This window comes from Kribbella sp. VKM Ac-2566, assembly GCF_004366005.1.
Taxonomy (GTDB): Bacteria; Actinomycetota; Actinomycetes; order Propionibacteriales; family Kribbellaceae; genus Kribbella; species Kribbella pratensis.
Genome location: NZ_SODT01000013.1, coordinates 225,226 through 335,732 on the forward strand (window position 1 = coordinate 225,226; position 110,507 = coordinate 335,732).

The following is a 110,507-nucleotide window of genomic DNA, read 5'->3' on the forward strand; positions in this document are numbered from 1 at the left end:
TGCTGGCGACCCTCGAGCTCGGCTTCTTCGTGAACTGGCTGTCCTCCGGCCTCGCGCTGGCCGCGAACCTGTTCTACGTCTTCGGCTACACGATGGTGCTCAAGCGCCGGACCGTGCAGAACATCGTCTGGGGCGGGATCGCAGGCTGCTTCCCGACCCTGATCGGCTGGACCGCGGTCACCGGCAAGCTGGCCTGGACGCCGGTCGTGCTGTTCCTGGTCGTCTTCTTCTGGACGCCGCCGCACACCTGGTCGCTCGCGATGCGGTACCGCGAGGACTACGCGTCGGTCGACGTGCCGATGCTTCCCGTGGTCGCCACCCCGGTCGCCACCGCGCGGCAGATCATGGCGTACTCCGTGGTCATGGTGATCACGTCGCTGGCGCTCTGGCCGATCGGCGACACCGGCTGGGTGTACCCGCTGGCCGCGGTCGTGCTCGGTTTCGTGTTCCTCCGCGAGGCGCGCCGGTTGTTGGTCCGGGCCCACACCGGCGCGGACGGCGCCGCGCTGCGCCCGATGCGGCTCTTCCACTTCTCGAACATCTACCTCGCGCTGCTGTTCATCGCCGCCGCGATCGATCCGCTGCTGCACTGAGGCCAGGTCCTACAGCCGTGCCCTACAGCCGGGCGCGGTCGGCCGCGGGCATCCACGTGTCGCCCGCCGCTTCCAGCGGTACGCCGTACAGCCTGGAAGCAGCATCCTGGACGGCCTGGACCCGGCTGTCCGGAACCCGGCGCCGCCACATCGCCCACCACGCGAACACCGGCACCGGATCGACGATCGGTACGACGGCGAGCCCCGGACCGGGTGCCGCCATCGCCCCGCCGAACAGCGTGCCGAGCCCCGGATCGTCTGCGAGCCTGCCGAGGAAGTACTCGAGACCCAGCGTCGACCCGGTGCGGTCCACCGTCAGCCCGAAGTCCGCGCACAGCTCGTCGACGAGGTCGATCCACTCCCGCGGCGCCCCGGTCATCGGGAACCAGAGCCGAGCGTCCCGCAGGTCCGCCATCGGTACGGCGTCGCGTCCCGCCAGCGGATGGCGTGCGCCGACCAGGAGCCGGATCGGCTCGAGCAGCACGACCCGGCGCCGGAGGTCGGCAGGCCACGGTCCGGTGACCGCGCCGGCCCGTCCCAAGGCGATGTCGACGTCTGTCGTCCGCAGCGCCTCGAGGGCGTCGTGGTGATCGGTCCGGGTCCGGGCCTCGACGACGACGTCGCCGCGCTGCGCCACGCCGCGCGCGATCAGCATCGACGACAGGTGGTCGTCGAGAACGTCGATCCGCAGTGGGCCCGCGTTCCTCGCCGCCTCGACGGCGAGGGCGTCGGCGGTGTCGACCGCCTGCCGGGCCAGCGGCAGCAGCCGGCGACCGGTCTCGGTGATCCGGACGTTCCGGAGCGACCGGTCGAACAGTGACACCCCGAGCTGGCTCTCCAGCCGGTTGATCCGCTTCGAGATCGCCTGCTGGGAGATGACGAGCCGCTCGGCGGCCCGGCCGAAGTGACCTTCGTCGGCGACCGTCACGAAGGCCCGCAGGGTGCCCGAGTCGAGGTCCACGCCGTCATCCTGTCCGACAACCGCTGGTTGTCAACGGGCGAGCGATGGCTGTTGGACCCGGGTGCTCGTGCCGGGGTCTGGTGGAGGTGTTCATCGGACGACCGAGGAGATCGACATGACGCGCATGCTGCACCGGCTCGGACGGCTGTGCGGGACGCATCCCTGGCGCGTGGCCGTGCTCTGGCTGCTCCTGCTCGGGGCGGTGACCGGTGCCTCGGTGGCTGCCGGCGGCAGCCTGCGCGACACGGCCGACGTTCCGGGTACGTCGAGCGCGCGGGCGACCGCGATGCTTCGGGACCACTTCCCGGATCGCAGCGGTGCCGTGGCCCACGTGGTGGCTCGCGCCACCGCTGGACTGCCTGCCGGTGCAATCGACCGGACCGTGCACTCCCTACGGTCGGTGGAACACGTCCAGACGGTGACGCCGTCCGTCACGCCGGACGGGCGGTCGGCGTTGATCGCCGTACAGTTCGCAGTCGGGCCGGAGGGACTCGATCTGAAGGAGACCACGGCCGCGCTGACCGGGGCTGCGGCTCCGCTGCGGGAGGCGAGCGCCCAGGTCGCCGTCGGCGGCCAGGTCCCGGAAGGGGTGCAGGGCCCGAACGGAGTCGCCGAGGCGATCGGGGTCGCGGTCGCGATCGTCGTGCTGATTCTGGTGTTCGGCTCGTTGCTCGCGGCCGGGCTGCCGTTGCTGATGGCGCTGGTCGGGATCGGCGTGGGCATGGGGCTGATCGGGTTGCTCGCGGCGGTCGCCGACGTGAGCACGGTGAGCCCGACCCTCGGATCGATGCTCGGACTCGGCGTCGGGATCGACTACAGCCTGCTGATCATCGCCCGGTATCGCGACGAACTCGGACGCGGGTCGGCTCCGCTCGACGCGGTCGCCGAGGCGGTGGCGACGGCCGGGCATGCGGTGGTGTTCGCCGGGCTGTGCGTGCTGATCGGCATCCTCGGGCTGGCGTTCAGCGGCATCCCCAGCTTCACGACAATGGGGTTGGCGGCCGGGGTGGTGGTGCTGGCGACGATGCTCGCCGCGATCACCCTGCTGCCGGCGATCCTCGTGCCCGCAGGACGCCGGGTGTTGCCCCGGCGAGCACCTCGCGGTCAGGCGCCGCCGGCCTTCCGCTCCGCCTGGGCGGAGCGGTCCACGGGGGCCGTGGTGCGGCGGCCGGTGCTTGCCCTCGCGGCCGGACTGATCGCGCTGGGCGTGATCGCGGCGCCGGTGGCCGGGCTGCGTCTCGGTCAGAACGACGCCGGCAGCGAACCGCTGTCGAACCCGACGCGGCAGGCGTACGACCTGGTCGCCCAGCACTTCGGTCCTGGGTGGAACGGGCCGCTCGCCGTGGTCGTCGACCGCGCAAGGGTCGATGACACGAGCCTCGCGAGCCGGGTGGCATCCCGACCGGACGTCGCGGACGTGGTGCCGCCGCTGCGATCGGCCGACGGTACGACGGCCGTGCTGACCGTCGTACCGAAGACAGGTCCGCAGGACGCGGCGACGTACGAGCTGGTCCGTGCGCTGCACCGGGAGTTGCCCGGCGGTGCCGAGCTGGCGGGGCCGACGGCAACGACGGTGGACATGACGACGGTCCTGCAGCAACGGCTGTGGCTGGTGATCCTCGTCGTGCTGGCGGCGACGTGCGTGCTGCTGGTGGCGGTGTTCCGCTCGCTCGTGCTGGCGGTCAAGGCGGTGCTGGCCAACCTGCTCTCGGTGGCCGCGTCGTTCGGTGCGTTGACGGTGGCGTTCCAGACCTCGCCGGGCTCGGAACTGCTCGGTCTCGCCGAGCCGGTGCCGATCGTCGCCTGGGCGCCGGTGGTGCTGTTCGCGATCCTCTTCGGGCTGTCGACCGACTACGAGGTGTTCATGCTGAGCCGGGTCCGGGAGGCGTACGACGCGGGCCTGCCGCACCGGGAGGCCGTGGTCGAGGGGCTCGCGTCGAGTGCGAAGGTGATCACCTGCGCGGCCGCGATCATGATCGCGGTGGCGGCCGGGTTCGCGGCCGACCCGGCCGTCATGGTGAAGATCGTCGGCGTCGGCCTGGCGGTGGCGATCTTCCTGGATGTGACGCTGGTCCGGATGCTCGTCGTGCCCGCGGTGCTCGCGCTGCTGGGCGACCGGACGTGGTATCTGCCGGGTGCCGCACGGTCCCGGGGCGAACGCGGTGCGTTACCCCGTTGACCTGAACGTGATCTGATGTTGCGATGGGCATCTGCCTGTGGACGGGGATCCACGCCTGGGGAGGCGTTACAGCAGGGGGATTCGCATGGGGGTACGAACACGCATCGCCGCGGTCGCGGCACTCGCTCTGACCGCCACGGTCCTGGTCGCGGGCCAGGCCGAGGCCGGGGGCAACCACTCGAGTTTGAAGCCGGTGGCAACGGGTCTGGACGGGCCGCGCGGCGTCTCGACGTACAAGGACAAGGTCATCTACAGCGTCACCGACGGCTCGGTGTACGCGACCGACGGCCACAAGACCTGGAAGCTCGGCCAGGTCCCGGGAGGATTCGCACCGGCGATCGACACGAACAAATGGGGTACAACGTACGCCCTGACCGGCGGTGGCGGTCCGGAAGGCGACACCCCGCCAGGCGGCGCCACCCTGTTCCGGCTGCGTCCGGGCAAGTCGCCGGTCCCGGTCGCGGACATCGGCAAGTACCAGTCGCACGACCCGGATCCGTACAACCTGGCCGACCCGCCGACCGAGTCGAACCCGTTCGGTGTCGCGGCGCTACGGGACGGCACCGTGCTGGTGGCGGATGCCGCCGGCAACGACCTGCTCCGGGTCTGGCCGAACGGCAAGATCCAGACCGTTGCCCGGTTGAAGCCGCGCGTGGTGAAGACGCCGGCCGGCCTCGGACCGGAGGCCCCGCCGGCCGGGACGATGATCCCCGCCGAAGCCGTCGCCACCTCGGTGACGGTCGGTTCGGACGGCTACTGGTACGTCGGTGAACTCCGCGGCTTCCCGGCGACACCGGGAACGTCGGAGATCTGGCGGATCAAGCCAGGCTCCGTGGGAGCGGTATGTGATCCGGTCAAGCCGAACAAGGGCAATTGCAAGCGGTACGCCGACGGCTACACGTCGATCGTCGACCTGGCCGGCGGCCCGCACGGCAAGCTGGCCGTGGTCCAGCTGGCCCGGGAGAGCTGGCTCAAGTTCGAGATGGGCGGCTCGACCATCGGCTCGCTGTACCTGCAGTACCCGGGCAAGGGACATCGGGCTGGGTACAAACGAGAACTGGTCCGCGGTCAGCTGAACCTGCCGGGAGGCACAGCTTTCAACCGGTGGGGCCAGTTGTTCGTCGCCGGACCGGTCTTCGGCCCCGGCGCGGTCTACCGAGTGAAGTACTGAGTGAAGTACTGAGTGAAGTACTGAGTGAAGTACTGAGTGAAGTGATCTGCTGAGTGACGCGCGGGGCGCCCGTCAGGTGGCGGGTGCCCCGCGTTGGCCCGAACGGCGGCCTTGTCGATCAGGTCAGGAGCCGATCGAGGCCCAGAAGGCGCATTGGTGTTCCTGGGCCAGGTCGGCCGAGGTGATTCTCGCAGGGGCGAGCGACTGGACGTGGTCCTTGTTCTGGAACGGCTGCCAGCGTGGCTGACCCGGACCGTTCGGGTTCCCGGTGCGTGCGAACTGGGTCCAGTAGCTCATCATCGTCGCGGAGAGTTCTTTCTGCCCGGGAGTGCTCGGGCCCGGGAGTTGCTCGTCGGCGAAGAGGTACTGCAGTTCGGCGCCGTGGTACGCGCCGGTCGGGAAGTTGGGCTTCGGAAGCGTGGTGAACCACGGAGCGGTCTCGTCGGCGAACTCGTACGCGAACAGCGGTGTCTGCGCGGCGATTGCGCGGTCTCGGTCGAGGACCGGGCAGCCCCACGCCCAGTCCGTGACCACGGCCGACAAAGCCTCGCCGGCCGAATGGAACTGTTCGACGGGATAGCGGGCCAGGACCCGTTCGGCGTCCGACTGCCCGAACAGCGTGTGGACTTCTTCTCTGTAACTGGCCGGGGTGGTCACCTGATCGGTTGCTGTTTCGATCGCGGCGGTGAACAGGCGGTGTTCGTCCCGCGTGGTGCCCTGGATGATCGGCACGTGGTTGAAGCGACCGGTTGCGAAGGCGCGGTCCGGGCTGAGAGGCAGCACTCCACCACCAACGGTCGGGCCTGATCCCACTCCGTCGTCGGACCACTTGGTGAGCTCCTCCGGCAGCTTGTCTCGCAAACAGGCCGCAGCGGCCGCCGGGTCGGCGCAGCCGATCTCGGCCGCGACCTCGAGGCCGTGCTGCTCGCGCTCGGAGCGGGGTAGCGGAAACCAGGTCGGCGGTCCGGGCGACCACTTCCGCCCGGTGCACTGGGCGCTCTGCAGGATCGCCTTCTGGAACAGTCCTGCGGATCCTGGCGCGACCAGGTGGGAACAGACGCTGGTGCCGCCGGCGGATTCACCGAAGATCGTGACATTGCCCGGATCGCCGCCGAATGCCGCCGCGTTGCGCCGGACCCACCGCAATGCGGCCTGCTGGTCCTCGAGGCCGAAGTTCCCCGAGAGTTGCCGAGCTCCGCCGTGGTCGAGCGCCGGATGGGCAAGGAAGCCGAAGATGCCCAGCCGGTAGTTGGGGCTGACCACGACGACCTGGCCGCTGTTCGCCAACTGCTGTGCGTCGTACAGGCTGCCGGCTCCGTTGATGAAGCCGTTGCCGTGGATCCACACCATCACCGGCAGCTTGTGTGCGCCGCTGTCGCGGGGCGTGGTGACGTTGAGGTAGAGGCAGTCCTCGGTCGTGCTGGCCTCGTCGATCAGCCCTCCGGCCTGGGCGCAGCGATTCCCGGGCTTGGTCGCGTCCCGGATGCCACGCCATGACGCGGCCCGTTGCGGCGATGCCCAGCGGAGTCGGCCGGTCGGCGGTGCGGCGTACGGAATTCCTTGGAAACGCCGGGCCTGCGGGGTGAGCGTGCCGCGTACTGCCCCGGCGTCCGTCGAAACCACGGCGTCTGCGGGAGTTTCCGGCGTACCACGGCTGTTCGTCGCGGCTTGGGCCGCACCTCCACAGGCCGCGGCCGAGCTCGCGAGAAGCGCCGCGGTCAGCAATGCTCCGAGCCGGCGAGAAAGGCCGGACCGCGGTCGTCGCCGAGCCGGTCCGTCGTGGTGATCCTGCTGTCCCATGGGCACGCTCGCATCCTCAGGTGTATTTGTGTGTGGGTCACACTAATATAAAGTGTAAGGTACACACGAAGTCAAACACCGCGTTTTGCCAGGCGTGAGGAGCCGACCTGATGCCGTTGACCGACGATGCGCACCTGCCGCCGGGGCTGGTGCTGGCGTGGGGTCTGCCCGCCAAGTCGAAGAACAAGCTCGGCCGGAAGCCGACGCAGAGCGTCGAGCAGATCGTCGACGCAGCCCTCGAGCTGGCCGATGCCGAGGGGTTCGCCGCGTTGTCGATGCCCAAGATCGCCCAGCGGCTGGGGCTGACCGCCAACGCGATCTACAGGTACGTCAGCTCGCGCGACGAGCTGCTGGTCCTGCTCGGTGACGCAGCCTGGGGTCCGGCGCCGGACGGGGTCGTCGGCGCACGGGACTGGCGAGCCGGGGCGACCGCCTGGACACAGGCGATGGTCGATCGGTGCGACATCCACCCATGGCTCTGCGATCTGCCGATCCGCGGAGCGCCGATGACGCCGAACCTGCTCGGCTGGGCAGAGGCGATCCTGAAGGTGCTGACCGGTGCCGGGCTCAGTCCCGCCGAAAGCCTGTCGTGCGCGTTGCTGCTGGACGGTTATGCCAGGCGGATCGCCAGTGCGCGGCGCGATGTGCGGGACAGCAGCGCGAGCACCGTCGAGCCGGCAGCGGTGGCACAGTTCCTGGAACCTCGGCTGCACGAGCTCGGATACTCGGTCCTGGCCGCTCTGATGGCCGGCGACCAGTACACCGACGAGATCCGCGACGCCGACGTGACCTTCGGGCTCGACCGAATCCTGGACGGCATCGACGTACTGATCACACAGCGGCCGCCGGGCGTTCGTCAGGTGGCGGGGGTGCCGCGTTCGCCGTAGACGGCTGTGACGAGGGCGATCAGTAGCCCGGCAAGGAACATGTGGACCAGGACGACACCCCACGGCAGGCCGGTGAAGTACTGCGTGAAGCCGACGGCGCCCTGCAGGAGTTCGACGGCGAGCAGCCAGGCGGCGAGCTTGCGGAGCGTGCGTGAGGTCGCTGTCACGCGGGTCGCGATCACCAGCGCGATCGAGATTCCGAGCAGGCCGAACACCACATCCGAGTGCAGCTGACTGACCAGCTCGGGGTCGAACCCGTTGCGGCCGGTCTCCGGATCACCCGAGTGCGGCCCGGCCCCGGTCACAATGGTGCCGAGGGCAACGGTCAGCCAGACCGCCACCACCGAGGCGGTGGCGAGCGCGCGGACCACCGGGGGAGTGTGCGGGTACGGGCTGGTGCGCGAGCGGCGCATCATCGAGACCGTCAGCGTGATGATGATCGGCGAGACCAGGAAGTGCGCCGAGACGATCCAGGGGTTCAGGCCGGTGAGGACGCTGATGCCGCCGATCACCCCTTGCAACGGGACCCCGAGCGCGGCCGCGGTCGCCAGCCGGCGCAGGTCCCGCCGGATCGGGCGGTAGCGCATGACGACCAGCCAGGTGAGGATCGCGACGATCGCGACGACGAACCCGAGCATCCGGTTGGTGAACTCGATCGCGCCGTGGATGCCGAGGGCGGCGTGCGGGACGTACGAGTCGTCGGTGCAGGACGGCCACGTCGGGCAGCCGAGCCCCGAGCCGGTCAGCCGGACCAGTCCGCCGGTGACCACGATGCCGATGTTCACGACCACCGACGCCCAGCCCCAGCGCCGGACGGCGTCCAGGCTCGGCTCGGGAACCAGTCGCCAGAATCCGCTGACTGGCTCAGTCTCTTGGGGCGGGGTCTCGGTCGTCATCACCGGCACACTCTAAAGGTCAGTCCCAGCGGAAGGTGCGGGACACCAGGTACCCCAGCACCCCCGCCCAGAGTGCCAGTGAGAGCGCCGCCGCCCACGGAATCACCCCTTCGACCGTGGAATTCGCGATCCCGTTGGCGAGCGCGGCGCTCGGCAGCAGTCGTACGACGCCTTGCATACCGGCCGGGTACTCGTCGACGGGCGTCATGATCGCGCCGCCCACGAGCAGCAGCAGGTACAGCAGGTTCGCCGCGGCCAGCGTTGCCTCGGCCCGCAGTACGCCGGCCATCAGCAGACCCAGTGACGCGAAGGCCGCCGTACCGCACAGAACCGTGAGGGCGACGCCGAAGACGGCCTCGAACCCGCCGATCGGCTTCCACCCGAGCGCGAACCCGGTGCCGGTCAGAACGATCAGCTGGATGACCTCGACGATCAGGACCGCACCGATCTTGCCCGCGAGCAGCCCGGTGCGGGACAGCGGTGAGGCGCCGAGGCGCTTGATGACGCCGTAGCGGCGCTCGAAGCCGGTCGCGATCGCCAGCGAGGTGAACGACGAGGACAGGATGGCGAGTGCGAGCACCCGGGGGACCGCCTCGTCGATCGGCCGGCCGCTGCCGAGCGGCAGCCGCTCGCCGAGGCCGGTCCCGCCGAGGAGGAGCAGCAGGCCGAGCGGAATGACCAGGGCGAGCAGCAGTTGCTCGCCGTTGCGGACGAGCAGCTTGAACTCCATCCGGGTGTGCGCGAGCACCTTCCGCGGCCAGGGCGCGCTGCCCGGCCGTGGGGCGTACGTCGCGGCGCTGCTCATGGTGTCTCCCGCTTCGGCGCGGTCAGTTCGAGGAACACGTCCTCGAGGGACTTGGTGTGGTGGTCGGTGAGGGAGTCTGGGGTGCCGGAGGCGATCACCTTGCCGGCCGACACCACGTGCACCTGGTCGGACAGCTGCTCGGCCTCGTCCATCGCGTGCGTCGTCAGCACGACCGTCACGCCGTCGTCGCGCAGGTCGCGGATCAGCTGCCAGATCTCGCGGCGGCCGTGCGGGTCCAGGCCGGTGGTCGGCTCGTCCAGGAACGCGATCTCCGGCCGTCCCACGATCGCCAGCGCGAACGACAACCGCTGCTTCTGCCCGCCCGAGAGCCGGCGGTACGGCGTCCGCCCGCAACTGCCCAGGTCGAGGCGCTCCACCAGGGCGGGCACGTCGAGCGGGTGGGTGTGCAGCGTGGCGACGTACTTCAGCATCTCGACCGCGCGGACACCCGACCAGGCGCCGCCCTCCTGGAGCATCACGCCGATCTTCGGCATCAGCTCGTCGTGGTCGGCGAGCGGGTCCAGGCCGAGGACCCGGACAGTGCCCGAGTCCGGGCGCCGGAAGCCCTCACAGGTCTCCACGGTCGTGGTCTTGCCGGCGCCGTTCGGGCCGAGCACGGCCGTCACCGTGCCGGCGGATACGGTGAGACCGAGACCGTCGACCGCGGTCTTCTCGCCGCACCGCACGACGAGGTTGTCGATCTCCACCGCGACTGGCACAAACGCAGCATAGAGAACGGCCCGGAGTGACCTCGCTCACGGTCGGGTCCCGGGTTCCGCGTGAGCGCCCGAACCGGTAAGGCGACCCTTATTTGAAGGGCCCGCGGAATTACGCGACACTGATGTTGTGAAAACTCCTGCGACCGACCGAGCCGTGCCTCACGGCGCTGCCGGCGCGCGGGACGAGTCCACCAGGGACAGGGTCGCACGCTCGATCCTGACCAACGGCCCGTCCAGCGCCGCGGTGCTGGCGGAACGGCTGGAACTCACCCCGGCGGCGGTTCGCCGGCACCTGGACCACCTGCTCGACGAGGGCCTGGTGGAATCGCGCGAGGAGCGCGTCTACGGCCCCCGCGGCCGCGGCCGCCCGGCGAAGGTGTTCGTGCTGACCGACTCCGGCCGGCACGCCTTCCACCAGGCGTACGACGACCTCGCGGCGACCGCGATGCGGTTCATCGCCGAGGCAGGCGGTGACGACGCCGTGGCGGAGTTCGCCCGGCGCCGGGTCTCCGAGGTGGAGGAGCGCTACCGGGAACTGCTCGCGCAGGCTCCCGAGAGCAAGAAGGCGGAGGTGCTCGCCCAGGCCCTGACGGCCGACGGCTACGCCGCCTCCACGGCAGAGGCGGGCCACGGCGCCCAGCTCTGCCAGCACCACTGCCCGGTCGCGCACGTGGCCGCGCAGTTCCCCCAGTTGTGCGAGGCCGAGACCGAGGTGTTCTCGAGACTCCTCGGCAAGCACGTGCAGCGACTGGCCACCATCGCCCACGGCGACGGTGTCTGTACGACGCATATCCCGGGCGCCAGCCCGGTTCCCCCTGTATCCGACGGCGAAGCTGCGAGGACTACACGATGACGCAAACCGCTCACCCCGAACTGGAAGGCCTCGGCAACTACCAGTACGGCTGGGCCGACTCCGACGCCGCCGGTGCGGTCGCCCAGCGCGGCCTCAGCACCGACGTGGTGCGGGGCATCTCCGCGCTGAAGAACGAGCCGGAGTGGATGCTCGACCTGCGCCTGAAGGGCCTGAAGCTCTTCGACCGCAAGCCGATGCCGTCGTGGGGCGCCGACCTGTCGGGGATCGACTTCGACAACATCAAGTACTTCGTCCGGTCGACCGAGAAGCAGGCCACCTCCTGGGAGGACCTGCCGCCGGACATCAAGAACACCTACGACAAGCTCGGTATCCCGGAGGCGGAGAAGCAGCGCCTGGTCGCCGGCGTCGCCGCGCAGTACGAGTCCGAGGTCGTCTACCACCAGATCCGCGAGGACCTGGAGGCCCAGGGCGTCATCTTCCTGGACACCGACACCGGCCTGAAGGAGCACCCGGAGCTCTTCAAGGAGTACTTCGGCTCCGTCATCCCGGTCGGCGACAACAAGTTCGCCTCGCTGAACACCGCGGTCTGGTCCGGCGGCTCGTTCATCTACGTCCCCAAGGGCGTCAAGGTGGACATCCCGCTGCAGGCGTACTTCCGGATCAACACCGAGAACATGGGCCAGTTCGAGCGGACCCTGATCATCGTCGACGAGGACGCCTACGTGCACTACGTCGAGGGCTGCACGGCGCCGATCTACAAGTCCGACTCGCTGCACTCCGCAGTCGTCGAGATCATCGTGAAGAAGGGCGCCCGCTGCCGCTACACGACGATCCAGAACTGGTCGAACAACGTCTACAACCTGGTCACCAAGCGCGCCACCTGCGAAGAGGGCGCGACCATGGAGTGGATCGACGGCAACATCGGCTCCAAGGTGACGATGAAGTACCCGGCCGTGTACCTGATGGGCGAGCACGCCAAGGGCGAGACCCTGTCGGTCGCGTTCGCGGGCGAGGGCCAGCACCAGGACGCCGGCTCCAAGATGGTGCACAACGCGCCGTACACCTCCAGCTCGATCGTGTCGAAGTCGGTGGCCCGCGGCGGCGGCCGGACGTCGTACCGCGGTCTGGTCGAGGTGGCGCCGGGCTCGCACCACAGCAAGTCCACGGTGCGCTGTGACGCGCTGCTGGTCGACACCATCAGCCGTTCGGACACCTACCCGTACGTCGACGTCCGCGAGGACGACGTGGCGATGGGGCACGAGGCGACCGTGTCCAAGGTCAGCGACGACCAGCTCTTCTACCTGATGAGCCGGGGCATGGCCGAGGACGAGGCGATGGCGATGATCGTCCGCGGCTTCATCGAGCCGATCGCCCGCGAGCTCCCGATGGAGTACGCGCTGGAACTCAACCGGCTCATCGAGCTGCAGATGGAAGGGGCCGTCGGCTGATGTCCGCCGCTGAAACGCTGGTTGCCACTGGCAACCGGGCACACTCCCACGGGCCGGGGTCCCCGGTCCCGCTCCAGGCGCGCAGTGAGCGGCCGAGGTCGTACGACGTGGCCGACTTCGCGGTGCCGAACGGGCGCGAGGAGGAGTGGCGCTTCACCCCGGTCAAGCAGCTCAAGGCCCTGTTCGACGACGCGGCCGGCACCGAGACCCCGAAGATCGACGCTTCCGGTCCGGAGGGCGTCGTCTTCGAGACCGTCGCGGCGGACTCGCTGAAGGTCGGCAAGCCGCAGGACCGGTCCGCGGCCGTCGCCTGGAACCACGCGGGCGACGCGTTCGCGGTCCGGATCCCGGTCGAGGCCGAGCTGACCGAGCCGGTGCACGTGAACGTCGCGAGCCTCGGTGCCCGCGGCTTCAGCCATCTGATCGTCGAGGCCGGCCGGCACAGCCGCGCGATCGTGATCATCGATCACACCGGCGCGGGCGAGCTGGGCACCAACGTCGAGATCGTCACCGGCGACGGCTCCGAGCTCCGCGTGGTCAGCATCCAGCAGGGTGACCACGAGTCCATCCACCTCGCCCAGCACGACGCGCTGGTCGGGCGGGACGCGAAACTCCACCACGTGGTCGTGACCCTCGGCGGCAAGATCGTCCGGGTCGCCACCAACGTCCGGTACGCCGGGCCCGGCGGCGACGCGGAACTCCTCGGGGTGTACTTCGCCGAAGGCGGTCAGCACCACGAGAACCGGCTCTTCGTCGACCACGAGGCCACCAACTGCAAGAGCAACGTGCTGTACAAGGGCGCGCTGGCCGGTGACCACGCCCGCTCGGTGTGGATCGGCGACGTGCTGATCCGGGCCGCGGCCGAGGGCACCGACACCTTCGAGCTGAACAGGAACCTGGTGCTCACCGACGGCGCCCGCGCCGACTCGGTGCCGAACCTGGAGATCGAGACCGGCGAGATCGAGGGCGCCGGCCACGCGTCCGCGACCGGCCGCTTCGACGACGAGCAGCTGTTCTACCTGCAGGCCCGCGGTATCCCCGAGGACGCGGCCCGGCGGCTGGTGGTGTCCGGCTTCTTCAACGACATCATCGGCAAGATCGGCGTACCCGAGGTCACCGAGCACCTGCACGACGTGATCGAGCAGAAGCTGGCGCGGGCCGCGGAGTTGAGCGCATCGGCCAAGGCGGTCGTCGGGCAGTGAGCGACACGTTCGAGCGCGCCTGCGCCGCCGCCGACGTCCCCGACGAGGGTGTGATCCCGGTCGAGGTCGGCGGTGTCGAGGTCGCGGTCGTGAAGAGCGAAGGACAGTACTTCGCGGTGCGGGACGAGTGCTCGCACGCGCAGATCCAGCTGTCCGAGGGCGACGTCGGCGAGTGCGAGATCGAGTGCTGGCTGCACGGGTCCCGCTTCGACCTGCGCACCGGCGAGCCGACCAGCCTGCCGGCCTACGACCCGGTGCCGATCTACCCGGTCCGCCTCGACGGCGACGACGTACTCGTCGACGTGAAGAACCCCTTGAACCAAGCATCCCTGTAAACGACGGAGATAGAAGAAACCTCATGGCGACACTCGAGATCCGCGACCTGCACGTGTCGGTCGACACCGAGAACGGCCCGAAGGAGATCCTGCGCGGCGTCGACCTGACCATCGCCGGCGGTCAGACGCACGCGATCATGGGCCCGAACGGCTCCGGCAAGTCGACGCTGGCGTACTCGATCGCCGGGCACCCGAAGTACAACATCACCAGCGGCACGGTGACCCTGGACGGCGAGGACGTGCTGGACATGGCCGTCGACGAGCGCGCCCGGGCCGGCCTGTTCCTGGCGATGCAGTACCCGGTCGAGGTGCCGGGGGTGTCGGTGGCGAACTTCCTGCGTACGGCGAAGACCGCGATCGACGGCGAGGCGCCGAAGCTGCGCACCTGGGTCAAGGACGTGAACAAGGCGCTGTCCGACCTGGACATGGACCCCACCTTCGGTCAGCGCAACGTCAACGAGGGCTTCTCCGGCGGTGAGAAGAAGCGCCACGAGATCGTCCAGCTGGAGCTGCTGAACCCGAAGATCGCGATCCTCGACGAGACCGACTCCGGCCTCGACATCGACGCGCTGAAGATCGTCTCCGAGGGCGTCAACCGGTTCGCGTCCCAGGGTGACAAGGGCGTTCTGCTGATCACCCACTACACGCGGATCCTGCGCTACATCAAGCCGGACTTCGTGCACGTCTTCGTCGACGGCCGCGTCGCCGAGGAGGGCGGCCCGGAGCTGGCCGAGGAGCTGGAAGCCAACGGCTACGAGCGCTTCCTGAAGGCGAGCACGAAGGCATGACCATCACCCGGACCTTCAGCAGCCCGCTGGACCTGCAGTCGGTCCGGGCGGACTTCCCGATCCTGTCGCGTGAACTCGCGGGCGGGTTCCCGCTGGTCTACCTGGACTCGGCGAACTCCTCGCAGAAGCCGCGCCAGGTCGTGCAGGCGATCGAGGACCACTACCTCCAGCACAACGCGAACGTCGCGCGGGCCATGCATCAGCTCGGTGCCGAGGCCACGGCGGCGTACGAGGGCGGCCGGGACAAGGTGGCCGCGTTCATCGGCGCCCCGAACCGGGACGAGATCGTCTTCACCAAGAACGCCTCCGAGGCGCTCAACCTGGCCGCGCACACGCTCGGCGCCGCGCTGAAGCCGGGCGATGTCGTGGTGGTCTCCGAGATGGAGCACCACAGCAACATCGTCCCGTGGCAGCTGGCGTGCGAGCGGACCGGCGCGACGCTCAAGTGGTTCGGTGTGACCGAGGACGGGCGGCTGGACCTCAGCAACATCGAGGAGCTGCTGACCGAGAACACCAAGGTCGTCGCCCTCACCTGGGTGTCGAACGCGCTCGGCACGATCAACCCGATCACCGAGATCGCGACCAAGGCGCACGCGGTCGGCGCGACCGTGGTGGTGGACGCGTCGCAGGCGGTCCCGCAGTTCCCGGTCGACGTGTCCACGCTCGGCGCGGACATCCTGGTCTTCACCGGTCACAAGGTCGTCGGCCCGACGGGTATCGGCGTGCTCTGGGGCCGGTACGAGCTGCTCGCCGAGCTGCCGCCGTTCCTCGGCGGCGGCGAGATGATCGAGGTCGTCCGGATGACCGGCTCGACGTACGCGCCGCCGCCGGCCCGGTTCGAGGCCGGTACGCCGCCGATCGCGCAGGCGGTCGGGCTCGGTGCGGCCGTCGACTACCTGTCGGGGATCGGGATGGACAAGATCGCCGCGCACGAGCACGCGATCGTCGAGTACGCGCTCGAGGGGCTGAAGACGGTTCCCGGCCTGACGCTGCTCGGTCCGACCGACGCGACGGACCACGGCGGCGCGATCAGCTTCGCGCTCGACGGCGTACACCCGCACGACGTGTCGACCGTGCTGGACACCCGGGGGATCGCGGTCCGGGCCGGGCACCACTGCGCGCGGCCGGTGCACGAGCGGTTCGGAATGCAATCGTCGACCAGAGCGTCTTTCTACCTGTACACGACTCCCGAGGAGATCGACGCGCTCGTCGACGGGCTCGGGTTCGTCCGATCGTTCTTCAAGGTGGACTGATATGCAGCTCGACAGCCTCTACCAGGAGATCATCCTGGATCACTACCGGACCCCGCATCACGCGGGTCTCGCGGACCCGTACGACGTGGAGGTGCACCACGTGAACCCGTCCTGCGGGGACGAGGTGACGCTCCGGGTCGAGCTCGACGGCGACACCGTGAAGGGCGTCACGCACGACAGCGTCGGCTGCTCGATCAGCCAGGCGGCCACCTCGGTGATGTCGGACCTGGTGATCGGCAAGCCGGTGTCCGAGGGCATGGCGACGTACGAGAAGTTCCTCGAGCTGATGCAGGGCCGGGGGAATGTCGAACCGGACGAAGAGGTTCTGGAGGACGGCGTCGCGTTCGCGGGCGTCGCGCAGTTCCCCGCGCGGGTGAAGTGCGCACTGCTGGGCTGGTCGGCGTGGCGGGATGCCACGGCGCAGGCGCTGGCAACTCAGGGCGCAGCCAACGAAGGAGTGAAGAATGCCTGACCAGACCGACGAGAAGATCGAGCTGCCCGAGGTCGACCTCGAGGCTGCTCAGGCGGGCACGACGCCGCCCAAGGTCGAGGACGTCAACGAGGCTCTCAAGGACGTCGTCGACCCCGAGCTCGGCATCAACGTTGTCGACCTGGGCCTGATCTACGGGATCACCGTCGACGACACCAGTACGGCGATCATCGACATGACGCTGACGTCCGCGGCCTGCCCGTTGACCGACGTGATCGAGGATCAGACCCGGATGGCGCTCGACGGCCTCGTGAACGACTTCCGGATCAACTGGGTCTGGATGCCGCCGTGGGGCCCGGAGAAGATCACCGACGACGGCCGCGACCAGCTGCGCGCGCTGGGTTTCAACGTCTGAGTGTTTCCGCAGTGGGAGAGCCCGGGTCAGGTGGCCCGGGCTCTTCGCATGTGCTCAGAACGGTGGCGGTCCGACGATCTGGATGGCGCCGGTCTGCTCGGCAGCTTCCCGGATCCGGTCGAAGTCGACCGGGATCGGCCGGCTCCCCTCCGGAGCGGGTTCGCTGGCGAGCCGGTAGAACGCCTCGTCTGTGCCGGGTGTCTGGATCGTCAGGATCCTGGTCGTCGGGGAGACGACCTTGAAGGCGTGCGGTATGCCGCGGGGAACCACCGCGACCCCACCGGCCGAGAGGCCGCGCTTCTTTCCGTCGAGGTCCAGCAGGATCTCTCCGTCGAGCAGGTAGAACGTCTCGTCCGACGCGGGGTGGATGTGCAGCGGCGTCACTTTGCCCTGCTCGCCGACGAACTCGATCAGCAGGAACGCACCTCCGGTTTCCGCCGAGGTCGCCAGCCAGGTCTGCAGACCGCCGCCGCTGAACCACCGCCGTTCGCCCTCGCCGTGATCGCGGACCGTCGCAGCCAGTGTGGTCATGTCGAATACCCCTCCCATTCGTGGGACTCGAGTCCCATTACGAAAGTAAGGTACCGTGTATGCCATGTCAACGGCGTACGAGCAGTCCGGACGGACCCGGCAGAAGCAGCGCACGCGCAACGACCTGATCGCCGCCGCTCGTGAGCTGATCACCGAGGGCGGGTCGGCCCCGACGGTCGAGGAGGCCGCTGCGGCTGCGTCGATCTCGCGGACGACGGCGTACCGGTACTTCCGCAGTCAGGCGGAGCTGCTCGCCGCCGCCCACCCAGAGGTCGAGCTCACCACCTTGCTGCCGGCCGACAGCGGCGACGATCCCGAGACGCGGCTGCTCACGGTGGTGGCAGCGTTCATCGAGAGTCTGCTGAAGTTCGAGCCGCAGCAGCGCACGATGCTCCGTCTGTCGCTCGAGCCGTCGACGCAGCCGGATCAGCTGCCGCTACGGCAGGGGCGCGGGATCGGCTGGTTCGAGGATGCGCTCTCGCCCGCCCGGGACAGGTTGTCGGAGGCCGCCGTCCACCGGCTCGCCATCGCCGTGCGCAGCTCTGTCGGCATCGAGGCGCTGGTCTGGCTCGTCGACGTCGCCGGACTGAGCCGCGACGAGGCTGCGGACGTGATGCTGTCGTCCGCGCGCGCGATCGTGCGTGCCGCGTTGTCCGAGGGAGCTGAAGCATGACGCGCACCGTTCATGTCGCGCCGGAGCGGTTGGACAGGTGGCTGACCGGCTTCGGCGAACGGCACGGTGAGGTCGTGTACGACGTGACGCCGACGAGCGTCACGTTGTCGGCCGAGGACGGCGAGTCCGCTGTCGTCACAGTGCCTTTCGAGCCCCTCGCGGAGTTGTCCCGCGCAGGGCTCGTCGCGCATGTGCTCACCGAGCGACGGCTCGGCGTACTGCTCGTCCGGCGCGGTGGTTACGGCGCGGGCGTGTTTGCCGGCGGCAAGCTTGTCGACTCGAAGGTCGGGTCGCGGCACGTGCAGGGGACGACCAAGGCGGGTGGCTGGTCGCAGCAGCGGTACGCGCGCCGGCGGGACAACCAGGCGCGCGAGGCGTTCGCGGCGGCCACCGAGGTCGCGGTGCGGATCCTGGCGCCGGCGAAGCTCGACGTACTGGTGTGCGGGGGAGACCGGCGGGCCGTCGACACGGTCCTCGACGATCCGCGGCTGAAGGAGCTGGCCGCGTTGGTGCGGCCGCCGTTCCTCGGCGTACCGGATCCGAAGCAGAAGGTTCTCGAGCAGGCCGGTGCCGACGCCCGGGCGATCCGGATCGACGTGGACCAGCGCGTGCCTTAAGGCCTGTCCTAGGCCGGCCCGTGCAGCGCGCGGAAGTCGGCCAGCGTGCCGGTGTAGTACTCCAGGTCGTCCTCCAGCCGGGCGCGGCTGACCAGATACGGGTCGCGTGCCTTGGCGTCGGCGCCGAAGCTGGTCCAGATCTCCGAATCGGGGACCGTGTCGCCGCCGTTGTCACCTTCCGGCAGGGACTTCATCGCCTCCCGGATCGCCTCGGCGGCGAGTTCCCAGCCGAGCTCGACGTAGTACCGCTCCTGGCCCGGTTGGCCGTCGTACGCCAGGTCGGCCGCGATCGTCCGGTCGGCGTACAGGTGCGCGACGACCGCCCACTCCGCCGCGTCGACGAGCTGCGACTTGCCCAGTCCCCAGTGGGCGCCGAGCCGGGTGGACGAGCGCTGGGACGAGTACGGGATGGTGATCTCGCCGATCGGCGACAGGTAGGTCCAGGCGTCCGGGCCCTCGATGATGTTCTCGCCAAGCTCGAAGTCCGGAGCCGGGACCGAGGTCAGGCCCGGTTCCGGCCCGGCCTGCGCGGTTTCCAGCGCGACGTAGATCTCGGCCTCCGCCAGGGTCCTTGCGATCGGCATCGGTTAGCTCGCTCCTGTCTCGCTGATTTCACCGGCCAGTTCGGCGTACACGTCACGAGTCACGAGTAACCGGTCCAGCCGGAAGCGCCCGGGCTCGGCGGCGTGTACCGCCTGTCCTTGCGGTGTCCAGAACTCGTCGTCCGGTACGGCGTCCGCGCCGGCCGGGACGAACTTGATCACCTCGAGGACGGCGGCCTGCGCGATGGCCAGCACCCTACCGGCCTCGACGGGATCCGTGGGGACGGCCGCCGCGGCGGTGTCGGCGACGTCCATCCACTGGCCGGCGTCGAGGATCTCGGACGGCTCCGGACCGCCGAACGTCGGCCAGCCGCGCACCGGTGTCTCGTGCGCCGGCAGCCCGAACAGGTACTCGCGTTCCGCGGAACAGCCCGGGCAGATCGCGGCGTAGCTGGACGCCAGGTCACCGTCGACCTGGACCAGGGCCTGTTCCCAGGGCGCGTCGACCGACCCGCAGTCCGGACACGGATGCAGCTCCAGGTACAGCTGCGCCTCGTCCCAGGTCCGCGCCACGGCGAATGCCATCAAGCCCCTCTCGTCCACCACGTTCTCGAGTTTCCATGATCGGCTCACGACCCGGACAGCGACGGCCCGTGGCCGGTTGGTGCAATCGTCCGTCCGGCAGCGCCGCCCGGCGAGGTGCGCGCTCCTTGGTTGGAGGCGGTCGGCAGGGTCCGCGCGGCCGTCGTGTAGTCGAGTGCCTTGAGCACGTCCCGCGGCACGTTCGCCTTCTCCAGCTCGCCGGCCACCTTCGCGCTGAAGCTGCCGTCCGGGGACGACGTGTTGTACAGCTCCCGCAGGTCGACCCGGCCCTCGGCCATCAATGCCAGGTTCGGGTGCAGGGTGGCGAACGCCGACGCGAAACCGCCGTCACGGTCGCCGAGGAAAAGTGCCGGGGTGTTCCGTTGCGGGTCGGCGGGGACGGCCTTGTACTTGCGCTCGGTGCCGTCGGCCCCCCGGACCAGTAGCACCACCGCCTTCTTCAAGGATCTCGCACGCTCGATCGCCTTGAGGAGCGGGCGGTACGGCTGGTACACCGCGCCGTCCTTGCCTTGCCCGTACTCGGTCTCGGTCAGGTCCGGCGGTCCGAAGTCCGCCGGCTGCGCGTCGAGCCGCGCGTTCGCCAGTACGGCGTCCAGCGACGCGCCGGTCTCCATCTGCCGGAGTCCTTCGAGGTACTGGTGCCGGAGCATCCGGACGTACATCTCGCCGCGGGCCAGGTCCGGCAGGTTGACGGACTTCTTCACGACCGGCTCGCCGCGGCCGTTGTCGGTGGTCGTCCGGACCGTGGCGTCGTACACCACCGGGATCCGGACCGTGACCATCTGACCCTCGACGAACCGGCTGGTCTCCAGCCGGGTGCCGTTGGCGTCGGACGACTGCTCCTTGACCTGTTCGCCGATCGAGCCGCTGACGAAGACCAGCCCGCCGTCGACGCCGCCGGACGCGGTGACCGGGGTCAGGTGGTTGCTGCTGCGGGAGGAGCGGTACACCTCCTCCCGGCGCCAGACCCGGCCGGCCTGGCCCTCGAGCGACGGTCCGTGAAGTTCCCAGCCCAGCGCGGTCGCGTTGATCGCGACGCTCACCGTCGTCCGCCCGTTGCCCGGCCGCGCCATCGGCTGGAGCGCGATGCCCTCGCCGAGCAACCGGCCGGCCTTGGCCTTCAGCGCGCTCGGCTTGAGGTTCGACCTGATCAGATGCCGGTACTCCGCCGTACCCCGCCGGCCGAGGACGCCGGGCTGCTCGAGATGGGCGGTCAGGTTCTCGGCCAGTTCGTTGCGCCGTCCGGCGCCCTTCGCGTGCAGCGCCGCACGGATCGGGACAGCGCCCTCCGGGAGCCGGATCGGGCGGTGCTCGGCACGTTCCTCCAGCTCCGGCTGTGTCTCGATCCGCGGGCCGTCCATCAGGTCACCGCGGGGGATCCATTGGACGATGTCCGCGCGGAGCTCGCGAGGTTCGGACACGCTGGTGACGTCGGCCGGGTCGATCCGACCGAGCTTCCAGCGGGCACTGGCCATCGCGGCCGCACCGGCGTTCCGGACCCGGACGACCCGGGTCGTGAACACCATCTTCTGGTGCGTCTTGACCGGGTCGAAATGGCCCAGCCGGTCGATCGTGATGTTGTGCTCGCCGCTCCCGCCCGTCTGGGAGTTGGTCAGGTCCGTGGCCACCCCGCCGGAACCGTCTCCGAGAGCGGTGGGGCCTTTGCCGTCGACACCCGCGGAGACGGTCACGTTGTGGCCGGCCGACCGATCGAGCACCTTGAAGTCGTAGTTCTGGTCGATGCTGCCGGCCTCCTCCTTCGGGATCTCGGGCTCGCCTTCGGGAGTGGTCGGGACGTCTTCGATGGTGCGCTCGCCCTCGTACCGGGCGTGCACCTGGACGAACAGGACGTCGGGGCGTGCCTGTCCCTGGATCGGCACCTCGATCGGAACCTCGAAGCCGTCCGCGCCGAGCATGTCCTCGAGATGGCCGTGGAAGTTCCCGGGCTTCAGGTCGACGTCCAAGGCGCCCTGGAGCACGCGGCTGGCGTCCCGCAGACCTGGTGCGAGCTCGTCCACCTGCGGCTCGACGAGGGTCCGCAGGTCGACCTGGTTCGTGGTGCCTTCGACGGTGAGCGACTCGATCTTGGCCGCACCCTGGCTCTCGTCGTACGCCGCGGACGTGCTCATGACGCGGCGCCGGGCGGCCATCGCCTCGACGCCCTTGGCGGTCCCGTCGAGCTCCGCCTCGGCGGTCGTCGCCGCAGCGGGGCGGAACCGGGTGTTCGCCTGCAGCTTCGCCGCCAGACTCTCGGCCGTGTGCTCGGCGGCCAGACCGGTGGTGACGCCGGCCTTCTCCCGCTGGTAGCGGCGCAGGAATCCGGCCGCGACGCGGTGACTGATCGGCAGCCTGTCGTTCAGGTACCGCTCGGCGGCGTCGGACACCGCCCAGAGCGGCAGATCGAGCTTCTCGGAGGCATACAGATCCAGCGCTCGCCGCTCGGCCATCGCCTTCTGGGCCAGTGCGTCCGGCAGCGCGACGGACTTGATCACCTGACCGTTGTGGATGATGTCCGCGGTCATCTTGTGGCGCTCGATGAACTCGTGGTGCGTGCCCGGGTTGACCAGCAGCCGCTCGTCGCCGGAGGTCTCGCTGGTCGTGGTGGACTGCGACCGCCCGCCGACGCGGCCGACCGACAGGTTCCCGGAGCGGGCGGAGCCGTCGGCCTCGACCAGTCCGCCCCCGGCCTCCCCGGTGACGCCGCCGGACGCCGACGTACCGGACGTGGAGCCGACGTCGGTCATCGTGAAGTTGATGTCGACGGAGTTCTCCTGGCTCATCGCGACATGCGTGAGGCTGACCGCCTCGCCGCGGATCACGATCTCGTACTCCTGCGGCAGGATCGTCCCGTCCGCGAGCGCGTGCGCCGGGCTGCCCGGGGCCTGGACCACCATGAACGGCAGCCGGTAGCTGCCGTTCATCCAGTCGCGGTTCGCGATCAGGCTGGTCGGCGACAGCGCCTCGTGCAGCGCGGGCAGCGCGGTGGAGTCGGACCGGATGGCGGGGATCTCCTGGCACAGCACGTCGGCCGGGTTACCGGCATCGATCGCGACCGGGAACGCGTGCTCGACGGCCTGGTGGTGCGGCGGCTTCGGGTTCTTCTCGTACACCGGAGTGTCGGCACGGGTCATCGAGCTGTCGTACGCGATCTCGATGCTGCCCTTGACGTCGGCGATCGGTTCGGCGTCGCCGTCGTCGGTGATCTCGGCGAACCTGATGTCGACCTGCTCCTCGACCAGGTCGGTGGGTTCGGTGCTCTCGTTGATCGTGACCGGCTGGACACGTCGCCCGGCCGTCCAGCTGAACGCCCGGCCGAGCGCGTTCCGGCTGAACTTCACGCCGACCTTGGCCATCCAGCCGCGGATGCCTTCGGCCGGGCCGTGGGAGCCGCCGGCCCCGGCGGACAGCGGCACCGAGCGGGACCGGCCGGACGTCCGGCCGGTCGCCTGCGAGGAGATGGCGAGCATGACGGCGTTCTCGTTCGTGCGCGTCCCGAGGCCTTTGACCTTGAACTGCTTGGTCGCCTCGTCGTACTCCTGCGTGACCGTCAACCGGAACGGCCGCCAGCGCGGCGTACCGAGGGCGCCCTGGTCCTCGAGCATCACGATCAGACCGCCCTGGCAGGCCTGGTTGATCCCGGCCTCGATCCGCGGCGCGCTGAGATGCTGGACGACGCGCTCGTAGTTGGCCAGCTGCATCGCCGTCGCCGGCTCGCCGGCCCGGGGGACCAGGCCCATCGTGCTCAGCTGCGTCAGCGCTTGGTTCCGGGCCCGCTCGGCGCCCTTGAGATTTTGCGCCAGGCCCTTGCCCACGCCACGCAACTGGTTCTCGCCACGGCCCATCCACGGTGGCGCTGTCTGCGGGCCGGTCGGCGGCTCGGCGTCGCCCCGCAGCAGCACGTGTCCCTGCTTGTCCACCTTGACGGTGCCGTCGTCTTCCCGCAGTACGGCGTCCTTGTCCGCCTGGCCGCCCGCGCGCAGCAGGTCGTTCTCCGCGACCCGCAGGAGCGCATTGCACTTGCCGGTCTCGACGATCGGTGCGGCCTTGGGATCGCCGACCTTGCGGAGTGTGGCGCGCACCCTGAGACCGACCAGCACGCCCTGCGTCGGCCCCTGGTTGCGATGGATGGCCGGGGTGATCGTGGTCATGCTGACGCTCTGGCCGCCCGACCGGGACACGTTACGTCCTGCTGACGCGTTCGGTGACAGGTTCACGCCGGAACCGCCGACGTTGTTGAGCGCGGTCGCCGCGGCCACCGGGCTCACGTGGGAGGGCTTGCCCGGGAACGAGACCGACCCCGTGCCGGTGACCGAGGCCGTGTAGGTCTGGCTCGCGTTGACGCCCGCGAAGTCGACCAGGACCTCTTCCTGCCACATCTCCGAGCTGGACTCACCGACGAGCCGGGCGTCGGCCCAGATCGGCTCGACCTCCCAGGTGAGGTCGTACTCCGTCTCGCCGCCGGTGGGGATCCGCCGGGTGACGCCGCCGGGCTGACTGAATTCGCGCAGCAGGCGGTACGAGTCGTTGACCATCAGGCCGGCGATGTGGTTGTACGAGACCCGGTCCAGGTCGCCGTACTGCTGCTGTGCCCTGCGGACCAGGCGATCGGTGACGTCGTGCAGTCCGGTGATGCTGGTGACCGTGTGCCGCGGGAACTCGCCGGTGACCTCTTGCCCGTGGCCGATCTCTGCCAGCGAGACGGTCTCGGCCGGCGGCTTCACCGTGTACGCGCTGGAGACCCAGGTCTGCCGGCGGCCGGCGTCGACCGTCTCGACCGCCGACCAGGGCTCGGTGGGGGAGGCCCGCACCTCGATCTGCCACTTGCCGGACCACTCGTAGAGGATCGACTCACCACGGTTGGCGTCGACCCAGCCGGACTGGTAGTGGGCCGTCGCCCCGCTGCTCTCGGCGAGTGAGCGGCCGCGCGCCACCTCGACCTTCGGCGAGACGAGCTGCGCGGCGGCGTGGACCGGCGTACCGGGTGCGGCGAGCGCCATCAGCGCCCCGATGTTCACGCCGAGGTTGACGTTCGTCGAGTGGGTGCCGGTCGTGCCGACGCTCGTGCCGCCCTCGCCGAGCGAGCCCGACATCTGCTCGGCCATCCTGAAGTCGATGTCGTCGCGCTCGGTGATGTCGTCCGGGATCAGTCGCAGCCGCACCTGACGCACCGACGACACGTCCGTCGTGGCGTCGGTGTCGACGTTGAACACCATGCCGTCGCTGGACAGCAGCCGCCGGTACTGAGCCGCGGGGTCCGGGAGCGGACCGCGGATCGACAGCTGTTCGTTGAACTTCGCAGCCAGAACCCGGTTGATGTCGGCGACCGGCAGGTTGAGCTGGTCGCCTTCCGGCACACCGGTCATCAGCAGATCCTTGACCGGCATCGCCTGGCCGAGGCTGCGTTCGTAGACCGCTACCTGCTGCTTCGCGGCAGCGGCCAGATCGGCGATCCGGCTCGGCGAGCCGTCCGCGTCGATCTCGGCGAGGAGCGTCTGGTATCCGGCCAGGGTCTGCCGAGCGTCGGCGGCGGCCTGCTCGTAGGCACCGGCGATCTCGCTGTGCCGACCGGCCTTGTTCCGCGCGGTCTTCGCCACGACGCGCAGCTTGCGCGCGCGCTCGGGGGCGCCGCGGTCGCGTTGCCGGTCCTCGGCGCCGGCGTCATCGTCGGCCTGCTCGGCCTCGTCGATTGCGTCCTGGGAGCTGTTCCGCTTGTTCGACGCCTTCTGGTCGAGGTCCGTGACCGCGGCCTGGAGGGTCTCGATCTGGGTGACGACCTGACCGCGCAGGTGAGCAGGCGTGTGCCGGGCGGGCTGCGCCGCGGCCTCGGCGCGCACGGCGGCCCGGCCTGTGGCGGTCGCCTCGGGGGTTGCGACTGCTCCGGCGGTCCACGGGAGTGCGGGCTCGGAACCGCCGTGCCGGCGAATGGTCCGGGCCAGGCCTTCCAGGTCGCGCTCGAGCTCGGCGAGGCTGCGCGGCCCGCTCGGGTGCCCGTTCGCGAGCGTCTCGGCGCGCGCCTCGTGCCAGTCCACGAGCAGGCTCTGGAAGGCGGCGTGGTCCGCGTGCAGCCGCCGGTCGCGGCGGTCGTGGCTGAACACGGACCTCAACTTGCCGAGGACACCGCGGGGCCGACCGGCTTCCGCGGCGGCGATCTCCTGCGACATCAGCGTCAGCTGGTGCGTCCAGACATAGCGGACCTGCTCGTCGCTGAGTCCGGGCGGAATCCGCAGTACGTGCGGGTCGTTCGCCGTACCGGACCGGATGATGCCCTGCCCCAGCGCGCCCAGGGTGGTGTCGCCGATCTCGACGCGGAGCTGCTGCGGTACGGCGGAGCCCGTGATCCGCAAGTGGGCCTGGCGCGCGTCGGGGTCGACGTCCGGCCGGTCGGTCACCGCGGCCGTCAGGGCCTGGCGATCCATCGCGGCGAGCAGATTCAGCGCGTGCAGATCGGTCAGCGTGCTCTGCGAGGCCGGACGCGTGCCGACCGTCAGGCCGGTGCCGCGGATCTGTGAGGTCCAGACGCGACGACCTTCCGCTCTGCGGTGCCTGCTGCCGACTTGTGCGCGGTGGCGGCCACGCCGCGGTGCGGGCGGCGTGCCCACGCCCAGAAGCTCGGCGTCGCGGTTGATCGCGGCCGAGGCGGACACGAGCGCCGACGTCGCGAGGGCGTTTTGCGGCGTTGTCAGTCGGCTGAGGCGGGCGGCCGCGTCGGGGTCGTCCGGCGCCGCGCCGCTGAGGGCGACCCGGAGCATCGCCTCGGCCTCGGTACGACGGGACTGATCCAGCCCCGGCACCCGGAGGTACCGGTCGAGGGCGTCGACCGCGCCGCGCGCGGGCAACTCACCGCGGGCGCGGCCCACTTCGGTCCCGATCACGCTGACGGCCTCCGCCAGCAGACGGTCGTCGCCGACCCGGTCCGCGGCCCGGCGGGCGAGGAACTCCTCGATCGCCTGCATCACGCGCGCCGCGAGCATGTCGTCGCTCGTGGTCAGCCGGACCCGGCCGTCACGCAGCGGCACCGCCGAGGGGTGCAGGATCCCGAGTGCGTTTCCGGCCGCCCAGCGCGCGCGAGCCGTCGGATCCGTGGCGGACAACGTCGGTGTAGTCAGCCGAATCACCCCTCCCGTTAAGTGCCCGGGTGATCACCAGTTGTCACCCGGACCCTCTGGTCCGGAATTTAGCAAACAATCGGTTACTTGCCAGCAACTCGATTCACCCGAACCGTTAACGATTTACGCCCGGCGGCCCACCTAGGATCAAGTCCATGTGGGAGAAGTTCGGTGACTCCGAGTGGAACATCCCCCAGGCGCGGAGCACGGTCGCCCAGTTGCGGCACCACGCCGGGGACGGCCGCGAGTACGACGGCATCGAACTGTTCCTCGCGCTCTGCGAGTACCTCGACCTGCTGCACGGCAAGCACGGGTTCGACTACTTCTTCACCGGCGCCGAGCAGGCAGCGCTGGCCGCCGCGGTCCAGGAGGCGCGCGGCCCGCAGATCGAGCCGGACCCGCGGTCGGAGCGACTCGTGCAGCCGGTCAACGCCGCCGTCTCGCTGGTCGAAGGGCGGGACCTCGTGACCTGGCTGGAGGGGCAGCCCGACTGGCAGCGGCAGATCGGCCTGTGCCTGCGTGCGATGTATGCCTATCTAGACCAGTTGTACGGCGGGCCGGGCACGTTCAACCAACTCCTCAAGCCTGCTGAGCTGGAGCGGGTCGCGGCGCGGTAACGGGAGTGGCCTCCTGGCGTGGATGGCACCTCGCTGCCATTACGGTATGCGGGTGAGTCTCTCGTCCTCCACGCGTAACTCGTCCCAAGGCGCCCGGGCAGCGGGCCGATCGACGGGTGGCGGTTCGACCCGCCTCCCGAGCGGCCGGGAACGCCGTCCTGCCCTGGCCGCGCTCGCGGTCATCCTGATCCTGCTCGGCGCCGCCGGCTCGGCGCTGATCGCGCTGAACAGCGGCAACCGCTCCGACTTCGTGGCGATCTCGGTCGACGCGCTGCCACCGGGCAGCAAGCTCGAAGCCAAGGACCTCTCCCGGGGTGACCTGGCCGGTGCCACCGGCGGCCTGATTCCGTGGTCGGAAGCGGAGAAGTACATCGGCCGCTACACGAAGACCTGGCTGTACAAGGACCAGTTCGTCACGCCGGAGAACCTCACCAAGAAGGACGAGCAGCCGATCCCGGCCGGCGGCGCCCTGGTCGGTGTCAGCCTGGAGGCCGGGCGCGCGCCGTCGGACGGGCTCGAGGTCGGCGACATCGTCAAGGTCATCCGCGTGCCGTCCGCCAACGCGGAGGGCGCCGCGGTGCCGTTGGTCAGCGCTGCTGAGGTGACGTCGACCGCCGGTGCGATCACCGACAGCAAGACGAGCTCGAACAGCACACTCAACGTCACGATCCTGATCCCGGCCGACGACATCACCACGGTTGCGGCAGCGGCCGCGTCCAAGACCCTGGTGCTGGTGAAGCTCGCGCCGGGCACCAAGCCGGACGTCGCACGCAACGGGGCCAACTGATGGCACTGGTGGCGCTGGCGAGCGCGAAGGGCTCGCCCGGGGTGACCACGGCAAGTCTGGTCATCGGTGCGCTCTGGCCGCGGCAGGTGCTGCTGGCCGAGTGCGACCCCGCCGGCAGTGACGTGGCGATCCGGATGACCGGACCGGGTGGAGCCGGCCTCAACTCCGATCGCGGCCTGGTCAGTCTCGCGGCCGCGAGCCGGAAGGGGCTGGGCGACGAGGTCATCCTCGCGCACAGCCAGCAGCTCGACGGTGGTCTCGACGTACTGCTCGGTGTGCGCTCGCCGGAGCAGGTCGGTGGCATGGGCGGTCTGTGGCACCCGCTCGGCATCTCGTTCAACCAGATGCAGCACGGCGACGTACTGGCCGACTGCGGGCGGATCGGTGCGTCGTCGCCGCAGCTGCCGGTCATCCAGTCCGCACGTCTCGTCGTGCTGGTTTGTACGGCGACAGGCTCCTCGGTCGCGCACTTGCGGGAGCGGTTGTCGACGCTCGTGCACCACGTCGACGCACAGCTCGGCGTGGTCGTCGTGGCCGACCCGAAGCAGCGGGACGGCGTGAAGCAGGTCTGGTCCGTGCTGGACGCCATGTCGCTGCCGGTGCGGCACCGTTGGCACCTCGCGTACGACCCGGCCGGTGCGGCGTTCTTCGACGGGCGTGGCCACGGCCGGCTCGACAAGACCCAGCTGATCCGGTCCGCGAGCGCCATCACCGCGGAGATGGCGGCACTGGTCGCCGCTCCGCCGCCGCAGGACTTCGACATGGCCAACGCGGCCTTCCCGCCTGGTGATTATCGATGAGCGCAGACCAGGAACTCGTCCGGAAGCTGCGGGTGCAGGTCGCCGAGCGGCTGAACGAGCAGCGGCGTCGCGACCAGGTGAACGGCGTACCTCCGATGAGCGCGGAGGACGAGCGGGAGTACGCGCGGTCGCTGATCGTGCAGGTGCTCGAGGACCACGCGCGGTACGAGCTGGCCGAGGGCCGGACGCCGCCGACGCCGGACGACGACGCGCAGATCGCCGGCGCCATCCACTCTGCGCTGTTCGGGGTCGGCCGGCTGCAGCCGCTGATCGACGACCCCGAGGTCGAGAACATCGACATCAACGGCTGCGACCAGGTCTTCGTGCAGTACGGCGACGGCCGCGAGGAGACCCCGGGGCCGGTCGCCGAGAGCGACGAGGAACTGGTCGAGCTGATCCAGGTGCTGGCGGCGCACGCCGGCCTGACCAGCCGCCCGTTCGACTCGGCGAACCCGCAGCTCGACCTGCGACTGCCCGACGGGTCCCGGCTGTCCGCGGTGATGGGCGTGACGTCGCGTCCCGCGGTGTCGATCCGGCGGGCCCGCCTCGGCAAGGTGTTCCTCAAGGACCTGGTGGCCAACGGAACCATCTCCGACGACGTCGGCTCGTTCCTGCGGGCCGCGGTGGCCGCGCGGAAGAACATCATGATCGCCGGCGCCACGAACTCCGGGAAGACGACGCTGCTGCGGGCACTGGCCAACGAGATCCAGCCGCACGAGCGCCTGATCACGGTCGAGCGCTCGCTCGAGCTCGGCCTCGGCGAGTTCAAGGACCTGCACCCGAACGTGGTCGCGTTCGAGGAACGGCTGCCGAACTCCGAAGGCGTCGGCGAGGTCAGCATGGCCGACCTGGTCCGGCGTTCGCTGCGGATGAACCCGAGCCGGGTCATCGTCGGTGAGGTGCTCGGCGACGAGATCGTCACGATGCTGAACGCGATGAGCCAGGGGAACGACGGCTCGCTGTCCACGATCCACTCGAACAGCTCGATGGAGGTGTTCAACCGGATCAGCACGTATGCGATCCAGGCCCGCGAGCGGTTGCCGATGGACGCCACCCAGATGCTGATCGCCGGCGCGCTGGACTTCGTCGTGTTCGTCCGCAAGCACAACGACTACTCCCGCGGCGGCGGCCTCACCCGGTACGTCGAGAGCATCCGGGAGGTCACCGGGTGGGACGGCCGAGTGCTGTCCGGCGAGGTGTTCGCACCGGGACCGGACGGCCACGCCGCAGCGCACGCACCGATCGCGTGCATGGACGAGCTCGAGCACTTCGGGTACCAGCCGCTCGTGCACGGAACGTGGGCGTGAGGCGATGAACGACCGAACCCTGGGAGCGCTGCTGTGCGGGGCCTTGGTCGGCGGCGCGGTGATGCTGCTGATCGTCGCGATCCGCGGTACCGAGCCGAAGGACGAGACGCCGTCGCTGTTCCGCCACCGCAGCGTCGAGGCCCGCAAGAACATGGTCCGGCTGGGCGCCGCCTTCGCGGTCGGCCTGCTCGTGCTGGTGGTGACCCGCTGGCTGGTGCTCGCCGTCGCCCTCGGCCTGCTCGCCGCGATGGCGGACCGCTTCTTCGGCGGCACCGGTGAGGAACGCCGGGCGATCGACCGCCTGGACGCACTGGCCACCTGGACCGAGGCGTTGCGCGACACGATCGCCGGCGCGGTCGGCCTGGAGCAGGCGATCCCGGCCACCGCGGTGAACGCGGCGCCCGCGATCAAGCCCAGCCTGAACCTGCTGGTCGACCGGTTGCGGATCCGCGAACCGTTGCCGTCGGCCCTGATGCGGTTCGCCGACGACCTGGACGACCCGTCGGCGGATCTGATCGTCGCGGCCCTGGTGCTGAACGCCCGCCTGCGTGGTCCCGGTCTGCGCGAGGTGCTCAGTGCGCTGGCCGACTCGGCCCGCGAGGAACTCGACGTACGCCGGAAGGTCGCGGCGGAACGTCGTTCGACGCGGCGCAGTGTCCAGGTGGTGGTCGCGATCACGCTGATCATGGCGGCCGGTCTGGTGTTGTTCAACTCGGCGTACATGGCGCCGTACACGAGCTTCGTCGGACAGGTCGTGCTGGCCGTGGTGATCGGGCTCTACGCGCTCGGGCTGCTGTGGCTGCGGCGGCTGGCGAAGATCGAGGTGCCGGACCGGTTCCTGATCGGCCTCGCCGACGAGCACCGGCTGCCGCGGTCGGGCGACGAGCGGATGGAGACGGTGAGCGGATGACCTGGGCCTTCATTACCGGCGGCATCGCCGGACTCGGTGTGTACTTCCTGGTCCGGATGTTCATCAAGCCGCGGGCCAACGTGCTGTCCACGATCGCGCGGATCGACGCGGGCCGCGGCGGCTACGTCGGCGGCGCCACCGCGAGCGCCGCCGGCGAACGGGTGCTGGGCGGTGTCGACCGCGCCCGGGAGACCCTGGGGCGCCGGCTCGAGGCGGAGGCGAACGCGCGTGGCTGGGCGTTCGGCAAGCTCCGCCGCGACCTCGCGGTGATGAACCGGCCGTTCGCCGCGATGCTCGCCACCAAGGCGTTCTTCGCGCTCGGCGCGATGGTCTTCATCCCGATCGTGCTGTTCCTGTTCTCCGCGATCGGCATCACGGCGCCCGGCGCGGCCCCGGCGATCGTCACGCTGGCGTTCATGGCGCTGGCGTTCTTCCTGCCCGACCTGGCGTTGCGCCAGGAGGCGGAGAAGCGGCGGCGGGACTTCCGGCACGTGGTCGGCAGCTTCCTGGACCTGGTCGCGATGAACCTCGCGGGCGGCCGCGGTCTGCCCGAGGCGCTGATGACGGCCTCGACGATCGGCGAGCACTGGGCGATGGCCCGGATCCGGCAGGCGCTGGCCAACGCCCGGCTGATCGGCATCACGCCGTGGGACGCGATGGCCCGGCTCGGCGAAGACCTCGGCGTCGAGGAACTGCGGGACCTGGCGTCGGCGCTCGCACTGGCCGGTGACGAAGGCGCGAAGATCCGTTCGTCGCTGCTCGCCCGGGCCGCGTCGCTGCGGCGCAAGGAACTGGCCGACGTGGAAGGCAAGGCGGGTGAGCGGTCGCAGTCGATGCTGGTCGCGCAGCTCGTGATGATCTCGGCGTTCTTCCTGTTCCTGGCCTTCCCGGCCGGTGTGGCGATCCTCGGAAGTTAGGCCGAACAGAGATGAGGGCAAGGGATCCGTCGGGCCGAGTCGCCCGTCGAACACGGCATACTGAGGCCTGCTTCGGCCTCACGATCTGGAAGGCATGTGGATGACCTCGGAGTTGATGTTCTGGCGGGCCATGGCCGGCTACGCGGTCGCGCGTGCGCAGGCCCAGCGGGCCCGCGCACGGCAGGGGAACACCGAGCTGGGCGCCTCCGCACTCGAGTGGGCGATCATCTCGGGGATCCTGGTCGTCGCCGCGCTCGCGATCGGCGTGGTGGTGAAGCGCGTGATCGCCAAGCACACCGCGGATATCGAGAAGGAATGACGGCAGAGCCATGCGGCTGGGGAGGAAACGAGCTCGGCGGAGACGGTCGGAGCGGGGTGTCAGCACACTCGAGCTGTCCATCCTGGCACCGGCGATCATCGCGCTGATCTTCGTGTCCATCCAGACCGCCTTGTGGCTGTACGGGCGTTCCGTCGCGCTGAACGCGGCGCAGGAGGGCGTGTCCAAGTTGCGGCTGGTGCAGCCGCTGGTCTACACCCCGGCGGTGGGGGAGAAGGTGCGGGCGGACGTCGAGTCCTACGCCCAGCAGCTCGGCGGTACGACGCTGCAGAACGCCAAGGTCCCGTTCCCGGCGTACAACGACCCGGAAGGCGTGGTCTCGTTCACGGTCACCGGCAAAACCGTTTCGCTGGTGCCCGGCCTGGAGCTGAAGGTGACCCGGACCGCCACCGGCCGCATCGAACAGTTCGAAGCCGACAAGTGAGCGAGCAGATGACACGCAGACCGTGGTCTCTCGGGCGGCACCGCCGTACCCGCGAGCGCGGCACGATGGCGCTGGAGATGGTGATCCTCGCGCCCGTGCTGCTGGCGCTGTTCATGTTCCTGCTGGCCTGCGGGCGGTACTTCCAGACGTCGTCGTTGCTGGAGAGCGCGGCCCGTGACGGCGCCCGCGGCGCCAGTCAGGCGCGGTCGCTGCAGGCTGCGCAGGCTCGCGTCGACGAGGCAGTGAACACGACGATGAGCCAGGCGGTGGCTTCCTGCAAGGAGTCGGCGGCGGGCTCGATCACCACCGGGTTCGTGGCCGGTTCGCCGTTGTCGGTCGAGGTCAGCTGCACGATCAACTACCGCGATCTCGGCCTGCTCGGTCTGGGCGGCGACACCAAGATCACCAAGCGGTTCACGTCCTCGCTCGATCCGTACCGGGGGGTGCGCGGTGACGGCTCCTGATCGGCCTGATCGGTCTTGGTCGCGGCTTGCCGAGTTCTTCCGGATCGATGCGCGACGCAACCATCGGCGGTTCGGCCGGGGCGCGCTCAGCCCAGCGGTCGCGATCCTCGCGGTGATGATCTTCACCCTGGCAGGCCTGGTGATCGACGGCGGCCGGCAGCTGGGCGCCCGGTCGCGTGCGATCGGCTACGCGCAGGAGGCCGCGCGCGTCGGCGCCGCGGCCATCCAGCTGAACGTCGCCGAGGCGAAGATCGACACCGCCAAGGCGGCGGCCGCCATCACGGAGTTCTGCGGTCAGGTGCGGTCGAACGACCCGGCGGTCACGGCGTGCGGGCCGACCACGCTGACCGACAAAGAGGTCGACATCAAGGTCGACATCGCCAACAAGACGACGTTCCTCGGCCTGATCGGCAAGCAGTCGCTGAAGGCCAGCGGCACCGGCCAGGCGCACGCCGAGCAGGGCGTCGAGAAGGCGGACGACAGCCCGACCATCCCGCCGATCGTCGTCAACCCGACGACCGACGGCCCCGGTGCGACGATCGACACCCCGCGCCCGCCGACCATCGATCTGCCGTGTCCGACCTGGACCGTCGGATCGCCGACCCCGATCTGGACCCTGTCGCCGTTCCCGTTCCCGGCCACCTGCTCCCCGAACGTGACGCCGACGCCGACCCCGCCCGAGACCCCGTCCGAGACCCCGCCGACCGGCGAACCGTCAGGCCCCACGAGCAGCTCGCCGCCGAGCGGGCGCTAGACACCGGAGGATTCTGTCCGTGCGTAGGTTTGCCCTCCCGGCCGTTGCAGTGGTTGGTGTCCTGCTGTTGAGTGCCTGCAGCAAGGACTCCAACGACGGCGGCCGCCCGGTCCCTGTCGGCGGCGACTCCGGTACGACGACGTCCAGCACACCGTCCACCGCACCGTCGTCGGAGCCGACCACGACCACCGGGCCGGCCACCACCGCGAAACCCACCGCACCAGCCGCACAACAGGTCATCGTCAAGCCAGGGAACTTCGCGTCCAACCCCGCCGTCCAAGGCCTCATGACCAGCTACCCGCTCTACTTCCAGGCCCTGGTGTCCAAAGACGACACAATCCTGAAGAAGCGGTTTCCGTCGTTCTTCTACGCCGACGTGTCGGAGGAGATCGTGGATGCCAAGCGCAACGGCTGGGTGATGAAGCCGCCGGGGAGTGTGGTCGTAGTCGGTGCGAAGGCCACGCCGGACGACACCGTCGCTGTGCAGATCTGCCGCTCGCAGAGGACGCAGTACTGGGACCCGAGGACCCGGAACTGGACTGTCGTCGCGCCCAAGGGGTCGCCCGAGGTGATCGAGATGATCCAGACCGGGGTCGGCTGGTTGCCGTACCGCATGGCGACCAGCAAGGGCGTGAACTGCTCAAACGTCCGCTACCCGGCCTAGACCGGAATGCCGGATTTCAGGTTGCGAAGAGGTGACGGGGCACTGAGCAACGGGCATGATGCCCCTGGTCGAAGTTAATCTGCGGGAAGACGAGTCTGGGGAGTGAGGATGCACAACAGAGTGGGCCGCGCACTGCTCGCCCTGAGCGCCGTACTCGCACTACTCATGGCCGGACCGGCCACGACGGCCGCCGCAGAGACCATCCAGACCGGCGCGTCCGTCTGCAGTATGTACGTCAACTCCACCGGCTTCGGCGCGTACTGCAGCAACGGCTCGGCCTACCTGGGACCTGACACCGGAGAGCCGCCGCCCACCTGGCGCCAGCGGCTGAACGGCCGGCCGTTCGTGCCGTGCCGTGATTTCGAGATCCCCAAGGGCATCCGGCTCCCGCAGGCGCCGGAGGGCAAGAAGTGGGTTCTCCGGGTCACGATCACCGACTACAACCTCGACACCTACGACGGCGGCGATGCGGCCCACCTGGAGCGCGCCTACGTGCCGGTGAGCCCGGCCGAGGAAGCGCAGTGCCCGTTCCCGCCGTACATGCAACCCTTCTGGCACGAATTCCGGAGCAGCTACCCGCCGCCTGCGCTGGTGGTCAAGCCGACCTTTACGCCCCGCGTCAACATTCCCGCCTACTTTTCACTGACCGCGGACAGCTCACGCGTGCTGGCGGACCGGTCGAACCCGGGGGCGTACAGCGGGTACATCGACCCGAGGCACAACCTGACGATGCGCGCGCTGGTCGTGGAGATGACCGTCGATCCCGGTGACGGGACCAAACCGTTCAAGTGCCTGATGGGCGTCACGCCGTTGGACGACCCGGACGGCTACGACGAGACGAAGGACCCCAACGACCAGCTCAACCCGTGCAAGCACATCTACAAGAGGTCGAGTGCGAGTCAGCCGGACGGCATGTACACCGTGAAGCTGACGATCACCTGGGAGGTCTCGTACTGGGTCGGTAAGGGCGAGGGCGGCTGGAACCCGATCGGTCAGGCGAACGTGACTGCCGTTCAGCGATTGCCGGTGCAGGAAGTTCAGGCCATTGGTGGCTGATGGTGGGGGTATGGAGGAGCGATGGTAAGGACGAATGAGCCTGCGCGGGCGGCTCGGTTGCCGCAGCGGGGTCAGGGGAGTCCGGGCGCGGACCGGCTGAAGGGCTTCGTCGCGCTGCTCGCGATCCTGGCGATCGTCGGCGGTGTGCCGTACGTGCTGCTGCGGTTCTTCGGTACGCCGTGGCCGGACAAGATGCCCACCAAGAGCATGCTGTTCAGCGAGCTGAGCGTCGAGACGGTGCTCGGCATCATCGCGTTCTTCATCTGGGTCGCCTGGCTGCACTTCGTCGTCTGCCTGATCGCGGAGGCGGTCGCGGAGATCCGCGGTCACGGTCTCTCGCCACGCGTTCCGCTCGGCGGCGGTTCCCAGGTCCTGGCCCGCCGGCTGATCGGCACGGTCGTGCTGATCGCCGCGGGCGCCGGTGTCAGCCTGCCGGTCGCGAGCGCGGTCACCACGAGCGGCCCGGCAGCCCCGACGTCCGTGAGCGTGCGGCACGGCAACGAGCAGTCCTCCACGTCGCAGTTCCGCCAGACCGAGGCAGCCAGCACGGTGCTCAGCGGCAGCCACGGGAAGACGAGCGTCGGCGTACGGACGAACCACGACCACAAGGGTCAGGTCGTGAAGTACACCGAGGTCCGTCCGCCGCAGGGCCGGAACTACGACTGCCTGTGGGACATCGCGGAGCGGTATCTCGGTGAGGGTCGCCGGTACAAGGAGATCTACGACCTCAACAAGAACAAGCTGCAGCCCGACGGCCGCCGGCTGACCAACCCGGACCTCATCCTGCCGGGCTGGCAGGTGCGGCTACCGGCCGACGCCAAGGGCCCGGGCGTGCACACGGTCCGGGTGAGCATCGGCGACCACACGACCACGAAGCCCACCACCAAGACCACGGTCAGCACGAAGACGACCCCGGCCAAGCCGAAGACCACGGTCGAGAACAAGACCGAGACGCGGACCACGCCCGAGTCGAAGCCGGTCGGTCCGGGCCGCTACTCGGAGCAGGGCATCGAGAAGCCTTCGTCGGTCGTCATCGGCAGCGCGAAGAACGACCCGGGCGCGAAGAACGTCAAACCGGGGCAGCCGAACGTCACCGTCGAGCCGCACGCTCCAGGCACGGGTCACGAGCACGGCGAGCCGGCCGGCGGCGGCACCCAGGTGCCGGAGGCGACTCCGGTCGCGGCCGACGACGGCGGCATCAGCCTGAAGGACGCCGGGATCTTCGGCTTCGGGGCGACGCTGCTCGCGGCCGGTCTGGCGCTGGCGCTGAAGCGGCGCCGCGGCTGGGCGCAGGGTCCTGGCCCGAAGGCTGCCGGTCACCGGCAGACCGAGATCGGGCTGCGGCTGGCGTCGGACGTTCCGACCGCGCAGTTCGTGGACAACTCGCTGCGCAAGCTGGGCGCCGACATGACGCAACTGCAGCGGCCGATGCCGAAGGTGGTCGCCGCGCTGGTGACCGACCGGTCGCTGACGCTGGTGCTCGACCCGTACGGCGTGCACCCCGAGCCGCCCGGTCCGTGGCAGGCGATTGCCGAGGGCACCCGGTGGACATTGCGCCGCGGGTACGGCCCGAGCGGTGAGGTCAACGCGCCGGCGCCGTACCCGACGCTGGTCACGGTCGGCCAGAACGCCGACGGTGCGACGGTGCTGATCGACCTCGACACCGCGAACGGGATCGTCGCGTTCGGCGGCGTGAACAACGCGTCCCGCGACGTGGTCGGTTCGCTCGCGGTCGAGCTGGCGACGAACCTGTGGTCCGAGGGCGCGCACATCAGCATGGTCGGATTCGGCGACGACCTGTCGTCGCTCGCGCCGACGCGGCTGAGCTACTGGATCCGTCTCGACGACGCGATGGCCGAGGTCGCCCGCCGTAGCGAGGCGCAGCTGCAGGCCTGCCAGCGGCGGAACGCCGGTTCGGTCGCCGAGGCCCGGATGACGCATCCGGACGCGGCGCTGTGGGGCTCGGAGATCATCTTCGTGTCCTCTCCGCCGTCGCCGGAGGAGCAGGACCAGCTGAACCGGCTGGCCGCCGACACCAAGCGCAGCATCTCGGTGGTCGTGGTCGGCGACGTGTTGAACTCGCCGTGGCGGTTCGTCGTGGACGAGAAGAACCAGGCCGTCTGCCGGCTGCTCGGTCTCGAGGTGGACGCCCACAGCGTCAACCCGGAGCAGTTCGCCGACCTGGTCGCGCTGTTCGACGCGGCCGAGTCGGACGCCCGCGACAAGCGCCGCTCCGAGCAGGACATGCCGGCGTACGAGTTCTCCGCCATGGACCTGAGCCAGCCGGCGCCGGTCGAGGTCGACCTGCTCGGCCCGGTCGAGGTGGACGCCCGCGGGGTCATCGACGACGGCCGGATCACGCTGTCGACGGAGATCATCGCGTTCCTGGCCAGCCAGGACTACGGCGTACACCCGAACGTCCTCGCCGGGGCGATCTGGCCGCGCGGCATCAGCGAGGAGCTGCGCGACGCGGCGCTGGAGCACACCCGGCGCTGGGTCGGTGTGGACGCCATGTACGCCGACGAGTCGGGTCGCTGGATGCTGAACCGCAGCGTCGTCCGGGTCGACTGGGACGTGTTCCGCACCCTCGCGAAGCAGGCGACGATGGTCGACGACCCGCGGGGTCCGCTGTCGACGGCGCTCAGCCTGGTGCACGGACCGGCCTGGTCGAACCTGCCCGGCGGCCGCTACTCGTGGCTCGCCGCGTCCGGGATCGAGCGCCGGATGGCGGAGGCCGTCGTCGACGCCGCGCTGCGGCTCGCCGAGGCGGCCCTCAGCCACAACGACGGCAATACGGCGCGTACGGCGCTCCAGACCGGCCTGAGCTTCTCTCCGGCCTCGGAGGAACTGTGGCGCGCCACCCTCCGCCTGGCTGCCCACTTCGGCACCACCGCGGACGTCACCAACGTGGCGGGCCAGATGTACGCCGCCCTCACCAAACACGGCGGCCCTCGCGGCCCCGAGGCCGAAACCGACGCCCTCGTCGACGAACTCCTCCCGGGCTACCACCGCCCCGCCCAGGTCGCCTGACCGCAACTCCACAACCCTCCAACTCAGGGGTCATCCCCCGAGTTGGAGGGTTGCCCATTGAAAATCTCAGGGGGCAACCCTCCAGGTGAGCGGGACAGGGCTCAGAGGGAGTTGGCGGACCAGGTGTCGCAGGCCGTCATGTCGCCTGAGTCCATGCCCTTCTGGAACCAGCGCATGCGTTGTTCGGCAGTGCCGTGGCTGAAGCTTTCGGGGGTGACCTGGCCCTGGGTCTTCGACTGGATGCGGTCGTCGCCGACCGAGGCGGCGGCGTCGAGGCCGCGGGCGATGTCGTCCTCGGTGAGCTCGGTGATGAGCGGTTGGCCGCTCGAGTTCGGGACCGTGGTCGCGTGGTTGGTCCAGATCCCGGCGAGACAGTCCGCCTGGAGCTCGGAGCGGACCGAGTCGGACGCCGGGCCGTTGCGGGTCTTGATCCGGTCGAGGATGCCGTACAGGTTCTGGATGTGGTGGCCGTACTCGTGCGCCACGACGTACGCCTCGGCGAACTCGCCGCCGCGGGCGCCCAGGTCGTTCTGCAGGGTCTCGAAGAACCCGATGTCCAGGTACACCCGCTTGTCCGGCGGGCAGTAGAACGGGCCGACCGCACTGGTCGCCGGGCCGCAGCCGGTGTTCACCGAGCCTTCGAAGACCCGCAGCGGCGCGCGGGTGTACTTCTTGCCGCGCCGGGGGAGCTCCGCGGCCCAGAAGCTCTCGATCGAGTTCTGGTAGAACACGAACCGGCAGTTCGAGTTCGACTGCAGGTCGGTGCCCTTCTTGCAGGAGCCCAGGTTGCCGGCCGCCGTGTTCTGAGTCACCGGTTCGTCGCTGCCACCTCCGCCTGGCAGGCCGCCGGTCAGCAGCAGGATCACGACGAGCAGAATGATGCCGCCGATGCCGCCGCCGACCGGGATCATCCCGCCGGGGAGGCCACCGCTGCGTCCGCCACCACTACCGCGGGTGTCCTCGACGCCGCTGGTGTCGAGATCCGCATCCGGATTGAATTTCACGGCACCTACACTAGTCCTGAGCGCGGGGGATTTCGGCGTGCCGTGACACCGCGATCACACAGCCATGGCACTGGCATGCCGCCCAGAGCTCAGCCCGTATCCCAGCGTAAGGACGCCTGCGACCCCCGATGATCACTGTTTCCAATCTCGAGGTTCGCGTCGGTGCCCGTCAGCTGCTCGCGCCCGCCTCGTTCCGGGTCGGCCCCGGCGACAAGGTCGGGCTGGTCGGCCGCAACGGCGCCGGCAAGACGACGCTGACCAAGATCCTCGCCGGTGAAGGGCTGCCCGCGAGCGGTTCCGTGACGTCCTCGGGCGAGATCGGCTACCTGCCGCAGGACCCGCGCACCGGCGATCTCGACGTACTGGCCCGGGACCGGATCCTGTCCGCGCGCGGCCTGGACGACGTCGTACGGCGGTTGCGCTCCGCCGAGAAGTCGATGGCGAGTGCGGACGAGAAGACCCGCGCCAAGGGCATGCGGCGGTACGAGCGGGCCGAGGCGGACCTGCACGCCGCCGGTGGGTACGCCGCCGAGGCCGAGGCGGCCCGGATCGCGGCCAACCTCGGTCTCCCGGACCGCGTCCTCGGCCAGCCGCTGTCGACCCTGTCCGGTGGTCAGCGCCGCCGGGTCGAGCTGGCCCGGATCCTGTTCGCGCAGGCCGAGACGCTGCTCCTCGACGAGCCGACCAACCACCTGGACGCCGACTCGATCATCTGGCTGCGCGACTTCCTCAAGTCGTACGCCGGTGGCGTGATCATGATCAGCCACGACGTGAACCTGTTGCAGGACACCGTCACCCGGGTCTTCCACCTGGACGCGAACCGGGCCGAGATCGACGTGTACAACGTCGGCTGGAAGGCGTACCTGCTCCAGCGGGAGACCGACGAGCGGCGCCGCAAGCGCGAGCGGGCGAACGCGGAGAAGAAGGCGACCCAGCTGGTCGACCAGGCGAACAAGATGCGCGCCAAGGCGACCAAGGCGGCCGCGGCCCAGCAGATGCTGCGCCGGGCCGAGCGGCTGATGTCCTCGCTCGAGGACGAGCGCAAGCAGGATCGCGTCGCGAAGATCGCCTTCCCGACGCCGGCGCCGTGCGGCAAGACGCCGCTGATGGCGCGGGAACTGTCGAAGTCGTACGGCTCGCTGGAGATCTTCACCGACGTCGACCTGGCGATCGACAAGGGCTCGCGGGTCGTCGTCCTCGGCCTGAACGGCGCCGGCAAGACCACGCTGCTGCGGATCCTCGGCGGGATCGAGAAGGCGGACACCGGCGAGGTGATCGACGGCCACGGCCTCAAGCTCGGGTACTACGCCCAGGAGCACGAGACCCTGGACGTGAACAGGACGGTCCTGGAGAACATGAAGACCGCCGCCCCGGACCTGAACGAGACGCAGGCGCGCAGCGTGCTCGGCTCGTTCCTGTTCACCGGCGACGACGCGGACAAGCCCGCCAAGGTGCTGTCCGGCGGCGAGAAGACCCGTCTCGCCCTCGCCACGCTGGTCGTGTCGGCGGCGAACGTCCTGCTCCTCGACGAGCCGACCAACAACCTGGACCCGGCGTCCCGCGCCGAGGTGCTGAACGCGATCCGGTCGTACACGGGCGCGATCGTCCTGGTCACCCACGACGAGGGCGCCGTCGAGGCCCTCGAACCCGAGCGTGTCGTCCTGCTGCCCGACGGCGTCGAGGACCTCTGGACCAACGAGTACGCCGACCTGATCTCGCTCGCCTGATTACTTCCGAGTAATATCCGGGCCATGACGGATCTCGGACTGCGGTTGACGGTGGACGGACCGGTCGCGCGTGTGGTGCTCGACCGTCCGGAGGTGCGCAACGCCCAGACGCCCGCGATGTGGAGTGCACTGGCCGATTTCGGTACGGCGCTGCCGTCCGACGTCCGCGTGGTGGTCGTGTCGGGGGAGGGGCCGTCGTTCTCGGCCGGTCTGGACCGCCGGCTGATCATGGGCGAGAACGATCTGGGCGAAGAGCCGCTGCTGAGCCTCGGCGCCAAGCCGACCGACGAGGTCCTGGAGCTGATCGCGAAGTTCCAGACCGGGTTCTCCTGGCTGCGGCGGCCCGAGATCGTCAGCATCGCCGCGGTGCAGGGCCATGCGGTCGGCGCCGGTTTCCAGCTCGCCTTGGCCTGTGACCTGCGGGTCGTCACGCCCGACGCCCGCTTCAGTATGCGCGAGCCGTCACTCGGGCTGGTCCCGGACCTCGGCGGTACGAAACCGCTCGTCGAGCTGGTCGGGTACTCGCGGGCGCTGGAGATCTGCGCGACGAGCCGCTGGGTCGAGGCCGCGGAGGCGAAGGAGCTCGGCCTCGCGAACATCGTCGTACCGGCGGACGAACTGGAGGCGACGGTCAAGGACCTGGCCGACGCGTTGCTCGGCCCGCTGCCCGGCGCGATCCGCGAGACCAAGGCGTTGCTCCTCGGTGCCGCGGACCGCACGTACGACGACCAGCTCAGGGCCGAGCGTGAGGCCCAGGAACGCCGGTTGAAGGAGCTCCTGGCCGCGCTTTCCTAGGGCCAGTTGCTGATCACCACGTCGTTCGGGGACGGGTCGCCCTTACCGGTCTCGACGTACTTCTTGAGGCTGAGCAGGAAGCTGGCCCACTTGGTGCTGCAGTGGTGCATGAACTCGACCGGCTCCTTCCAGCCCTCGTGCTTGAAGAGCACGATCGCCCACTCGTCGGTCTGCGAGAGGTCGAAGCGGATGTGGGTGCCGATCCACTCCGGTGGACCGTCGACGACCTCCCAGCGGACGAGCTCGCCGGGCTTCGTCTCCAGGACCTTCATGTCGAAGCCCTCGCCGCCCGCGGCCGCGAAGCGGAAGTGGATCACACCGTCGGGGTCGCCGGTCGTGTCCTCTGTCCACCAGCCGGCCAGACCGTCGATCGTGGTGAGTGCGGCGTAGACGTCCGTCGGGGATGCAAGGATGCCAACGCGGTGCAGGATGTCGCTCATGGAAGTTTCCTCTCGTGTTTTTCGATCGCCTCGGCGATGCGGGCGATGCGTTGCAGCCGCCGGTCCCAGGCGCTGGTGACGTCGGTCAGCTGGTTGATCGCGTGGGCGAGGCGGTCCTCGTCCACGGTGTAGCGGCGTTCCCGTCCGGACGGCGTGGAGTGCACCAGCCCGGCCCGGTCGAGTACGCCGAGGTGCTTCGCGACCGCCTGCCGGGTGACGGGCAGTTGGTCGCTGAGACTGGTCGCGGTACCGCCACCGCTCACGAGCAGCAGGTCGAGCATCCGCCGCCGGGTCGGGTCACCGATCGCCGACCAGAGCTCGTCGTCGATCACGGCCGCTGCGCCTGCCGCTCGGCGTACGGCGCGAGCCGGGGGAGGAAGTAGTCCCACCCGGTGGTGTGGTCCTCGAGCATCTCGTCCGGCTTGGAAGCCTCGTCGTACCCGGTCTCGGCGAACCGGAGCAGCGTGGCGCCGCCGGCCGGGATCAGGTCGAAGGTGACCAGGAGCGAGTTCTCCGGCGTGACAGGCTCGTCGTCGTACGCCCAGCGGAAGGAGAAGCGCCGCGGCGGGTCGGCCTCCACCACGGTCAGCGGCACGACCTTGGTCTCGTCCGTACGCCGGAACGTGACGGTGCCGGTCGCGCCGGCGGCCGGGTCGAGGTCGGCGTCGTCGGGCCACCACTCGCGCAGGTGCTCCGGCGAGCTGATCACCTCGTAGACCACCTCTGGGCTGGCCTCCACCCGGATCTCCCGCTCGATGCTCCTGGTCATTGCTTCCGTCCTTTCGCAACCTTTGGTTGCATGTGACTCTAGACCAGGTCGCGCCGATGTGCAACCAAAAGTTGCGGGAAGCGCGGAGTGACTCCGGGTGTTATGAAGGTTCACCACAGAAAGGGAGCCGGATGTCGGGAATGATGCGCCCAGGGATGGGCGCGATGGGCTGGCGGCGCCAGGACTCGTCGGTCCTCGAGCAGAAGCTCGCCAAGGGCACGCTGCGGCGGATCGTCCGGTTCGCGAGGCCGTTCCGCTGGCACATCACGGCGTTCCTGCTGCTGGTGATCGTCTCGGCGGTGCTGGTGATCGCGTCGCCGCTGCTGTTCAAGAAGATCGTCGACGACGGGATCTCGAAGGGGAACGCCGGCCTGGTGACCGCGCTGGCCCTGGTGGTCGCGTTGCTCGCTGTCGTGGAGGCGGCGCTCGGCCTGGTGCAGCGCTGGTTCTCGGCGCGGATCGGTGAAGGGCTGATCTTCGACCTGCGCACGAAGGTGTTCGCGCATGTGCAGCGGATGCCGGTCGCGTTCTTCACCCGGACGCAGACGGGTGCGCTGGTCTCGCGGCTCAACAACGACGTGATCGGCGCCCAGCAGGCCTTCACCTCGACGCTGTCCGGCGTCGTCTCGAACGTCATCAGCCTGATCCTGGTCGTCGGCGCGATGCTCGCGCTGAGCTGGCAGCTGACCGTGGTGGCGATCCTGATGCTGCCGATCTTCCTGATCCCCGCGCGGGTCCTCGGCCGCCGCCTGGCCGCGATGACGCGGGAGCAGATGAACCTGAACGCCGAGATGTCCACCTCGATGACCGAGCGCTTCAGCGTCGGCGGCGCGCTCCTGGTCACGCTGTTCGGCCAGCCGCACCTCGAGAACGCCGACTTCGGCGAGCGGGCCGGGCGGGTCCGCGACCTGGGCATCCGGATCGCGATGCTCGGCCGCGTGTTCTTCACCGCGCTGACCTTGGTCGCCGCGCTGGCGACAGCCTTGGTGTACGGCGTGGGCGGCAACCTGGCCGTCCGCGAGACGTTGACCATTGGCACGCTGCTCGCACTCGTCGCCCTGCTCGGCCGGCTGTACGGTCCGCTGACCGCACTATCCAACGTCCGCGTCGACGTGATGACCGCGCTGGTGTCGTTCGAGCGGGTCTTCGAGGTGCTCGACCTCGAACCGATGATCCAGGACGCCCCGGACGCGAAGGATCTGCCGGCCGGCGCGGCGAGTGTCGAGTTCGACCATGTGGCGTTCGCGTACCCGACGGCCGAGCAGGTCTCGCTGGCCAGCCTCGAGTCCGTCGCGGTCCTGGACAAGCGCGTCTCGGCGCAGGTGCTGGAGGACGTGAGTTTCGTCGTACAGCCCGGGCAGATGGTCGCGCTGGTCGGCCCGTCCGGAGCCGGCAAGACGACCATCACCAACCTGGTCGCCCGGCTGTACGACGTGAGCGGGGGAGCGGTGCGCGTCGGCGGTCAGGACGTGCGCGACGTGACCCTGCAGTCCCTGCACGACACGATCGGCTACGTCACGCAGGACGCGCACATGTTCCACGACACGATCCGCGCCAACCTCGGGTACGCGAAGCCCGACGCGACCGAGGACGAGATGGTCGCCGCGCTGCGGGCCGCGCAGATCTGGGAGCTGGTGTCGGCGCTGCCGGACGGTCTGGACACCGTGGTCGGCGATCGCGGTCACCGGCTGTCCGGTGGTGAGCGGCAACGACTCGCAATCGCCCGGTTGTTGCTGAAGGCCCCGAAGATCGTCGTACTGGACGAGGCGACCGCGCACCTCGACTCGGAGTCCGAGGTCGCCGTTCAGCGGGCGCTGGACACCGCCCTGGAAGGCCGTACGTCGCTGGTGATCGCGCACCGGCTGTCGACGGTGCGGAACGCGGACCTGATCCTGGTGGTTGACCACGGCAACATCGTCGAGCGCGGCACGCACGAGCAGCTGCTCGCGGCCGGCGGCGAGTACGCTGATCTGTATCACACGCAGTTCAACGAGTCCGGTACCGCGGCAGGTGTCTGATGATCAAACTGGGTCTCGTCCTCGCAGCCGGGTACGCCGGCTTCAAAGTCGCATACCACTCCGAGGATGGCCGCCACTACGGCCGAACCGGTGAGCGCGCAATCCGCACGACGCTGTCGCTACTCATCGCCAGCCTGGCCGGCGGCGTCACATACGCGGCTCTCCTCCAGCACTAAGCCGTGCGGAGGCCGACCGAGTCGTGCCGCCAGAAGGCCTCCGCATAGACCAGGGTGCCGGTCATCCATGGTTCATGCGCCGGGAACCTGATGACCTGGAAGGCACCGTCCGGGATACGCAGGGACGGCTTTCGGAAACCTAGGCCGCCGGCGGGCTCGAAGCCTAGCCGCGAGTAGAAGCCCGGATCGCCCTCCAGAAAGACCAGCGGAACCTTCCGCTCGGCGAGGACCTCCAAACCACGCCGGACCAGGGCCGAGCCGATGCCGCGCCGATGGAACTCGGGCAGCACGCCCAAGGGACTGAGGACCTGGACATCGACCAGCCGGCGCTCCGCATCGAGAAGACTGCGGGTGAACATAACGTTGCCGACCACCTGCCCGTCGTGCTCGGCGACCAGTGAGAGGCCGCCCTCAGAGGTGATCGTGTCCCGCAGGGTGTCGGCCAGGTCAGCCACCACAGGCCCGTGATCACCGAACGCCTGCAGGTGAACATCCCGCACGGCCTGTCGGTCGCTCCGACGTTCTTCGCGAAGATCCATGCCCGGAGGGTAGAGCGGGTCCGGGCGGCTCGCACCCGGTTTTGGAGAGCGGTACTACTTGGCCGCGGCCGGCTTCGAGTCGTACTCCAGCAGGTGGAGCACCGGTACGCCGAGGTGCCGGCGGGCCGAGTTGGTCCAGTCGAGGTGGAAGAACTCCGCCACGATGTGCGGCCGCGTCAGGATGATGACCTCCTGGCCGTGGACGTGCTGCACGGTGGCGACCAGCGCGTCGATCGGCCGGTCGTGCGTGATGCCGCCCTCTGCGGCCTGTCCGAGATCGCGCAGCCGCTGGACGCTCCGCCCGCTGCAGCCCTTGGCCTCGGTGTCGATCGCCTTCTGCGCCTCGGCGAGGTCCTGACGCTGACCGGCCAGGCCCGGCCCGTAGAGGTCCGCGGTCCCGAGGGCGCTGATCGAGGCCTCGACGCCGGCCTCCGCGTTGTGGCAGGGCACCAGCACGTGATACGTGACCGGATCGGGCATGTCCTGATGCAGCTCGACGACGCGCTTCGCGTCGGGCTCGGACAGTTCCTGTTCGACGAGCAGTACGACGTCGTACATCGTGCCACCTCCGCGCTTACCAGTCGGTATACCCCCATGATGCCCCTTCAGCGGCGCGAAGTATTCAACTGGATCGTTCCAGTCTCCGCCGTCCGTACGTGCGGAGCGCCCGCAGCAGATCCACCTCGCGGAACGCCGGCCAGTAGAGGTCGCAGAACTCGATGTCCGAGCGGGTCGCCTGCCAGAGCAGGAAGTCCGACATCCGTAGCTCGCCGCTGGTCCGGATGACCAGATCCGGGTCAGGCAGGCCGGGCACGTACAGGTGCCGGCCGATCTCTTCCTCGGTGAGCCTGTCCGCGACCTCCTCCAGCGAGGTCCCTTCCGCCGCCGCGTCGTCGAGCACGGACCGTACGGCGTCGACGACCTCGAGCCGGCCCGAATACCCGATCGCGAGGGTCAGATCACCGGCGTCGCGGTCGCGGCTCAACTCGACCGCTTCCTTCAGCGCGCGGGCCGTTGAATCAGGCAACAGGTCCAGCTGGCCCTTGACGTGCAGCCGCCAGCGGTGGTCACGGCGTACATGATCGGCCAGCACGCTCTCGGTGAGCTCCATCAGGTAATCGACCTCGGCCGAGTCGCGTTTGCGCAGGTTGTCGGCCGACGCGACCCACGCCGTGACACAGGTGACGCCGGCGTCCGAGCTCCACTGCAGGAACTGCTCCAGGTGCTTGGCGCCGAAGCGATGACCGATGCGTACGTCGTCGTAGCCGGCGCCACGCGCCCAGCGGCGATTGCCGTCCATCACGATCGCGACGTGCTCCGGCTTCGGCAGACCGGCGAGCTGGCGGCGGAGGCGACGCGTGTAGAGGCTGTAGAGCATCAGCGTTGGGCGCTCGACAGTACGTCGGCCAGGTCGAACTTGATCGGCTCCTCCAGCTGCTCGTATGTGCAGGATTCGGGAGTGCGGTCGGGGCGCCAGCGGACGAACTGCGCGGTGTGCCGGAAGCGGATGCCTTCCATGTGGTCGTAGCGGACCTCGACGACCAGCTCGGGGCGCAGAGGGATGAAGGACAGGTCCTTGCCTGCCTGCCACCGGCTGCCCTCGGCGTTGCGCGGCGTACGGACGCCTTCCTCCTGCTTCGCCCACGCCCACGGGTGCTCGTCGAAGGTGGTGACGAGCGGCTGCATCTCCTCGAAGAGCTCCTTGCGGCGCTCCATCGGGAAGGCGCCGATCACGCCGACGCTCGCCAGGGTGCCGTCGTCGTTGTACAGCCCGAGGAGCAGTGAGCCGATCCGGTCCGGGCCGCTCTTGTGCAGGCGGTAGCCCGCCACCACACAGTCCGCCGTACGCTCCGGCTTGATCTTGAACATCACGCGCTTGTCCGGCTGGTACGTCCCGGCCAGCGGCTTGGCGATCAGCCCGTCCAGGCCGGCGCCCTCGAACTGCTGGAACCACTGCGCGGCCGTGTCGTGGTCGGCGGTCGCGGGGGTGACGTGGATCGGCGCCTTCACGTTCGCGAGTGCGTCGATCAGCGCCGTACGGCGTTCGCTGAACGGGCGCTCCGTGTAGTCGTCGTCACCGAGCGCCAGCAGGTCGAACGCGACGAACCGGGCCGGGGTCTTCTCGGACAGCATGTTCACGCGGCTCGCGGCCGGGTGGATCCGCTGCTGCAGGACCTCGAAGTCGAGCCGGTCGCCGGACTCGCCGATCACGATGATCTCGCCGTCGATCGCGCAGCGCTCCGGGAGATTCGCCTTCACCGCCTCGACCAGCTCGGGGAAGTACCGCGTCATCGGCTTCTCGTTCCGGCTGCCGATCTCCACCTCGTCGCCGTCGCGGAAGATGATCGACCGGAACCCGTCCCACTTCGGCTCGTAGGACAGGTCCCCGCGCGGGATCTCCTTGACCGGTTTGGCGAGCATCGGCTTGACCGGCGGCATGACAGGCAGTCGCATCCCGTCATTCTGTCCCACGGCGCGGACAGTCACCAGGAACCTGCTGTCACAGTCCCGTGGTGGACAGTGAACCGGACCGCCACGGACAATGCCCTCATGAGTACGGTCGGGGTGGAGTGGACGCGTCCGTCGGACGCCGAACGCGACCGTGCGCTGGCGATCCTCCGCGACGGCGCCGGCTCGGGCCGGCTGTCGCACGACACGTTCATCCGCCGGATGAACTTCGTACTCCGCGCCCAGAGCCGCGGCGAACTCGCTGACGCGATCCGTGACCTCCCGCGGGAGGAATCCCGCCGCAGCCGCTGGATGCGCGATGTCCGGTCCAGACTTCCGCGGCTGCGGGTGACCCGAGCCGCCGGCCGGACCGCTCGGAGTGGCTTTCTGGCGCGGTTCGACCCCTTCTTCGAACGCCTGGGCAGCTTGCCGGGGCCCAAGATCAAGCGGACCACTCCGGCCGCGCCGCCGCCGGGTCTTGCGCTGCCGGCGCCGGGCTCACCGACAGTCCGGATCGGACGCGGTCCGGGCGCGACCCTCCGCATGGCCGATGAGTCGGTGTCTCGGTGCCACGCCGAGCTCCGGTACGTCGACGACGGCTGGATGATCCGCGACCTCGGTTCGCTGAACGGCACGGAGGTCAACGGCCTCCGAATCACCACCCCGGTCCGCGTCCGCCCCGGCGACCACATCCGCTTCGGCGCAGTCGCCTACGTACTCACCTGGACCGACCAGCCCTAGCTCTCGCGCTCCATCCGACGGGTGAAGGTTGATCAGCTCGTAGTTGCATCTGGTACTCGGGTACGGGTTTACCGTCGATGCATGGACGACCATTGGGTTCCGGTTGCTTGCACACTGCCGACGGCTGAGCGGCCGCTGCGGCTCGCCGAGTTCGACCAGTTGTTCGCCGACCATCTCCGCAGCGCCGACCGTGTCGATCCGCACACGCTCGACCTTGTGCTCACCGGTGAGTCCCGCGCGACCGTCACCGACCTGACCGCGCGCGAGACGGAGTGCTGCTCCTTCTTCGACTTCACGATCACCGAGGCTCCCGGCAATCAGGTTCGGGTCCGCGTGAACGTTCCGTCGGCGTACGCCGCCGTACTCGACGGGTTGAGCGAACGGCTGCCGCGGTGAGACCTGCGGAAGTCGCCGCCGCAGCCGGCGTGAACCCCCAGACGCTGCGGTACTACGAACGCCGCGGACTGCTCGACGAGCCGGTCCGAAGCCTCGGCGGGCACCGGATGTACCCGACCGAGGCCGTCACCACGTTGCGAGTGATCAAGGCGGCGCAGCGGCTCGGATTCACCCTCGCCGAGATCTCCGAGCTGCTCGACGCTGCCAGGCATCGGCACGCGGTCGGCGAGGGGGCCGGACTCCAGGCGCGCGCACGCGCGAAGCTGGCCGACGTGGAAGCCAAGATCGCCGACCTGACCGTCATCGCGGGGAGCCTCCGCGCCGGCATCGCCGCCGGCTGCGACGACCTGGAAACGTGCGCCGGCAATCCCGACTGCCCGCTGCCCTTCTCGGAGATCGCTCAGTGACCGTCCTGAAGTCCGTCGTACTGTTCCTGCTGGCGGCACTCGCCGAGATCGGGGGAGCCTGGCTGATCTGGCAAGGCTGGCGCGAGAACCGCGGCCTCCTGTGGATCGCCGGCGGAATAGTTGCCCTAGGCGCCTACGGCTTCGTCGCCACCTTCCAGCCCGACCCGCACTTCGGCCGGATCCTCGCCGCCTACGGCGGAATCTTCGTAGCCGGCTCACTCACCTGGGGCGTCCTCGTAGACCGTTTCAAACCCGACCGCTACGACCTCCTCGGCGCCACCATCTGCCTCCTCGGCGTCCTCATCAGCATGTACGCCCCCCGCAACACCTGACCCACACCTAAGTTCACCGCGGTGGATCAGGTTGGGGAGGCTTTTGTCCCGAATCGGGCAGGAAACCCTCCCCAACCCGGGGCTTAGGGGATGAGGACGACCTTTCCGGTGGTGGCTCGTGTTTCGAAGGCTTGATGGGCGGCGGCTGCCTCGGAGAGGGGGAATGTGGTGGTGAGTGCCTTCCAGCGGCCCGAGGTGGTTTCATCCAGGGCGGCTGCTTCGAGGGCTCGGAGCTGGCGGGTGAGTTTGGCGCCGATGGCCCAGCCTGCGGTGAGGCTGCGTGTCATGAGGTCCTCGTGGGTGAATTCGATAGGGCCGCCGCCCGACCAGCCGAACATGAGGGCGCGGCCGCCGACGCCGAGCAGGTCGAACGCCTGCTGGCCGTTCGGGCCGCCGACCCCGTCGAAGAGCAGCGTGATGTCCCGGTCGCCCAACTCGGCCTTCAGTTGCGCAGTCCACTCCGGGTCGCGGTAGTCGATCGCGTACTGCGCACCGAGCGAGCGGACCGTCTCGACCTTGGCGGGACCGCCCGCCAGCCCGATGGCGATCGCGCCGGCGTTGCGTGCCGACTGGATCAGGTAGCTGCCGATCCCGCCCGCGGCTGACGTGATCAGTACGACGTCGTCCGCGGTGAGATGCGCCTGCTGCAGGATGCCGGCCGTCGTACGCCCGGTGCCGATCGCGGCGACTGCCTGGGCGGCGTCGACGTGATCGGGAAGTTCGTACAGCGACTCGACCTTCGCCACCGCGCGTTCGGCGTACCCGCCTGGCACCATGCCCAGATGGACCACGACGCGCTTGCCGATCCAGGTCGGGTCGACGTCCGGTCCGGCCGCGCTGACCCGGCCCGCGACCTCGCGTCCCGGGATCGTCGGCAGCTCCGGGACGGGGATCGGGCTGCCGCCGGTGGCGCCCGCGCGGATCATCGTGTCGACGAGGTGGACGCCGGCGGCCTCGACCTCGACCAGCACCATGCCGCGGTCGGGGGTGGGGTCCGGCACCTCCTCGTACACCAGGTTCTCCGCCGGACCGAATGCGTGCAGTCTGATTGCTTTCACGCCGCTCACGCTAGAACCTCAACAATGATTGAGGTCAATCTCTGCCACTTCCTTACGTTGTGTACTAAAGTGCCCTCCGAGGGAGGGTGACGTGGCGAAGATGCTGAGAGGTGCGACCGCGCAGGAGACGCACAGCGCGATCCTCGACCTGATCCGTTCCAGCGGGACGGTGACCCGCGTCGACCTCGCCGACCGCTCCGGCCTGACCGGCGCGTCGATCTCCCGGGTGGTCAAACGGTTGCTCGCCGACGGCCTGATCATCGAGACCGGGTACGGCGACCCGACCGGCGGCAAACGTGCCACGCTGCTGCAGTTCAACCCCCGCGCGCGGCACGCGGTCGGTATCGCGGTCGACACCCCGAGTACGACGTACGTCGTCACCGACATGAGCGGCCGGGTGATCGAGCAGCTGTCGTCGCGGGGGATCGGGAAGGACGCGCCGGCGACCGCCGTCAAGCGGATCACGGCCGAGCTCGAGGACCTGATCGTGAAGGCGGAGATCGAGCCGTCCACGCTGGTCGGGGTCGGCGTCGCACTGGCCGGCCGGCAGGGCCGCGGCGGGACGCGCCTGCTGCGGACGGACTCGGCGAAGTACGCCTGGGAGCCGTTCGCGGTGCGGGACACGCTGAAGGAGGCCATCGACCACCCGATCGTGGTGGAGAACGACTCGACGTGCGCGGCGATCGGCGAGTTCTGGGCCGGGAAGATCCCGTCGGTGAACGATTTCGCGACCGTTTATCTGGCGGCCGGTTTCGGGCTCGGCCTGGTGACGAACGGCGATGTGTACCGCGGCTCGTCGTCGAACGTCGGCGAGATCGGCCACATGGTCCTCGATGTCAACGGGCCGATGTGCTGGTGCGGCGGGCAGGGGTGCCTGGAGAGCCTGGCTGCTCCGGCGGCGGTGGTCGCGCGCGCCGAACAGGACGCGACGCTGGTCGACCAGCTCGGTCTCCGCGGTCGTCAGACGTCCGTACGCGCGGACTTCGCCAAGATCGCGCGTCTGGCCGCGAGCGGTGATACGCGGTGCGTGGAGCTGATCGAGGAGTCCGCGACGTACCTCGCGAAGGCGCTGCTCTCGATCACGAACCTGCTGGATCTGGACCAGATCATCCTCGCCGGCCCCGGCTTCAGCGAGGCCGGCGACATCTACATGCGCATCGCGTCTCAGGAACTCAACCGGCTGTCGTTCGTCCGCGCGATGCACCCGACGCGCGTTGAACTCTCCAAGCTGGGGCCGAGCGCGGCGGCGCTGGGCGCCGCCTCACTCGTCCTCCACAGTCAACTCACTCCGCACCAGAACGCTCGCTCGTGAGGAAGTCCTGCAGCCAGCGGCCGCTCTTCTTCACGATGCGCGCCTGCGTCGTGTAGTCGACGTACACGATGCCGAAGCGGCGGCTGTACCCCCAGGCCCACTCGAAGTTGTCGAGCAGCGACCAGGCGAAGTACCCCTTCAGCGGAAAGCCCTCGGTGACCAGCTCCTGGCAGACGGCGACGTGCTGCTGCAGATAGTCGAGTCGCTCGTCGTCCTCGACCGTCCCGTCCGCTGTCACGAAGTCCGGGTACGCCGATCCGTTCTCCGTCACGTACAACGGCAGCTCGGGCGCGAGCTTGTTGATCGTGACCAGGATGTCGCGCAGACCGGTCGCCTGGATCGGCCAGCCCATCTGCGTCTTGGGGAGACCGGTGTCGACGGCAACGACGTTCTCGCTGCCTGGTTGGGTGGACGCGACCGGCGACGAGATCGGCCCGTCCGGCGCCGCCACCGTGGTCGGGCAGTAGTAGTTGACGCCGATGAAGTCGAGTGGAGCGCCGATCAACGGCAGGTCGGCCTCCTGGGCCTCGAACCACTCCGACATCCCGGTGTCTTCCAGAACGTCCGCCGGGTACTGCCCGGACAGCAACGGTTCCAGGAAGAGACGGTTCCGCAGGCCGTCGATCCGGCGCGCGGCGTCGCGGTCGGCGGGGGAGTCGGTGGCGGCGTGGATCGGCGCCGGGTTGAGCGCGATGCCGTACGTCCCGCCCTCGGACCGGATCGCGTCGAGCGCCAGGCCGTGTCCGAGCAGCAGGTGGTGCACCGCCTTCAGCGCATCGGCGCCTTCGGTCCGGCCCGGCGCGTGCTCACCGTTGCCGTACCCGAGGAACGCCGAGCACCACGGCTCGTTCAGCGTCATCCAGTGCTTGATCACGTCCGACAGCGCGTCGTGGGTGACGGCGGCGTAGTCGCGGAAACGCTCGGCCGTGTCGCGCACCAGCCAGCCGCCGGCATCCTCGAGCGGCTGCGGCAGGTCCCAGTGATACAGCGTCGCGTACGGCGTGACGCCGTTCTCCAGACACGTCTCGGCGAGCCTACGGTAGAAGTCGAGCCCGGCCTGGTTCGTCGTACCCGAGCCGGCCGGCACGATCCGCGGCCACGCGATCGAGAACCGGTACGCGCTCAGACCGAGGTCCGCCAGCAGCCGGACGTCGTCGGCGAACCGGACGTAGTGCTCAACGGCCACGTCGCCGGTGGTGCCGTCCGCGATCCGTCCCGGAGTGTGGGCGAACGTGTCCCAGATACTCGGGCCGCGGCCGTCCGCGGAGACCGCACCCTCGACCTGGTACGACGCGGTCGCCGCGCCCCAGGTGAACCCGCTCGGGAAGCCGTTGGTCACGTCGTCTCCTTCTCGACCCAGTACTGCTTGTCGGGAAGCAGGCTACCTAACCGGTTAAGCAGTTCCTTCGGCAGGTCCGCATCCCGGGCAGCGAGCAGCGCGTCGACGCGCGCGGGCTTGGTGATGCCGACGACCGTCCCGGCGATGCCCGGGTCGTCGATCGAGTGCCGGAGCGCGGCCGTCGCGAGGTCGATGCCGTAGTCGCGGCACGCCTTGTCCATCTCCGCCACGGCCTGCAGGACCGCGGCCGGCGCCTCGCGGTAGGCGTACTTGGTCGCGCCGGCCGGGTTCGCGAGGATCCCGCCGCCGTAGACCGCCGCGTTCACCACCGCGATGCCCTCCGCGCGGGCCCGCTGGAAGATGCCGCCGGCCGAGTGGTCGACCAAGCTCCAGCGGTTGTGCACGAGCAGTACTTCGAACCCGCCGAGATCCAGGTACCGGGACAGCTCACGAGTGTCGCCGCCCGCCAGGCCGACATGCCCGATCTCCCCGTCGGCGCGCAGTTGCATCAGCGTGTCGACGGCGTCGCGCATCGACTCGAAGTCGTGGGCCTCGGGGTCATGCAGGTGGACAAGTGGCAGCTCGTCCAGCCCGAGCCGCTCCTTGCTCTCGGCAACGCTTGCCCGGACGCGCGCGCCGGAGTAGTCGCCGTCCTTCGCGTCGACCTTCGTCGCGACCAGGAATCCTTCCGGCAGTCCGCCGTACTCGCGGATCGCCTGGCCGATCCGGGTCTCGCTGGAGCCGTCGCCGTACCCGTTGGAGGTGTCGATCCAGGTGAGCGGGCTGTCGAACACGCGCAGTACCAGGTCGACCGCTTCCTGGGGCGTGACGTCGTACCCGAAGACGGCGGGCATGCCGGCGATCCCGCTGCCGCCGGCGCAAACGGCGGAGACGGTCAGGCCGGTCGAGCCGAGCGGGCGGAGCCAGTTTTCAGTCATGCGTCGGAGCCTACGGCGTACGCGAATCCGTCAGGGTCGACGTAGACCTTCGTCCCGTCCGGCGAGATCGCGACCGGCAGGTCCGGCGGGTCGCCCGCGAGTTCGGCGTACGCGAAACCTGCGACGTCGAGTTGCGGGTCGCGGGACGTCTTGGGGACGTCGTAGGTGAAGACCTCGAGGACGGTGTCGCCGCCCTTGAGGTAGCCGATGTGGAAACCGCGGCTGTCGTGCGGCTGCTCGATGGTTCCGATGAAGTCGAAGCCGTGGCGGTCGTGGTAGTGGGCCGCGGTGGCGTCGCGGTCCTCGATGGTGACCGCGATGTGGTCGAACCGCGGGCGTGACGGTACGCCGAGCGCCCGCTCCCGCGCCACCCCGTCCGCGTCCATGATCTCGGTGTACTGCAGGTCGCCCTGGATCATCTCGAGGAGCGTGCCGTCCGGGTCGTAGAAGAAACAGATCCGGACCTCGCCTTCGGCATCGAGCGGGTCCAGCTTGAACTCGACCCCGCCGGCCCTCAGTGTCTCCGCCCGCTCGTCCAGACGATCGACCTTGAAGCCGAGATGCCGGAAACCCTTCTGCAGGTCGTCCGGGGACCAGGTGCTCTGCTCCCGGCCGTTGCCTACGGCCCGTAACTCGACCGTCGCGGTCACCGCGTCGAGGACGGCGCGTTCCGGCGAAACCTCTCCGACCACCTCGAGCTCGAGAAACCTCGTGTAGTACTCGACCGAGCGCTCGACATCGACGCAGTTGACCACGACGTTCTTGATCGGCATCCGACCTCCTCTAGTTCTTGACGGCGCCGAGCATCATCCCGGCGACGAACTGGCGCTGCATCCGGACGTAGACGATCACGACCGGTACGACGGACAACGTGAGGCCGGCGGTGAGGGCCGGCCAGTTCGTGGAGTACTGACCCATCAACGTGAACAGCACCGGCTGCAGTGGGAGCGAGTCGGTGTTCCGCAGCACCGTGTTGGCGATCAGGAACTCGTTCCAGGTGGACAGGAACTGGAAGATCACCACGGTCGCGATCCCGGGTCTCGTGAGCGGCAGGATCACCCGCCGGAAGATCGTCAGCTCGCTGCCGCCGTCGACCCGCGCCGCCTCGATCAGCTCGTCGGGCAACGTCTGGAAGAACGCCCGCATCAGGAACATCGCGAACGGCGCCGATCCGGAGATGTACAGCACCAGCAGACCGGCCTGGCTGTCGAGCAGCCCGAACGACTTGAGCTCCAGGTAGAGCGGGATGATGAGCGCCGTCGACGGCATCATCAACGTGGTCAGCAGCAGCACGAACAACGTGTTCCGAAACGGAAAATCCAGTTTCGCGAACGCGTACCCGCTGAGCGTCGCGAAGACCAGCACCCCGATCACGGTCACCGACGTGATCCACACGCTGTTCCAGAAGTGCAAGGGGAACTCGATCGACGTCCAGGCCTCGTGGTACGCCGCACCGGTGAACTTCCGCGGGATGATCGGGCCGTTGAAAATCGTGTTCTGCTCGCGCAGCGAGGTGAGCAGCATCCACCCGAACGGAAATGCCATCAGGACACAGAACGGAAACAGCACGAAAGTCGCGAACGACTTTCCGAAAGCCGTTTTCCTCATCGGTCCGCCCTCCGGGTCAGCCAGAGCTGCGCGATCACCGCGAGCGTGCAGAGCACCATCGTCACCACGCTGAACGCGCTGGCGTATCCCAGTTGCGGGATCGAGCCGGACGTCGTACCGAACGCCAGCGAGTAGAGATAGGTCCCGAGTACTTCGCTGCCGTGGTTCGGCCCGCCGCCCGTCATCACGAAGATCACGTCGAAGGCCTTGAACCCGTTGAGCAACCCGAGGCTGACGATCAGACCGGTCACGATCCGCAGACTCGGGACCGTGATGTGGCGGAACTGCTGGACCGTGTTGGCCCCGTCCATGGCCGCGGCCTCGTAGAGGTTGGGATCGATGCTCTGCAGACCGGCGAAGTAGATCAGCATGTTGAACCCGAGTCCGCCCCAGACCGTCACCACGATGATCGCGGGCAGCACGGTCTTGTGGTCGGCCAGCCACGGGTGCTGCAGGCTGTCCAGGCCGATTGCCCCGAGCAACCGGTTGAGCGTGCCGATGTTGGGGTCGTAGATCAGCTTCCACAGCACCGCCGACACGACGAACGACACGATCCCGGGAATGAACAGGATCGTCCGGACGACGACACCGGCCTTCGGCCAGATCACGTTCACCAGCACCGCCGTGACGAGGCCGAGGAACGTCAGGATCGCCGTCGTCACGCCGGTCAGCACCAGCGTGACGATCAACGCCCGGCGCGCCACCGGGTCGTGCAGCATCCGGCTGTAGTTGTCGAAGTTCACGAACCGCGGCAGCCCGAACCCGCCCCACGAGGTCAGGCTCAGATAGGCCGTGTAGAGGATCGGCCACAGCACGAACGCCAGGAACAGCGCGAACGTCGGCAGCACGAACAGGTACCCGGCGACCCGTTGCGACTTCCGGAGCGGTGAACCGAAGCGGTACGACGTACGTTCGCCGGACCGCCGTACGACGTCCTCCCTCGACAGGGCCGTCGCCATCCGATCATCCGCCCTTGGCGTTCTGCACCGCCTGCTGCATCGCCTTCGCGACCGCCGCCGGCTCGCCGCTGCCGTCGAAGATCTTCGCGAGCGGATCGCCGGCGGCCACCGAGCCGGGCCCGAACGGGATGTGCGGGCAGCCGTCGCCGTCGAGCAGCCAGGACGTCATCTGCTTCATGATCGGCAACTCGATCCGGGCTGCCGCGCTCTTCGTGGCCGGCATCGAGTTCGAGTCGTTCATGGTGGGGGAGTACTGCTCGGCGGAGTACATGAACTTCAGGAACTCCAGCGCGGCGTCCTTGTTCTTGCTGGTCGCCGACACCGCCCACCCGGCGCCGGCCTGGTTCGCCGTCCAGTGCCGCTTGCCGGGCGCGATCGCCGGCGTCTTCATCACCTTGTACAACTTGTTGAACGCCGGCGATGCGTCCTTGGTGAGCCCCTGCGGCGTCCAGCTGCCGTTGAACAGCATCGCGGACTTGCCCGTGTAGAAGATCTGCGGCGCCTGGTCGCCGCTGGTGCCGGTCGTCCCGGGCTGGAACACACCCGCCTTGACGATCTTCTGCTGCAGCTCGATCGCCTGGACCACCTTCGGGTCCTCGTACGTCGCGCCGTCCTTGAGCTGATCGAGCTTCAGGTAGTACGTCGGGTCGTCGGCGACCTGCGTGATCAGCGGCAGGAAGAAGTCCAGCGAGCTGGTCGTCGGATTGCAGCTCAGCGCCACCGGGGCTTGCCGGTACGGCGGATCTTCGCGGCCGCCGCGATCAGGTCGTCCCAGGTCTCGATCTCGTCCTCACCGACGCCGGCCGCCTTGAGCAGATCGGGGTTGTAGAACAGCCCGAACGTCTGCGCCATCCAGCCGACGGCGTACTGCTTGCCGTCCAGCGTGTACTCCTGGTTGGCCGAGTCGAAGAAGTCCTTCAGGAAGTCGTCGCCGAGCTCCTGCTTCAGGTCGGCCGACACCCCGCCGGTGCCGTAGGTCAGCGCCCGCGTGTGCGGCGCGAAGATCTCCGGTACGTCGCCACCCGCGACCGCCGCCTGCAACGCGGGCAGGTACTGGTCCGGGGTGCCGAAGATCCGGTTCTCGATCTTGATGTTGCTGTGCGCGGCCTCGAACGCGCTGATCAGCTTCGGGAACTGGTCCTCCTGGTCGTTGTACCAGGACCACATCCGGACCACGGCCTTCCCGCCGCTCGTGGTGCCGCCCCCGCTGTCACTGCCCCCACAGGCGGCCAGCGCCGGCCCGAGGCCGAGCGCACCCACCGCCCCTTTCAGAACCGTCCGCCGCCGCACGTGCTGTTCGCCCATCGGAGACTCCTCGTCGTTGGTCTCACGACCTCTCCACAACTTCCTAACTGAAAGTAAGAAAGTGGTCAAGGCCACAGCTGAGTTTCCCGAGTTTTCCTGCTCTAGGGTTGGGCGCATGGTGGTGCGGTTGAGTGAGCGGGTGCCGGAGGTGACGTCGGATCGGCTGTTGTCCGAGTGCGTGCCGCCGCCGCGGTTCGCCGATGTCCGGTTCGGCACGTACCGCCCGGACCCGGACGAGCCGTCGCAGGCGGAGGCGCTGGCGGTGCTGTCCGCGCGGGCCGAGAAACTGGCCAAGCCGCGCCCGGCCCCGTCGCTGTGGTCGCGGTTGCGCGGTCGGAGCGAGTCCCCGGACAAACCAGGCATCTACCTAGACGGCGGATTCGGCGTCGGCAAGACCCACCTCCTCGCATCGTTGTGGCACGCGTCCTCGGGCCCGAAGATGTACTGCACGTTCGTCGAGCTCACCAACCTGGTCGGCGCCCTCGGGCTGCGGACGGCGGTCGAGGCGCTGTCGTCGTACCGACTGATCTGTATCGACGAGTTCGAGCTCGACGACCCCGGCGACACGATGCTGATCTCGCGGCTGCTCGGGCAGCTGGTCGAGGCCGGCGTCGAGTTCGCAGCGACCTCGAACACGCTGCCCGACAAGCTCGGCGAGGGCCGCTTCCAGGCGGTCGACTTCCTCCGCGAGATCCAGGGGCTCGCCGCGCGCTTCGACGTACGGCGGGTGGACGGGCCCGACTACCGGCACCGGGGCCTGCCCGTGGCGCCGGACCCGTGGCCCGACGAGAAGGTCGAGCAGGAGGCCGCAGTACGGGCCAATGCGTCGTGCGACCACTTCGTCGACCTGTACCGGCACCTGGCCGAGCTGCATCCGAGCAAGTACGGCGCCCTGCTCGACGGGATCGAGACGGTGGCGATCACCGACGTACGGCCGCTGACCGACGAGAACGTGGCGTTGCGGATGGTGGTGCTCGCGGACCGGATGTACGACCGCAACCTGCCGCTCCTCGCGAGCGGCGTACCCCTCGACCAGCTGTTCTCGGCCGAGATGCTGAAGGGCGGCTACCGCAAGAAGTACCTCCGGGCCCTGTCGCGCTTGATCGCGTTGGCCCGCGCCGGTGGGATCGATGAGGCAGGATGACCTAATGGCGAAGCAGAAGAAGGGCCAGAAGGCCGTCGGTGGGGGACTGCGGGAGCAGCTGCGGGTGCCGGCCGGCGAGGTGGACCTGACGAAGTACGACACGCGTGCGACGACGGGGTTCAGCGGGACGAAGGACGACGGCAAGCTCGCGCTGGAGAATCTCGGCGCCGAGGTCTCGGACTGGCAGGAGCGGCTGTTCGCCGAGGGCCGGACCGGTGGCGAGCGGAGCATTCTGCTGGTGCTGCAGGGGATGGACACCTCCGGCAAGGGCGGGGTGATCCGGCACGGCGCGGGGCTGATGGACCCGCAGGGCCTGAAGATCACGTCGTTCAAGGCGCCGACACCGGCCGAGAAGCGCCGCGGGTTCCTGTGGCGGATCCGGCAGGCGGTGCCGGGGCACGGGATGATCGGGATCTTCGACCGGTCGCACTACGAGGACGTGCTGATCGCCCGGGTGCGTGACCTGGTCACGCCGAACGTGTGGACCCGGCGGTACGACCAGATCAACGAGTTCGAGGCCGAGCTGACCGCGAGCGGCGTGACGATCGTGAAGTGCTACCTGCACATCTCGGCCGACGAGCAGCGGGCCCGGCTCGAGGCGCGGCTGGACGACCCGACCAAGCACTGGAAGTACAACCCGGGCGACGTCGACGAGCGCCAGCTGTGGCCGGACTACATGGAGGCGTACCACGCCGCGCTCGAGCGCTGCAACACGCCTGACGCGCCCTGGTACGTGATCCCGAGCGACCGCAAGTGGTACCGCAACTGGGCCGTCACCACGATCCTCCTCGAAACGCTCAAAGAGCTGAACCCACAGTGGCCGGCGGCCGACTTCGACGTGGAGAACGAGAGGAAGCGCCTGGCCGCAACCTGACAGGATTCGTTGCCGCGGCCGGCGCCACATACGGTTGCGCCCATGGCGTTGCTCTGTGCTCTTCTGGCCGTCGTGGGGATGGCCGGTTACCTCTGCATTTTCGTGGCGTTGCACCTGCTGCCGACCGGCTACCACCCGGTGCGGCATGCGGTCAGCGACTACGGCGTCGGCCGCTACGCGCGCCTGTTCCGCTGGGCGCTCCTGCTCTCGTCGGCCGGCATCCTGGCACTGGCCGCCGGCCTCGGGTTCGAGCCCGGCACGCCGACGGTCACCGTGCTGCAGTTGGTGTTCCTGTTCCTGATCCCGGTGACGCGAGTCGGCATGCTGAAGTTCCCGACCGACCTGGAAGGACAGCGGCTGACGAACTCCGGGCGGTTGCATTACGCGTTCGCGGTGGCAGCCTTCGCGTTGACGTATGCCGCGATCGCCGGCCTGACGCCCGAACTCGAGCCCGTCGGCGCCTGGGAGCCCGTCGGCGGGTTCCTGTCGGTACTGCGGATGATCGCGCTCGTATCGCTTGTTCTGCTGGTGATCGCGCTCGTCCCGCGACTGCGCAAGGTCTTCGGGCTGTTCGAGCGCGGCTTCCTGCTGAGCACCAACCTGTGGTTCCTGACCGTAGGGATCTGTCTGCTCGTCGAAGCTGCGTGAGGTCAGCTGTCCGGGTCGATGTTGTGCCGTCGGAGCAGGTCGCGGAGCGCGGCGACCTGCTCGTGCAGGCGCTCGTTCTCCTCGAGGACGGCGTTGAGCTCGGCGAGCAGGTGATGCCGTCGGCCGTACGTCGTCCACGTGTTGGCGGGATCCTCGGCGAGCATGCCCGCGACGAGGTCCTCCGAGCGCCGGCGCCAGTTCATGTGCTTCTCGAGCTTCCGGCGTACCTCGTCGGTGCTCTCGGCGAGCTTCGTGATGATCTGGCCGCCGACCCCGTCGCCGTCGTGGAGTACACCGAGGAGCAGGTGCTCCGGGCTGACCTGCTCCGCGCCACGGGCCCGCGCCTCGCCCCACGCGAACTCGAACGTGCTCTTCGCGCGCGGCGTGAACGGGATCGTCCCGGCGGCCGCACCGCTCCGGCCGCGGCCGATGATCTCGACGACCAGATCCCGCACCGCCGGAGCAGTGATGCCCAGGTCGGCGAGCACGCGGGACGCGACGCCTTGCCCGAGGGTGATCAGCCCGAGCAGTAGATGCTCGGTGCCGACGTACACGTGGTCGAGGCCGCGCGCCTCCTCCTGCGCCAGCACGATGACGTGCCGCGCCGGCTCGCTGAACTGTTCGTACATGGGATCTCCCCTCCACCAGTCCTGCAGCAGATCGCCGAGGCCGTCGAGCAACTCGATCTTCAAGTGCTCCTGCAGGTCCTCGGCCGTCACCGGGTGGTGCTCGAGCCGGCTCCGGATGAAGGCGGCGGCCTCTGGGTGCCCGGCGTCACCGGAGGCGATCCGATCGAGCAGGTCGTCCACGTCGGCCACCGGCTCGAGTTGCAGCTCGGCCCGGTTGAGCGTGACGAACTGCAGCACGACCGCGACCGCCACCACCCGGTTCGCCCCGCCGAACGGGCGCGCCCGAACCAGACCAGCGAGCAGCACCCCAGCCGATTCGGCGAGGCCACCCGTCAGCCGTACGCCGTCCAGCACGCGATCGATCGCGTCGAGGTTCGATCGGCGTACGACGTCGTCGGAGTCGCACCGCAGCACGCGCGCGGCGATCGCAAGGACGTCGTACCGACCGAGATAGCGCATCAGTCGTCTCCACGCAGCCGGCGCAACGACTCCTCGTGCCGCGCGAGGTTCTGCTCGAGCAACTGGCTGAACTGCGCGTCCTGCCGGCGCTGATCCACCAACGCCGCGATCGCCTCGCGCGCCACGTCCGACACCGAACGCCCCTCCACCGATGCCACAGTCTGCAACCGCTCAGCCAGCCCCGGGTCGAGCCGCAACAAGATGTTCTTGGTCCCGTCCTTCGCCATGATATCAAGATATCACGCTATATGGAGTCAGGCCCGGACGTGCGCCACTCACCAAGCCCCGGCAGACAGCACGACCCCGGGCTGAGCACGCTCAGCCCGGGGTCGGGTGTGGGTTTGGTGAGTGGCGCAGGTCCGCCCTCAGGCCGAGTGCACCAGCATCGGGCGGGCGATCACTGGACGCGGCGCTGGCTCCAGGGTGAGGAGATCGAGGCCGGCTACGCCGTAGCGGAGGAGGACCAGGCGGGCTACTTCTGCGCTGACGCCGAGGGGAGCGGAGACCGCGACCGCGCCGGCGCGGCGGGACGTGGTTTCGGCTCGGTCGGGGAGTACGCCGGGGGCGAGGAACAGCGAGCCGACCGCGACGTGGCGGCGGCCCTCCAGGCGCCACTGGAGCACGGCCTCGGCCGGTGACGGCGAGGCGGCGCAGACGAAGGCGGCGGTCACCGGGAGCCGGTGACGCTGGCCCCACAGCCGCGCGAGGCGGGTGACGCTCGCGTTCGCGTGCGAGTCGCTCGAGCCGGCCGCCGCGAGTACCAGCGCGTCCAGCTCACGCACCCGGCCGCCCTTGAGCTCGGCGCGCATCCGGCGGTCGAGTACGTCGAGCAGCGTGTCGTCGTACCCGAGCACGTCGGAGGCGATGATCCGCAGGCTCGGGAACCGGCTGCGCGCCTCGTCGAGGACGGCCGGTACGTCGATCCGCGCGTGGTACGCGGCCGACAGCAGCAGCGGCAGGACGACGACCTCTTCGACGCCTTCGGCGGCGAGCTTGCCGATCACCTGGTACGGCGTGGGCGGGCAGTGGTCGAGGAAGGAGGCTTCGATCCGCAGGTCGTCACGCATCTCGCGCAGGCACTTGACGAGCGAGTGGACGGTGGCGGCCGAACGCGGATCGCGGCTGCCGTGGGCGAGGATCACGAGCGCTGGAGCAGTCACAGCAGTTCCCCTTCTTCGTCGTCGATCATTCCGGCCGCGAGCGTCCACCCGTCGTGGGCGTCGATGAGCAGGAAGGAACCGGTGATGGCGTTGCTGGAGTACGGGTCGGCGGCCAGCGGTGCGGCGATCTTGAGTTGCACCTTGCCGATGTCGTTCAGGGCGAGCTCGGCGGCGTCGATGACTCCGAGCGTGTCGAGGTCCAGCGCGCCGGTGATCTTGGTGACGATCGCCTGCGCGGTGGTGGTGGTGTGCTTGATCAGCACCCGGGCCCCGACGGTCAGTGGCCGGTCGGCCAGCCAGCTGATGGTGGCCGCCAGTTCCCGGCGGGTGCCGGGGGAGTGCTCGGCGGCGACGATCACCGAGCCGCGGGCGACGTCGATGTCGTCGGCGAGCCGGACCGTGACGGCTTCGCCGGCGATCGCGGACGGCCGTTCGACGACCGCGGTCGACGTGGCGGTGACGACCGGCCGGTCGATGCCGGCGATCGACGTACGGCGTCCCGCGGGCAGCACGATCACCGGGTCGCCGACCGTGACCGTGCCGGAGGCAACGGTTCCGGTGTAGCCGCGGTAGTCGCGGTACTCGTCGGTCTGCGGGCGGATCACGTACTGCACCGGGAACCGCAGCGGCTGGTTCGAGGTGTCGGTGCGTCCGGTCGCGTTCTCCAGGACCTCGAGCAGCGTCGGCCCGTCGTACCAGGCGGTGTCGGCGGAGTGTTCGACGACGTTGTCGCCGACGAGTGCGGAGACCGGGATCGCCTTCAGGTCGGCGATACCGAGCTGGTCGGCGACCTCGCCGACGTCCTTGGCGATCTTGGTGAACACGGCCTCGTCGTAGCCGACGAGGTCGATCTTGTTCACCGCGAGTACGACGTGCGGCACCCGGAGCAGACCGGCCACGGCCAGGTGCCGGCGGGTTTGCTCGAGGACGCCGTGCCGGGCGTCGACCAGGATGATGACCACGTCCGCGGTCGAGGCGCCGGTGACGGTGTTCCGGGTGTACTGCACGTGCCCGGGGCAGTCGGCCAGGATGAACGAGCGCTTGTCGGTGGCGAAGTACCGGTAGGCGACGTCGATCGTGATGCCCTGCTCGCGTTCGGCGCGCAGGCCGTCGGTGAGCAGTGCGAAGTCGAAGTCGCCGCCGCGGGCCTCGGAGACCGTCTTCACGTGCGCGATCTGGTCGGCGAGGATCGCCTTGCAGTCGTGCAGCAGCCGACCGACCAGCGTCGACTTGCCGTCGTCCACCGATCCGGCCGTTGCCAGCCGCAACAGGGTGCTCATCAGAAGTACCCCTCTCGTTTACGGTCTTCCATCGCGGCCTCGCTGGCGCGGTCGTCGGCGCGGGTGGCGCCGCGCTCGGTGATCTCGCTGGCCGCGACCTCGATGACGACCTCGGCCGCGGATGTCGCGACGCTGGCGACGGCGCCGGTGCAGGACATGTCGCCGACGGTCCGGTACCGGACCACGCGCTTGGCGACGGTTTCACCCGGGCGCGGCTGCGAGTAGGGGCCGACAGCAAGCAGCATGCCGTCGCGTTCGAACACGTCCCGCTCGTGGGCGTAGTAGATCGACGGCAGCGGGATCTGCTCGCGCTCGATGTAGTTCCATACGTCCAGCTCGGTCCAGTTGGACAGCGGGAACACTCGCACATGCTCACCCGGCCGGTGCCGACCGTTGTACAGCGACCACAGCTCCGGGCGCTGGTTGCGCGGGTCCCACTGACCGAACTCGTCGCGCAGGCTGAAGATCCGCTCCTTCGCCCGCGCCCGCTCCTCGTCACGCCGGCCGCCGCCGAAGACGGCGTCGAACCGGTGCGCGTTGATTGCATCGAGCAACGGAACGGTCTGCAGCTGGTTCCGGGTCCCGTCGGTGCGCTCGCGCAGCCGCCCGTCGGCGATGTAGTCCTCGACCTTGGCGACCTCGAGCCGCAGCCCGAGCTGCTCGACCACTGCGTCGCGATAGGCCAGTACTTCGGGGAAGTTGTGGCCGGTGTCGACGTGCAGCAACGTGAACGGCACCGCGGCCGGCGCGAACGCCTTCCGCGCCAGGTGCAGCATCACGATCGAGTCCTTGCCGCCGGAGAACAGGATCACCGGCCGCTCGAACTCCGCCGCCACCTCACGGAAGATGAAGATGGACTCGCTCTCGAGCGCGTCGAGTTCGGTGACCGTCGGCGTTTCCACTATCGCGGTCATACGTGCAACCCGCATTCGACCTTGCCGGTGCCCGCCCAGCGGCCGCTGCGCGGGTCTTCACCGGGCGCGACCCGCTGCGTGCACGGCTCGCAACCGATCGACGGGTAGCCGTCGTACTGCAGCAGGTTCACGAGTACGCCGTTGTCCTGGATGTAGCTGTCAAGGTCCTCCTGGGTCCACGGCGCGATCGGGTTGAGCTTCACCATGTCGCGCTTCTCGTCGTACTCGACGACCGGCGTGTTGGCGCGGGTCGGCGCCTCCTCGCGGCGAATGCCGGTGACCCAGGCCTTGTAGCCGGACAGGTACCGGTTCAGCGGCTCGACCTTGCGGAGCGCGCAGCACTTGTTCGGATCGCGGTCGTGCAGCTTCTCGCCGTACTCCGCGTCCTGCTCGGCCACGGTCTGCTTCGGCAGTGCGTTGATGAGGTTGATCGGCAGCGTCGCCGCCACCGCGTCCCGGGTCCCGATCGTCTCGGCGAAGTGGTAGCCGGTGTCGAGGAACAGTACGTCGACCCCGGGCGCCGCCTGCGCCGCGAGATGGGGGAGTGCGCCGTCGGCCATCGAGGCGGTCACGACCAGCTCGTCACCGAAGGTCTCCCGCGCCCACGTGAGCACCTCCACGGGTGACGCGTCGGCCAGCCGTTCGTTCGCCTCCTCGGCGAGCGTCTTCAGATCCGTACTCATTCCACCGTCACCCGCAGTCCGATCATCTTCAGCTGGAACACCCGTGCACACGGCCGGCACTCCCAGGCGCCATGGCCTTCTTCGGAAGGACGAAGGTCCTCGTCCCCGCAGTAGGGGCAGTAAAGAGGTGCCGCACGCTCAGTCACTGAAGTGCCTCCTCGTCCGCTCGGGTGACCCACTGGGCGAAGCGCTCGCCCTCGTTGCGCTCCTTCAGGTAGTTCTGGGTGACACGCTCCACATAGTCGGTGAGGTCGTCCGCGGTGACCTTGTGGCCGCGGAGCTTCCGGCCGAAGCCGGCGTCCAGACCGAGCCCGCCGCCGAGGTGCACCTGGTAGCCCGGGACCTGCTTGCCGTCGGCACCCATCACCAGCTGGCCCTTGAGGCCGATGTCTGCGGTCTGGATCCGGGCGCAGGAGTTCGGGCAGCCGTTCAGGTTCACGGTGATCGGCACGTCGAGCTCGGGGATCCGCTCCTCGAGCTCCTCGATCAGCCGCGCGGCCTTCGCCTTGGTCTCGACGATCGCCAGCTTGCAGAACTCGATGCCGGTGCAGGCCATCGTGTTCCGCCGCCAGCCGCTCGGGTTCGCCTGGAACCCGAGCTTGTCCAGCTCGGCGACGAGCGAGTCGACCTGCGACTCCTCGACGTCCAGCACGAGCAGCTTCTGCTGCGGGGTGGTGCGGATCCGGTTCGAGCCGTGCCGCGCCACCACGTCGGCGACCTGCGCAAGCGACGTACCGGAAACGCGGCCGACCACCGGCGCGACGCCGACGAAGTACTTGCCGTCGTTCTGCTTGTGCACCCCGACGTGGTCGCCCTGCACGGCGGGCACCGCGGGCGCCGGGCCGTCGATCAACTTCCGCTTGAGGTACTTGTCTTCCAGTACCTCACGGAACTTCTCGACACCCCAGTCCGCGAGCAGGAACTTCAGCCGGGCGCGGTTCCGCAGCCGGCGGTAGCCGTAGTCGCGGAAGATGCTGGTGACCCCCCACCAGGCCTCCGCGACCTCCTCGCGCGGGATCCAGGTGCCGAGCCGCTGCGCGAGCATCGGGTTCGTCGACAGGCCGCCGCCGACCCACAGGTCGAAGCCCGGGCCGTGCTCGGGGTGCACGACACCGACGAACGCGATGTCGTTGACCTCCGGTACGACGTCGTGCGACGGGTGCCCGGTGAGCGCCGTCTTGAACTTCCGCGGCAGGTTGGAGAACTCGTCCGAGCCGATGTACTTCGTGACGATCTCGTCGATGGCCGGCGTCGGGTCGATGATCTCGTCCGCCGCGATACCCGCAACGGGGCTCGCGATGACGACCCGCGGTACGTCGCCGCACGCCTCGGTCGTGTAGAGCCCCACCGACTCGAGCCGCTCCCAGATGGTCGGCACGTCCTCGATCCGGATCCAGTGCAGCTGGATGTTCTGCCGGTCGGTGATGTCCGCGGTGTCGCGGGCGTACGTCGTGGAGATCTCGGCGATCACCCGCAGCTGCTCGGTGGTCAGCTGGCCGCCCTCGATCCGGACCCGCAGCATGAAGTAGCGGTCGTCCAGCTCCTCCGGCTCCAGCGTCGCGGTCTTGCCGCCGTCGATCCCGGGCTTGCGCTGGGTGTACAGACCCCACCAGCGGAAGCGGCCGCGCAGGTCGGCGGGGTCGATCGAGTCGAAGCCGCGGTGCGCGTAGACGTTCTCGATCCGCGCCCGGACGTTCAGGCCGTCGTCGTTCTTCTTGTTCTCTTCGTTCTTGTTCAGCGGCTCGCGGTATCCGAGCGCCCACTGGCCTTCGCCCTTGCCTTTACGGGGCCGGGCGGGTTTGCGGGCGGGGGAGGTGACGCCGGCAGTCATCCGGGGCGTGTCCTTGTCCTCGTGACAGGTGCTCACCGAGGGCGGCAGGATCGAAGCGTCGTCGGTTCGATGCGTTCCGCGCGGTGCGCACCCAGCGGTGATCGGGGGTGATCAGGGGGCCGTCGTTGGCCCGGGCAGGGTGGCTGTCAGAACATCGAAGGACAACAGATGGCACTGCGCATCCGCCCGAGGTCGACATGAAGCCGACCTACGAGGTGGGTGGTGAACGCAGCGAGCATGTCCACAAGCGTCAGCGCGAACCGCTGACAAATCAACTCCCATTCCTACATCCTGAGATCCGATCTCACGATGTGGCTATCTCTACCAGTCTGATGGAGATTGATTCCAGCGGCAAATACGTCGTACAAGAACTCTTGTGCAAGAGTTCTTGTGGAAGCTACGGTGCTCGTCATGACGCCTCCGAACCGCCGGACCGTGACACCGTCCGTACTCGCCGCCATGCACCACCCGCTGCGCCGTCGGCTGCTCGACCTGATCAACGTCGACGGGCCCTCGACCGCGTCGCGGCTGGCCGGGTCCACCGGAGAACTTGTCGGCAATGTCAGCCATCACCTGAAGGTTCTCGCGTCCGCGGGCGTGATCGTCGAAGCTCCGGAGCTGGCCAAGAACCGCCGCGAGCGGTGGTGGAAGCTCGGCGACACCTCGGAGTACTCGTGGTCGATCGCGGACGCGAAGGGCGACCCGGCGGCCGAGTTGGTCGCGGCCTCCGCCGAGGACGCGAACCTCGCTCATCACGTCGGCAAGGTGCGGGAGTGGTTCGACATGCGGTACGAGTTCGAGGAGCCCTGGCTGCGGGCGGCGTACGCCACCGAGAGATGGCTCACATTGACGCCAGACCAGCTCACCGAGCTGAGCGAGCGGATCGAGGAGCTGGTCCGCTCGTACTCCGACCGACCGGCCGAGGGTGAGGACGCGCACCGGGTCTACTTCTTCGCGCACGCCGTTCCTGCACGCCCATGAGTACCGACGTCTTTCCGCCGCTCCGGAGGGATCGTCGGGTACAGGGATGGATCGCGTCGTCCGCGGTGTCGCGGGCGGGTGACATGGCCTGGTATGTCGGACTCGCCTGGAGCGCCGCACAGGTCACGAGCCCGGCCGGTGCGGGTCTGGTGATGGGGATCGGCGCGCTGCCGAAGGCGCTCGTCCTGCTGTACGGCGGTGCGCTCGCGGATCGCTTCGACGGCCGCCGGACGATGATCCTCGCCAACCTCGCGCGGATCGTCGTACTCACGGTCGCCGCGGCGGCCGTGGCGATGTGGGGACTTTCGCTAGCACTGCTAGCTACGGTGGCGGTCGTGTTCGGCGCGGTGGACGCGCTCTACACGCCGGCCTCCGGAACGCTCCCGCGGCGGATGGTCCGTTCGGAAGACCTGGTGAAACTGTCGGCCGGGAGCCAGTTGGCGCAGCGGCTGGCGGTCTTCGCAGGCGCCCCGCTCGGCGGCCTGCTGGTCGCGCACGGCGGTCTGATCACCGTGATGATCGTCGACGCGGCGTCGTACGTGGTGATCGCGGCGGCACTGGCGTTCCTGGTGAAACCGCGCCTCCCACAGCCCGTCTCCACAGGCCACTCGATCCGCGCCGACCTACGGGACGGGTTCGCATACCTCAAGCAGGACGCCCGGGCGCGGACACTGGTGATCGCGTTCTCAGGGTTGAACCTGTGTGTCGGCCCGATCCTTGCCGTCGGACTGGTGCAACGCACCCACTCCGCCGGGTGGGGCTCGGCCTGGTACGGCTGGTTCGAGGCGTGCTCCGGGGTCGCGGCCGCGGTGGGAGCGCTGGTCGCGATGCGGTGGAAGCCGGCCGACCTGGCGCGGTCCGGTCTGCTGGCGCTGGTCGTCCAAGCGGCCGGTTGCGCGATGATCGGGCTGATGCCGAAGCTCGGTGTCTTCGTCGCGATGGCGATGATCGGCTGTACGGCGGGGATCGCGTCGGCGCAGCTGTCCGCGGCGTTCCAGCAGACCGTCGACCCGACGTACCTGGGCCGAAGCTTCAGCATCGTCAACCTGTCCGACGAGGCGATGATGCCGCTCGCAATGGTCGGCTTCGGCGCACTGATCAGCCTGTCGAGCGTCCCCATCGCCTGCGCCCTGGTAGCCACCCTGTTCGCAACCCTGGTCCTCTGGGCAGCCGCCCGCGTCAACCGCTGACCCAACGGCGAGCCCCACGTCAGAGGAGCGCCGTCAGAAGAGCCGGGGTTATCCCCTCGTGTGCAGGGTTCTCCGCTCATGTATCAGCAGAGAACCCCCGACGCGAGGGGTTAACCCGTCGTCTGCTCACCGCAGGGACGAGCGACCGGGCGGGGCGACGGTTGGCGGGGCGGCGGTCGGGGGTGGGGACAGGCGCTGGTGACCTGGGACAGGCAATACCTGGTGCCGACCCACCACGACCTGTCGCACGACCCCGGATCGGGCTGATCATCACCCACATCGGACAGAAGAGCCGGTTATCCCCTCGTGTGATGGGTTCTCTACTGACACATGAGGGGAGAACCATGTACGCAAAGGGTTATCCGGCTGGGCGCAAGGTCGGGACGGCCGGCGGCGTCGGCTGGTTGTGGGAGGTGTGCAGATGGACAGGTAGTGCACTGGTGAGACGGTGTACGCGCGGTCGCGATCGCGCTCAGGTGCACTACCTGGCGGCCGGACACCTCCTGTCCGTGTGTACGTCGGAACGTGCTCACGTAAACTCCGGCGGGTGTTGAGCTGGGAGGGCGTCCGGGAATTCACCGTCGGGTCGGTCGAGCTGCCGGCGACTCCGAAGCGGAAGAAGATCGGGTGGGGGCCGAAGGCGATCCGGGTTCCGCAGGGCGGGAAGTTCGATCGGGTGCTCGCGGCTTGTGCGTACGTCGGTCCGGAACGCTCGCTGTACCTCGATGCCGAGCTGACGCAACTGCTCTGCTCGGTCGTCCCGTCGGGGGACAACTCGTGGAGCGTTCGCGACGCCGGCGCGGTGACAGTCGGGACCATCACCCGGATCCCGTCCAATCGGCCGTTGCTCCGCCCCAACTGGCGCATCGAGCAGCCCGGCCAGGTGGACGTGATCGGGCGGACCGAGTGGTTGAGCGGCGACGCGAAACAACTCGCCGAGAAGGCTGCGGGACGGCTCTTCAGCGGGGTGCTCGACGCGCTCACGAGCTTCGGTGCGGAGGGCGGCGATCAGCCGACCAAGCAGCGCGTGCTGGAGTGGCGAGCCGGAGACGACATCGTCATGTTGTCCGAGGCAACCAAGTCGATCAGGATCAAAGCGGCCTGGCTCGACCGCCGCCTCGCCTTCGCCTACAGCCTGATCGCCGAATGACCACCGGGGCTGGCGGGGTGCGCTGCGTCGGCGGTGCTGGGGTGCTGTGGATCGGCGGTGCTGCGGTGCTGCGGTGCTGTGGTGCTGCGGTGACGGTGGGGTGAGGGAATGACGGCGGTGTCGGGGTGGGGGACGGCTCGGGGGATTGCGGAGCGGGTGCGGTCCGGGGCGGTCACCGCGGTGGAGGTCGTTGAGGAGGCGGTGGACGCTGCTCGGCGGCTCGACCCGGTGCTGCACTTTCTCGACGAGCTTGATGTGGATGGGGCGTGCCGGGCGGCTGAGCGGTTGGAGCCGACGGGGCCGTTGGCCGGCGTACCGTTCCTGATCAAGGCGCGTACGCCGCCTGAGTCGCCGATCCTGACCCGGCTGATCGCCGCCGGCGCCATCCCGATCGGTTGGGCGACGCGGGCGCGGTCGGGTGCGGTGTCGCTGACGTTCGGGTGGAACGGACGCGAGTACACGCGGAACCCGTGGGACCTGGAGCGGTCACCTGGTGGGTCAACCGCGGGTGGTGCGGCGGCGGTCGCGGCAGGCGTCGTACCGCTGGCGACCGGTGGTGACAGCGGCGGGTCGCTGCGGATCCCGGCATCGTTCTGCGGGATCGTCGGGTTCAAGGGCACGTACGGTCGCGTCCCGCGGCCGGGCGGACGCGCACTCGGCGGACTGACCACGGCCGGCGTGATCGGCGCGGACCTCGACGACGTCATCCTCGCCACCAGCATCGCCAGCGGCCCCCACCGCCTCGACCCCACATCCCTACCCCACTGGCCCGTACCGCCCGAGCCCGGACCGCTCGAGGTGGGGCGGTACGGAGGAGACCTGGTCGGGCCAGGCGCGAGCGGGCCGTTTGCGTTGGCGAGCGCGCGGCAGTCGCGGGTTGCTTATTTCTCGACGTTGGGGCGGTGGGCTGCGGACCCGGGTGTTGATCGGGTGGTGCGAGAGCGGTTGGCCCAGTGCGGTCTCGAAGTGGTCGACGTACCGCTGGAGCTCGGACCTACGGACGAGGCTTGGCCGGTGTTGTGGGGGCTGGACAATGGGCGTGGTGCGGAGGCGGCGGCCGCCAACCGTGCGCGGGAGATTCGCGACTTCAACAACACGGCGCTGGCCGATCTGTTTGCCGAGGTCGATGCGCTGGTGACTCCGACGACGCTGACCGTTGCCCACGGCTACGACCAGCACGAGCAGAGCATCGTGACCGGCGACCCGTGCTGGATCTTCAACGTGACTGGGCATCCCGCGGTGAGTGTCCCGGCGGGACTGGCGGACGGGCTACCGGTGGGTGCGCAGATTGTTGCGCCGCATGGGGCGGACGAGCTTGCACTGGCGGTGGCTCGCCAAATCCTGACCGACCTTCCTCGACCACCCCACTGCTGACCACTCCCGCCTGTCCGTCAGCCGCCGCCGCTTCGTCAGCTGCGCCCACCGCTCTTGCTGGTACGACTGGTGGGAGTGCCTTGGCGACGGTGTTGGCGAGGTCGATGGCCGAGGCGCGCTTGCGATCCGGCGTGGTTTCGCCGCGGGCGGTGGGGGAGCGCAGGGCCTCGGGCTTGGTGAAATCGGCGATCGCGGCGACAACTGGCTCGGTGTAGACCGCGTGGTGTGTGGGCGGTTCAGCCGGGAGTGGTTGCGCCGGGGAGGATACGGGCGGTCGGACGGCTTCTTTGAGCTCCGTGCGGAAGAACTTGACCAGTTCCTTCGCGCGGAGGATCCGGCTGCGACGGAGTACGTGGCGCTCACCCGCCAGCGAGGCTTTCTCCCGCCAACTGACGTCGAACATGATCCGCCCCCGCCGGAAGCCGGGATTCGTCTCACCACCGGGATAACCGCGCGCGTCCCCGTCGGTGAAGAACTCGCTGTAGAACGCCCCCTCGTCCTCATGCTTCAGCACGTTCCACGCCCGGTACTGATCCGTTGGCAGCTCGCCCCGGACCCACGCCTCGTCCATCAACGCGTGCGAGGTCGCGTTCAGCGGCCGATGGCCGACATACCGGTACTGCGGACGCTCGCCACGCCGGCGCCGCTCGTGCTCGGCGATGATCTGCGGCCACTCGTCCGCGGAGACGGCCCGTGCCAGCCGGGACGCGAACGAGGTACGGGCGCGCAGCTCGGCCCGCGAGGTGACCGGATGATCGGTCCGTCCGGTCATCGTCTCGAGCTTGTCCATCACGAAGGTGCCGCCGTGTGGCCCGATCCGGTTCCACCGGGTGACCTTCAGCGACGGCCGGTTCGGACCACCCGTCACCGCGTTCAGTGCACGCAGGGCGGCGACTCCGACGCGGTAGAGCGGCACGCGCCGGCGCATGACGCGCGTCTCCCACCGGGTCCGGTAGTCGCTGTCCAACCACGCCGTACCGACGAGCTGGCTGGCTTCGCGACGGTTCATCGCGGGTGTTCCGCGCGCCAGTTCTTGATCATTTGGTCCATGTCGGCGTGGATGAAGGCGAAGAAGTCGGCGGCTTCGGTGAGGCGGCGGCCGACCGGGGAGTCCTCGCCGAACAGGGACGCGCCGGAGCGGCTGGTCGACTCCCACTCGCTGAGGGCCAGGTTGCGACGTTCCAAGATCGCGGCGAAGACGTCCTCGCGGATCCGGTAGTGGTCCTTGCGTGAGCCGGGCAGCCGTTCGCGGGTGATGAAGGAGACCTGAAGCAGCTGACGTACGGCGCCGGACACGGCCGGCTGGCTGATCTGCAACGCCTCGGCGAGCTCGGCCGCCGTCATCGTCCCGGTCGGGCTGACCAGCATCGCGCCCATCACCCGCGCCGACATCGTCGGTACGCCGCTGTTCGCCAGCACCCCCGCGAAGCGCTCGACGAACTGGCTGACGGCCTCCCGGCTCGGTTCCTGCACCATGGTTGAAGCTTACAGTAATTTGATCTATCGCAACTATCACAGACTTCTGATAATTTGAATTCATGACCTCGACCATCGATACCGGAGGGCAGACGCTGACCGGCGCCCGCCGCTTCGGTGTGCTCATCGCACTGTGTCTCGCCGTGCTCGTGCTCGGTCTGGACACCACCGTGCTCAACGTCGCGCTGCCGACGCTGGCGAAGGACCTGGAGGCGTCCACCAGTCAGCTGCAGTGGATGGCGAACAGCTACAACCTGGTGCTCGCCGCGTTGCTGCTGCCGGCCGGTCTGCTCGGCGACCGGTACGGGCGGCGCAAGATCATCGCGATAGCGCTCTCCCTGTTCGGCCTCGCGTCGCTCGCCTGCGCGCTGGCGGACTCGGCCGGCCAGCTGATCGCCGCCCGCGCGTTCCTCGGCATCGGCGCGGCCATGATCGTCCCGGTCGCGCTCTCGCTGATCACCGTGCTGTTCCGCACCGCGGAGGAGCGGAAGAAGGCGATCGGGTTCTTCGTCGTTGCCAACAGCATCGGTATGCCGCTCGGCCCGATCGTCGGCGGTCTGCTACTCGACCACGCCGGCTGGCAGTGGATCTTCGTGATCAACATCCCGATCGCCTTCCTGGCAGCGCTAGCAGTCACGCTGCTCGTCCCGGAGAGCCGGAGCGCGAGCCGCCCGGCGATCGACTGGCTCGGCATGATCCTGTCGAGCGCCGGTCTCGCGGCCCTCGTGTACGGCGTGACCAAAGCAGGCGAGGCGTCCTGGGGCGACACCGTGACGATCGTGTTCCTCGGGCTCGCCGTCGTACTGATCGCCGGGTTCCTGCTGTGGCAGCGGCGCACCAGCGAACCGTTGATCGAGCTGCGGCTGTTCAGCGAGCGGGTGTTCACCGGTGGCGCCGTACTGCTGACGGTATCGGTGTTCGCGATCTTCGGGTTGCTGTTCACGATGCCGCAGTACTTCCAGGGCATCAACGGATCGGACGCGCTGCACACCGGTCTCAAGTTGCTGCCGTTCATCGGCGGTATGACGGTCGGCGCGAAGCTGGCCGAGCCGGTCGAGGCGAAGGCCGGCACGCGGCTGGTGGTGATGTCCGGGTTCGTGGTGATGGCGGCCGGGTTCGTGCTCGGTGCCTTCACCGAGCTCGGGACCGGGTACGGGTACACCGCGATCTGGTTCGCGGTCGTCGGCTTCGGCCTCGGATGCTCGATGCCGCAGGCAATGAACGCGGCGCTCGGCGTGCTCGACCCGGAGCGGGCGGGGACCGGATCGGGCCTGTTGCAAGCGTTTCGACAGGTCGGCGGGACGGTCGGCGTCGCCGTACTCGGCACCGTGCTGAACTCGGTCTACCGGAGCAACGTCGACACCGCCGGGTTGCCCGCGCAGGCAGCCGACGCGGTGGAGAAGAGCCTGGCCAGCGGGCTCGCGGTCGCCGAGAAGGCTGGTTCGCCGGAACTGCTGGACAATGTCCGGGACGCGTTCGTCAACAGTCTCAACACCACGATGTGGGTCTCGGCCTGCATCGCCGCCGCCGGCGCGATCCTCGCCGCGGTCCTGATGCCCGCGAGAGCCGAGAAGCCCTCGCAGGATGCCCTGATGGGAGTAAAGCAGGACGCCTGACCAGACGAAGCAGCGCCCGCTCCCCGACACGAGGAGCGGGCGCCGCGACGTGCGTCAGCTGAGCTCGAGACCCGGGTACAGCGGGAACTTGTCGAGCATCTCGGCCGAAGCGGCCTTGGTCTTGTCGGCGACACCATCGGCCAGCACGTACTTCGCCTTGGACGGGGCGCCCGCCGCGGTCGTGGTCGGCGTGGTCGAGGACAGGACGTCGACGATCAGCTCCGCGACCAGGTCGAACTCGTCGCCGCCGAAGCCGCGCGTGGTGAGTGCCGGCGTACCGATCCGGACACCCGACGTGTACCAGGCGCCGTTCGGGTCCCGCGGTACGGCGTTCCGGTTCGTGACGATGCCCGCGTCGAGCAGCGCCGACTCGGCCTGCCGGCCGGTGATGCCGTACGACGAGACGTCCAGCAGCACCAGATGGTTCTCGGTGCCGTCCGTCACCAGCTTCACGCCACGCTTCATCAGGCCCTCGGCCAGCGTGACCGCGTTGTCGGCGACGGCCTGCGCGTACTCCTGGAACGACGGCTGCCGCGCCTCGGCGAGTGCGACTGCCTTCGCGGCCATCGTCTGGCTGAGCGGACCGCCCAGCACCATCGGGCACCCGCGGTCGACGGCGTCGGCGTACTCCGGCTGGCAGAGCACCATGCCGCCGCGCGGGCCGCGCAGCGACTTGTGGGTCGTGGTCGTGGTGACGTGCGCGTGCGGGACCGGGTCGAAGTCGCCGGTGAAGACCTTGCCCGCGACCAGGCCGGCGAAGTGCGCCATGTCGACCATCAGGGTGGCGCCGACCTCGTCGGCGATCTCACGCATCCTGGCGAAGTTGATCTTGCGCGGGTACGCCGAGTAGCCGGCGATCAGGATCAGCGGCTTGAACTCGCGCGCCTGCTCGGCAACGAGGTCGTAGTCGAGCAGGCCGGTCTCCGGGTCGGTGCCGTAGGAGTGCTGGTTGAACATCTTCCCGGAGATGTTCGGCCGGAAGCCGTGCGTCAGGTGACCACCGGCGTCCAGTGACATGCCGAGCATCTTCTGGTCCCCGAGCGCCTTGCGGAGCTTGGTCCAGTCCTCGTCGGTCAGGTCGTTGACGTGCTTCGCGCCCGCCTCGGCCAGTGCCGGGGACTCGATCCGCTGCGCCAGGATCGCCCAGAACGCGACCAGGTTCGCGTCGATACCGGAGTGCGGCTGGACGTAGGCGTGGGGCGCGTTGAACAGGGCCTTGGCGTGGTCCGCGGCCGCCTGCTCGACGGTGTCGACGTTCTGGCAGCCGGCGTAGAAGCGGTGCCCGATGGTGCCCTCGGCGTACTTGTCCGACAGCCAGTTGCCCATCGTGAGCAGGGTGGCGGGGGAGGCGTAGTTCTCGCTCGCGATCAGCTTCAGCGAGGACCGCTGGTCGGCGAGTTCGGCCTTGATCGCGTCGGCGATGGTGGGTTCCACCGCGGCGATCACCTGCAGCGCGTTGTTGTACGCGGCCGACGCGGCGGCGGCGTCGAAGGACTGAGTCATCGTTGTCTCTCCTGCGGTTGCAGTGGGTCGAAGGCACCCAGGCGCACGGTGCCGACGGGTTTCGCTCCCCGGTGGTTCTCCACCTTCAGCGCGCCAGTCGCGACTCGCTCACCCTATCGTGCGTTCGACAATGCCAGCGAACGGTGTGGTCCGTGGCAGCGTCCCGAACACACCGCCCCAGTCGTTGGCCAGCCGGGACACCACGAACGCGTCCGCGACCTCCGGCGTCGAGTGCCGGATCAGCAACGAAGCCTGGAGACACAGGGCCATTCGCGCGGCCAGTCTGCGAGCACCGGCCTCGGCGTTCTCGATGTCAGCAAGCGCTTGCAGTACGTCCTTGACCGCCGCATCGAGCCGCGCATCGGCACCCTGCACCGAGCCGACCTCGAGCAGCCACGCCTCGAGCGACTCCGGCCGGCGGAGCGCACGCAGTACGTCGAGCGCGTTGACGTTGCCCGATCCTTCCCAGATCGAGTTCAGCGGCGACTCCCGGTAGAGCAGCGGCAGCCCGGACTCCTCGACGTACCCGTTGCCGCCGAGGCACTCCAGCGCCTCCGCGACCATGAACGGCGTCCGCTTGCACACCCAGAACTTCGCGAGCGGCAGCCCGATCCGCCGGAATGCTGCTTCCTTCGGGTCTGAGGAATCCACTGCGGCAGCCAGGCGCATGGCGAGCGCGGTGGCTGCCTCGCTCTCCAGCGCGAGATCGGCGAGCACGTTCTGCATCGCGGGCTTGTCGGCGAGCAGGCCGCCGAAGGCCGACCGGTGCTGCGTGTGCCAGCTCGCCTCGACGAGTGCGCGCCGCTGGAGCGCGGCCGAGCCGAGCACGCAGTCCAGCCGGGTCGCCGCGACCATCTCGATGATGGTCCGTACGCCGGCGCCCTCGTCCCCGAGGCGGTACCCGATCGTGCCGTGGAACTCGACCTCGCTGGAGGCGTTCGAGCGGTTGCCGAGCTTGTCCTTCAGCCGCTGCAGGGCGAACGGGTTCCGGTTGCCGTCGGCAAGGACCCGCGGTACGACGAAGCAGCTCAGCCCGTCCGGCGCCTGCGCGAGGACCAGGAAAACGTCCACCTGCGGGGCCGAGCAGAACCACTTGTGCCCGTTCAGCTGGTACACGTCGCCGGCGGGCGTCGCCGTCGTGAGGTTCGCCCGTACGTCGGAACCGCCCTGCTTCTCGGTCATCCCCATCCCGGCCAGGACGCCGTTCTTCGACGCGGCCGGCAGCCGGCGTACGTCGTACTGCGTGGAGGCGAGCTGCGGGACCCACTCCTTCGCGAGTTGCGCGTCCGCCTTGAGCGCGGGCACGGCGGCGTACGTCATCGAGATCGGGCAGCCGTGGCCAGGCTCGACCTGCGACCACAGGTAGAACCCGGCCGCGCGGGTCAGGTGCGGTGAAGGGCGCTCGCTCGTCCACGGCGCCGCTTGCAGCCCGAATCCGACGGCCTGCTCCATCAGCCAGTGCCACGACGGGTGGAACTCGACCTCGTCGATCCGGTTCCCGTAGCGGTCGTGGGTGCGCAGCACCGGCGCGTTCTGGTTCGCCGGGAGAGCGTGAGACAGCGCCTCCTCGGATCCCGCGAGCTCGCCGATCCGGAGCAGATCGGGATCGGCTGTGAGATCCCCGGTGAGGTCGGCGTACGGACGCAGAGCGTCACAGAGCGCCGCGTCCCGGGTGAAGAAGTTCACGCCCCGCAGTGGGGGAGCCTGATTCGTTACCGCGAATGGGTCCGCCATGTCAGTACGGTAAGCGGTATGGCACGTTCTGGGGCAGGACCCACTGGTGGGAGCTCCCTCTCATTGGCATGGGTCCGCAAGGTCCCCGCGACGACCTGGAAGCTGCTCACCCAGACGATCGGGGTCTGTCTGCGCTACCGGGTCACCGGACTCGCGGCCGAGGGGGCGTTCTTCGCGATCCTCTCGCTGCCGCCGCTGATCTTCGGGCTGGCCGGCTCGCTCGGTTACATCGCGAGCAAGTGGTTCGAGGTCGAGACGATCAACGACATCAAGCAGCAGATCGTCGACCTGGCCGCGCGGGCGCTGACCGACGACTCGATCAAGAACGTCATCGCCCCGACGCTGGACCAGGTGCTGAACGGCGGCCGCCCGGACGTCATCTCGATCGGTTTCGTGCTGGCGCTGTGGTCCGGCAGCCGCGCGCTGAACGTGTTCGTGGACACCATCACGATCATGTACGGGATGGGCGGCAAGCGCGGCATCGTCCGGACCCGCGCGCTGTCGTTCTCGCTGTACTGCGCGGCGCTGGTGATCGGCGTGATCGTCCTGCCGCTGGTGCTGGCCGGCCCCGACGCGGTCGACGCGCTCCTGCCGCACCGGCTGGACTTCCTGAACCAGCTGTACTGGCCGGTGGTCACGATCCTGTCCGCGGGCTTCTTGAACACGCTGTACCACCTCTCGGTCCCGATCCGTACGCCGTGGGTCTCGGACCTCCCCGGCTCGTTCCTGGCGTTGTCGATCTGGATCCTCGGCAGCTTCGTGCTCCGCTGGATCCTGCAGAGCACGGTCGGCGGTACGTCGATCTACGGTCCGCTGGCGGCGCCGATCGCCGTACTGATGTGGCTCTACATGACCGCCATCGCCGTACTGATCGGCGCTGCGCTGAACGCGGTCGTGGACCGGCTGTGGCCGCACAAGGCGCAGGTCGCCGAGGTCAAGCAGGCTGCGTCCGTCGAGGAGGACGACGACCGGGTGGAGCACGACGAGGTCGAGCCGGTGATGAAGGCGGAGCCGGATCCGCACCACGAGCACGATCACACGCTGACACCGGTGGAGTCGGAGGAGCGGCCGGAGGCGACGGTCGGCCGGAAGATCGAGAAGCTCTCGGAGCGGCCCCGGAAGGCTGCTCCCTCCGCTGTGCCTCGACCTGAGCGTGAGCCTGAAGCTCAAGTTGAGCCTGAGGCTCCGCGGAAGCCCGCGTCGGTCGGAAAATCCGGTGCGCAGGGTGACACCGAAGACCTAGGCTGACGGCATCGCGACACACGGTCCCGGCTCGGGACCGCTGGGATTCGGAAGGGAGGCAGCTGCCATGAGCTTGCAACAGGCCCGGTGGGCCGTTGTCTCCCGCACTGTCCGTCCGCTGAGCTGATCTCGCGGCCGGACCCTCTGAAAGGTTCGCCGCATGTCAGCCACGCTTCAGGCCCTGGGACTCGACAGTTCCACGGCCGAGTTTCTGCAGTCCGTTCCGGAGGACCTCGTCCCGGGACGCGTCGCCCGGGTCGACAAGGGTCTGGCGACGGTGTTCACCGAGGACGGACCGGTTCGCGCCAGCTGGTCCGGGGCGCTGCTCGCCGAGATGGCCGCCGACGCGCAGGCCGGCCCCTGCACAGGGGACTGGGTCGTCCTGCGGTTCTGGCCGGACGACCGGATCACGCTCGAGTCGGTCCTGCCCCGCCGTACGACAATCGTCCGGGCAGAGGTCGGCGGCTCGTCGCGCGGGCAGGTGCTCGCGTCGAACGTCGACGTGATCGCGATCGTCGTCGGCCTGGTCCCGGAGCCGAACATCGTGCGTATCGAGCGGTTCCTGGCGCTGGCCTGGGAGAGCGGTGCGCGGCCGGTCGTCGTACTGACGAAATCCGACCTCGTCGGGGACGCCGAGTCCGTGGCCGAGGACGTGGCGGTCGCCGCGCCGGGTGCCGACGTACTGGTGTGCAGCGCGACCACCGGCGCGGGCATGGACGACGTACGGGCGCTGCTCCGCGGTTCTGAGGACTTGGGGAACGCGACGCTAGCGTTGCTAGGTTCGAGTGGCGCGGGCAAGTCGTCGCTGGTGAATGCGCTGGCAGGTGTGGAGCTGCTGGATGTGCAGGACATCCGGGAGGACGGGAAGGGCCGGCACACCTCGGTACGGCGCGAGCTGATCGCGCTGCCTCAGGGCGGGGTCGTGATCGACACGCCTGGGCTTCGGGGGATCGGTCTGCAGGAGAGCGGTGAGGGGCTGGCCGCGGCGTTCCCGGACATCACGGCGTTGGCAGATCACTGCAAGTTCAAGGACTGCTCGCACGTGATGGAGCCGGGGTGCGCGGTGCAGGCGGCGTTGGACGACGGATCGCTGCCGTACCGGCGCTACGACAGTTGGGTGAAGCTGCGGCGCGAGGCGGCGTACATGGCGCGTCGTGCGGACGTCCGGCTCCGAACCGAGGCGAAGAAGGAGTGGGTCCGCGCCAGCAAGTCCTACCGCCGCGACCACAAGCCGCGACCGTAGTTTGCTGTTCTGTCCAGCAATGAAAGGATCGGGCGTATGAACCGATCGGTGCTGGTGACGGGGGCTTCGCGGGGGATCGGTGCGGCGGCGGCGCGGGCGTTCGCTGCCGCGGGTGACCGGGTGGCGATCCATTACAGCGCCTCCGCGGACTCCGCGGCGCAGGTGCTGAAGGAGTTGCCGGGCTCAGGGCATCTGACGGTGCAGGCAGATCTGGCGGATCCGGCGGCGATCGAGGCGATGGTCTCGGACGCCGCCACGGCGCTGGGCGGCATCGACGTACTCGTGAACAACGCCGGCGTCTACCACCCGCACCGGATCCGCGAGACGACGTACGCCGAATGGCAGCAGGCATGGGCGGACACGCTCGCAGTGAATCTCGTTGGGCCGTCCAACGTCACGTGGTGCGCGGTGCGGCACATGTCGCGCGGCGGCCGGATCGTGAACGTGTCGTCCCGGGGCGCGTTCCGAGGCGAGCCGAACCAGCCGGCGTACGGCGCCTCGAAGGCGGCGATCGTCTCGTTCACGCAGTCGCTGGCGCGGGCATTAGGGCCGGAGGGGATCGCGGTGACCGCGATCGCTCCGGGCTGGACTGTCACCGACATGGCCGCGGTGAACCTGGCCGGCGACGGCTACGACCGCCGCCGGCTGGAGAGCCCGCTCGAACGCGTGGCCGACCCTTCCGAGGTCGCGGCCGCGATTCTGTACCTGGCGTCACGCGAAGCCGAGTTCGCGACCGGGACCGTCCTCGACTTCAACGGCGGCTCGTACCTGCGGATGTAAATCCCGTTCGCTCGATGCCGGGGGACTGGTTAGGGTCCTGTTCGTGCATCGCATCATCACTCCGCCGGCCGTCGCTTAGCGGACGGCATCCTCGCGCTCAGGTCTTCCGGCCTGGGCTTCTTCGGGCTGTTCGCAGACGCCCCGACCACTCGTTGCGAACACCTTCCCGGAGTGTCCGATGCATCATCGTCTCTCGACGAGGCGTGCCCTCGTCTACGTCGTTCTCGCCGCCCTGGCCTGGGGTACCGGCGGCCCGACCGGCGCCCTGCTGTCCCAGTACGCCGGCCTCACGCCGCTGTCCACGTCCTTCTGGCGCCTGGCCGCAGCTGTTGTGTGGCTGGCCGTCGCACGTCTCGCCGTACGCCGAGCTCCGCTCCGACCGGTGCTCGTGGCCAGCCCGCTCCGGCCTGTCTTGAGCGGTTTGGGCCTGGCCGCATGCCAACTCGGCTACTTCACCGCGATCCCACGTGTAGGCGTCGGCATAGCCACCGTGATCGCGTTGGGGGCGGCTCCGATCTTCATTACGATCGTTGCGCGCGAACGGCTGACCCCAGCTCTCTTCGCAGCCCTGGCCGGCCTGGTGCTGCTCTCCGCCACCAGCGGCACAGCCGACCTCACCGGTATCGCAGCAGCCGTGATGTCAGCGGCGGGCTACTCACTGACAACGCTCCTGAACCGCAACACGCCAGACCCCCTGACGACCGCGCTCCTGGGCTTCACCGCGGGCGCCTTGTTCCTGGCACCTTTCGCCGTGCTACCGACGTCACTCGTCGGCTGGCTACTGATCGCGTACTTCGGCCTGATCCCCACGGCCTTCGCCTACACCCTGTTCTACCTCGGCCTGAGAACCCTCAAAGCCTCAACCGCCTCAGTCATAGCCCTACTCGAACCAGTAGTAGCCACCGCCATCGCCGCCACGATGTTCCACGAACACCTGACCCTCACAGCCCTGACAGGAGCCGCAATAGTCCTAACAGCCGCCACAGCCCATTCTCGCCACCAGTAGCACCCGCCCAGCGGGGAAAGAAACTGTCGCCACGTGCAAATTTCTTTCCCCGCTACCCAGCCCCCCGCACCCGAGCGCTCCACCCAACCCCCGCAGCCGAGCGAAGCGAAGGCGTCCACCGAAGGACGGATGGGGATGTGGTGAGTGACCCCGCAAACGGAACCACCGCTGGTGAGATAACCGCCCAACCCAACCCCCGCAGCCGAGCGCAGCGAAGGCGCAAAGGGGGTGCGGGTGGCGGAGCCCCCGCCGCGCGGCAAGCGAAGCGCAGCCGCACAAATGACGAAGGCGAGGCGGTCAGCGCAAGTATTGCGCGACACACCTCGCCCATCGCCTTCGTGGACGATACTGGGATCGAACCAGTGACCTCTTCCGTGTCAGGGAAGCGCGCTACCGCTGCGCCAATCGTCCTCGAGGTGGAGACGGGATTCGAACCCGTGTAGACGGATTTGCAGTCCGTTGCCTCGCCTCTCGGCCACTCCACCAGAGAGGCCATTCCGCCACGTACGGCGGCGGCCTGCCGAACCTTCTCCGAGCGGACGACCGGGTTCGAACCGGCGACCTCAACCTTGGCAAGGTTGCGCTCTACCAACTGAGCTACGTCCGCGCTGCGCTCCGCCGCGTTTCCGCTCGGTGCGAGAGCAGAACAGTAGCGCACTTTCCGCCCGGACAAAAACCCGATTTCACCGGGTCGTCACGAGCCTGAATCGCACCCCATCCGTCACACGAGTCCCACCGATTCTGTCCACTCGCCACGCCGTCCGGTCACGCCTTCAGCGACACCAGATCGACGTTTTCGAGGTACTCCGCATCGCCTCGGAGATCGATCGCGGCGACACGCCCGTCGACCACGGTGAAAGAGAACACAATCAGCGGTTCGCCGCGCTGCATCCACACCAGGCCAGGCATTCCGTCGACGAGCACCAGCTTCGCGGCGGCGGCTCGTCCGGAGAACTCCTGCGCGACCCGGTCGGCTCCCGCAAGTCCCGGCGTACTGCCGTAGGCTGCCGCGCCCGCGTCCGACCGTACGACGACCTCCGGGTCCAGCACGTGAAGCAGTCCCGAGAAGTCCGCACCACGGGCCGCGGCGAGGAAGGCGGTGACGACTTCCTTCTGCCGCACCACGTCGACGTCGGTCGGTTCCGGCGTACCGCGGACCCGCCGTCGCGCCCGGCTCGCGATCTGGCGGGCGGCGGCCGGGGATTTGCCGATGATCGGCCCGATGTCGTCGAACGGTACGGCGAAGAGATCGTGCAGCACGAACGCGAGGCGCTCGGCCGGCGACAGCGTCTCGAGAACCACTAGCAGTGCTAGCCCAACCGAATCGGCCTGTACTGCTTCGAGTTCGGGATCCGGTACGACGTCGTCCGCGAGGACCGGGGAGTGCTCGCCGACCGGCAGTTCGGGCCGCCCGCGCCGAGTCCGCAGCATGTCCAGGCAGATCCGCCCGACCACGGTCGTCAGCCAGCCACCCAGGTTGTCGATCGTCGCGGTGTCGCTGCGACTGAGCCGGATCCAGGTCTCCTGGACCGCGTCCTCCGCCTCGGGCTCGGACCCCAGGATCCGGTACGCGACGCCCCGCAGCCGGTCCCGGTTCTGCTCGAACCGCGTCGCGAGCCAGTCGTCCCCGCCCATCCGGACCACATCCTTCACCTGTCGTACGTTGACCTGTCACACTGACCGGCCGAGCGCCGTCATGCGATTGACGGAGCACGAGCACCAGATGTGACAGAGGAGTGAGCGATGACGGCCGAGGCCCGCCCGTTGGAGGTCCGCAAGCAGGACACCCTGAACCGTCTGGAGGCAGACGTCGACGCGTGGGTGTCCACGGCGTCCCTGGACGGTACGCCGTACCTGATGCCGCTCTCGTTCCTGTGGAGCGACGGGACCTTGCTGCTGTCGACGTCGCGCTCCAATCCGACGGCGCGCAACCTGCTGGCGAATCCCGTCGTACAGCTGACGCTGGGGGAGGTGCGCGACGTGATCCACGTGGCCGGCACGGTCTCGATCACGGAGGTGTCGGAGGCCGAGGGTGCGGCGTTCGCGGCCAAGGCGGGCTTCGATCCGCGTCCGCTGCCGAACTACCCGTTCTTCCGCGTCACGCCTACGAAGATCCAGGCCTGGCGCGAGGTCAACGAACTCAAGGACCGCGTGCTGATGGACAACGGCGCCTGGATCGTCTGACTCACCAGAGGAACGTCAGCTCCGACACAGTGAGGTGCGGCCGCTGCGCTGTCCAGGTGTCCAGGCATGTCCGCAGTTCGGCTTCGGAGCCGGCCAGACCGAGCATGGCCGCATCCGTCGGGGCAGGCGCGTGGTCGTGTGCGTCCGGCGAACCATGCGAGCAGTCCGAGCACATCACCCTGATGCCGGACCAGTTGTCGACGCCGAGCCCCGCAGGTCCGGCGAGGTCGGCGAGCAGGTGGACGTCCTCGGTCTCGGCGCCGACCACTTGCGCCTGCCACGTCGGCATCCCGGAGTCCTGGAGCCGTGCGAGTTCGTCGAAGACCGCCAGTTGCCGGCCGCCGAACTCCCGTTCGCCCTTCGGCTCGCCGTCGTGCAGTACGACGTCCCGGAAGCGATGACCCGACTCGGGCAGCGGCACGCTCGAGATCACCGCATGCGCAGGACTCCGGCGCCAGCACCACACGACCTCGGTGTCGCCGTACTCCGGAACCACCTGGTGCCGCAGACTCGGCCGATCCGGATTGACCCGGATCGGCGTGAGGCCGAAGTCCTGGTCGATCGGACCCTGACCGGGCTCGATCGTGCCGATGCCGTACTCAGCCCACGCCCATCGCGCGGTCTCCCAGTCCGCGAGAGCAGTGGCGGCGATCCCGAGATTCCAGGCGGCCGGGTTCGCGCCCTCGAACTCCTGCCGCTCCTGGTCGGAGAACAGCGCCATGGCCCGCCGGTTCCGCTCGGCCGCCTCCGCCCACTCGCACCGCGCCTTCGAGTGCATAGCAGCCTCGAACCAGGCCCCGAAGGAGTCCGGCAGCAGCTCGGTCAGCTCGCGCACAAGCTGCCCGACACGCTCGGCGTCCCCGGCCTCATCCGCCACCTGCCACTCCCGCGCAACCTCACCCGGCTCTCTCGTCATCGCGCCATTCTGCCCGTGCCGGGGTTGACTTCGAGCGCGGTCCAAGAGGCAGGCTGGTGGACATGGTGTCTCTGGGGAACCGCAGGCCGGTCAGTGCGTTGTGTCTCGGTGCGATGAACTTCGGTACGTCGACGCCCGCGGAAACTGCCTTCGCGATCCTGGACCGCTTCGTGGAGGCGGGCGGGACGTTCATCGATACGTCGAACAACTACAACCAGTGGGTCGGCCACGGCGGTGAGAGCGAGGAACTGCTCGGGCAGTGGCTGCGGTCCCGCGGCAATCGCGACTCGCTCGTGATCGCGACCAAGTGCGGCGCGCGGACGACCGTCCCGGGCGATCCGGGGGACGCGCACTGGGAGGGCTTGAGTGCGTCGGCCGTTTCGTCGGCGGTCAAGGGAAGCCTCAGCCGGTTGGGTGTCGACCGGATCGACCTGTACTACGCACACATCGACGACCGCAGTACGCCGCTGGACGAGACCGTGGCCGCCTTCGGTCGGCTCGCCGCGGAGGGGGTCGTGGATCTGGTCGGGTGCAGCAACACCGCCACGTGGCGACTCGATCGTGCACGCCAGACAGCGGTCGCTCAGGGCGTCGCGCCGTACTCCGTGATTCAGCAGCACTCGAGCTACCTGTGGCCGAATCCGCCTGCGCTACAAGGGGTCCTGCGTCGCGGGACACCGCATTTCCAGCATGCCGGTATCGAGCACTTCGACTATCTGTCGGAGAACCCGGATCTGACCATGGTCGCGTACCAGTCGTTGCTCGGAGGATCCTATGTACGTGCGGATCGGCCGTTCTGGGCACAGCGCGGGTACGCGCATCCGACGGCGTACGTCCGCTTCGAAGCGCTCCGTCAGATCGCCGGCGACCTCGGCGCGTCCCCGAACCAGATCGTCCTCGCGTGGCTGATGCACCACGGCGTAGTCCCCCTCATTGGCGTGTCCTCAATCCCCCAACTCGAAGAAGCCCTAGCGGCCGTCGACATACAACTGGACGCCGCGCTGATGACCCAGCTCGACAACGCCTGACCCTCGCCCCACGACCCGACCACGCGGCGAGCAACGTGCAGCCGAGCGAAGCGAAGGCACCACCGTGGGGCGGTCGGCGTGTGGTGTGTAACCCACAAACGAAAGCACCGCTGGTGAGGTAACTGCCCACCCCAGCCACGGAGCCGAGCGAAGCGAAGGCGTGCACCGTGGGGCGGTCGGCGTGTGGTGTGTAACCCACAAACGAAAGCACCGTTGGTGAGGTAACTGCCCACCCCAGTCACGGAGCCGAGCGAAGCGAAGGCGTCCACCGAGGGGCGGTCGGCGTGTGGTGAGTAACCCACAAACGAAACCACCGCTGGTGAGGTAACTGCCCAACCCAACCCCCGCAGCCGAGCGAAGCGAAGGCGCAAAGGGGGTGCGGGTGGCGGAGCCCCCGCCGCGCGGCAAGCGAAGCGCAGCCGCACAAATGACGAAGGCGACGAGGTCCGCGCTTTCCGCGGACACACGTCGCCTGTCGCCTTCGTGGGCGATACTGGGTTCGAACCAGTGACCTCTTCGGTGTGAACGAAGCGCGCTACCACTGCGCCAATCGCCCGGGGTGGTGCTGATGTTTCTTGTGGGGTGTTGCGGGTGAAACCATAGCGCATGATGAAGCGACGATCTAATCGGGCCGGGCTACTCTTGCTGCAGGACGGAGACCCCGTCGCGTTGGAGACGTGATTGTGACTTTCTCGCACGACACCGAGCAGGCGCTCGGGACGCTGGTCCGGCTCGTCAACACGATGCCCGGGCCGAACAGCCAGGTCGATTCGCTGGAGACCCTGGAGGAACTGGAGAAGTTCGTCCAGGAACGGGAGTTCAGCGCGGTCGATACGCTGACGGACAAGGACCTGGCCGAGGTCCGCGACCTGCGGCCGTTGTTCGCGCCGGTGTTCACCACGGATTCCGACGCGTCGGCGGCGACGATGATCAACGCGATCATCGCGCGCGGTACGTCGACTCCGCGGCTGACCAACCACGACGGGCATCCGTGGCACATCCACTATTCCCGCGCGGGCGCGTCGCTGGCGTGCCGGATCACGGTGGAGTGCGGGATCGCACTGGCGCAGGTCATCTCGGCCGGCGAGCGTGAACGTCTCCGCAGATGCGAGGCGCCCGACTGTGACGACGCCCTGATCGACCTGTCCCGCAACCGTTCCAAGCGCTACTGCGACGCCCGCACCTGCGGCAACCGCTTGCACGTAGCCGCCTACCGCGAACGCCGCAAAGCCTCGGGCGAGTAACCCCCCAGCCGGCGGGCACCCAGCGCACGCACTACACACCGGCCGATCGCACCCGAGGATTGGTCGGCGTCGCCTGACAACGCGAACGGATGTCCCCTGCGGTTGGGGGGTTCTCTGCTGGTGTACGAGGGGAGAACCCACTGCGCGAGGGGATGTCCCCTCGCGTGCGCGCCGGTGGTGGCCGGTCCGGGCCGGTGGTCTTTCCGGAACCTTGTGTGCGCCGGTTGGCGATTATGTTCCGGAAAGCGCGGGCTACGGGTTCGGGTTTTCGGTGGAGCGTTCGGTGAAGATCTTGGCGACCTGGGCGGTGATGGTGCCGGGGGCGGGGAGCTCGCGGTCGTCGACACGCCGGATGGCCTGCACGTCGCGCGTTGTGGATGTGAGGAAGATCTCCTCGGCCTCGAAGAGTTGTTCCAGCGGTACGTCGCGCTCGAAGCCACCGAACCATTCGAGGACGAGCCCGCGCGTCACGCCGGCCAATGCGCCAGACTCGAGGGTCGGCGTGACAAGCTCACCGTCGTACACGCAGAAGATGTTCGAGCCGGTGCCTTCGCTGAGGTTGCCGATCGTGTTCGCGAAGATCGCCTCGCTGCCGCCGCGCTCCTTCGCGTAGGCGAGGGCGCGGACGTTCTCGGCGTACGACGTGGTTTTGAGGCCGGCGACCGCGCTGCGTTCGTTGCGCACCCACGGGACCGTGACGATCTCGGACATCGGCGCCGGACGCTTGATCGCCTGCGTCGCGATCAGGACGGTCGGGCCCGACGTACCGCGGTCCGACGACAGCGGAGAGACACCGCCCGTGTACGTGATCCGCAACCGGCCGAACGGGATACCGGGGTCGGCCGCCACCACCGCGTCGATACCCGCCTCGATCGCCGCGACGTCCGGTGCCGGGAGGCCGAGCCCGACCGCCGAGCGGACGAGCCGGTCGAGGTGCCGCCGGACCGCGAACGGCCGGCCGCTCTCGATCTTGATCGTCTCGAAAACGCCGTCGCCGGTGGTCAGCCCGTGGTCCAGCGGCGAGACCGTCGCCTCGTCGTCCAGCAAGGCGCCGTTCAGCCAGATACGCATGTGGTGCTCCTTCCGCGGAACACCTTAGTGCGCAGGCGATCCCGGTCCGCGCGGGAGTCCGAAGGTGAGCAGTTGATGACGGTACGTCGACGTACCGGGGACCCCGATTTTTGAACTGGAGCGGAGATGGGCTAATGTTCTTCTCGCGCCGGAGACACCGAAAACCGGTCGCAGTGCGGACGTAGCTCAGTTGGTAGAGCGCAACCTTGCCAAGGTTGAGGTCGCCGGTTCGAACCCGGTCGTCCGCTCGGAGAGGGTTCGGCAGGCCAGCTTTCTCAGTGGTGGAGTGGCCGAGAGGCGAGGCAACGGCCTGCAAAGCCGTGTACACGGGTTCGAATCCCGTCTCCACCTCGAGAACCCCACGAGGTTCCCTTGGACGATTGGCGCAGCGGTAGCGCGCTTCCCTGACACGGAAGAGGTCACTGGTTCGATCCCAGTATCGTCCACGAAGGCGATGGGCGAGGTGTGTCGCGCAATACTTGCGCTGACCGCCTCGCCTTCGTCATTTGTGCGGCTGCGCTTCGCTTGCCGCGCGGCGGGGGCTCCGCCACCCGCACCCCTTGCGCCTTCGCTTCGCTCGGCTGCGGTGGTTGGATTGGGCAGTTACCTCACGGCGGTTGTTCCGTTTGTGGGTCGCTCACCACATCCTCATCCGTCCTTCGGTGGACGCCTTCGCTGCGCTCGGCTGCGATTGTTAGGTGGGCAGTTATCTCACCAGTGCGGCGCGTCTCTCATCACTCGGTCGACCGCCCCCGGTGAAGCCTCGCTTCGCTCGGCTGTGGTTGGAGTGACCGGCCGCCGGGAAAGAGTTCGATCGTCGGCAAACAGGTGTACGATCATCATCAAACATAAGTGAGGGGTGGTGAGGTCGTGCGGGCGCTGGAACAGCCTTCGTTGGACGGTCCGGGTGTGATGCGGGTCGTGGACGTCGCGGTGCCGGTGGCGGGGGCGGGGGAGGTCCTCGTGAAAGTCGGTGCCGCGGGGGTGAACTTCGCCGACGTGATGCAGACGCGAGGCACGTACGACGGTGGCCCGAAGCCGCCGTACCTGGCGGGTTTCGAGGCAGCAGGTGAGGTCGTTGCCCTCGGCGAGAACGTGGCGAATGTGGCCCTCGGCGACCATGTCATCGGGACGGGTGCCGGCGCGTTCGCGGAGTACATGGTGATGCCCGCCAACGCCGTCGTACCCGTGCCGAACGGCTGGAGTGACGAGGAAGCCCTCGGCCTGGTTCTGAACTGGGCAACCGCTCTCGCGTCTCTCCGGCCCCTCGGACAGCTGACCGCTGGTGACACCGTGCTGATCCACGCCGCGGCCGGCGGTGTCGGGCAGGCGGCGGTGCGGATCGCGAAGCACTACGGTGCGACGGTCATCGCCACCGCGTCCGCGTCGAAGCATGACGTCGTACGGCGGCTTGGCGCGGATCATGTGATCGACTACCGGGCAGCGGACCTGGTCGTGGAGGTACGCCGGTTGACGGGCGGGCGCGGTGTCGACATCGTGCTCGAATCCGTCGGCGGCGACACGTTCCGGCAGAGCATCGAGGTCGCGCGTCGGGTGACCGGGAAGGTCGTTGTCATCGGGGCCGCGGCCGGTGAGTCGTCGATCAGCAATTGGGAGCTCAACTTCAAGCACCCGGTGCACGTGATCGGCCAGCATCTGACCACCACGATCCAGCACGCACCCGAACTGTTCGCCGAGGTCCTCCACGAGCTCGATGAGCTGATCGAGGCCGGTGTGTACCCACCCGGCCGTCCGACCGTCTACGACCTCGCCGACGGCCCGAAAGCCCTGGCCGAGCTCGAGGCCCGCGCCACCGTCGGCAAGCTCGCCCTCATCGTTCGACCGTCAGGAGATCAGTAGAACTGCCGGATCTTCGGCCACAAGGTGGACCAGGGCTCCGCGGGCGCGCTGCACAGGACCAGGGCGGTGCCGTCCTCGTCGTTCGAGACGATGCTGTCCACGGTGCCGACCTGCTTGCAGTCGCGGAAGTACGACTCGAAGATCGGGGTCCGTTCGATCTCGACGAGGAGCACCGGACCGGTGTTGGTGTCCGGCGGCCGCGACCAGTCCCAGAAGCTCATGTGCGAGGAGTACGGCGCCGGCAGGCCGTGCGCAGGTCCGTAGCGCACAAGCGCTCCGGCCTCGCCGTAGTTGCCGGTGAAGAGAGTCGCTCGCTCCGTAGACGGGATCTGGCCCCACGCACCGGCGACGGACGCGGTGAACGCGGGCCAGCCGATCTGCTCCCCCTGCTCCTTGTTCACCGGGATGACGAAGTCGACGGCTGACGCGGGCAGGACCGGCAGTGTGAAGACGGCAGATGTCACCGCAGTCAGGACGAAACCGACGACAGCCTGGGCTCGATGACGATCCACCCAGCGCAGTGCGGGCTCACAACCGGCTGCCACGAGCACGAGCAGCAGCGGCAATGCGTAGTACGACTTCCCGCCGGTCACGAGCACGACGAGGCACAACACCGGATACGCCAGCGCGACGGAGCGAGCCCAGCGGAGCTGCCGCCAGATCCGCAGGAAGCCGGCCACCCACACCGGGACCAGGAACGGTGACAGTTGCAGGAGTTGGAGCGGAACGAACATGATCCGGTTCTCGGTGCCGTCGTCCTCGCTGATCCCGCTCGCGACCCTGAGCTGCGGCCAGTCGTGCTGGAACTGCCACAGCACGTTCGGCAACGCGATCAGCCCCGCGACCGCCACGCCCGCGACCAGCCACCACGATCGCAGCACCCCGCGCGGTCCCACGATCAGCAGCGAGATGAGCAGCGCGCCGATCGGCAGCACGACGAGGTACTTGTTCTCCAACGCGATCCCGGCCGTCAGCCCGAGCGCGAGCCACCAGCGGCCGTCGCCCGTCCGCAGCAGCTTCACCGCGAACAGACCGATCAGCATCCAGGCAAGCAGGTCGTACGTCGCCGTGGAGACCAGATGCCCGACACCGATCACGAACCCGGACACCGCGGCACAGACAGCCGCGAGGATCTGACCGCGCCGCTCGCTGCCGAACTCCCGCGCGATCAGCGCGACGACGACGATCGTGGCGACAGTACTCAACGTCGACAGCACCCGCAGCCCCATCACGGTGTCGCCGAAGACGGCCGTCGACACGCGCGCGATGAACGGGGTCAGCGGCGGCTGGTCGACGTACCCCCAGCTGAGATGCCGGCCGGCGACCATGAAGTACAGCTCGTCGCGGTGGTAGCCGTAGCGTCCGGACAGCGCAGTGAGTACCGCACCAACGATCAACGCGACGGTCGCGACAGGCCGTACAGCGAACGCAGGCACCGGTGGGCGGGTCATGGCGGCATGGTGCCAGCCGGAGGGGGCCGCGACTAGTTCAACAGGTGGGATTCCTGCTCGCGTTCCAGGAGCAGGACGCGACCGGCGAGTGATTCGTCCTCCACGAAGCGGACGACGGCGTCGGTGACGGCCTCCAGCGGGACCAGCGCCGGGCCGCGCTCATCCGGTGGCAACGCGTCGCGTTCACGCAGTCCGCGTTCAGTGGCTACCCAGTCGGGTACGACGCAGTTCACCCGCACACCGTGACTTGCGTGGAGCGGCGCCAGGGTGGTGGTCCAGCGGATCAGGGCTGCCTTGGCGGCGCTGTACTCCGGCGACACGTGCGGGCCGAAACCCAGCCCGGCCGTCGACCCCACGATCACGACCGCGCCACCGCCCGCCGCTTGCATGCCGGGAAGGGCGAGCTGAGTGGCGAGCATCGGGGCGCGCAGGTTGACCGCAAGGGAGTCGGACCAGCGCTTGACGGAAGCTGCCGGGAAGCATGGCGTCAGCACCGCCCCGCCGCCCGCGTTGTTGACCAGGATCTGCGGCCGACAGCTCATGAGGTCGGCGACCGCGTCGTCGTCGCGAAGGTCGACCTGCACGAACCGCGCCGACTTCCCGATCAGCTCCGCCGTACGCCGGCCGCCGGCGGCGTCGATGTCCGCGACCACGACGGACGCGCCTGCCGCGGCGAGGCGCTGGGCGATCGCGCGGCCGATGCCGACCGCGGCTCCGGTGACTACTGCGACTTTCCCTGCGCTGTCCATGCTCCGCAGGCTGCCAGCCGCCACCGACAGTCCGGGATGATTGGATATGTCAACCGGACCGGCGAGAGGAGGAGCTGTGGCACTGCTGTACGAGCGGATCTGCGCTCACGTGCTGGAGCAGCTCCGCCGGGGTGCGCTGCGGCCGGGGGACCGGGTGCCGTCCGAGATGGAGCTGGCGGCGCAGTTTGCGGTCAGCCGGATCACGTCCAAGCGCGCCCTGGAGGTACTGCGGGAAGCCGGTCTGGTGGAGCGCGTCAGGGGCAAGGGGACGTTCGTCGTACGCCGGCTGCCCGACCTCACCGATCTGACCGTCCCGCTCCGCCCGACGCCGCGCCGCGAGGCCCGGTCGATCGCGCTGATCGTGCCTGATATGTCCGAGGCCTACGGGCTGGACCTGCTCAACGCGATCGAGGAGCGCTGCGCGGAGTACGGCGCCCACCTGGTGGTACGGCGCACGCACGGCCGGCAGACCGATGAGGAGAAGGCTGTCGACTCGCTGGTGGCCACTGTGGACGGTCTGATCGTGTTCCCGGTGCACGGCGACTTCTACAACGCCAGCCTGCTCCGGCAGGTGCTCGACGGGTTCCCGGTGGTTGTGGTGGACCGTCATCTCTCCGGCATCCCTGTGGCCGCGGTGCACACGGACAACGTGGCCGCTGCTCGCGCACTCACCACACGGCTGCTGGATCGGGGACATGAGCACGTTGCCTTCGTCTCGCCGCCGCCGGTGAACACCTCCTCGATCGAGGACCGGCTCGAGGGCTTCCGCGCCGCCTTCGCCGATCAAAAGCACGGTCAGCCCTACGAGCTGACGGACTTGCGCAGCACACTGCCCGGCTCGACGACCACCGAGAGCGTCCGCGCGGACATGGACACCATTCGCGCCTTCCGCGACCAGAGACCCGAGGTGACGGCGTACTTCGCGTGTGAGTACAACCTGGCCCGCATGGTCGACAGGGCGCTGGGCGGTGACCGAGTGGTCGCCTGCTTCGACTCACCGGGGGACTCCATCGGCGGACCGCCGTACCTGCATGTCCGGCAGAACCAGGCAGAGATGGGCCGGCGTGCCGTGGACCTGCTACTCGCGCAGCTGCGCGGTGAGCCCGTGCCGAACCTGTCTCTCGTACCGTTCGAGCTGATTGACGCGCAGACCTGACTTTCGGCAGTACGGCGTGCGCACTGCGACTGTGTAGCGTCTACGTCATGAAGTGGCGCCGCCTGGGGGACGTGGGTCTGTGGGCCGCGCTGAGCTTCCTCGTGCTCGCAGAGAGCGGTGCACGGCACGACCCGTACTGGGTCCGCGCTGCCTGCCTCGCGGTCCTGGCGTTCGCGGTCATCGGGCGACGCAGGTGGCCGCTGGTGGCTCTGGGTGCGGTGGCGTGGACGGAGATCGTCATCGTCGCCTTCGCACTCGGTACGACGAACGGCGTGCAGATCGCCCTGGTACCGGCGATCAGCTTGTTGAGCTACCTGGCCGGCCGACGGGAGACACAGCTCAAGCACTTCGTGCTCCTGTGCAGTTGGTCGCTGCTCGGGATGCTCCTGCTCGCCCTGACGATGCCCAGGGGAGCTCAGGCGACAGAGGCGGTGCTGACCTGGCTCATGTTGCTTCTGCTCGCACTGCTAGTCGTCGTGCTGCCGTGGCTGATGGGGCGCTACCGGGCGCAGCAGGCGTTGCTGGCGACAGCAGGCTGGGAGCGAGCCGAGCGGATCGAGCGCGAGCAGCAGATGGAGATCGACCAGGAGCGCCTGCGCGAGAGGTCTCGAATCGCTGAGGACATGCACGATTCGGTCGGTCACGAGCTCAGCCTGATCGCACTGCGCGCAGCAGCGCTCGAACTCGACCCGTCCCTCCCAGAGGAACACCGACGGGCTGCGGGTGAGCTACGCGAGTCGGCCGCTACTGCGACGGAGCGGCTCGGCGAGATCGTCGGCGTACTGCGTGACCAGGACGCACCGACCGTTCCGCATGACGAAACCGTGCGTGCGTTGGTGGACCGGGCTGCTGCGTCCGGTCTGGCGGTGCAGCTGACCGAGGGCGTTGACGGCGTACTGGCGCCGATGGTGGACCGGGCCGTGCACCGCGTGGTGCAGGAGTCGTTGACGAATGCGAGCAAACACGCACCCGGTGCGTCCGTGACGGTCAGCGTGACGACGCACGAGGACGACGTACAGGTGGAGGTTGTCGACACCGGGACGAGCCAACCAGTGGCTGCGCCGTCAGGTGGGCGTGGCCTCGACGGACTGCGTGAACGCGTCCGGCTCGCTGGCGGCTCTTTCACTGCAGGTCCACGACCAGGTGGTGGTTTCCGGGTCACTGCCACGATGCCGCGGGCCGGCGGCCGACCGGAGCCACCCACTGCCGCGGTTGAGCGAGCGACGGTACGGCGGAGCGCACAGCGTGGCCTGATCACTGCCATTGCCGCGCCGGTACTACTGGGTGCCGTGGTCGGTGCGGTTGCCCTTGGCTACTACCTCGTGGCGGGCTACAGCGCGATCCTGCGACCAGCGCAGTACGACGGACTCACCATCGGCCAGTCCGAAGCGGAGGTGGCGAAGGTGCTGCCGCGAATGCAGATGATCGATGCGCCGGGGGAGGGCTACCAGCCACCGGCCGGCTGGAGCTGCCGGTACTACCGGCCGGCCGCTCCGTTCTCCAGCAACTACGTGTACCGCCTGTGCTTCGCGAACGGCGTTCTGGTCGCCAAGGCCGTCGTACAGAGCGGTTCTGTCCCACCGACCCCGGAAGGCAACGGATGATCAGGGTGATGCTCGCCGACGACGAGGCGATGGTGCGGGCCGGTGTCCGCGCGATCCTCGGCACCGACGACGAGATCGAGGTCGTTGCCGAGGCAGCCGACGGCGTCGAAGCCGTGGAGGCGGTACGGCGGCACCGGCCGGACGTCGCCGTACTGGACATCCGGATGCCGCGGATGGACGGACTGGCCGCCGGCGCAGAGATCCGGCGGACGGTCCCGGAGACGGCGGTCGTCATCCTCACGACGTTCTCGGAGGACGCCTACATCGCCCGGGCGCTCGGCGACGGCGCGAGTGGCTTCCTGTTGAAGTCCGGCGACCCGCGGGAGCTCATCTCGGGCCTGAAGGCAGTAGCCGAAGGCGCCGCCTATCTCTCTCCGAAGGTCGCGCAGCGGGTGATTGCTGAGCTGAGTGCGGGCGCCGGTGGCGGTGCGATGGCACGTGCGGCGGCTGCCAAGGAGCAGGTCGCCGTACTGACTCCCCGGGAGTTGGAGGTGCTTGGACTGGTCGGCGCCGGCCTGTCGAACGCCGAGATCGCGGGGCGGCTGTACCTGGTCGAGGGGACCGTGAAGGCGTACGTCAGTGCCGTACTGCTGCGGCTCGGTGTGAAGAACCGGGTCCAGGCGGCGATCGTCGCCTACGAAGCCGGTCTGGTCACGGGCTGAAGGGCGGATCTGGCCGCTTCGGGTCACCGCGACGGATGGCCCGCGCGAGCCTGGATACTGGTTGCGGAACCGTCACCGGACGCTCCGGGTGGTGACGTGGTAAGGACACCGGGTCATGGGATAGTGGACCCTCCCGGAGACCTCACCTCTCCGGACCACCCAGCAAGCCTCCTGGGGCCACCCGCCCCCTCTCACAGAATCGGGGATCCAGGTCGTGACCGACTCGCACAACTCCGGACAGCACAAGGACCGGGAAGCGGCGGCGGCCGAGGTCCGGAGAATGTGGCAGCCGACCCCCTCCTGGACCCAGCCGGACCCTAACCAGACGCCCGACGCCGAACCGGTCGAGGACACCGAGGAGCAGGCCGACGCCCTGTCGCAGGAGTTCCCTGGCGACTCGTGGTCCGGACCGGCCACCAAGCCCGTCGACCAGCCGGCGCCGTGGACCCAGCCGCAGCCGAGCGCGCCTGCCCCATCCTGGACGCAGCCGGCCGCTGAGCCTGGTGTTGCGTCGTGGAGCCAGCCGGAAGAGAAGGACGACGAGGCCGGTCTCGAGGCCGAGCCGGCAGCCACCGACGAGGCTGCTGCTACCGCTCAGGACGCTGGTCAGAACAGCCCGTTGTTCGGCGGTTCGTCGTTTCACGTTTCCGGGCAGGACCAGGGCACGCCGCCACAGGGGGCCCAGTTCCCGCCTGCTCAGCCTCCGCAGGCCGCTCCGGCGCCCCAGCCGGGACAGGGTGGTCAGCCACTCTCGCCGGCCGCTCAGCACTTCTTCCCGCAGGGCGTCCCGGGGCAGCAGGCGCAGCAGCCCCCGCAGAACCTGTCGTACCGCGCCGACGAGCTGATCCAGGCGCTGCCGCTGCCCCGGGAGGCTCCGGCCGAGCGCGGCATGCGGAGCATGCTGAAGCTGCGTCCAGGGAGCGCCGAGCGTTCCGAGCGGATCGCGCGGGCGACCGCGGCGACGGCCTTCCGCCGTCCGGTGACGATCGTCGTGGCGAACCCGAAGGGCGGCTCGGGCAAGACGCCGACCACCCTGATGCTCGCGGGTGCGCTCGGTCAGGCCCGTGGCGGCGGTGTCGTCGCCTGGGACAACAACGAGCTGCGCGGCAACATGCACCTGCGGACCCACGACACGAACTCCCGGTCGACCGTCACGGACATGCTGCAGGCGATGCCGATGCTGACCCAGCCGGACGCCCGGCTCGGCGACGTCGCGGCGTACCTGCGGCACCAGGTCGCCGGTCAGTACGACGTCCTCACCTCGGCCACCACGACGTACGCGCAGATCGAGGCCAAGGACTTCGACCAGATCCACCGCCTGCTGAGCCGGTTCTACAAGGTGCTCGTGATCGACACCGGGAACAACGAGGGCTCCAGCAACTGGCGCGAGGCGATGAAGGCGGCCGACGCCCTCGTCATCCCGATCAAGTGGAAGAGCCTGTCCTGCGCGGCCGCCGTACAGATGCTCGAGGAGCTCGACAACCAGGGTCCGGAGGCACAGCGGCTGATCCGCCGCGCGGTGATCGCGGTCTCGAACGGCCCCGGCGACGTCAACAAGGAGGTCGAGAAGCAGCTCCGGCCGTACTTCGACTCCCGCGCGGCCGCCGTCATCGACATCCCGACCGACATGCATATCGCGGCGGAAGGTCCGCTGGACCACAACGCCCTGCAGCCCAACACCCGCCGCGCCGCCCTGGAACTCGCGGCCCGGGTCTCGGAGCAGATCACCATCGCGCTCAACACCCCGCGCTGAGCACAAGCAACGAGGCGGTCCGGAAGCTTCCGGACCGCCTCGTCGCTGTTCAGGCGTCGCGTCGTTTGAGGATGCTCGCACCGAAGACCAGTGCGCCGCCTGCCCAGGCGATCAGGATCGCCGCGCTCAGGGTGGGGGAGAGCGGGTCCGTGGCGCCTGTCAGGAAGTTCTGGCCGGCCCCGCCTGGGAGGAGGGCCGCTGTCCACACCAGTGCGCGCAATGACGCCTGGCCCAGCATCAGCGGCACCACCAGAAGCAGCAGGAAGGCAACTGTCAGCGTGCCGGCGGTGCTGCGGACCACCCAGGCGATTCCGGCGCTGAAGAGGCCGGCAGCGGTCGCATAGAAGCCGACAGACAGCAGGTCGACCACGAGGTCGGTGGCGTCCCAGTCAGCCCAGGAACGGGCGGTCAGACCGCCTGCCACCGCAGCGATCGCGGCCATTGCGATCCCGTAGACGAACAGGACCGGTGCGAGCACGGCAGCCTTGGCGAGTACGACGTCCCGCCGCACCGGAGTCCACTGCAAGGTCGATCGGATACTGCCGGTCGCGTACTCCGAGGTGACTGTCAGCAAGGCGAACGCGGCAATCACCACCTGCACGATCAGCATCGCCGAGACGCCGAAGTGCCCGATCGGCTGCTGCTCCGCGACCGCGCCGGGCTCGAGGTGCGTGTTGTCGTAGGCGAGCCCCCAGCCGTACTGCATCCCGAGCAAAATGCTCAGTACGGCGGCACCCACGATGTTGAGCCAGCTGGACCGGACCGACCACAGCTTGGTCCACTCCGACCGAACCGCGTTCGACAGACCGCTCCCGGTCCCCACTGTGAGGATCGCAGTACTCATCGTCGACCCACTTCCACGAGCTCAGCCTCTACCTGACCTTCACGCCTCTTCTTGAGCCGATGCCGGACGACCTCGACGACCAGCGTGACCGCGAGCGCCAGGCCGATGCCCAGCACCACGCCCTTCAGCGGGTTGTCCTCGAACGCCTTCCCGCCGATGTATCCGACCAGGCTGCAGTAGATGCCCCAGCTGACCGCGGCCAGTGCGGCGAACCCGGAGAACTGCCGGAGCGGATAGCGGACCGATCCCATCGTCAGCGTGACCGCGGTACGTCCTCCGGGCACGTACCTGGCGACAACGAGGACCAGCCCGCCGCGCTCGGCCAGAGCCTGCCTGGCCCAGAGCACCGCGGCGTACCGTCTGGTCCCTGGCGTCATCCGGTCGAGCATCCGTCCGCCGGCGCCGCGCCCGAGGGCGTAGGAGATGTGATCGCCCATGAAGGCTCCGACCGCCGCGACGACGATGACGGCGTACAGGTTGGGCTCACCGGCGGCGGCGAACACTCCTGCCGTGACGACCAGAGTCTCCGACGGGATGGCCGGGAAGAAGCCGTCGAGCGCGGCGAATCCCCACAACGCGAGGTAGATCCACCAGGACGACATCAGCTCGTGGGCGAACTGCAGGATCGCGTCGCTCATGACGCCACCGCCACGCCGTACTCGACGCTGTCCGCGGTGAGCTCCATGTAGGCCTCCTCGAGCGACGCGCGCTCCGTCACCAGTTCGTGCAGCCGTACGCCGAGTTCGTAGGCGAGATCGCCGACCCGTTCGGCCGGTACGCCGGTCACCACCAGTCGCTCCTGGACGACGTCGACCCGCTCGGCCTCCGCTGCCAGCCGGTCCCGCAGTACGGCGAACTGGGTCCGGTCGGGGATCCGCACGGCGACGGTCGTCCTGGACGACCCCGCGATCACGTCGCCGACCGCGGCGTCCGCGATCAGGCGGCCGCGACCGATCACGACCAGCTGATCGGCGGTCAGTTGCATCTCGCTCATCAGATGGCTGGAGACGAAGACCGTGCGGCCCTCGGCCGCGAGCGAGCGCATCAGCTCCCGGACCCACCGGACACCGTCCGGGTCGAGGCCGTTCACGGGCTCGTCGAACATCAGCACTTCGGGATCGCCGAGCAGCGCGCCGGCGATGCCGAGCCGCTGGCCCATGCCGAGCGAGAACTGCCCGGCGCGTTTCCCGGTCACGGTGTCCAGGCCGACGATCGACAGCACCTCGTCGACGCGGGTGACCGGGACGCCGTTGCTGCGGGCCGTCGCGACCAGATGGTTCCGGGCGGACCGGCGAGGGTGCAGGGCCTTGGCGTCGAGCAGGGCGCCGACCTTGGTCAGTGGGCGCGGCCAGTCGGCGTACGGGCGTCCGTCGACGAGCGCGGTGCCCGCGGACGGGCTGTCGAGGCCGAGGATCATCCGCATCGTCGTCGACTTTCCGGCGCCGTTCGGCCCGAGGAAGCCGGTCACCCGGCCGGGGGAGATGGTGAGGTCGAGTGAGTCCACGGCGGTCGTCCCGCCGTACCTCTTGGTGAGTCCTTCGAGCGTGATCACGCCGGGGCCCTTTCCTGGTTCTTGTGGTACGTCGAACCTAGAAACGGAGGCACCCCCGGCACATCGGACGAGCGGCTGGTCCCGGCCCCTACTTTCGTCAGGTGTGTCGATACCATCTGTGCGTGACCGGTATTCGGCTGGTCGAGACCTGAGGAGTGCACGTGTCGGAAGTCAAGGTCCACCTGATCGGCGTCGAGGGCGAGGCTGAGCGGAGTGTGACCGAGACGACGACGATCGGGGAGCTGTTCGCCGGGATCTTCGGCCAGGACCGCTCCGCCATCGCCGCCCGGGTCAACGGTGAGCTGCGGGACCTGTCCCGGGTGGTCGCCGACGGCGACGAGATCGAGCCGGTCAAGGCGGCGTCGGAGGACGGCCGGGCGATCATCCGGCACTCGACGGCGCACGTCCTCGCGCAGGCGGTGCAGGACCTGTTCCCGGAGGCCAAGCTCGGCATCGGCCCGCCGGTGGAGAACGGGTTCTACTACGACTTCGACGTACCGACGCCGTTCACGCCGGAGGACCTGACCAAGCTCGAGAAGAAGATGCAGCAGATCATCAAGGAGCGGCAGCGGTTCAGCCGCCGGGTGGTCTCCGACGACGACGCGCGCGACGAGCTCGCGACCGAGCCGTACAAGCTCGAGCTGATCGGCATCAAGGGCTCGGCGGCGGACGCCGCGGAGGGCGCTTCGGTGGAGGTCGGCGGCGGCGAGCTGACAATCTACGACAACGTCCGGCGCGACGACAGCGTGGCCTGGAAGGACCTGTGCCGCGGCCCGCACGTCCCGGCCACGGGGTACCTCGGCAACTTCAAGCTGATGCGTACGGCGGCGGCGTACTGGCGGGGTAGCGAGAAGAACCCGCAGCTGCAGCGGATCTACGGCACCGCGTGGGAGTCGCGCGACGAGCTCAAGGCGTACCTGACGAGGCTCGAGGAGGCCGCCAAGCGCGACCACCGCAAGCTCGGCACCGAGCTCGACCTGTTCAGCTTCCCGGACGAGATCGGCTCCGGTCTCGCGGTGTTCCACCCCAAGGGCGGTGTGCTGCGGAAGGTGATGGAGGACTACTCCCGCCAGCGGCACGTCGAGGACGACTACGAGTTCGTCTACTCACCGCACATCACCAAGGGCCAGCTGTTCGAGACCTCCGGTCACCTGGACTGGTACGCCGACGGCATGTACCCGCCCATGCACCTGGACGAGGAGCGCGGCGCGGACGGGCAGATCCGCAAGCAGGGCCAGGACTACTACCTGAAGCCGATGAACTGCCCGATGCACAACCTGATCTTCGCGGCCCGCGGCCGGTCGTACCGGGAGCTGCCGCTGCGGCTGTTCGAGTTCGGCACGGTCTACCGCCTGGAGAAGTCCGGCGTCGTGCACGGTATGACCCGCGCCCGCGGCTTCACCCAGGACGACGCGCACATCTACTGCACCCGCGAGCAGATGCGCGACGAGCTGCGCAACCTGCTGACGTTCGTGCTCGGCCTGCTCGCCGACTACGGCCTGGACGACTTCTACCTCGAGCTCTCCACCAAGAACCCGGACAAGTTCGTCGGCTCCGACGAGGTCTGGGAGGAGGCCACCGAGACGCTCCGGGAAGTTGCCGAGGGCTCCGGCCTGGAGCTGGTCCCGGACCCGGGCGGCGCCGCGTTCTACGGCCCGAAGATCTCCGTCCAGGCCCGGGACGCGATCGGCCGGACCTGGCAGATGTCGACGATCCAGCTGGACTTCAACCTGCCGGAGAGGTTCGAGCTGGAGTACACCGCGCCGGACGGCTCCCGGCAGCGGCCGGTGATGATCCACCGGGCGCTCTTCGGCTCGATCGAGCGGTTCGTCGCGGTGCTGACCGAGCACTACGCCGGCGTGTTCCCGCCCTGGCTCGCTCCCGTGCAGGTGATCGGCATCCCGATCACCGACGGGCATGTGGACTACCTGTTCGACATCGCCAAACAGCTGAAGGCGCAGGGAATCCGGGTCGAGGTCGACGCGTCCGACGACCGGATGCAGAAGAAGATCCGGAACGCCCAGAAGGCCAAGGTGCCGTACATGCTGATCGCCGGCGACGACGACATGTCGGCCGGATCGGTCTCCTTCCGGTACCGCGACGGAACGCAGAAGAACGGCGTACCGATCGCCGACGCCGTGTCCGAGATCGTCGGCTCCGTAGCGAAGCGCGTGCAGGTATGACGGACACCCCCGACTCGCCGTACACACCTGAGGAACTGGTGGGGCAGGACGGGGTCGGGGTGCCCGATCCGTTCATGCGGCTGTGGACGCCGCACCGGATGGCGTACATCGAGGGCGAGAACAAGCCCACCAGTGACGAGGCCGGTGCGGGCTGCCCGTTCTGCCGGCTGCCGGGGCTGCCGGACGCGGATGCGTTGATCGTGCACCGCGGCGAGGCGGCGTACGCCGTCCTGAACCTGTACCCGTACAACCCGGGCCACCTGATGGTCGTGCCGTACCGGCACGTCGCCGACTACACCGAGCTGAGCGAGGCGGAGGTCGCGGACGTCTCGACCCTGACCCGGCAGGCGATGCAGGCGATCCGCACGGTGTCGGGGGCGCACGGCTTCAACATCGGCATGAACCAGGGCGAGATCGCCGGCGCCGGCATCGCCGCCCACCTGCACCAGCACGTCGTCCCGAGATGGGCCGGCGACACCAACTTCATGCCGGCGATCGCCCACACCAAGGTCCTGCCCCAACTCCTCCCGGACACCCGCGCGCTCCTCGCGAAGTCCTGGCCGTAACGAACGAATCGCCCCACCCGGCGGATCGGGTGGGGCGATTGTCACGGCTCAGTCGCCTGCCAGCCGCTCGCCGCTGAAGAGCTGCCAGTGGAAGTAGACCGGCTCCTTGAACGAGCCCGGCACCTTGCGGATCATCCTGATCGAGGTCGCGGCACCGTTGGCGTGGCCAACCTTGTACAGGTACGCCGAGCCGGTGTCCTTGTCGATGCCGAGCAGCAGTACGCCGTCGTCGCACGCAGCCGCCACCAGCCTCTCGAACCCCTGCCACGTCGAGCCCCGGACCTGCTTCACCACACCCGGGATGATGTGCCCGCCGGCCAACGGCAGCCGGGCCGTGTACAGCTTGCCGGAGGTCAGCGTCATCAGGAACGTGTCGTACGTCGCTGTCTGGCTGATCAGCGTCATCGCCTTCACGCCCCGGTAGCCGGACTGCCATCCGGTGACCTGCCGACTCGCCACACCGTTCTTGTAGGTGACGTTGCGGCGGTAGAGCGTGCCGTCGTTGTGCAGCGAGTACTCGGTCTCGCGTTGCGCGGTCGCGGTGACGTACGTCGACCGGTCGAGACTCCGGTAGACCTGCCAACCGGGGCCGACTCGGGTGAGCTGCCGCTCCGTCACGGGACCCTGGCCGTTCGCCGTCACGTAGGTGCTGTCGTACATCGTCGAACCCATGATGACCGGGCCCACGTGCGCCATACCGCCGACCTCTGCCGCGCCGTACCGGACCGTCGCGCTCAGCCGGACCTGTCCGTCGGGGAAGAGGTTCTTGGCGACGATCCAGTTGTCGACCACGGCACCCTCCTCCGTGATGACCTGCTCCCGGTGATCGCCGCCGGCCGTCACCGATCCGAGATTGAGCCCGCAGCTACGGGCGGTCGCGCTGGGTTGCGCCGACGCCGTTCCGGTCAGGAGACCGGCGCTCAGCACCCCCGCCGCCAGAACTGCGCTGTACTTCGTCCATTTGTTCATTCGTCCCCCAGGTGGTTATTCGCCGAAGAGCAGTGGGTCGCTGTACTTGGTCCAGCTGAAGTACACCGGGTCCTTGAACGTGCCGGGAGCCTTGCCGAGGCCCTTGATGACTGTCGACAGACCGTTGGCGTGGCCAACGGAGTACAGACAGCCGTTGCCGGTGTCGCGGTCGATGCCGAGGACGATCGTCCCTTGACCGCACGGTGCGGCCACCAATGTCTCGAACACCCCCCAGGTCGACATCCGAATCGGCTTCACGACCGGCTGGATGATGTGCCCGCTGACGCGCGGGAGGCGGGCGGTGTACAGCCGGCCGGTGCTGTGCGTCATCAGGAACGTGTCGTACGTCGAGGTCTGGCTGATCAACGCCATCCCCTTCACGCCGCGGAAGTTGGACGCCCAACCGTCCATGTGACGGTAGACCCGCCCGTTCTCGGTCTTGACGGTGCGGCGCTCCAACTCAGCCCCGTCGTTGGTGAGCGACCATTCGACGGATTTCGCCCCTACCGTCGACCGGTCAAGGCTCCGGTAGTTCTGCCAGCCCGGCCCGACCCGCGTGAGCCGCTTCTGCGACACCGTCCCGCCGCCGACCGGCGTCCGGTACGAGAAGTCGTACAGCACCGATCCCAGCACCACCTGGCCGGTGTGCAACTCCGAGCCCTCGCCCGGACCGTACCGGACGGCGGCGCTCAGCCTCGTCTGGCCGTCCGGGTAGACGTCCTTCGCGACGATCTTGTCGGTGACCTTCGTGACCGGCGCTGTCGCCGAGAAGGTCTGCATCCGGTGATCCCCGCCGGCCGTCACCGAGCCGACCGAGATCCTGCACGGCGCCGTCGTCCCGCTCTGCTCCGCCGTCGCCGTGCCGGCCGTGAGCAGTCCTGTGGTGAGCGTCGCGGCGGCCATCAACCCGCCGTACCTGAGAAGTGTGCGCATTTCCACCACCCCCATTGCTGCTAGATGGTGGTTGGACGCCGGTCTGGACCAGAAAGTTCAGCGCCAGAAGATTCAGCGCAAGAAGATTCAGCGCAGGAAGAGTGGGAGCATCGGGTCGACCAGGTTGGTGAGCGTGGCCAGGGTGACCTCGCGCGGTGGGTTCGTCAGCGCGGTGACGCGGACGACCCGGCGGCCCTGGCGGAAGACGAGTTCGCCGGCCTCGGGGAGGTAGTACCCGGGCTGCCCGATCGGCGCGAACCGTGGCGGAGGGACCTGCTGCGCCTCCGGGATCGTGGCCTGGTCGAACGCCTCCACGATCGACACGGTCGCGTCGTACGTTCCCCAGATGCAGGTGAGCGCACCCTTCACCCGGTAGTCCCGCCGCAGTTGCACCTGCAGCTGGATGAACCGCTCGGCCGCCGCGGTCGACAGCTGACACGTCTGGTCCGACTGCCGGGCCGGCCGCAGGGTGCGGGGTACGGCGTCCCGCGCGGCCAGCGCGATCGCGATCGCGCGCGCCTTCTCGATCCCGTCCGCGGGATCGCGGTCGATGCCGCCGGCCGGGCTGATCCGCACCGCACGGTCTGCGACCCGGAAGACGATCCGTGACTCGCTGATGGTTGCTTCCGGCCCGAGCTCCGGCAGCGACTCGACCGCCCCGGGATTCTCCACGAGCCGGCTGAGCGTGTCCGGCTGGATCGGCAGCGCGCTCACGCCGATCGTGACCGGCCGGTCTCCGAGCAGCAGGGTGCAGAGGTCCATCGCCGGAAGTCCGCCGTCGTTCCAGGCGCCCGGCTTGGCCGTGACCGGGCCGCGGAACTTCGCGGTCAGCGGGCGCGTGATCGCCGTACACACCTGTGGCCCGGGCGCCGCCGACGTACCGTCGAGTCCCTCGGGCTGTGGGGGAGCGATGACGGTCGGGATGACCACCGAGGGCGGCACGGGCGCCGGCGCAGTGCCGTTGGCGCGCTGCGCGACGGAGCAACCGGCGGCGCAACCACTCGCCGCGAGCAGGAGGACGAGCCCGCGCGCGAGCTGCCTGCGAGCCATGCCGGTCACCTCCTCACCCCCAGCATCCTCCGTGCGGGGGCCCGACGCAGGCCGAAACCCGTGCCGCGTCACCTGGCTGTGACCCTGGTGAACTACGATCGCGTCGCCATGCTTAACAGATTCCGGCAGTTCTGGACCAAGGTGATCACGCCGATCGCCACCCTCCTGCTCAAGCTCGGTGTGAGCGCCGACGTGGTCACGCTGGTGGGCACCATCGGTGTGTCCGCCGGAGCGCTGATCTTCTTCCCGCGCGGCCAGCTGTGGATCGGCACGGTGGTCATCACCTGTTTCGTGTTCTCGGATCTGATCGACGGCCACATGGCCCGGACGTCGGGTACGTCGTCGAAGTGGGGCTCGTTCCTCGACTCGACGCTGGACCGGATCGCCGACGGCGCGGTCTACGGCGGCCTGGTGATGTTCTACGCGAACTCGCACGCCGGCGACTCGACGCTGATGGCGGCCGTGACGCTGTGGGCGCTGGTGATGGGCGCGGTCACGTCGTACGCGCGGGCCAAGGCGGAAAGCCTCGGGCTGAAGGCGAGCGGTGGCCTCGCCGAACGCGCTGACCGCCTGGTGTTCACGCTGGTCCTCGCGTTCTTCTCCGACGTGTTCAACCTGCCGATCCTGCTGGAGATCGTGATCTGGTACGTCGCCGCGGCGAGCACGATCACCGTTGTCCAGCGGTCGCTCTCGGTGCGCAAGCAGGTCCTGGCCGACCCGTCCAACGCGGGCCTCGACACGCCGCCGGACCCCAAGGCCTGATGGAACGGGTCCGGCACCGGGTCGTCGACCTGGCCTTCGCGCTCGCCTGGACCCTGGTAAGACGCCTGCCCGAGCGGACGGTCACGTGGCTGTTCCAGCTCGCCGCGGACCGCACGTTCCGCCGCAACGGCCGCGGCGTACGGCGATTGCGCGGCAACCTGGCCGCCGTACGTCCGGAAGCAGGCGAGGCCCAGATCGACGAGCTCACGCACGCCGGGATGCGGTCGTACCTGCGCTACTGGCAGGAGGCGTTCCGCCTGCCCGAGTGGTCCGACGAGGAGATCGTCGGCCGGGTCCGGACGGTGAACGAGAAGGTGCTGCGGGACGCCTACGCCGCAGGGCAGGGCGTGATCTGCGCGCTGCCACACCTGGCGAACTACGACCACGCGGGCGCCTGGGCCGGACTGACCGGGATGCCGGTGTCGACGGTCGCGGAACGCCTGCAGCCGGAGTCGCTGTTCGACCGCTTCATCGCGTACCGGAAGAAACTCGGCATGGAGGTGCTTCCGCTGACGGGCGGTGACGACGACGTCACCGGCGTACTCGCGGACCGTTTGCGGGCCGGGGGATTCGTGTGCCTGGTCGCCGACCGAGACCTGTCCGAGCGCGGTGTCCCGGTTACGTTCTTCGGCCGGCCGTCGCGGATGCCGGCCGGACCGGCCGCCTTGAGTCTGAAGACCGGCGCACCGCTGATCCCGGCGACGCTGCACTACGACGGCCCGGAACTCGTCATCACCTTCCACGACGTGGTCGATCCCGAGGGCGGCGCGGCGGCGATGACCCAGCGCTGCGCCGACGCCTTCGCGCTCGGGATCGCCCAGCACCCGCAGGACTGGCACATGCTGCAGCGGATCTTCCTCGACGGGTGAGAATTGAGCCGTGAGGATCGGCGTGGTCTGCCCGTACTCGCTGGGCACGCCCGGCGGGGTGCAGAACCACGTCCGCGACCTCGCCGAGGCGCTGCTGTCCCTCGGCCACGAGGTGTCGGTCCTGGCCCCGGTCGACGAGTCCTCGGACAGCGCGATCCCGCCGTACGTCGTCTCGTCCGGACGGGCCGTCGGCGTGCCGTACAACGGGTCGGTCGCCCGCGTGACGTTCGGTCCGCGGACGGCGGCGCGCGTGAAGAGCTGGCTCGCCGACGGGGACTTCGACGTCGTCCACGTCCACGAGCCGACCACGCCGAGCGCGTCGATCATCGCGCTGTGGTCCGCGGACGGGCCGTTCGTCGCCACGTTCCACACCTGGCAGGTCCGGTCCCGGGCGATGAGCGTGGCGTCCAGCCTGCTCCGGCCGGCGCTGGAGAAGATCGACGCCCGGATCGCGGTCTCCGAGAACGCGCGCTCGATGATGGTCCAGCACATCGGCGGCGAGGCTGTCGTGATCCCGAACGGTCTCTACACCGCCCGGTTCAAGGGCAGTCCGCGCCCTGAATGGATGGGCGAGGACGGCACGATCAGCTTCCTGGGCCGGTTGGACGAGCCGCGCAAGGGCCTCGGCGTGCTGCTGGACGCCGTACCGGCGCTGATTGCCGAGCGTCCACGGTTGAAGGTCCTGGTCGCCGGATCAGGGCAAGCCGACCAGACGCTGCCGTCGCGGTATCAAGACAACGTGCTGTTCCTGGGCGCGATCGACGACGAGGCTCGGGCGGACATGCTGGCGGGCTCGGACGTCTACGTCGCCCCGCATCTCGGGGGCGAGAGCTTCGGCATCGTGTTGCTGGAGGCGATGGCGGCGGGTGCACCGGTGCTGGCGAGTGACCTGCCCGCGTTCCGGCACGTACTGGAGGGCGGTCAGCTGGGCGAGCTGTTCGAGCCCGGTAACGCCGGCGAGCTGGCGGCCCGTGCACTCCGGCTACTACGTCGACCCGATGAGCGCGAGCGTCTCCGCTCCGTCGGACTGGCCGCCGC

General features: G+C 69.0%; 107 protein-coding genes, 7 tRNA genes and 1 riboswitch (2 of these 115 only partly in view). Of the genes, 64 read left to right on the plus strand and 50 right to left on the minus strand.

Features of this window, described 5'->3' with window-relative positions; translation table 11 throughout:
• Positions 1–593, plus strand: the 3' portion of a protein-coding gene (locus EV647_RS31785; protein ID WP_370344342.1) for a heme o synthase. 391 nt of this gene lie to the left of the window's left edge; only the last 593 of its 984 coding nucleotides appear in the window; the start codon falls outside the window, past its left edge; the stop codon is at positions 591–593.
• Between the two features lie 22 nt (positions 594–615).
• Here EV647_RS31785 and EV647_RS31790 read toward each other — a convergent pair whose 3' ends face one another.
• Positions 616–1,554 carry a LysR family transcriptional regulator gene (locus EV647_RS31790; protein ID WP_134009565.1) on the minus strand — a complete coding sequence of 313 codons (939 nt, stop codon included), beginning with the start codon at positions 1,552–1,554 and terminating at the stop codon, positions 616–618.
• Between the two features lie 115 nt (positions 1,555–1,669).
• Here EV647_RS31790 and EV647_RS31795 point away from each other — a divergent pair, with 115 nt between their 5' ends.
• Together EV647_RS31795 and EV647_RS31800 are read left to right on the plus strand one after the other, a co-directional pair.
• Positions 1,670–3,733 carry an MMPL family transporter gene (locus EV647_RS31795; RefSeq protein ID WP_134009567.1) on the plus strand — a complete coding sequence of 688 codons (2,064 nt, stop codon included), beginning with the start codon at positions 1,670–1,672 and terminating at the stop codon, positions 3,731–3,733.
• Between the two features lie 85 nt (positions 3,734–3,818).
• Positions 3,819–4,904: a ScyD/ScyE family protein gene (locus EV647_RS31800; protein WP_134009569.1), complete on the plus strand. Its 1,086-nt coding sequence runs from the start codon at positions 3,819–3,821 to the stop codon at positions 4,902–4,904.
• Positions 4,905–5,027: 123 nt separating this feature from the next.
• Here the strand turns inward: EV647_RS31800 and EV647_RS31805 are convergent, their stop codons facing one another.
• Positions 5,028–6,704, minus strand: a complete 1,677-nt coding sequence (locus EV647_RS31805; protein ID WP_134010347.1) for a carboxylesterase/lipase family protein — start codon at positions 6,702–6,704, stop codon at positions 5,028–5,030.
• 110 nt (positions 6,705–6,814) lie between these two features.
• Between EV647_RS31805 and EV647_RS31810 the strand changes: the two genes are divergently transcribed.
• Positions 6,815–7,591: a TetR/AcrR family transcriptional regulator gene (locus tag EV647_RS31810; protein ID WP_134009571.1), complete on the plus strand. Its 777-nt coding sequence runs from the start codon at positions 6,815–6,817 to the stop codon at positions 7,589–7,591.
• Here EV647_RS31810 and EV647_RS31815 read toward each other — a convergent pair.
• The 3 genes from EV647_RS31815 to EV647_RS31825 are packed head-to-tail and all read right to left on the minus strand — an operon-like array spanning position 7,561 to position 10,011.
• Entirely contained in the window at positions 7,561–8,487 is a 927-nt protein-coding gene (locus tag EV647_RS31815) for a heme A synthase (RefSeq protein WP_134010349.1), read from the minus strand. The two genes, EV647_RS31810 and EV647_RS31815, sit on opposite strands and share 31 nt — an antisense overlap.
• Positions 8,488–8,506: 19 nt before the next feature.
• Positions 8,507–9,292, minus strand: coding sequence for an ABC transporter permease (locus tag EV647_RS31820; RefSeq protein WP_134009573.1), 786 nt, complete (start codon positions 9,290–9,292; stop codon positions 8,507–8,509).
• Positions 9,289–10,011: an ABC transporter ATP-binding protein gene (locus EV647_RS31825; protein WP_238177493.1), complete on the minus strand. Its 723-nt coding sequence runs from the start codon at positions 10,009–10,011 to the stop codon at positions 9,289–9,291. Before EV647_RS31825 ends, EV647_RS31820 begins: the two co-directional genes overlap by 4 nt.
• 127 nt (positions 10,012–10,138) lie before the next feature.
• Between EV647_RS31825 and EV647_RS31830 the strand changes: the two genes are divergently transcribed.
• From EV647_RS31830 to EV647_RS31865, 8 genes are read left to right on the plus strand one after another with little or no spacing between them, the layout of a single operon-like run.
• The gene (locus tag EV647_RS31830) at positions 10,139–10,864 is read left to right on the plus strand and encodes a helix-turn-helix transcriptional regulator (protein WP_370344346.1); all 726 of its coding nucleotides are present in this window, start codon (positions 10,139–10,141) and stop codon (positions 10,862–10,864) included.
• The gene (sufB, locus tag EV647_RS31835; RefSeq protein ID WP_133788289.1) at positions 10,861–12,273 is read left to right on the plus strand and encodes a Fe-S cluster assembly protein SufB; all 1,413 of its coding nucleotides are present in this window, start codon (positions 10,861–10,863) and stop codon (positions 12,271–12,273) included. Before EV647_RS31830 ends, sufB begins: the two co-directional genes overlap by 4 nt.
• Positions 12,273–13,475, plus strand: coding sequence for a Fe-S cluster assembly protein SufD (sufD, locus tag EV647_RS31840; RefSeq protein WP_134009575.1), 1,203 nt, complete (start codon positions 12,273–12,275; stop codon positions 13,473–13,475). The genes sufB and sufD overlap by 1 nt, the downstream gene beginning before the upstream one ends.
• A complete protein-coding gene (locus EV647_RS31845; RefSeq protein ID WP_131340840.1) occupies positions 13,472–13,810 on the plus strand; it encodes a non-heme iron oxygenase ferredoxin subunit in 339 nt (112 codons plus the stop codon). The genes sufD and EV647_RS31845 overlap by 4 nt, the downstream gene beginning before the upstream one ends.
• A 23-nt stretch (positions 13,811–13,833) precedes the next feature.
• Positions 13,834–14,598 (plus strand): Fe-S cluster assembly ATPase SufC, encoded by a 765-nt coding sequence (gene sufC / locus EV647_RS31850; protein WP_133788291.1) that lies wholly within the window; start codon positions 13,834–13,836, stop codon positions 14,596–14,598.
• Positions 14,595–15,851: a cysteine desulfurase gene (locus EV647_RS31855; protein ID WP_134009577.1), complete on the plus strand. Its 1,257-nt coding sequence runs from the start codon at positions 14,595–14,597 to the stop codon at positions 15,849–15,851. Before sufC ends, EV647_RS31855 begins: the two co-directional genes overlap by 4 nt.
• A 1-nt stretch (position 15,852) precedes the next feature.
• A complete protein-coding gene (gene sufU, locus EV647_RS31860) occupies positions 15,853–16,323 on the plus strand; it encodes a Fe-S cluster assembly sulfur transfer protein SufU (protein WP_134009579.1) in 471 nt (156 codons plus the stop codon).
• Positions 16,316–16,696, plus strand: a complete 381-nt coding sequence (locus EV647_RS31865) for a metal-sulfur cluster assembly factor (RefSeq protein ID WP_130386126.1) — start codon at positions 16,316–16,318, stop codon at positions 16,694–16,696. The genes sufU and EV647_RS31865 overlap by 8 nt, the downstream gene beginning before the upstream one ends.
• A gap of 54 nt (positions 16,697–16,750) precedes the next feature.
• Here EV647_RS31865 and EV647_RS31870 read toward each other — a convergent pair whose 3' ends face one another.
• Complete coding sequence (locus EV647_RS31870) at positions 16,751–17,227, minus strand: quercetin 2,3-dioxygenase (protein ID WP_134009581.1); 477 nt, start codon at positions 17,225–17,227, stop codon at positions 16,751–16,753.
• Positions 17,228–17,291: 64 nt separating this feature from the next.
• Between EV647_RS31870 and EV647_RS31875 the strand changes: the two genes are divergently transcribed.
• Positions 17,292–17,900, plus strand: a complete 609-nt coding sequence (locus EV647_RS31875; RefSeq protein ID WP_134009583.1) for a TetR/AcrR family transcriptional regulator — start codon at positions 17,292–17,294, stop codon at positions 17,898–17,900.
• Positions 17,897–18,517, plus strand: a complete 621-nt coding sequence (locus EV647_RS31880) for an acVLRF1 family peptidyl-tRNA hydrolase (RefSeq protein ID WP_134009585.1) — start codon at positions 17,897–17,899, stop codon at positions 18,515–18,517. The genes EV647_RS31875 and EV647_RS31880 overlap by 4 nt, the downstream gene beginning before the upstream one ends.
• Positions 18,518–18,525: 8 nt before the next feature.
• On the opposite strand, the gene EV647_RS31885 is transcribed toward EV647_RS31880, so the two are convergent.
• From EV647_RS31885 to EV647_RS31895, 3 genes are read right to left on the minus strand one after another with little or no spacing between them, the layout of a single operon-like run.
• Positions 18,526–19,101, minus strand: coding sequence for a hypothetical protein (locus EV647_RS31885; protein ID WP_134009587.1), 576 nt, complete (start codon positions 19,099–19,101; stop codon positions 18,526–18,528).
• 3 nt (positions 19,102–19,104) lie between these two features.
• The gene (locus EV647_RS31890) at positions 19,105–19,644 is read right to left on the minus strand and encodes a hypothetical protein (protein WP_134009589.1); all 540 of its coding nucleotides are present in this window, start codon (positions 19,642–19,644) and stop codon (positions 19,105–19,107) included.
• 44 nt (positions 19,645–19,688) lie between these two features.
• Positions 19,689–26,777, minus strand: a complete 7,089-nt coding sequence (locus EV647_RS31895; RefSeq protein ID WP_134009591.1) for a hypothetical protein — start codon at positions 26,775–26,777, stop codon at positions 19,689–19,691.
• 146 nt (positions 26,778–26,923) lie between these two features.
• Between EV647_RS31895 and EV647_RS31900 the strand changes: the two genes are divergently transcribed.
• From EV647_RS31900 to EV647_RS31960, 13 genes are all read left to right on the plus strand, one after another.
• Positions 26,924–27,385 (plus strand): hypothetical protein, encoded by a 462-nt coding sequence (locus tag EV647_RS31900; RefSeq protein ID WP_134009594.1) that lies wholly within the window; start codon positions 26,924–26,926, stop codon positions 27,383–27,385.
• 52 nt (positions 27,386–27,437) lie between these two features.
• The gene (locus EV647_RS31905; protein ID WP_134009596.1) at positions 27,438–28,172 is read left to right on the plus strand and encodes a hypothetical protein; all 735 of its coding nucleotides are present in this window, start codon (positions 27,438–27,440) and stop codon (positions 28,170–28,172) included.
• Positions 28,172–28,972 carry a hypothetical protein gene (locus tag EV647_RS31910; protein WP_134009598.1) on the plus strand — a complete coding sequence of 267 codons (801 nt, stop codon included), beginning with the start codon at positions 28,172–28,174 and terminating at the stop codon, positions 28,970–28,972. The genes EV647_RS31905 and EV647_RS31910 overlap by 1 nt, the downstream gene beginning before the upstream one ends.
• A complete protein-coding gene (locus EV647_RS31915) occupies positions 28,969–30,279 on the plus strand; it encodes a CpaF family protein (protein ID WP_134009600.1) in 1,311 nt (436 codons plus the stop codon). The genes EV647_RS31910 and EV647_RS31915 overlap by 4 nt, the downstream gene beginning before the upstream one ends.
• Positions 30,280–30,283: 4 nt before the next feature.
• Positions 30,284–31,189: a type II secretion system F family protein gene (locus EV647_RS31920; RefSeq protein ID WP_134009603.1), complete on the plus strand. Its 906-nt coding sequence runs from the start codon at positions 30,284–30,286 to the stop codon at positions 31,187–31,189.
• The gene (locus EV647_RS31925) at positions 31,186–32,106 is read left to right on the plus strand and encodes a type II secretion system F family protein (RefSeq protein WP_134009605.1); all 921 of its coding nucleotides are present in this window, start codon (positions 31,186–31,188) and stop codon (positions 32,104–32,106) included. The genes EV647_RS31920 and EV647_RS31925 overlap by 4 nt, the downstream gene beginning before the upstream one ends.
• 100 nt (positions 32,107–32,206) lie before the next feature.
• Positions 32,207–32,425: a hypothetical protein gene (locus EV647_RS31930; RefSeq protein WP_134009607.1), complete on the plus strand. Its 219-nt coding sequence runs from the start codon at positions 32,207–32,209 to the stop codon at positions 32,423–32,425.
• Between the two features lie 10 nt (positions 32,426–32,435).
• The gene (locus tag EV647_RS31935) at positions 32,436–32,867 is read left to right on the plus strand and encodes a TadE family protein (protein ID WP_134009609.1); all 432 of its coding nucleotides are present in this window, start codon (positions 32,436–32,438) and stop codon (positions 32,865–32,867) included.
• Positions 32,868–32,875: 8 nt separating this feature from the next.
• Positions 32,876–33,331 (plus strand): TadE/TadG family type IV pilus assembly protein, encoded by a 456-nt coding sequence (locus tag EV647_RS31940; RefSeq protein WP_134009611.1) that lies wholly within the window; start codon positions 32,876–32,878, stop codon positions 33,329–33,331.
• Positions 33,318–34,085, plus strand: a complete 768-nt coding sequence (locus EV647_RS31945) for a TadE/TadG family type IV pilus assembly protein (protein ID WP_202876371.1) — start codon at positions 33,318–33,320, stop codon at positions 34,083–34,085. The genes EV647_RS31940 and EV647_RS31945 overlap by 14 nt, the downstream gene beginning before the upstream one ends.
• Positions 34,086–34,104: 19 nt before the next feature.
• A complete protein-coding gene (locus tag EV647_RS31950) occupies positions 34,105–34,749 on the plus strand; it encodes a hypothetical protein (protein ID WP_238177494.1) in 645 nt (214 codons plus the stop codon).
• Positions 34,750–34,857: 108 nt separating this feature from the next.
• Entirely contained in the window at positions 34,858–35,805 is a 948-nt protein-coding gene (locus EV647_RS31955; protein WP_134009613.1) for a hypothetical protein, read from the plus strand.
• A 21-nt stretch (positions 35,806–35,826) separates the two neighbouring features.
• A complete protein-coding gene (locus tag EV647_RS31960; RefSeq protein WP_134009615.1) occupies positions 35,827–38,835 on the plus strand; it encodes a hypothetical protein in 3,009 nt (1,002 codons plus the stop codon).
• Between the two features lie 101 nt (positions 38,836–38,936).
• Here EV647_RS31960 and EV647_RS31965 read toward each other — a convergent pair whose 3' ends face one another.
• Positions 38,937–39,839: a neutral zinc metallopeptidase gene (locus tag EV647_RS31965; protein ID WP_134009617.1), complete on the minus strand. Its 903-nt coding sequence runs from the start codon at positions 39,837–39,839 to the stop codon at positions 38,937–38,939.
• Between the two features lie 128 nt (positions 39,840–39,967).
• Here EV647_RS31965 and abc-f point away from each other — a divergent pair, with 128 nt between their 5' ends.
• Both abc-f and EV647_RS31975 read left to right on the plus strand, forming a co-directional pair.
• The gene (gene abc-f, locus EV647_RS31970; RefSeq protein ID WP_134009618.1) at positions 39,968–41,566 is read left to right on the plus strand and encodes a ribosomal protection-like ABC-F family protein; all 1,599 of its coding nucleotides are present in this window, start codon (positions 39,968–39,970) and stop codon (positions 41,564–41,566) included.
• 24 nt (positions 41,567–41,590) lie between these two features.
• Entirely contained in the window at positions 41,591–42,361 is a 771-nt protein-coding gene (locus EV647_RS31975) for an enoyl-CoA hydratase/isomerase family protein (protein ID WP_134009619.1), read from the plus strand.
• On the opposite strand, the gene EV647_RS31980 is transcribed toward EV647_RS31975, so the two are convergent.
• Genes EV647_RS31980 through EV647_RS31990 form a run of 3 tightly spaced genes read right to left on the minus strand, consistent with a single transcriptional unit; the run spans position 42,358 to position 43,570 of the window.
• On the minus strand, positions 42,358–42,801 hold the full coding sequence (locus EV647_RS31980) for an SRPBCC domain-containing protein (RefSeq protein WP_134009620.1): 444 nt from the start codon (positions 42,799–42,801) through the stop codon (positions 42,358–42,360). The genes EV647_RS31975 and EV647_RS31980 overlap by 4 nt on opposite strands.
• The gene (locus tag EV647_RS31985; RefSeq protein ID WP_238177495.1) at positions 42,798–43,133 is read right to left on the minus strand and encodes a metalloregulator ArsR/SmtB family transcription factor; all 336 of its coding nucleotides are present in this window, start codon (positions 43,131–43,133) and stop codon (positions 42,798–42,800) included. The genes EV647_RS31980 and EV647_RS31985 overlap by 4 nt, the downstream gene beginning before the upstream one ends.
• Positions 43,130–43,570 (minus strand): SRPBCC domain-containing protein, encoded by a 441-nt coding sequence (locus EV647_RS31990; RefSeq protein WP_134009621.1) that lies wholly within the window; start codon positions 43,568–43,570, stop codon positions 43,130–43,132. Before EV647_RS31990 ends, EV647_RS31985 begins: the two co-directional genes overlap by 4 nt.
• Before the next feature lie 131 nt (positions 43,571–43,701).
• Between EV647_RS31990 and EV647_RS31995 the strand changes: the two genes are divergently transcribed.
• Both EV647_RS31995 and EV647_RS42245 read left to right on the plus strand, forming a co-directional pair.
• Positions 43,702–45,588, plus strand: a complete 1,887-nt coding sequence (locus tag EV647_RS31995; protein ID WP_202870809.1) for an ABC transporter ATP-binding protein — start codon at positions 43,702–43,704, stop codon at positions 45,586–45,588.
• Complete coding sequence (locus tag EV647_RS42245; RefSeq protein ID WP_166679771.1) at positions 45,588–45,764, plus strand: hypothetical protein; 177 nt, start codon at positions 45,588–45,590, stop codon at positions 45,762–45,764. The genes EV647_RS31995 and EV647_RS42245 overlap by 1 nt, the downstream gene beginning before the upstream one ends.
• Here EV647_RS42245 and EV647_RS32000 read toward each other — a convergent pair.
• The 4 genes from EV647_RS32000 to EV647_RS32015 all read right to left on the minus strand — a co-directional run bounded on the left by EV647_RS32000 (position 45,761) and on the right by EV647_RS32015 (position 48,757).
• Positions 45,761–46,303, minus strand: coding sequence for a GNAT family N-acetyltransferase (locus tag EV647_RS32000; RefSeq protein ID WP_134009623.1), 543 nt, complete (start codon positions 46,301–46,303; stop codon positions 45,761–45,763). The genes EV647_RS42245 and EV647_RS32000 overlap by 4 nt on opposite strands.
• 54 nt (positions 46,304–46,357) lie before the next feature.
• Positions 46,358–46,861, minus strand: a complete 504-nt coding sequence (locus tag EV647_RS32005) for a hypothetical protein (protein WP_134009625.1) — start codon at positions 46,859–46,861, stop codon at positions 46,358–46,360.
• 64 nt (positions 46,862–46,925) lie between these two features.
• Entirely contained in the window at positions 46,926–47,681 is a 756-nt protein-coding gene (uppS, locus tag EV647_RS32010) for a polyprenyl diphosphate synthase (protein ID WP_134009627.1), read from the minus strand.
• A complete protein-coding gene (locus EV647_RS32015; RefSeq protein ID WP_134009629.1) occupies positions 47,681–48,757 on the minus strand; it encodes an ATP-dependent DNA ligase in 1,077 nt (358 codons plus the stop codon). Before EV647_RS32015 ends, uppS begins: the two co-directional genes overlap by 1 nt.
• A gap of 96 nt (positions 48,758–48,853) precedes the next feature.
• Here EV647_RS32015 and EV647_RS32020 point away from each other — a divergent pair, with 96 nt between their 5' ends.
• The 4 genes from EV647_RS32020 to EV647_RS32035 all read left to right on the plus strand — a co-directional run bounded on the left by EV647_RS32020 (position 48,854) and on the right by EV647_RS32035 (position 50,627).
• Positions 48,854–49,492, plus strand: coding sequence for a DUF1707 and FHA domain-containing protein (locus EV647_RS32020; protein WP_134009631.1), 639 nt, complete (start codon positions 48,854–48,856; stop codon positions 49,490–49,492).
• Positions 49,493–49,573: 81 nt separating this feature from the next.
• A complete protein-coding gene (locus EV647_RS32025) occupies positions 49,574–49,888 on the plus strand; it encodes a hypothetical protein (protein ID WP_134009633.1) in 315 nt (104 codons plus the stop codon).
• Entirely contained in the window at positions 49,885–50,295 is a 411-nt protein-coding gene (locus tag EV647_RS32030; RefSeq protein ID WP_134009635.1) for a MerR family transcriptional regulator, read from the plus strand. Before EV647_RS32025 ends, EV647_RS32030 begins: the two co-directional genes overlap by 4 nt.
• Positions 50,292–50,627 carry a YnfA family protein gene (locus EV647_RS32035; protein WP_134009637.1) on the plus strand — a complete coding sequence of 112 codons (336 nt, stop codon included), beginning with the start codon at positions 50,292–50,294 and terminating at the stop codon, positions 50,625–50,627. Before EV647_RS32030 ends, EV647_RS32035 begins: the two co-directional genes overlap by 4 nt.
• A gap of 83 nt (positions 50,628–50,710) precedes the next feature.
• Here EV647_RS32035 and EV647_RS32040 read toward each other — a convergent pair whose 3' ends face one another.
• Positions 50,711–51,685 carry a zinc-binding dehydrogenase gene (locus tag EV647_RS32040; RefSeq protein ID WP_134009639.1) on the minus strand — a complete coding sequence of 325 codons (975 nt, stop codon included), beginning with the start codon at positions 51,683–51,685 and terminating at the stop codon, positions 50,711–50,713.
• A gap of 100 nt (positions 51,686–51,785) precedes the next feature.
• Here EV647_RS32040 and EV647_RS32045 point away from each other — a divergent pair, with 100 nt between their 5' ends.
• A complete protein-coding gene (locus EV647_RS32045) occupies positions 51,786–52,997 on the plus strand; it encodes an ROK family transcriptional regulator (protein ID WP_134010362.1) in 1,212 nt (403 codons plus the stop codon).
• Here the strand turns inward: EV647_RS32045 and EV647_RS32050 are convergent.
• The 7 genes from EV647_RS32050 to EV647_RS43435 are packed head-to-tail and all read right to left on the minus strand — an operon-like array spanning position 52,969 to position 59,146.
• A complete protein-coding gene (locus EV647_RS32050) occupies positions 52,969–54,336 on the minus strand; it encodes a GH1 family beta-glucosidase (RefSeq protein ID WP_134009641.1) in 1,368 nt (455 codons plus the stop codon). The genes EV647_RS32045 and EV647_RS32050 overlap by 29 nt on opposite strands.
• Positions 54,333–55,274 carry an aldo/keto reductase gene (locus tag EV647_RS32055; protein WP_134009643.1) on the minus strand — a complete coding sequence of 314 codons (942 nt, stop codon included), beginning with the start codon at positions 55,272–55,274 and terminating at the stop codon, positions 54,333–54,335. The genes EV647_RS32050 and EV647_RS32055 overlap by 4 nt, the downstream gene beginning before the upstream one ends.
• Positions 55,271–56,047, minus strand: a complete 777-nt coding sequence (locus EV647_RS32060) for a VOC family protein (RefSeq protein WP_134009645.1) — start codon at positions 56,045–56,047, stop codon at positions 55,271–55,273. The genes EV647_RS32055 and EV647_RS32060 overlap by 4 nt, the downstream gene beginning before the upstream one ends.
• A 10-nt stretch (positions 56,048–56,057) precedes the next feature.
• Complete coding sequence (locus tag EV647_RS32065; protein ID WP_134009647.1) at positions 56,058–56,882, minus strand: carbohydrate ABC transporter permease; 825 nt, start codon at positions 56,880–56,882, stop codon at positions 56,058–56,060.
• Positions 56,879–57,841, minus strand: coding sequence for a carbohydrate ABC transporter permease (locus EV647_RS32070; RefSeq protein ID WP_134009649.1), 963 nt, complete (start codon positions 57,839–57,841; stop codon positions 56,879–56,881). The genes EV647_RS32065 and EV647_RS32070 overlap by 4 nt, the downstream gene beginning before the upstream one ends.
• A 4-nt stretch (positions 57,842–57,845) precedes the next feature.
• Positions 57,846–58,562: an extracellular solute-binding protein gene (locus EV647_RS43430; RefSeq protein ID WP_166680476.1), complete on the minus strand. Its 717-nt coding sequence runs from the start codon at positions 58,560–58,562 to the stop codon at positions 57,846–57,848.
• Entirely contained in the window at positions 58,553–59,146 is a 594-nt protein-coding gene (locus tag EV647_RS43435; protein ID WP_166680477.1) for an ABC transporter substrate-binding protein, read from the minus strand. The genes EV647_RS43430 and EV647_RS43435 overlap by 10 nt, the downstream gene beginning before the upstream one ends.
• 115 nt (positions 59,147–59,261) lie before the next feature.
• Here EV647_RS43435 and zapE point away from each other — a divergent pair, with 115 nt between their 5' ends.
• Genes zapE through EV647_RS32095 form a run of 3 tightly spaced genes read left to right on the plus strand, consistent with a single transcriptional unit; the run spans position 59,262 to position 61,812 of the window.
• Positions 59,262–60,290 (plus strand): cell division protein ZapE, encoded by a 1,029-nt coding sequence (gene zapE / locus EV647_RS32085; RefSeq protein ID WP_134009655.1) that lies wholly within the window; start codon positions 59,262–59,264, stop codon positions 60,288–60,290.
• Between the two features lie 4 nt (positions 60,291–60,294).
• The gene (locus tag EV647_RS32090; RefSeq protein ID WP_134009658.1) at positions 60,295–61,164 is read left to right on the plus strand and encodes a polyphosphate kinase 2 family protein; all 870 of its coding nucleotides are present in this window, start codon (positions 60,295–60,297) and stop codon (positions 61,162–61,164) included.
• Positions 61,165–61,206: 42 nt separating this feature from the next.
• Entirely contained in the window at positions 61,207–61,812 is a 606-nt protein-coding gene (locus EV647_RS32095) for a DUF998 domain-containing protein (RefSeq protein ID WP_134009659.1), read from the plus strand.
• A gap of 2 nt (positions 61,813–61,814) precedes the next feature.
• Here EV647_RS32095 and EV647_RS32100 read toward each other — a convergent pair whose 3' ends face one another.
• From EV647_RS32100 to EV647_RS32130, 7 genes are all read right to left on the minus strand, one after another.
• Positions 61,815–62,900, minus strand: coding sequence for a Clp protease N-terminal domain-containing protein (locus EV647_RS32100; protein WP_134009661.1), 1,086 nt, complete (start codon positions 62,898–62,900; stop codon positions 61,815–61,817).
• A complete protein-coding gene (locus EV647_RS32105) occupies positions 62,900–63,127 on the minus strand; it encodes a ribbon-helix-helix protein, CopG family (RefSeq protein ID WP_134009663.1) in 228 nt (75 codons plus the stop codon). Before EV647_RS32105 ends, EV647_RS32100 begins: the two co-directional genes overlap by 1 nt.
• A gap of 138 nt (positions 63,128–63,265) precedes the next feature.
• Entirely contained in the window at positions 63,266–64,060 is a 795-nt protein-coding gene (locus EV647_RS32110; protein WP_133788339.1) for a sirohydrochlorin chelatase, read from the minus strand.
• Positions 64,057–65,340, minus strand: a complete 1,284-nt coding sequence (locus EV647_RS32115) for a sulfate adenylyltransferase subunit 1 (RefSeq protein ID WP_134009665.1) — start codon at positions 65,338–65,340, stop codon at positions 64,057–64,059. The genes EV647_RS32110 and EV647_RS32115 overlap by 4 nt, the downstream gene beginning before the upstream one ends.
• A complete protein-coding gene (gene cysD / locus EV647_RS32120) occupies positions 65,340–66,254 on the minus strand; it encodes a sulfate adenylyltransferase subunit CysD (protein WP_134009667.1) in 915 nt (304 codons plus the stop codon). The genes EV647_RS32115 and cysD overlap by 1 nt, the downstream gene beginning before the upstream one ends.
• Positions 66,251–66,937, minus strand: a complete 687-nt coding sequence (locus EV647_RS32125) for a phosphoadenylyl-sulfate reductase (protein WP_134009669.1) — start codon at positions 66,935–66,937, stop codon at positions 66,251–66,253. Before EV647_RS32125 ends, cysD begins: the two co-directional genes overlap by 4 nt.
• A 142-nt stretch (positions 66,938–67,079) precedes the next feature.
• The gene (locus EV647_RS32130; protein ID WP_134009671.1) at positions 67,080–68,768 is read right to left on the minus strand and encodes a nitrite/sulfite reductase; all 1,689 of its coding nucleotides are present in this window, start codon (positions 68,766–68,768) and stop codon (positions 67,080–67,082) included.
• Between the two features lie 411 nt (positions 68,769–69,179).
• Here EV647_RS32130 and EV647_RS32135 point away from each other — a divergent pair, with 411 nt between their 5' ends.
• The 4 genes from EV647_RS32135 to EV647_RS32150 all read left to right on the plus strand — a co-directional run bounded on the left by EV647_RS32135 (position 69,180) and on the right by EV647_RS32150 (position 73,463).
• Positions 69,180–69,749: a helix-turn-helix transcriptional regulator gene (locus EV647_RS32135; RefSeq protein ID WP_134009674.1), complete on the plus strand. Its 570-nt coding sequence runs from the start codon at positions 69,180–69,182 to the stop codon at positions 69,747–69,749.
• Positions 69,746–70,939, plus strand: coding sequence for an MFS transporter (locus tag EV647_RS32140; RefSeq protein WP_134009676.1), 1,194 nt, complete (start codon positions 69,746–69,748; stop codon positions 70,937–70,939). The genes EV647_RS32135 and EV647_RS32140 overlap by 4 nt, the downstream gene beginning before the upstream one ends.
• Positions 70,940–71,486: 547 nt before the next feature.
• Entirely contained in the window at positions 71,487–72,089 is a 603-nt protein-coding gene (locus EV647_RS32145; RefSeq protein WP_134009678.1) for a hypothetical protein, read from the plus strand.
• 108 nt (positions 72,090–72,197) lie between these two features.
• Positions 72,198–73,463: an amidase gene (locus EV647_RS32150; RefSeq protein ID WP_134009680.1), complete on the plus strand. Its 1,266-nt coding sequence runs from the start codon at positions 72,198–72,200 to the stop codon at positions 73,461–73,463.
• A 1,005-nt stretch (positions 73,464–74,468) separates the two neighbouring features.
• Here the strand turns inward: EV647_RS32150 and EV647_RS32155 are convergent.
• Positions 74,469–74,939, minus strand: a complete 471-nt coding sequence (locus EV647_RS32155) for a GbsR/MarR family transcriptional regulator (protein ID WP_134009682.1) — start codon at positions 74,937–74,939, stop codon at positions 74,469–74,471.
• A gap of 62 nt (positions 74,940–75,001) precedes the next feature.
• Between EV647_RS32155 and EV647_RS32160 the strand changes: the two genes are divergently transcribed.
• Complete coding sequence (locus tag EV647_RS32160; RefSeq protein WP_134009684.1) at positions 75,002–76,555, plus strand: DHA2 family efflux MFS transporter permease subunit; 1,554 nt, start codon at positions 75,002–75,004, stop codon at positions 76,553–76,555.
• Between the two features lie 54 nt (positions 76,556–76,609).
• Here the strand turns inward: EV647_RS32160 and EV647_RS32165 are convergent, their stop codons facing one another.
• Together EV647_RS32165 and EV647_RS32170 are read right to left on the minus strand one after the other, a co-directional pair.
• Positions 76,610–78,058 (minus strand): glycine hydroxymethyltransferase, encoded by a 1,449-nt coding sequence (locus EV647_RS32165; RefSeq protein ID WP_134009686.1) that lies wholly within the window; start codon positions 78,056–78,058, stop codon positions 76,610–76,612.
• Between the two features lie 28 nt (positions 78,059–78,086).
• Positions 78,087–78,169: riboswitch (ZMP/ZTP riboswitch) on the minus strand.
• On the minus strand, positions 78,167–79,792 hold the full coding sequence (locus tag EV647_RS32170; RefSeq protein ID WP_134009688.1) for an acyl-CoA dehydrogenase family protein: 1,626 nt from the start codon (positions 79,790–79,792) through the stop codon (positions 78,167–78,169). It overlaps the preceding riboswitch by 3 nt.
• A gap of 18 nt (positions 79,793–79,810) precedes the next feature.
• On the opposite strand from EV647_RS32170, the gene EV647_RS32175 reads away from it, so the two are divergent.
• From EV647_RS32175 to EV647_RS32190, 4 genes are all read left to right on the plus strand, one after another.
• Complete coding sequence (locus EV647_RS32175) at positions 79,811–81,040, plus strand: YhjD/YihY/BrkB family envelope integrity protein (RefSeq protein WP_134009690.1); 1,230 nt, start codon at positions 79,811–79,813, stop codon at positions 81,038–81,040.
• 154 nt (positions 81,041–81,194) lie between these two features.
• Positions 81,195–82,277, plus strand: coding sequence for a ribosome small subunit-dependent GTPase A (gene rsgA, locus EV647_RS32180; protein ID WP_134009692.1), 1,083 nt, complete (start codon positions 81,195–81,197; stop codon positions 82,275–82,277).
• A gap of 36 nt (positions 82,278–82,313) precedes the next feature.
• Entirely contained in the window at positions 82,314–83,057 is a 744-nt protein-coding gene (locus EV647_RS32185; protein WP_133788353.1) for an SDR family NAD(P)-dependent oxidoreductase, read from the plus strand.
• 178 nt (positions 83,058–83,235) lie between these two features.
• The gene (locus EV647_RS32190; RefSeq protein ID WP_134009694.1) at positions 83,236–84,063 is read left to right on the plus strand and encodes a DMT family transporter; all 828 of its coding nucleotides are present in this window, start codon (positions 83,236–83,238) and stop codon (positions 84,061–84,063) included.
• Positions 84,064–84,402: 339 nt separating this feature from the next.
• On the opposite strand, the gene EV647_RS32195 is transcribed toward EV647_RS32190, so the two are convergent.
• From EV647_RS32195 to EV647_RS32210, 4 genes are all read right to left on the minus strand, one after another.
• A tRNA-Val gene (locus tag EV647_RS32195) sits at positions 84,403–84,474 on the minus strand.
• Positions 84,475–84,477: 3 nt separating this feature from the next.
• Positions 84,478–84,548: transfer RNA gene (locus EV647_RS32200), tRNA-Cys, on the minus strand.
• A 49-nt stretch (positions 84,549–84,597) separates the two neighbouring features.
• A tRNA-Gly gene (locus EV647_RS32205) sits at positions 84,598–84,670 on the minus strand.
• 158 nt (positions 84,671–84,828) lie between these two features.
• Positions 84,829–85,716 (minus strand): sigma-70 family RNA polymerase sigma factor, encoded by an 888-nt coding sequence (locus EV647_RS32210; protein ID WP_238177496.1) that lies wholly within the window; start codon positions 85,714–85,716, stop codon positions 84,829–84,831.
• 90 nt (positions 85,717–85,806) lie between these two features.
• On the opposite strand from EV647_RS32210, the gene EV647_RS32215 reads away from it, so the two are divergent.
• Complete coding sequence (locus EV647_RS32215; RefSeq protein ID WP_134009696.1) at positions 85,807–86,247, plus strand: pyridoxamine 5'-phosphate oxidase family protein; 441 nt, start codon at positions 85,807–85,809, stop codon at positions 86,245–86,247.
• Between the two features lies 1 nt (position 86,248).
• Here EV647_RS32215 and EV647_RS32220 read toward each other — a convergent pair whose 3' ends face one another.
• On the minus strand, positions 86,249–87,163 hold the full coding sequence (locus EV647_RS32220; RefSeq protein ID WP_134009698.1) for a tetratricopeptide repeat protein: 915 nt from the start codon (positions 87,161–87,163) through the stop codon (positions 86,249–86,251).
• A gap of 62 nt (positions 87,164–87,225) precedes the next feature.
• Between EV647_RS32220 and EV647_RS32225 the strand changes: the two genes are divergently transcribed.
• Positions 87,226–88,191, plus strand: a complete 966-nt coding sequence (locus tag EV647_RS32225) for an aldo/keto reductase (RefSeq protein ID WP_202876373.1) — start codon at positions 87,226–87,228, stop codon at positions 88,189–88,191.
• A 484-nt stretch (positions 88,192–88,675) separates the two neighbouring features.
• On the opposite strand, the gene EV647_RS32230 is transcribed toward EV647_RS32225, so the two are convergent.
• Positions 88,676–88,747: transfer RNA gene (locus tag EV647_RS32230), tRNA-Val, on the minus strand.
• Between the two features lie 127 nt (positions 88,748–88,874).
• Here EV647_RS32230 and EV647_RS32235 point away from each other — a divergent pair.
• Entirely contained in the window at positions 88,875–89,435 is a 561-nt protein-coding gene (locus EV647_RS32235) for a CGNR zinc finger domain-containing protein (protein WP_130438463.1), read from the plus strand.
• 252 nt (positions 89,436–89,687) lie between these two features.
• Here EV647_RS32235 and EV647_RS32240 read toward each other — a convergent pair whose 3' ends face one another.
• Positions 89,688–90,506: an aminotransferase class IV gene (locus tag EV647_RS32240; RefSeq protein ID WP_134009702.1), complete on the minus strand. Its 819-nt coding sequence runs from the start codon at positions 90,504–90,506 to the stop codon at positions 89,688–89,690.
• Positions 90,507–90,681: 175 nt separating this feature from the next.
• On the opposite strand from EV647_RS32240, the gene EV647_RS32245 reads away from it, so the two are divergent.
• The 4 genes from EV647_RS32245 (at position 90,682) to EV647_RS32260 (ending at position 92,366) form a co-directional block, all read left to right on the plus strand.
• Positions 90,682–90,754, plus strand: a tRNA-Gly gene (locus tag EV647_RS32245).
• Between the two features lie 32 nt (positions 90,755–90,786).
• A tRNA-Cys gene (locus EV647_RS32250) sits at positions 90,787–90,857 on the plus strand.
• A gap of 23 nt (positions 90,858–90,880) precedes the next feature.
• Positions 90,881–90,952 (plus strand) — tRNA-Val (locus EV647_RS32255).
• Between the two features lie 466 nt (positions 90,953–91,418).
• Positions 91,419–92,366 (plus strand): NADPH:quinone oxidoreductase family protein, encoded by a 948-nt coding sequence (locus EV647_RS32260; protein ID WP_134010366.1) that lies wholly within the window; start codon positions 91,419–91,421, stop codon positions 92,364–92,366.
• Here EV647_RS32260 and EV647_RS32265 read toward each other — a convergent pair.
• Positions 92,360–93,817: a glycosyltransferase family 39 protein gene (locus tag EV647_RS32265; RefSeq protein ID WP_134009704.1), complete on the minus strand. Its 1,458-nt coding sequence runs from the start codon at positions 93,815–93,817 to the stop codon at positions 92,360–92,362. The genes EV647_RS32260 and EV647_RS32265 overlap by 7 nt on opposite strands.
• Before the next feature lie 32 nt (positions 93,818–93,849).
• A complete protein-coding gene (locus tag EV647_RS32270) occupies positions 93,850–94,566 on the minus strand; it encodes an SDR family NAD(P)-dependent oxidoreductase (protein ID WP_134009706.1) in 717 nt (238 codons plus the stop codon).
• Between the two features lie 76 nt (positions 94,567–94,642).
• Between EV647_RS32270 and EV647_RS32275 the strand changes: the two genes are divergently transcribed.
• From EV647_RS32275 to EV647_RS32290, 4 genes are all read left to right on the plus strand, one after another.
• Positions 94,643–95,722, plus strand: coding sequence for a GntR family transcriptional regulator (locus EV647_RS32275; RefSeq protein WP_134009708.1), 1,080 nt, complete (start codon positions 94,643–94,645; stop codon positions 95,720–95,722).
• 47 nt (positions 95,723–95,769) lie between these two features.
• Complete coding sequence (locus EV647_RS32280) at positions 95,770–97,326, plus strand: sensor histidine kinase (protein WP_134009710.1); 1,557 nt, start codon at positions 95,770–95,772, stop codon at positions 97,324–97,326.
• On the plus strand, positions 97,323–97,988 hold the full coding sequence (locus tag EV647_RS32285; protein ID WP_134009712.1) for a response regulator transcription factor: 666 nt from the start codon (positions 97,323–97,325) through the stop codon (positions 97,986–97,988). The genes EV647_RS32280 and EV647_RS32285 overlap by 4 nt, the downstream gene beginning before the upstream one ends.
• Positions 97,989–98,202: 214 nt before the next feature.
• The gene (locus tag EV647_RS32290) at positions 98,203–99,741 is read left to right on the plus strand and encodes a ParA family protein (RefSeq protein WP_134009714.1); all 1,539 of its coding nucleotides are present in this window, start codon (positions 98,203–98,205) and stop codon (positions 99,739–99,741) included.
• A gap of 49 nt (positions 99,742–99,790) precedes the next feature.
• Here EV647_RS32290 and EV647_RS32295 read toward each other — a convergent pair whose 3' ends face one another.
• Genes EV647_RS32295 through EV647_RS32305 form a run of 3 tightly spaced genes read right to left on the minus strand, consistent with a single transcriptional unit; the run spans position 99,791 to position 102,137 of the window.
• Positions 99,791–100,585, minus strand: a complete 795-nt coding sequence (locus EV647_RS32295; RefSeq protein WP_134009716.1) for an ABC transporter permease — start codon at positions 100,583–100,585, stop codon at positions 99,791–99,793.
• The gene (locus tag EV647_RS32300) at positions 100,582–101,223 is read right to left on the minus strand and encodes a DedA family protein (RefSeq protein ID WP_134009718.1); all 642 of its coding nucleotides are present in this window, start codon (positions 101,221–101,223) and stop codon (positions 100,582–100,584) included. The genes EV647_RS32295 and EV647_RS32300 overlap by 4 nt, the downstream gene beginning before the upstream one ends.
• Positions 101,220–102,137: an ATP-binding cassette domain-containing protein gene (locus EV647_RS32305; protein ID WP_134009720.1), complete on the minus strand. Its 918-nt coding sequence runs from the start codon at positions 102,135–102,137 to the stop codon at positions 101,220–101,222. Before EV647_RS32305 ends, EV647_RS32300 begins: the two co-directional genes overlap by 4 nt.
• Before the next feature lie 161 nt (positions 102,138–102,298).
• On the opposite strand from EV647_RS32305, the gene thrS reads away from it, so the two are divergent.
• Entirely contained in the window at positions 102,299–104,320 is a 2,022-nt protein-coding gene (gene thrS, locus EV647_RS32310) for a threonine--tRNA ligase (protein ID WP_134009722.1), read from the plus strand.
• The gene (locus EV647_RS32315) at positions 104,317–104,886 is read left to right on the plus strand and encodes an HIT domain-containing protein (protein ID WP_134009724.1); all 570 of its coding nucleotides are present in this window, start codon (positions 104,317–104,319) and stop codon (positions 104,884–104,886) included. The genes thrS and EV647_RS32315 overlap by 4 nt, the downstream gene beginning before the upstream one ends.
• Before the next feature lie 48 nt (positions 104,887–104,934).
• On the opposite strand, the gene EV647_RS32320 is transcribed toward EV647_RS32315, so the two are convergent.
• The 3 genes from EV647_RS32320 to EV647_RS32330 form a co-directional block, all read right to left on the minus strand.
• Positions 104,935–105,855, minus strand: coding sequence for a hypothetical protein (locus EV647_RS32320; RefSeq protein ID WP_134009726.1), 921 nt, complete (start codon positions 105,853–105,855; stop codon positions 104,935–104,937).
• 15 nt (positions 105,856–105,870) lie between these two features.
• Positions 105,871–106,788 carry a hypothetical protein gene (locus EV647_RS32325; protein WP_134009728.1) on the minus strand — a complete coding sequence of 306 codons (918 nt, stop codon included), beginning with the start codon at positions 106,786–106,788 and terminating at the stop codon, positions 105,871–105,873.
• Positions 106,789–106,875: 87 nt separating this feature from the next.
• A complete protein-coding gene (locus EV647_RS32330; RefSeq protein WP_238175073.1) occupies positions 106,876–107,838 on the minus strand; it encodes a hypothetical protein in 963 nt (320 codons plus the stop codon).
• A 108-nt stretch (positions 107,839–107,946) separates the two neighbouring features.
• On the opposite strand from EV647_RS32330, the gene pgsA reads away from it, so the two are divergent.
• The 3 genes in view from pgsA to EV647_RS32345 are tightly spaced (at most 10 nt apart) and all read left to right on the plus strand, a layout consistent with a single transcriptional unit that may run on beyond the window.
• Positions 107,947–108,600, plus strand: coding sequence for a phosphatidylinositol phosphate synthase (gene pgsA, locus EV647_RS32335; RefSeq protein WP_134009730.1), 654 nt, complete (start codon positions 107,947–107,949; stop codon positions 108,598–108,600).
• A complete protein-coding gene (locus EV647_RS32340) occupies positions 108,600–109,469 on the plus strand; it encodes a phosphatidylinositol mannoside acyltransferase (RefSeq protein WP_134009732.1) in 870 nt (289 codons plus the stop codon). The genes pgsA and EV647_RS32340 overlap by 1 nt, the downstream gene beginning before the upstream one ends.
• Positions 109,470–109,479: 10 nt before the next feature.
• Positions 109,480–110,507: the 5' portion of a glycosyltransferase family 4 protein gene (locus EV647_RS32345; RefSeq protein WP_134009734.1), read on the plus strand. It continues 70 nt past the right edge of the window; the window shows 1,028 of its 1,098 coding nt (coding positions 1–1,028); its start codon is at positions 109,480–109,482; its stop codon lies off the right edge, out of view.

What these genes read in the sequence shown, in the direction of transcription:
- EV647_RS32100 (WP_134009661.1), bottom strand. Translation starts at nt 62,900, where the DNA reads ATGCGCTATCTCGGTCGGTACGACGTCCTTGCGATCGCCGCGCGCGTG.
- EV647_RS31990 (WP_134009621.1), bottom strand. Translation starts at nt 43,570, where the DNA reads ATGACCAGGAGCATCGAGCGGGAGATCCGGGTGGAGGCCAGCCCAGAG.
- EV647_RS32300 (WP_134009718.1), bottom strand. Translation starts at nt 101,223, where the DNA reads ATGAGCGACGCGATCCTGCAGTTCGCCCACGAGCTGATGTCGTCCTGG.
- EV647_RS32330 (WP_238175073.1), bottom strand. Translation starts at nt 107,838, where the DNA reads ATGGCTCGCAGGCAGCTCGCGCGCGGGCTCGTCCTCCTGCTCGCGGCG.
- EV647_RS32340 (WP_134009732.1), top strand. Translation starts at nt 108,600, where the DNA reads ATGGAACGGGTCCGGCACCGGGTCGTCGACCTGGCCTTCGCGCTCGCC.
- EV647_RS31890 (WP_134009589.1), bottom strand. Translation starts at nt 19,644, where the DNA reads ATGGCATTCGCCGTGGCGCGGACCTGGGACGAGGCGCAGCTGTACCTG.
- EV647_RS32175 (WP_134009690.1), top strand. Translation starts at nt 79,811, where the DNA reads ATGGCACGTTCTGGGGCAGGACCCACTGGTGGGAGCTCCCTCTCATTG.
- EV647_RS31795 (WP_134009567.1), top strand. Translation starts at nt 1,670, where the DNA reads ATGACGCGCATGCTGCACCGGCTCGGACGGCTGTGCGGGACGCATCCC.
- EV647_RS31980 (WP_134009620.1), bottom strand. Translation starts at nt 42,801, where the DNA reads ATGAGCGACATCCTGCACCGCGTTGGCATCCTTGCATCCCCGACGGAC.
- EV647_RS32315 (WP_134009724.1), top strand. Translation starts at nt 104,317, where the DNA reads ATGACGGACACCCCCGACTCGCCGTACACACCTGAGGAACTGGTGGGG.
- EV647_RS32185 (WP_133788353.1), top strand. Translation starts at nt 82,314, where the DNA reads ATGAACCGATCGGTGCTGGTGACGGGGGCTTCGCGGGGGATCGGTGCG.
- EV647_RS32095 (WP_134009659.1), top strand. Translation starts at nt 61,207, where the DNA reads ATGGCGTTGCTCTGTGCTCTTCTGGCCGTCGTGGGGATGGCCGGTTAC.
- EV647_RS31865 (WP_130386126.1), top strand. Translation starts at nt 16,316, where the DNA reads ATGCCTGACCAGACCGACGAGAAGATCGAGCTGCCCGAGGTCGACCTC.
- abc-f (WP_134009618.1), top strand. Translation starts at nt 39,968, where the DNA reads ATGATCACTGTTTCCAATCTCGAGGTTCGCGTCGGTGCCCGTCAGCTG.
- EV647_RS32005 (WP_134009625.1), bottom strand. Translation starts at nt 46,861, where the DNA reads ATGTACGACGTCGTACTGCTCGTCGAACAGGAACTGTCCGAGCCCGAC.
- EV647_RS31875 (WP_134009583.1), top strand. Translation starts at nt 17,292, where the DNA reads ATGTCAACGGCGTACGAGCAGTCCGGACGGACCCGGCAGAAGCAGCGC.
- EV647_RS32060 (WP_134009645.1), bottom strand. Translation starts at nt 56,047, where the DNA reads ATGCCGATCAAGAACGTCGTGGTCAACTGCGTCGATGTCGAGCGCTCG.
- EV647_RS31805 (WP_134010347.1), bottom strand. Translation starts at nt 6,704, where the DNA reads ATGGGACAGCAGGATCACCACGACGGACCGGCTCGGCGACGACCGCGG.
- EV647_RS32025 (WP_134009633.1), top strand. Translation starts at nt 49,574, where the DNA reads ATGGACGACCATTGGGTTCCGGTTGCTTGCACACTGCCGACGGCTGAG.
- EV647_RS31935 (WP_134009609.1), top strand. Translation starts at nt 32,436, where the DNA reads ATGCGGCTGGGGAGGAAACGAGCTCGGCGGAGACGGTCGGAGCGGGGT.
- EV647_RS32260 (WP_134010366.1), top strand. Translation starts at nt 91,419, where the DNA reads ATGCGGGTCGTGGACGTCGCGGTGCCGGTGGCGGGGGCGGGGGAGGTC.
- EV647_RS43435 (WP_166680477.1), bottom strand. Translation starts at nt 59,146, where the DNA reads ATGGGCGAACAGCACGTGCGGCGGCGGACGGTTCTGAAAGGGGCGGTG.
- EV647_RS32265 (WP_134009704.1), bottom strand. Translation starts at nt 93,817, where the DNA reads ATGACCCGCCCACCGGTGCCTGCGTTCGCTGTACGGCCTGTCGCGACC.
- EV647_RS32225 (WP_202876373.1), top strand. Translation starts at nt 87,226, where the DNA reads ATGGTGTCTCTGGGGAACCGCAGGCCGGTCAGTGCGTTGTGTCTCGGT.
- EV647_RS32165 (WP_134009686.1), bottom strand. Translation starts at nt 78,058, where the DNA reads ATGACTCAGTCCTTCGACGCCGCCGCCGCGTCGGCCGCGTACAACAAC.
- uppS (WP_134009627.1), bottom strand. Translation starts at nt 47,681, where the DNA reads ATGCTCTACAGCCTCTACACGCGTCGCCTCCGCCGCCAGCTCGCCGGT.
- EV647_RS32270 (WP_134009706.1), bottom strand. Translation starts at nt 94,566, where the DNA reads ATGGACAGCGCAGGGAAAGTCGCAGTAGTCACCGGAGCCGCGGTCGGC.
- EV647_RS32000 (WP_134009623.1), bottom strand. Translation starts at nt 46,303, where the DNA reads ATGGATCTTCGCGAAGAACGTCGGAGCGACCGACAGGCCGTGCGGGAT.
- EV647_RS32135 (WP_134009674.1), top strand. Translation starts at nt 69,180, where the DNA reads ATGACGCCTCCGAACCGCCGGACCGTGACACCGTCCGTACTCGCCGCC.
- EV647_RS31885 (WP_134009587.1), bottom strand. Translation starts at nt 19,101, where the DNA reads ATGCCGATCGCAAGGACCCTGGCGGAGGCCGAGATCTACGTCGCGCTG.
- EV647_RS32130 (WP_134009671.1), bottom strand. Translation starts at nt 68,768, where the DNA reads ATGACTGCCGGCGTCACCTCCCCCGCCCGCAAACCCGCCCGGCCCCGT.
- EV647_RS32115 (WP_134009665.1), bottom strand. Translation starts at nt 65,340, where the DNA reads ATGAGCACCCTGTTGCGGCTGGCAACGGCCGGATCGGTGGACGACGGC.
- EV647_RS32220 (WP_134009698.1), bottom strand. Translation starts at nt 87,163, where the DNA reads ATGACGAGAGAGCCGGGTGAGGTTGCGCGGGAGTGGCAGGTGGCGGAT.
- EV647_RS32045 (WP_134010362.1), top strand. Translation starts at nt 51,786, where the DNA reads ATGCTGAGAGGTGCGACCGCGCAGGAGACGCACAGCGCGATCCTCGAC.
- EV647_RS32215 (WP_134009696.1), top strand. Translation starts at nt 85,807, where the DNA reads ATGACGGCCGAGGCCCGCCCGTTGGAGGTCCGCAAGCAGGACACCCTG.
- EV647_RS32295 (WP_134009716.1), bottom strand. Translation starts at nt 100,585, where the DNA reads ATGAGTACTGCGATCCTCACAGTGGGGACCGGGAGCGGTCTGTCGAAC.
- EV647_RS32065 (WP_134009647.1), bottom strand. Translation starts at nt 56,882, where the DNA reads ATGAGGAAAACGGCTTTCGGAAAGTCGTTCGCGACTTTCGTGCTGTTT.
- EV647_RS31900 (WP_134009594.1), top strand. Translation starts at nt 26,924, where the DNA reads ATGTGGGAGAAGTTCGGTGACTCCGAGTGGAACATCCCCCAGGCGCGG.
- EV647_RS32320 (WP_134009726.1), bottom strand. Translation starts at nt 105,855, where the DNA reads ATGAACAAATGGACGAAGTACAGCGCAGTTCTGGCGGCGGGGGTGCTG.
- EV647_RS32190 (WP_134009694.1), top strand. Translation starts at nt 83,236, where the DNA reads ATGCATCATCGTCTCTCGACGAGGCGTGCCCTCGTCTACGTCGTTCTC.
- EV647_RS31880 (WP_134009585.1), top strand. Translation starts at nt 17,897, where the DNA reads ATGACGCGCACCGTTCATGTCGCGCCGGAGCGGTTGGACAGGTGGCTG.
- EV647_RS31815 (WP_134010349.1), bottom strand. Translation starts at nt 8,487, where the DNA reads ATGACGACCGAGACCCCGCCCCAAGAGACTGAGCCAGTCAGCGGATTC.
- EV647_RS32105 (WP_134009663.1), bottom strand. Translation starts at nt 63,127, where the DNA reads ATGGCGAAGGACGGGACCAAGAACATCTTGTTGCGGCTCGACCCGGGG.
- EV647_RS32160 (WP_134009684.1), top strand. Translation starts at nt 75,002, where the DNA reads ATGACCTCGACCATCGATACCGGAGGGCAGACGCTGACCGGCGCCCGC.
- EV647_RS31930 (WP_134009607.1), top strand. Translation starts at nt 32,207, where the DNA reads ATGACCTCGGAGTTGATGTTCTGGCGGGCCATGGCCGGCTACGCGGTC.
- EV647_RS31820 (WP_134009573.1), bottom strand. Translation starts at nt 9,292, where the DNA reads ATGAGCAGCGCCGCGACGTACGCCCCACGGCCGGGCAGCGCGCCCTGG.
- EV647_RS32285 (WP_134009712.1), top strand. Translation starts at nt 97,323, where the DNA reads ATGATCAGGGTGATGCTCGCCGACGACGAGGCGATGGTGCGGGCCGGT.
- EV647_RS32090 (WP_134009658.1), top strand. Translation starts at nt 60,295, where the DNA reads ATGGCGAAGCAGAAGAAGGGCCAGAAGGCCGTCGGTGGGGGACTGCGG.
- EV647_RS31800 (WP_134009569.1), top strand. Translation starts at nt 3,819, where the DNA reads ATGGGGGTACGAACACGCATCGCCGCGGTCGCGGCACTCGCTCTGACC.
- EV647_RS31925 (WP_134009605.1), top strand. Translation starts at nt 31,186, where the DNA reads ATGACCTGGGCCTTCATTACCGGCGGCATCGCCGGACTCGGTGTGTAC.
- EV647_RS31910 (WP_134009598.1), top strand. Translation starts at nt 28,172, where the DNA reads ATGGCACTGGTGGCGCTGGCGAGCGCGAAGGGCTCGCCCGGGGTGACC.
- EV647_RS31995 (WP_202870809.1), top strand. Translation starts at nt 43,702, where the DNA reads ATGTCGGGAATGATGCGCCCAGGGATGGGCGCGATGGGCTGGCGGCGC.
- EV647_RS32170 (WP_134009688.1), bottom strand. Translation starts at nt 79,792, where the DNA reads ATGGCGGACCCATTCGCGGTAACGAATCAGGCTCCCCCACTGCGGGGC.
- EV647_RS32140 (WP_134009676.1), top strand. Translation starts at nt 69,746, where the DNA reads ATGAGTACCGACGTCTTTCCGCCGCTCCGGAGGGATCGTCGGGTACAG.
- EV647_RS32125 (WP_134009669.1), bottom strand. Translation starts at nt 66,937, where the DNA reads ATGAGTACGGATCTGAAGACGCTCGCCGAGGAGGCGAACGAACGGCTG.
- sufD (WP_134009575.1), top strand. Translation starts at nt 12,273, where the DNA reads ATGTCCGCCGCTGAAACGCTGGTTGCCACTGGCAACCGGGCACACTCC.
- EV647_RS31810 (WP_134009571.1), top strand. Translation starts at nt 6,815, where the DNA reads ATGCCGTTGACCGACGATGCGCACCTGCCGCCGGGGCTGGTGCTGGCG.
- EV647_RS42245 (WP_166679771.1), top strand. Translation starts at nt 45,588, where the DNA reads ATGATCAAACTGGGTCTCGTCCTCGCAGCCGGGTACGCCGGCTTCAAA.
- EV647_RS32015 (WP_134009629.1), bottom strand. Translation starts at nt 48,757, where the DNA reads ATGCGACTGCCTGTCATGCCGCCGGTCAAGCCGATGCTCGCCAAACCG.
- EV647_RS31975 (WP_134009619.1), top strand. Translation starts at nt 41,591, where the DNA reads ATGACGGATCTCGGACTGCGGTTGACGGTGGACGGACCGGTCGCGCGT.
- cysD (WP_134009667.1), bottom strand. Translation starts at nt 66,254, where the DNA reads ATGACCGCGATAGTGGAAACGCCGACGGTCACCGAACTCGACGCGCTC.
- EV647_RS32240 (WP_134009702.1), bottom strand. Translation starts at nt 90,506, where the DNA reads ATGCGTATCTGGCTGAACGGCGCCTTGCTGGACGACGAGGCGACGGTC.
- EV647_RS32280 (WP_134009710.1), top strand. Translation starts at nt 95,770, where the DNA reads ATGAAGTGGCGCCGCCTGGGGGACGTGGGTCTGTGGGCCGCGCTGAGC.
- rsgA (WP_134009692.1), top strand. Translation starts at nt 81,195, where the DNA reads ATGTCAGCCACGCTTCAGGCCCTGGGACTCGACAGTTCCACGGCCGAG.
- EV647_RS32055 (WP_134009643.1), bottom strand. Translation starts at nt 55,274, where the DNA reads ATGACTGAAAACTGGCTCCGCCCGCTCGGCTCGACCGGCCTGACCGTC.
- EV647_RS32020 (WP_134009631.1), top strand. Translation starts at nt 48,854, where the DNA reads ATGAGTACGGTCGGGGTGGAGTGGACGCGTCCGTCGGACGCCGAACGC.
- sufC (WP_133788291.1), top strand. Translation starts at nt 13,834, where the DNA reads ATGGCGACACTCGAGATCCGCGACCTGCACGTGTCGGTCGACACCGAG.
- EV647_RS32155 (WP_134009682.1), bottom strand. Translation starts at nt 74,939, where the DNA reads ATGGTGCAGGAACCGAGCCGGGAGGCCGTCAGCCAGTTCGTCGAGCGC.
- zapE (WP_134009655.1), top strand. Translation starts at nt 59,262, where the DNA reads ATGGTGGTGCGGTTGAGTGAGCGGGTGCCGGAGGTGACGTCGGATCGG.
- pgsA (WP_134009730.1), top strand. Translation starts at nt 107,947, where the DNA reads ATGCTTAACAGATTCCGGCAGTTCTGGACCAAGGTGATCACGCCGATC.
- EV647_RS31955 (WP_134009613.1), top strand. Translation starts at nt 34,858, where the DNA reads ATGCACAACAGAGTGGGCCGCGCACTGCTCGCCCTGAGCGCCGTACTC.
- EV647_RS31960 (WP_134009615.1), top strand. Translation starts at nt 35,827, where the DNA reads ATGGTAAGGACGAATGAGCCTGCGCGGGCGGCTCGGTTGCCGCAGCGG.
- EV647_RS31920 (WP_134009603.1), top strand. Translation starts at nt 30,284, where the DNA reads ATGAACGACCGAACCCTGGGAGCGCTGCTGTGCGGGGCCTTGGTCGGC.
- EV647_RS32325 (WP_134009728.1), bottom strand. Translation starts at nt 106,788, where the DNA reads ATGCGCACACTTCTCAGGTACGGCGGGTTGATGGCCGCCGCGACGCTC.
- sufB (WP_133788289.1), top strand. Translation starts at nt 10,861, where the DNA reads ATGACGCAAACCGCTCACCCCGAACTGGAAGGCCTCGGCAACTACCAG.
- EV647_RS31855 (WP_134009577.1), top strand. Translation starts at nt 14,595, where the DNA reads ATGACCATCACCCGGACCTTCAGCAGCCCGCTGGACCTGCAGTCGGTC.
- EV647_RS31870 (WP_134009581.1), bottom strand. Translation starts at nt 17,227, where the DNA reads ATGACCACACTGGCTGCGACGGTCCGCGATCACGGCGAGGGCGAACGG.
- EV647_RS31940 (WP_134009611.1), top strand. Translation starts at nt 32,876, where the DNA reads ATGACACGCAGACCGTGGTCTCTCGGGCGGCACCGCCGTACCCGCGAG.
- EV647_RS32070 (WP_134009649.1), bottom strand. Translation starts at nt 57,841, where the DNA reads ATGGCGACGGCCCTGTCGAGGGAGGACGTCGTACGGCGGTCCGGCGAA.
- EV647_RS32150 (WP_134009680.1), top strand. Translation starts at nt 72,198, where the DNA reads ATGACGGCGGTGTCGGGGTGGGGGACGGCTCGGGGGATTGCGGAGCGG.
- sufU (WP_134009579.1), top strand. Translation starts at nt 15,853, where the DNA reads ATGCAGCTCGACAGCCTCTACCAGGAGATCATCCTGGATCACTACCGG.
- EV647_RS31915 (WP_134009600.1), top strand. Translation starts at nt 28,969, where the DNA reads ATGAGCGCAGACCAGGAACTCGTCCGGAAGCTGCGGGTGCAGGTCGCC.